The organism is Saccharothrix coeruleofusca (genome assembly GCF_014648515.1).
In the GTDB taxonomy this organism is placed as follows: Bacteria; Actinomycetota; Actinomycetes; order Mycobacteriales; family Pseudonocardiaceae; genus Actinosynnema; species Actinosynnema coeruleofuscum.
Window position 1 is genome coordinate 135,440 of record NZ_BMRG01000008.1, and the last position, 91,832, is coordinate 227,271.

Consider the following 91,832-nt stretch of genomic DNA (forward strand, 5'->3'; position numbering starts at 1 on the left):
CCCCATGCTGGACGACTTCCGCGAAGTCGTGCGCGGCCTGGAGTTCCGCGCGCCGACCCTGCCGGTGGTGTCCTCGGTCTCCCGCGACGGCGACTGGACCGACCCCGAGTACTGGGTGCGGCACGTGCGCGAAACCGTCCGCTGGGCCGACGCCGCGCGACGGCTGGTGGAGGCGGGCGTGACCACCTTCGTCGAGCTGGGCCCGGACGCGGTGCTGTCCGGACTGCTCGACGAGGTGCTGCCGGAGGGCTCGGCCGCGCTGCCCGCGCTGCGCCGGGACCGCTCCGAGCGGCTGACCGCGGTGGAGCTGTTCGCGCACCTGGGCGCCAGGGGCGTGGCGGTGGACTGGTCGGCCTTCCCCGGCCGCAAGGCGGTGCTGCCGACCTACCCGTTCCAGCGGGAGCGGTACTGGCTCACCGCGCGCAGGCGCGGCGGGTCCGGCCACCCCGTGCTGGGCGAGCCGGTGCCCGTGGCGGGCAGCGACGAGGTGCTGTTCACCGGCCTGACCGACGGGCCGCTCACCGCCACCGGCCTGGCGGAGCTGGTGTGGCACGCGGGCCGCGCGGTCGGTTTCCCGGTGCTGGACCTGGAGATCTCCGCGCTGCCCGAGCAGCGGGAGGCGCGGGTGCAGGTCAAGCTCGGCGCGCCCGAGGACGGGCGGCGCGCGGTCACCGCGCACGCCTGGCGCGACGGCTGGGTCGAGCTCGCCCGAGGCGCGCTGGCCGAGGGGCCGGTGGTGGACGCGCGGGTGGACCTGGCGCTGGTCGCCCGCGACGACCAGGACCCGGTGGTGTGGCGCGGGCTGCGGCCCACCGCGCCGGGCGTAGCGGTGCGGCTGGACGGCGGCGTGTTCCGCGACGAGGCGGGCGCCGAGGTGGCCCGCGTGGACGAGGTGTCCTTCCGGGCGCTGGGCGCGCCCCTGTACGAGGTGCGGTGGCAGCCGGTGGAGCTGCCCGCGACCGACGAGCCCGAGCCGGAGGTGCTGCGGGTCGAGGCGGGCCCCGACCCGCTGACCACCGCGCGCACCGAGACCCGGCGGGTGCTGGCCGAGCTGCGGCGCCGCGCCGAGGGCGGCGAGCGGCTGGTGGTGCTCACCCCCGACCCCGCCGACCCCGGCATCGCCGCGGTGTGGGGCCTGGTGCGCGCCGCGCAGGTCGAGGCGCCGGAGCGGATCGTGCTGGTCGGCGGCTCCCCGGAGCGGCTGGCCCCGGTGGTGGCCGCCGGCGAGCCGCAGGTGCTGGTGCGCGGCGGCGAGGCGTTCGTCCCCCGGCTGGCCAAGGCCGAACCCGCCGCGGCGCTGGACGACGTGGTGGTCAACGACGCGGTGGTGCACCGGGTCGAGCCGCCAGCCCCCGTCGTGCTCGGCGCGCTGACCGACGAGGTGCTGGAGGAGACCCTGCGCGAGGTGGTGGACCGGGCGTGGGAGCTGCACGAGGTCACGCCGGACCGGCCACTGGTGTTCGTGTCCACTGTGGATGGCGCTCTGGGTGCGACCGGCCACGCCCACCACGCGGCGGCGGTGGCGTTCCTGGAGGCGCTGGCCCGCCTGCGCCGGGAGGCGGGTTCGCCCGCCACCGCGATCGCCCTGCCCCAGGGCGACGACTCCGCACTGGACGACTCCGGGCTGGACGCGGCGATCCGGGCGGACCTGCCCGCGCTCGTCGCCGCCCCGCTGTCGGCGCTGCCCGCCGGACCGCTGCTGCGCGACCTGGTGCGCCCGGCGGCGACCGCCACGCTGGCCGAGCGGCTGGCGGGCGCGGCCGACGGCGACCGGCGGCGCATCGCCGAGGACGTGGTGCGCGCCCAGGTGGCGGCGGTGCTCGGGCACGGCGACCCGCGCCGGGTGGACCTGGACCGGCCGTTCAGCGACCTCGGGTTCGACTCGCTGACCGCGGTGGACCTGCGCAACCGGCTGGCCGCGGCCACCGGCGTGCGGCTGGAGACCACGCTGGTGTTCGACCACCCCACGCCCGCCGCGCTGACCGGCGTGCTGCTGGCGCGGGTCGCCCCCGCGCAGGCGCAGCCGACCCCGCCCGCGCTGGCCGAGCTGGACCGGCTGGAGGCCGTGCTGGCAGGCATCGGCCACGACGACGACCACCGCGACCAGATCACCACCCGGTTGCGCACGATCCTGTCCCGCTGGAACGAGGCCGCGGCCGGGTCGGACACCGACCGGGTCCGCCCGGACTTCGCCGCCGCCTCCACCAGCGAGCTGTTCGACTTCATCGACAACCAGCTCGGCCGCGTCGCGCGGTGACCGGTCGACCGCCCGAGCAGGAAAGGAAACCCGGTGTCCAACGAGGAACGGTTGGCCGAGTACCTGAAGTGGGTGACGGCCGAGCTCCAGCAGGCCAAGGAGCGCATCGCCGAGCTGGAGGCGGCCGAGCCCGAGCCGGTGGCGATCGTGGCGATGGCGTGCCGCTACCCCGGCGGCGTCGCCTCGCCCGAGGACCTGTGGCGGCTGGTCGAGAGCGGCGGTGACGCCATCACGCCGTGGCCGCGGGACCGGGGCTGGGACGTGGAGCGCCTCTACGACCCCGAACCCGGCACGCCCGGCCGCAGCTACACCCGCGAAGGCGGGTTCCTGGCGCACGCCACCGAGTTCGACGCGGCCTTCTTCGGCATCTCCCCGCGCGAGGCGCTGGGCATGGACCCGCAGCAGCGGGTGCTGCTGGAGACGGCGTGGGAGCTGTTCGAGCGCGCGGGCATCGACCCGACCGCGCTGCGCGGCACCCGCACCGGCGTGTTCGCGGGCGTGGGGGAGCAGAGCTACCTGGGCCTGGCCGGGCCGGAGGAGCTGGAGGGCTTCCTGATGACCGGCAAGCTCAGCAGCGTCGCCTCCGGTCGCGTGGCCTACACCTTCGGCTTGGAGGGGCCGGCGGTCACCGTCGACACCGCGTGCTCCTCCTCGCTGGTGGCGCTGCACCTGGCGGTGCGGTCGCTGCGCGAGGGCGAGTCGAACCTGGCGCTGGCGGGCGGCAGCACGGTCTACGGCTCGCCCACCGGGTACGTGGACTTCTCCCGCCAGCGCGGGCTGGCGCCGGACGGCCGGTGCAAGTCCTTCTCCAGCACCGCCGACGGCACCGGCTGGTCGGAGGGCGTGGGCCTGCTGCTGCTGGAGCGGCTGTCCGACGCCCGCCGCAACGGCCACCCGGTGCTGGCGGTGGTGCGCGGCACCGCCGTGAACCAGGACGGCGCGTCCAACGGCCTGACCGCGCCCAACGGACCCGCGCAGGAGCGGGTGATCCGGGACGCGCTGGCCGACGCCAGGCTGGCCCCGGCCGACGTGGACGTGGTCGAGGCGCACGGCACCGGCACCCGGCTGGGCGACCCCATCGAGGCGCAGGCCCTGCTGGCCACCTACGGCCAGGGCCGCACCGAGCCGCTGCTGCTGGGCTCGCTGAAGTCCAACATCGGGCACAGCGTCGCCGCCGCGGGCGTGGGCGGGGTCATCAAGATGGTGGAGGCGATGCGGCACGGCGTCGCGCCGCGCACCCTGCACGTGCAGGAGCCGACCCCGGTGGTGGACTGGTCGGCGGGCAAGGTGGAGCTGCTGTCCCAGGCGCGCCCGTGGCCCTCGGCGAACCGGGCGCGCCGCTCGGCGGTGTCCTCGTTCGGCGTCAGCGGCACCAACGCCCACGTGGTGCTGGAGCACGTGCCCGCGCCCGAGCCGCAGGACGCGCCGAAGGCGCCGGGGGAGTGGCCGTTCCTGCTGTCCGCGCGCAGCCCGGAGGCGCTGCGCGCGCAGGCCGCCCGGCTGCGCGAGCACGTGGCCGCGCACCCCGAGGCCGACCCGGCCGACGTGGCGTTCTCGCTGGCCACCACGCGCGCGGCGCTGGAGCACCGGGGCGCGGTGGTCGCGGCCGACCGGGAGTCGCTGCTGGCCGCGCTGGACGGGTTCGCGGGCGGCGCGCCGGTGCCGCCGCCGGGCCGGACCGCGTTCCTGTTCACCGGCCAGGGCGCGCAGCGCGCGGGCATGGGCCGCGAGCTGCACGAGCGCTACCCGGTGTTCGCCGAGGCGTTCGACGCGGCGTGCGCGCTGCTGGACCCGCACCTGCCCAAGCCGCTGAAGGAGGTCGTGTTCGGCGGCTCCGAAGAGCTGCACCGCACCCGCTACACCCAGCCCGCGCTGTTCGCCTTCGAGGTGGCGCTGTTCCGGCTGCTGGAGTCGTGGGGCGTGCGGCCGGACTGCGTGGCGGGCCACTCGCTGGGCGAGCTGACCGCCGCGCACGTGGCCGGGGTGTTCTCCCTGGAGGACGCCTGCGCGCTGGTCGCCGCCCGCGCCCGGCTCATCGACGAGCTGCCCGACGGCGGCGCGATGGGCGCGGTGGCCGCGCCGCCCGAGGAGGTCGAGCCGCTGCTGACCCCCGGCGTCGGGATCGCCGCGATCAACGGCCCGGCCGCGGTGGTGGTCTCCGGCGACGAGGACCAGGTGCTGGCGCTGGAGGCGCGGCTGCGGGAGCGCGGCAGGCGGACCAAGCGGCTCACCGTCAGCCACGCCTTCCACTCCGCGCGCATGGAGCCCGCGCTGGAGCCGTTCCGCCAGGTGGCCGCGCGGGTGACCTACCACGCGCCGACCATCCCGGTGGTGTCGAACGTGACCGGCGCCCCGGCGGGCAGCGACCTGCTGCGCTCCCCGGACTACTGGGTGCGGCACGTGCGGGAGGCGGTGCGGTTCGCCGACTGCGTGCGGGCGCTGGCCAAGGAGGGCGTGACCACCTTCGTGGAGGTCGGCCCGGAGGCGGTGCTGACCCCGATGGTGCGCGACACCGTCGACGGCGTGGCCGCGGTGGCGCTGCAGCGCTCCGGCGGCGGCCTGGCGGCGGGCGTGGCCGCGCTGCACGCCAACGGCGTCGCCGTGGACTGGCGGGCCTTCTTCGACGGCAGCGGCGCGCGTGCGGTCCCGCTGCCCACCTACCCGTTCCAGCGGCAGCGGTACTGGGTCTCGCACGTCGAGGCCCGGGACGCGGGCGAGTTCGGGCTGGTCGACGCCGGGCACCCGCTGCTCGGTGCGGCCGTCCCGGTGGCGGGCGCGGACGAGGTCGTGCTCACCGGCGTGGTCTCCCCGCGCACCCAGCCGTGGCTGGAGCGCCACCGCGCGCGGGGCGCGGCGGTGCTGCCCTCCTCGGCGCTGGTGGAGCTGGCGATCCGGGCGGGCGACGAGGTGGGGCTGCCCAGGCTGGCGCTGCTGGAGGTGACCGCGCCCGTGGTGGTGCCCGAGCGCGGCGTGCGGCTGCAGGTCCGGGTCTGCGGCGACGAGGTGACCGTCCACTCGCGACTGGACGGCGGGTGGACGCGGCACGCGGTCGGGCGGCTGGCCCCGGCCGGTCCGAAGCCCGCGTTCGGCGACGGGCCGTGGACCGAGGTCGAGGGCGTCGAGCCGGGCGGGTTCGGGCTGCACCCCACCCTGCTGGACCGCGCGGTGCGCCTGGTCGGCGACGGGGAGGCCGTGCGGTGGCGCGACGTCGAGCTGCACGCCGTGGGCGCGGCCTCGCTGCGGGCCAGGGTGACCGAGGGCGGCGGGCTGCTGCTGGCCGACCCCAGCGGTGCCCCGGTGGCCACCGTCGGGGCCGTCGAGGTGGCCCCCGTGGCGGCGCGGGAGGTGGCCGAGGGGCTGCTGCGCCCCGCCGACGCGCTGCTGGAGGTGGTGTGGGAGCCGGTGGCGCTGCCCGCGCCCGCCGAGGACCTGCCGCGCGTGGTGCGCTGGACGCCGGGCGCGGACCTGCGCACCCGGCTCGCGGGCGCGCTGGCCGACCTGCGCGGCGGCGAGCGGCTGGTGGCGGTGACCTCCGGCGCGGTCGGCCCGGAGGTGTCTGATGTGGACGGTGCCGCGCTGTGGGGCCTGGCCCGCTCGGCGCAGTCCGAGCAGCCGGGCCGGATCACCCTGGTGGACGCGGACTCCGCCACCGACGAGCTGCTCGCGGCCGTGGTGGCCTCCGGCGCGCCGCAGGTCGTGGTGCGCGGCGGGGTGGCGCACCTGCCGAAGCTGCGGCCCGCGCGACTGCCCAGGCAGCCGTGGAACCCCGAGGGCACCGTCCTGGTCACCGGCGGCACCGGTGCGCTGGGCGCGCTGGTGGCGCGGCACCTGGTGGCCGCGCACGGCGTGCGCGAGCTGGTGCTGACCAGCCGCCGGGGCCCGGACTCGCCGGGCGCGGCCGAACTGGTCGACGAGCTGTCGGCGCTGGGCGCGCGGGTGCGCGTGGAAGCCTGCGACGTCGCCGACCGCGACCAGGTGGCCGCGCTGCTGGAGCGGCACCGGCTGACCGGCGTGGTGCACACCGCGGGCGTGATCGACGACGGCCTGGTGGACGACCTGACCCCGCAGCGCCTGGACACCGTGCTGCGGCCCAAGGCCGACGCGGCCAGGCACCTGCACGAGCTGACCCGCTCCCACGACCTGAGCGCGTTCGTGCTGTTCTCCTCGATCGCGGGCGTCATCGGCGGCGCGGGCCAGGGCAACTACGCCGCGGCCAACGCCTACCTGGACGCGCTGGCCGAGCACCGCCGCGCGCTGGGGCTGCCGGCCACCTCGATCGCCTGGGGCCTGTGGGAGCGGACCAGCGGCATCACCGCGGAGCTGACCGACGCCGACCGCGCCCGCATCGCCAAGGCCGGGTTCCGGCCGGTGGCCACCGAGCAGGGCCTGGCCATGCTGGACGCGGCGCTGGGCGCGACCGCCGTGGTCGCCGTGCCGCTGGACCTGACCGCCCTGCGGGCCCGCCCGGACCAGGCCCCGCCGCTGCTGCGCACCCTGCTGCCGACGGTCCGGCCGGGCGCCCGCAACGGCGCGCCGACGCCGGACCTGGCCGAGCTGCCGGAGGACGAGCGGCGGCGGGTGGTCACCGAGCTGGTGCACGCCGAGGTCGCCTCGGTGCTGGGGCTGAGCGCGCCGGTGCCGGACAAGCCGTTCCCCGACCTGGGCTTCGACTCCCTGCTGTCGGTGGAGCTGCGCAACCGGGTGGCCGCCGCGACCGGCCTGGCGCTGCCCGCCACGGTGGTGTTCGACCACCCCACGCCGAGCGCGCTGGCCGCGTTCCTGGCGGGCGCGGCGGGTCCGGCGGAGGTCGACTACGAGGCCGAGGTGGTGCTGCCCGACGACATCAGGCCCGCCGCCGAGGTCGTGCGCACCGTCTCCGCGCCCTCGCACGTGCTGCTGACCGGGGCCACCGGCTTCCTCGGCGCGTTCCTGCTGCGGGAGCTGCTGCGCGCCTCCGAGGCCACCGTGCACTGCCTGGTGCGCGCCGAGGACGAGGCGGCGGGGCTGGCCAAGCTGGAGGCCAACCTGCGCTGGTACCGGCTGCGGGACGAGGTCGACACCTCCCGCGTGCGGGTGGTGCCCGGCGACCTGGCCAAGCCCCGGCTGGGGCTGGCCGAGGAGGTCTTCGACCACCTGGCCCGCACCGTGGACGCGGTCTACCACGCGGGTGCGACGGTGAACTGGCTGCGCCCGTACCAGGACCTCAAGGCCGCCAACGTGCACGGCACCCAGGAGGTGCTGCGCCTGGCCGCGCGGCACCGCACCGTGCCGGTCCACCACCTGTCCACCACCGGCGTCTTCGCGGGCGCCCGCGAGCCGGGCGTGCCGCTGCGGGTGGACGACCCGACCGGCCCGGCGCGCGAGCTGCCCAGCGGCTACCTGCGCAGCAAGTGGGTGGCCGAGCAGGTGGTCGGGCTGGCCCGCGAGCGGGGGCTGCCGGTGTCGGTCTACCGGGTCGACCTGGTCTCCGGCGACCAGCGCAGCGGCGCCTGCCAGACCAGGGACTTCGTCTGGCTGAGCACCAAGGGCCTGATCCAGGCCGGGGCGGTGCCGCGCGGGCTCAGCGGCGCGGTGCCGATGGTGCCGGTGGACTACGCCACCGCCGCGGTGGTGGCGCTGTCCGCCACCTCCGGGGCCACCCACCACATCTACAACCCCGGCCAGGTGCGCTGGCAGACCATCGTGGAGCGGCTGCGCGCCCACGGCTACCCGCTGGCGGAGCGGGACTGGGAGCAGTGGCGGGCCGCGGTGCTGGCCGACCGGGACAACGCGCTGATCCCGCTGCTGGACGCGTTCGACCTGATGACCTCCGACAGCGCCGCGTTCTACCCGCTGGTGGACGTGTCGAAGACCGAGCAGGCGCTGGAGGGCACCGGCATCCAGTGCCCGCCGATCACCGCCGAGCTGGTGGACACCTACATCCGCTTCTTCGCCGAGACCGGCTACTACCCGGCGGCGGGTGGGGGTCGGTGACCGGGTGGGCCCGCCGGGCTGCGGCTCGGCGGGCCCACCGCTCGCCCGCGATCCGGGGCGGGACGCGAAGGGGCTGCCGGGAAGGTGCCGCTGAGAAGTGCCACTGAGAAGTGCCGCAGGAGATGCCGCTGAGAAGTGGTGCTGGGGAATCCGCGAGGAGGTGATGGGCGTTGTCCGCCCGCTGGTCTGCGCTGCGCGTCGCCGTTGGCGCGCAGCGTCGTCAGCGTGGGGAACCAGGTGGATCAGTTGTCGGTGACGGCAGGGGGGTGGAGCCCGAGAGCGCGACCGGCGGGGCCGCCGAGACGGCCGTACGCCGAAGAGGCGGTCAGCACACCGCAGGTGCCGCCCAGCAGCACCTCGACGTCACCGCGGTGGTCGCCTCGGTGGTCGAGGCGCTGGGTGGTGCGGTGGTCGCCGTCGTCCATGGCGCTCAGCTCGACCTTCTGCGGGCAGCGCGACCGCAGCAGCTGCCGGTGCACCACCCGAGGCGGGTCGGACAGCCTCGGTTGGAACAGCAGCCTGCCCGTCCGCTCGTCCGCGGCCAGCAGCATCGCCCGCCGCAGCCCACCGGGGCTGCGTCCCGGCTGCGGGGTCAGCGTGATCGACGCGGCGTGCCGCTTGCCGCCACCCCAGTCCGGTCTGCGGTCCAGCAGCGACAGCCGCGCCGACACCACGACCATCAGCGGCGCGGTCTGCTCGGTGGTGTCCACCAGGCACTCCACCGCGTCCAGCAGGTCGTCGCCCGCCAGGTGCAGGTCGCGCAGCTCCAGCACCAGCGGCCTGCGCAGCGCGGCCAGCTTGAGCAGTCCCCGCCACGCGGCCAGCACGGCGCGCGGGGCCGGGCCCGCGGGCAGCTCGGTGCGCTGCGGGGAGCGCAGCAGGCGCAGCAGCCGGGTCGCCTGCCAGTCGGCGTGCCGGTCGACGCCGATGACCTGCCTGCACGCCCGGACCAGCTTCGCCCGCGCCGAGTCCAGCGGCTCGTCCGGCTCGATGCCGCAGTAGGAGGTGAGCACCTGGGCCGCGGCGGCCAGGTCGTCCTCCGCGGACACCACCCCGGTGAGCAGCAGCGGTTGCGCGGGTTCCTGCTCGACGCAGCGCTCCACGCCCGCGATGAAGGAGCGCATCGCCTCGTCCGGCTCACCGAGCACGGTGACCAGGTGGGGGGTGTCGCGCTGCACCGTGCGGCTGAGCAGGTTGCGGACCAGCGCCAAGTCGCTGTCGTGCTCGCCGTCGCCCGCCTTGGCGGGCGCCGCGCCCTCCACCCGCCACGCGCCGCTGTCGGCGGGCGCGCACACCACGGCCTCGCCCGCCAGCGCCTTGGTGCGGTCGCAGATCCACACCTCGCCCTCGGGCACGTGGTTGATCAGCTGCCGCACCCGGTCGACCAGCGTCCCGCTCACCGCGGGCGTGCCGGGGCGGCTCTCCTGGCACCACTCGACCAGGGCGTTGCCGGTGGTCAGCGCGATGTGCACGACCAGCTGGGAGGAGGCCAGGCAGTCCCGCAGCGCCAGCGCGGCCCGCACCGCCCACGCCTCCTGGTCCGCTCGGGCGTGGGGGTGGCCGAACAGCGCCAGCGAGGCCGAGCCGATGGACGTGGCCACGGTGCCGCCCAGCTCCTCGATGCCCGCGCGCACCATGGCCGACGCCGCGGCCAGCGCGTGGTCGACCTCCTCCGGGGCGGTCGTGGCGTCCGCGGCGTCCGGGCGCAGCCACGCCTGGACCAGCGCCACGGTCATGTGCTGGTGGCGCGGGTTCTCCCCGGTGGGCTGGAAGGGGATCAGCGCCGGGTCCGGCAGCGCCGCCGCGTCGCGCGCCGTGGTGGCCGACTCGGGCGCGGCGGGGACCGCCACCACCTGCTCCCGCTCGGGCAGCGCCAGCGACGGGTCGTGCCCGAGGATGGCCTGCTGGAGCTTCTGCAGCGCGGGCCCCGGCTCCAACCCCAGGTCGGTCACCAGGTGCCTGCGCAGCCTGCTGTAGACGGTGAGCGCGTCGGCGTGCCTGCCGCACCGGTACAGCGCCAGCATGAGCTGACCGCAGCAGCGCTCCCGCAGCGGTTCGGCTTCGACCATCGCCTCCAGCTCGCCCAGCACCGCCTGGTGCCCGCCGCAGGCCAGCTCGGCCTCGAAGTAGTCCTCCAGCACGTCGCGGCGGGCGTTGGCCACCCCGGTCAGCTCCGGCCAGGTGATCCCGGCCTCGACCAGGTCCGCCAAGGGGTCACCGCGCCAGGTCGCCAGCGCCTCCCGCAGGGTCCGGGCGGCGCGCTCCGGCGTGCCCGCGGCCAGCTCCGCACGCCCCTGCTCGGCCATGCGGTGGAACTCGAACAGGTCGACCTGCTCGGGGTCCACCCGCAGCACGTAGCCGGGCGCGCGGGTCAGCAGCTCCGGCGCGGTCGGCGACTCGTCGGCGGCCAGCAGCGCCCGCAGGCTCCACACCGCGTTCTGCAGGATCTTCTTGGCCGAGGCGGGCAGGTCCTCGTTCGGCCACAGGGCGTCGAGCAGGTGGCTGGTCGGCGTGACGTGGTTGGCCTTCAGTAACAGGAAACCCAGGGTGGCACGCTGCTTGACCCCACCCAGCGGTACCGGCCGCCCGTCGTGGACGACCTCAAGCGGGCCGAGCAGTCGGAATTTCATCTGACTTCCCCCACGGTTCGATGGGAGTGCGTGGAATAGCCCTTGTGGGGCCTGGACCCGCGGGAGCGGGCGGTCGCCCGATCCCTCGGGTGGGCCACATCGGTCCGTCACCAGCATTACCGCCACCGGGGCTGGCGATTACCACAGACCTGCGGCGGTCGCGCCCACGATGGTGGGCGGGCGCGGGAGGGTTCCCGCGCCCGCCCACCGTGGCCCCGCGTCAGCTCTGCGGCTTGCGCAGCACCTCGTAGATCGCCGCGAAGCCGTCGCCCGCGTGGCCCTGCTTGATGGCCCGCTCGGCGCGGTCGAGCAGGAACTCCGGCAGCGCCACGTCGACGTTCTGCGCCCTCGTGGCGTCCACCAGGTGCTCCACGGCCACCGCCTGCATGCCCAGCGCCGACCCGCCGTCGGGGTAGGTGCCCCGGTCGACCTGCTCGGCGATCTTCGGGATCTCCGGGGCGACCACGTGCTCGAACCACAGCTGGGCGAAGGGCAGGAAGGACTCCGCCTTGACCTTCTCCGAGCCGACCAGCGCCAGCGAGTGCATGAAGCCGGACCAGGTGGTCCACATCATGCCCAGCAGCGCCACGTCGTAGAGCGAGGGCAGGCCCGCGTCCTCGCCCAGGTAGGTGCCCGCACCGGCGATGGAGGCCAGCGCCGAGGCGTGCTCGTCGTAGACCGCCTTCGGGCCGCCGTAGAAGATCAGGGCGTGCTCGGAGCCGATCATCGGCGGGGTCGCCATGATCGCCCCGTCGAGGTAGCCCACCCCGCGCTCGGCGGCCCACGCCGCGGTCTGCCTGGCCTCCTCCGGGGTGCCGGAGGTGAGGTTGACGATCACCCGGCCCGCGGGCGCGTCGCCCAGCGAGTCCACGATCTCCCGCATGGCGCGGTAGTCCAGCACGCACACCACCACCAGCTTGCTGGCGGCGATGGCCTCGGCCACCGTGGCGGCCGAGACGGCACCCTTGGCGACCAGCGCCTCGGCCTTCTCCGGGGAGCGGTTCCACACCGTCGTCGGGTGACCCTTCTCCAGGAAGGCGTTGGCCAGCGCGGACCCCATCGACCCGAGGCCGACGACGGTCACTGGCGCTCGGTTCTCCGAACCCATGGCAATCCTCTTCGCTTCGTGTTTCCACCTGATGGTTTGCGCGCGGGGGTTCCGCGCGAACCCCAGAGTGGCCCGCCGCTCTCCAGGTGCTCTCTCAACGTTCTCTAGATCCTTCTCCGAACGTGGTCCTCATCTCGGGGGCGGATCGGGAGCGGTCGATAGTGTGGAAGCCATGCGCTTCGGCATCCTGGGAGCACTGGCGGTCTGGACCACGGACGACCGCCCGGTCCAGCTGCCGGGGCGCAAGGTCCGGGCGCTGCTGGCCGCGCTGCTGGTGCACGAGGGCCGCCCGGTCTCCGCCGACCGGCTCGCCGACCTGCTGTGGCCGCAGTCACCGCCGGGCAACCCGGTGGGGGCGCTGCACACCCGCGTCTGGCAGCTGCGCCGCGCGCTGGAGGCGGCCGAGCCGGGCGGCGGCGAGCTGGTGGTCTCGCACCCGCCCGGTTACCTGGTCGACCTGTCCGCCGCGCAGCTGGACGCCGCCGTCTTCACCGAGCTGACCGCCGCCGCGCGGGACGCCGCCGACCCGCGCGCCCGCGCGGCTCTGCTGGACCAGGCGCTGGCGCTGTGGCGCGGCGAGGTGCTGGCCGACTTCGCCGACGAGGAGTTCGCCCGCCCCACCGCCGCCCGGCTGCACGAGCAGCGGCTGACCGCCGTGGAGGAGCGCGCGGAGGCGATGCTGGAGCTGGGCGAGCACAGCGTGCTGGTCGGCGAGCTGACCGACCTGCTGGCCCGGCACCCGCTGCGCGAGCGGCTGCGCGCGGCGCAGATGAGGGCGCTGCACGCGGCGGGCAGGCGCGGCGAGGCGCTGACCGCCTTCGACGAGCTGCGCGCCCGGCTGGCCGACGAGCTGGGGCTCTCGCCGAGCCCGGAGCTGGTGGCGCTGCGCCAGGCCATCCTGGAGGACGAGGAGCGCGCCGCGCCCGCGCTGGGGCCGATCACCACCGCCACCCGCGTGCGCACCAACCTGCCCGCCAGGGTCAACGAGCTGATCGGCCGGGACCGGGCGGTGGTCCAGGTGCGCGCGCTGCTGGAGGCGGGCAGGCTGCTCACGCTCACCGGCATGGGCGGGGTCGGCAAGACCCGGCTGGCGCTGGAGGTGGCCGAGCGGGTGGCCGGGGAGCACCCCGACGGCGTCTGGCTGGTGGAGCTGGCCGCCGTGGACCCGGCCGCCCCGGCCGACCGCGACGGCGGGTACAGCCCGGTGGCCAACCAGGTCGCCGAGGCGCTGGGCATCCGCGACGAGACGGTCAACGAGGGCGGGGTGGTGCCGCTGCCGGTCCGGCTGGCCGACGCCCTGCGCGCCAAGCAGATGCTGCTGGTGCTGGACAACTGCGAGCACGTGGTGGACGAGGTCGCCGTGCTGGCGGTGGACCTGCTCAGGGCCGCGCCGGGCCTGCGGCTGCTGGCCACCAGCCAGGTGCCGCTGGGCATCGCGGGGGAGCGGTTGTGGACGGTGCCGCCGCTGGCCCTGCCCGACCCGGCCGCGGCGGGCGACCCGGCGCAGGTCGCCCGCGCGGGCGCGGTGCGGCTGTTCCTGGCCAGGGTCGCCGCGGGCGTGCCGGGCTTCCGGCTGGACCGGACCAACGCCGAGGCGGTGGAGTCGATCTGCCGCCGGTTGGACGGGCTGCCCTTCGCGCTGGAGCTGGCCGCCACGCGGGTCCGCTCGCTGGGCGTGCACGAGGTCGCCCACCGGCTGGAGGACCGCTTCGCCCTGCTGCGCGCGGGCGGCCGGGACGCCCCCGCCCGGCAGCAGACGCTGCGCGCGGCGATCGACTGGAGCTGGGAGCTGCTGGCCGAGGACGAGCGGGCGGTGCTGCGCCGCCTGTCGGTGTTCAGCGGCGGGGCCACGCTGGAGGCGGCCGAGCGGGTCTGCGCGGGCGGCGGGGTCGCTCCCGACGAGGTCGTCGACCTGGTCGCCAGGCTGGTGGACCGGTCGCTGGTCAACGCCGCGGACGGGCCGGGCGGCAGGCGCTTCTGGCTGCTGGAGTCGGTGGCCGCCTACGCGGCGGACCGGTTGCGCGCCGCGGGCGAGCGGGACGAGGTGGACCGGCGGCACGTGCGGTACGCCACCGAGCTGGCCCAGCGGCTGCTGCCGCACCTGAGGGGGCCCCGGCAGCGGGAGTGGCTGGAGCGGGTCGACGCCGAGGCGGCCGACTTGCGCGCCGCGCTGGACGGCGCGGTGCGCCTCGGCATGGCCGAGCACGCGGTGCGCCAGGTCAACGGGCTGGCCTGGTACTGGTTCCTGCGGGGCAGGCTCGGCGAGGCCAGGCGGGCCTTCGCCACCGCCCTGGGCGTGGCGGGTCCGGTGCCCGCGGCCGAGCGGGCGACCGCGCTGGCCTGGCAGGCGGCCTTCGCGCTGCGCGCGGGCGACTCGACGCACTCGCTGGAGCACTACGACCGGCTCGTGGAGGAGATCGAGGACCCGCGCGACCGCGCGACGGTCCGCTGGTTCCTCGGCTTCGCCCGGATCGGCTTCGGCGAGCACGACGAGGCCGAGAAGCGGATCGACCAGGCGCTGGGCGAGTTCCACGCGCTGGAGGACCGGTGGGGCTGCGCGGCGGCGCTGGCGGCGCTGGCCAAGCAGGCGGTGCTGCGCGGCGAGCTGGAGGCCAGCAGGCGGTGCGGGGAGGAGAGCGCGCGGCTGTTCGGCGAGCTGGGCGACCGGTGGGGGCAGCTGCTGGCCAACGACGCGCTGGCGCTGCTGGCCGAGGTGCGCGGCCAGTACGACCGGGCCGCCCGCCTGCACCGCGACGGGCTGCGCATCGCCGAGGGGCTGCAGCTGTGGACCGAGGTCTCGACCAAGCTGGCGGGCCTTGGCCGCATCGCCCTGCTCAACGAGGAGCACGACGCGGCCAAGGAGCTGCACGAGCGCGCGATGCGCCTGGCCGCGGAGCAGAGCAACACCTTCGGCGAGCACTTCGCCGAGGTCGGTCTGGCGCTGGGCGCGCGCAGGCTGGGCAGGCTGGACGAGGCCGAGGCGCACCTGCGCCGCTGGCTGGCCTGGTGCAGGCAGGTGGACGGCGCGCTGGGCCTGGCGCTGGTGCTGGCGGAGCTGGGGTTCGTCGCCGAGCAGCGGGGCGATGCCGCGCGGGCGCTGGAGCTGCACCGGGAGGGCTGCGCGCGGGCGTGGGCGGTGGGCGACCCCAGGGCCGTGGCGCTGGCCGTGGAGGGGGTGGCGGGCGCGGTGTCGCTGGCGGGCGACCACGAGCGCGCCGCGCTGCTGCTGGGCGCGGCCACGGCCGCCAGGGCCGCCGCGGGGGCGCCCCTGCCCGCCGCCGAGCGGGGTGACATCGACCGCGTCTCCGCGCGCTGCCGCGCGGCGCTGGGCCAGGCCGCGTTCGAGGCCGCGCTGGAGCGCGGCCGGGAGCTGAGCCTGGCGGAGGCCCGGTCGCTGATCCCGCGCGACTGAACGGCCGGAAAACCGCCACCGAACCCGGTGAAATGATTTCACGAGGAACCGTCTAATTCTTCCTGCCCGTTTCTTCTCTGCTCGCGCGTGCCGATAGCGGGTATTCCACACGATCCGGGAACGCGCTGGTCATCGAGCGGTAATCGGCTGGTCATCGCGCCGGCGATGAGTCCGAAGTTACCCCCGATCGGGTGAATTGGGATATACCTACGGCGTCGGTCCCGGAACCTGCCGCGCGGATTCGGCAGCACCGCCCGAGTGGTTCCACGAACCGGCTCACCGCAAACCCGACCCGTTCGCCGACGGTCGCGCCGCTGCGGCCGCGACACCCGCGAAGAACTACGGAGGAGATCCGATGGGTGAGCACGACGAGAGCGCCCGAGCCGTCCTGGAGGCCGTCCGCGACAGCGTCCCCCAGCTGCGCGAGAACGGCCTGGAGGCCGACGAGCGGCGCTGGATCCCCGAGCAGAACATCGACCTGCTGGAGAAGGCGGGCGTGTTCAGCCTGGCCGTGCCGCGCCGCTTCGGCGGCCTGGACCTCCCGCTGCCCGACCAGGTCGCGGTGCTGACCGAGATCGCCAGGGGCTGCGGCTCGACCAGCTGGTCGGCCGTGGCGTGGGTGTCCACCGCCTGGATGGTCACCCTCTACCCCGACAAGACCCAGGAGGAGGTCTTCGCGGGCGGCTCGGTGCGCGTCTCGGGCGCGTTCACTCCCACCGGCAAGGCGGTCCCGGTCGAGAGCGGCTACCGGCTGACCGGCAAGTGGCGCTTCAACACCGGCTGCCGGGGCGCGCACTGGGACCTGCTGGCCGCGCTGGTCGAGCACCCCGACGGCAGCGAGGAGGAGGTCTTCGCGCTGGTGCCGATGTCGGACCTGACCATCGCCGACGACTGGCACGTCACCGGCGCCTCCGGCACCGGCAGCTCCACCACCTCCGCCGAGGACCTGTTCGTCCCCGCCCACCGGGTGATCAGCGGCGAGGTGGCGCTGACCGACGGCGCCCCCGGCCGCACGCCGACCGCCAAGGGCCGCGAGTACAGCCTGATCACCTACGTGGTGGCCGAGTCCGTGGCCACCTACATCGGCATGGCCAAGGCGGCGCTGGAGGTGTTCCTGGAGCGCCTGCCCGGTCGCGGCCTGGCCTACACCTCCTGGACCGACCAGCGGCAGCACCCGCTGACCCAGCACCGGGTCGCGCTGGCCGCCAACAAGATCACCGCCGCCGAGACGCTGTCGGCCTCCTTCGTCGAGCTGCTGCAGCGGCGCGCGGACGCGGGCGAGCAGCCCACGATCGAGGAGCGGGCCACCGTGCGCGGCCAGGCGGGCACCGCCATCCAGCTGGTCAAGGAGGCGGTGCAGGACCTGCAGACCATCGCGGGCGCTTCGGCGCTGAGCAAGTACCTGCCGTTCCAGCGCTACTACCGGGACCTGCTGGCGCTGTCCACGCACGGCCTGATGTCGCCGGACATGAGCCTGGAGGTGCACGGGCGCGTGCTGGTCGGCCTGGACCCGGAAACGCCCTTCCTGTGACCCCGCGGTCGACCGACCGCGCCGAACCACCTGAACCACCTGAAACACCGCACTGAACCACGCACTGAACCACGCACCGAACCACCGCACGAGAAACGGAAACCGCAGCCGATGTTCGACAGATCAGGGACGGGCGCCGGGGTCTCCCGGCGCCGGCTCCTCAAGGGGATGGCGGCGGGCGCCCTGGCGACCGCGGCGGGCGCGGCCCTCCCGCCCGCGCTGGCCGCCGCCGCGCAGGGCGGGCCCACCGCGCAGGCCGACTACGACGTGATCGTGGTCGGCGGCGGGTTCGCGGGCGTCACCGCCGCGCGCCAGCTGCGCCGCAAGGGGCTGGCCGTGCTGCTGCTGGAGGCCCGCGACCGGGTCGGCGGCCGCGCCTGGACCTCGACCTTCGAGGGCGAGCAGGTCGAGATGGGCGCCACCTGGATCGACCCGCTGCAGACCAACGTGTGGGCCGAGACCCAGAACCAGGGCATCTCCATCGTCGCCGACTCCGCGCCGGGGCGGGCGCTGTTCCCGACCGACACGGGCATGGGGTACTTCTCGGTGGAGGAGGCCTTCGGCGGTCAGGGCGAGCTGCTGGCCCGGTTCAGCGAGCAGGCGCGGGCGCTGTTCCCGCAGCCCTACAGCCCGCTGTCCAACCCGACCGCGCTGGCCCAGGCCGACCAGCTCACCGTGCGCGACCGGATCAACGCGCTGTCGCTGACCACGCGGGAGAAGCGCTGGCTGGACGCGGGCGTCGGCCCGATCAGCGGGCTGTCCACCCGCGGCGCGATGACCGACTTCCTGCACTGGTGGGCGCTGTGCAACTACGACGCCGCGACCTACCACGGCATCAACACCTACCGGCCCAGCACCGGCATGGCGGGCCTGCTCAACAAGATGCTCTCGCGCGACGCGCCGGACGTGAAGCTGAACAGCCCGGTCACCGCGGTGAACGACTCCGGCTCGCAGGTGTCGGTGCGCACGAAGTCCGGGACGACCTACACCGCGCGGGCGTGCGTGATGGCGGTGCCGGTCAACGTGTGGCGCACCATCTCCTTCACGCCCGCCCTGTCCTCGCTGCGGCTGCGGGCCTCGCAGGAGACCATCGGCGTCGGCACGGCCCGCAAGTTCTGGGTGCACCTGCGCTCCAGCCTGGGCAACACCTACGTCAACGCGCCGGAGTCCTACTCGGTCAACGTCATGGTGCCCTACAAGCAGACCTCCCAGGGCTACCTGATGATCGGCTTCAGCGTCGACCCGAACCTGGACGTCAGCAACACCACGGCGGTGCAGAACGCGATCCGGGCGCTCGTGCCCGACGCCCAGGTGCTGGCCCTCAAGGGCGCGAACTGGGGCTCGGACCCCTACGCGCTGGGCGGCTGGTCCTTCCGCAGGCCCCGGCAGCTCACCGAGCTGCTGTCGGCCATCCAGAAGCCGCAGGGCCGCATCGCCTTCGCGGGCAGCGACATCGCCAGCGGCTGGAGCGGCTACGTGGACGGGGCGATGGAGTCCGGCGTGCAGGCCGCGCTCCAGACGCAGTCCATCCTCGGCGTCTGAGGGAAGTGGAGCGATGACCGCCCCGACGACCACTCCGACGACCGCCGCGGAGCGCACCGGCCCCGCCGAGCTCACCGATGAGCACGAGCGCACTGGGGACATCGTCACTGGGGACACGGTCCTGAGCAGGCTCTGCCGGTACGGCGCCGTGCTGGCGGGCGAGGAGTGGATCGCGGCGGTGGACGCCCTGCTCGCGGAGGAGCGCGGGTGAGGCCCGCGCGGTGACCGGTGGCGCTGCCCGGTGACGACCGGGCAGCGCCACTCGCGTCGTGGGGCCGGGGCGCGCGGGGCGGGTAGCATGGCCGCACTCGCGACTGGCGTGCCGAAGGTGGGAGCGACCACCGGGGAGCGGAGGCCGGATCGCACCGCGCGCCTGGGTGCGACGGCGGCGCTGCCGCGCGCCCGGAGGTTGTCGTGCACGATCCCGCCATCCCGTCGCTGACCGCCACCGACCCCGAGGTCGCCGCGCTGGTCCAGGCCGAAGCGGGCCGCCAGTTCGGCAAGCTGAGGCTGATCGCCTCGGAGAACTACGCCTCCACCGCCGTGCTGGAGGCCACCGGCTCGGTGCTGACCAACAAGTACTCCGAGGGCTACCCCGGCCGCCGGTACTACGAGGGCCAGCAGCTGGTGGACCCGATCGAGACGCTGGCGGTGCAGCGGGCCAAGGCGCTGTTCGGCGTCGCGCACGCCAACGTCCAGCCCTACTCCGGCTCCCCCGCCAACCTCGCGGTCTACCTCGCCTTCCTCGACCCCGGCGACACCGTGCTGGGGATGGCGCTGCCGATGGGCGGCCACCTGACCCACGGCTGGGGCGTCTCGGCCACCGGCAAGTGGTTCCGCGGCGTGGGGTACGGCGTGCGCCGGGACACCGGCCGGGTCGACCTGGACCAGGTGCGCGACCTGGCCCGGCGCGAGCGGCCCAAGGTGGTCTTCTGCGGCGGCACCGCCGTGCCGCGCACCATCGACTTCCCCGCCTTCGCCGAGATCGCCCGCGAGGTCGGCGCGGTGCTGGTGGCCGACATCGCGCACATCGCCGGTCTGGTGGCGGGCGGCGCGCACCCCTCGCCGGTCGGCCACGCCCAGGTCGTCACCACCACCACGCACAAGACCCTGCGCGGTCCGCGCGGCGCGATGATCCTCACCGACGCCGAGCACGCCAAGGCCGTGGACAGGGCGGTGTTCCCCGGACTGCAGGGCGGGCCGCACAACCACACCACCGCGGCCATCGCGGTCGCGCTGGGCGAGGCCGCCACCCCCGCGTTCCGCGACTACGCCCACGCCGTGGTGGCCAACGCCCGCGCGCTGGCCGAGGCGCTGGTCGAGCGCGGCTTCGACCTGGTCTCCGGCGGCACGGACAACCACCTGATCCTGGTGGACCTGACCGGCCGCGGCATCGCGGGCAAGCCCGCGGCGAAGGCGCTGGACCGGGCGGGCATCGAGCTGAACTACAACACCGTGCCGTTCGACGGGCGCAAGCCGTTCGACCCGTCCGGCGTGCGCCTGGGCACCGCCGCGATCACCACCCGCGGGCTGGGCGTGGCGCAGATGCCGCTGGTCGCGGAGTGGATCGACCGGGCGGTGCGGGCGGCGGGCGAGGACGACGAGGCGGCGCTGGACCGGATCGCGGCCGAGGTCGGCGAGCTGGTGGCGGCCTACCCGATGCCGGGCTGGGCGTAGCGGACCGCGCCCGCCGCGCGGCGGCACCGCTCGACCTCGTACCACTGGCCCTGGTGCAGGCGGTAGGCGCGGCCGTCGACCTCGGTCTCGAACACGATCCAGCGGTCCAGGGGGATCGGCCCGGTCAGCAGCCGCTGGCCGTGCTCGTCGGCGCAGGGCATCAGGCGGCTGTCGCGCAGTTCGCTGACCCGCATGGCGGGGACGATCCGCGCGAAGCGCCCGGTGATGCAGGCGATGTCCGGGCCGGGGGCGGGGCGCAGCGGGCCGAGGCCGCCCACGTTGTTGGTGTAGAAGGACTTCGTCACCGCGGCGTGGGCGGCCGCCGGGCTCGGCCAGCACGTGGCCAGCGGCCCGAACCGGTCGTCGCCGCCCAGGGCGACGGCCAGTCTGTGCTCCAGCTCGGGCAGCAGCGGGTGCTCGGCGTCGAGCGGGCGCCCCTCGGGCGGGCGGTGCTGCGGCGGGACGGCGGGGAGGGGGCGGCCGGACACCCGCCGCCCTCGCGGGGCGGAGTCACCCGACCGCGCGTCGGCGCGCACCGGCCGCGGGGGTGTGGGCAGCTCTGCACTCAACGGAGGTTCCTCCGATAATTATTCACGTTGCTGTGCCTGCTGGTGGGGGGAGATCACGTTTTCTTTTCGGCACGGGTCGAGTTCTCCCGGAGCATGCCCGACGGCGCGGCGGCCGTCTCGTCCACCGCGTCTCATTTCGGTGAGCGGTAGTTCGAGCGCGGTGAGCGGTGTAATCCTTCCGTCCCCACTGATAGGTGGTCCTGAACTCCTTCGTAGTCGTATCTGCCTGCGGATCCACCAGGTCGTTCACCGTAATGGCCTGGTCAGATCACCCCATAGGGGGGTGTTTTGGCGGTGCTGAGTAGTCGAAAGTCGTATTCGTGTGGAATGGTCGACGAAACACCTCTCGCGTACTACGCGATCTGCGGTCACGGGCGGCCGGACCGGCGACCGCCCGTCACGGCAGCGGTGCCGGTCCGCGCGGAGGAACCGGAATGAGCAAATATCGGGATTCACCGTTCCCGGTGGTGCGCCGACCGGGGCGGGGAATGCCCCGCCGTCCCGTCGGGCCGGTCCCGCTCGACGTCGGCGGCCTCGCGGGAGCGCCGCAGCAGGCGGTGGTCGTCGGCGGCGCGCTCGGCTTCCGCCCTGCGCTGCCGGATGATGGTCCAAGCGTCCCAGTGGTGCATCAGGCCCCCTTCGGCGTCGGCTGCGCGGCGGCCCGACCCCCCTGGTTCCGGGCCGCCGCGTCACCGAGGGTGGGAGCGGGGTGTTGAGCGGGGGCCCTGCAAACGTTGAACCCGCTGCTCAGCGCCGGGAGGAACGAGTGGGGGAGAGCGTCGTGGGGGTCGGGTTCCGCGTTCTGGACGGGGTCGAGGCGCGCGTGGGCGACAGGCGGCTGGAGCTGGGGCACGCGCGGCAGCGCTGCGTGCTGGCGGCGCTGCTGGTGGACGCGAACCGGGCGGTGTCCGCCGACCGGCTGCTGGAGCGGGTGTGGGGCGAGCGGCCGCCGCTGCGGGCGCGGTCGGTGCTGCGCACCTACGTGTCCCGGCTGCGCGGGGTGCTGGCGGGCACCGGGGCGACGATCACCCGGCGGGACGGCGGCTACGTGCTCGACGTCCCACCCGGCTCGGTCGACCTGCACCGCTTCCGCTCCCTGGTGGCGCAGGCCAGGCAGCAGCGCGACGACGGCCGCGCGCTGGCGCTGGTGGAGGACGCGCTGGCGCTGTGGGGCGGTGAGGCGCTGGGCGGGCTGGACGCGCTCTGGGCGCAAGCGGCGCGGCAGGCGCTGGAGCTGGAGCGGGCCGCCGCCGACAACCAGCGCGTCGACCTGGCGCTGCGGCTGGGCAGGCACGCCGCCCTGCTGGCCGAGCTGCCCGCCCGCGCCGCCGCGCACCCGCTGGACGAGCAGGTGGCCGGGCAGCTGATGCTGGCGCTGCACCGGGCGGGCCGCCCCGCCGACGCGCTGGCGCACTACCAGCGCATCCGGCGGGCGCTGGTCGAGCAGCTCGGCGCGGAGCCCGGCCCTCGACTGCGTGAGCTGCACCAGCGCATCCTCACCGCGAACGACCCCGGCGACGCCCCGCACCCCGAGCGGGACGCGGGCGGCGGGCGGGTACCGCGCCAGCTGCCCGCGCCACCGGGCTCGTTCACCGGCCGGGAGCACGAGCTGGCCGCGCTGGACGGGCTGCTCGGCGCGGGCGGGCGCACCGGGATCGCCGTGCTGACCGGTGGCGGGGGCATGGGCAAGACGTGGCTGGCGCTGCGCTGGGCGCACCGGCGCCGCGACCGGTTCCCCGACGGACAGCTGCACGTGGACCTGCGCGGCTTCGACCCGGTGGCCGAGCCGCTGGCCCCGGACGCGGTGGTGCGCGGCTTCCTCGACGCGCTGGGCGTGCCCGCGCCGGACGTGCCCGCCGAGCCGTCCGCGCAGGTGGGCCTGTACCGGGGGCTGACCGCCGACCGGCGGCTGCTGGTGGTGCTGGACAACGCCCGCGACACCGCGCAGGTGGTGCCGCTGCTGCCCGGCGGCACCACCAGCGCGGTGCTGGTCACCAGCCGCCGCCTGCTCACCGCGCTGGTCGCGGGCCACGACGCCACCCCGGTGGAGGTGGGTCTGCTGTCCGACGAGCAGGCCGCGGAGGTGCTGGCCGGGCACCTCGGGGCCGCCAGGGTGGCCGCCGAGCCCTCGGCCGCCGCCGAGCTGCTGCGGCACTGCGCCGGGATGCCGCTGGCGCTGGGCGTCCTCGCGGCCCGCGTCAGGACGCGGCCGGACCTCCCGCTGGCCGCGCTGGCCGAGGAGCTGGCCGACGCGTCGGCCAGGCTCGACGCGCTGGACACCGGCGAGCTGCCGACCACGTTGCGCGCGGTGTTCTCCGCCTCGGTGCGGGTGCTCGGGCAGGGCGCGGCGCGGCTGTTCGGGCTGCTGGGCCTGGTCCCCGGCCCCGACGTGGGCACCGCCGGGGCCGCCGCGCTGGCGGACGTGCCGCTGCCCGCCGCCCGGCAGGCGCTGCGCGAGCTGGAGGAGGCGCACCTGGTGCACCAGCACGCCCCCGGCCGCTACCGGATGCACGACCTGGTCCGGTTGCACGCGGGTGAGCTGGCGGGCGAGGACGGCCCGGCCGCGCTGGAGCGGCTGGCCGACCACTTCTGCCACGTCGCCTCGTTGGCGGCGGACCGGTTCGCGCCGGGGGAGCCGCACCGCCGCCCGCCCGTGCCCGTGCGGGCTGGCCCCGAGGTGGTCTTCCCCACCTACCGGGAGAGCAAGGAGTGGCTGATCGCCGAGCGCGCGAACCTGCTGGCGCTGGTCGGCCGCTCGGCGCCGCGCCACGCGGTGCACCTGTCCAGGGCGCTGGCCCGCTACCTGGACTCCATCGCCCACTACCACGACGCGCTCGCCCTGCACCTCGCGGCGTTCGCCGCGACCGGCGGCCAGGACGGGTACGTCCTGTGCCACCTGGGGACGGCGCTGAGCAGGATCGGCAGGTTCGCCGAGGTCCTGGGCCACTACGAGCGCGCTCTGGAGATCGCCGCGGCCACCGGCGACCTCGCGCTGGAGAACATGGCCGCGACGGCGCTGGGCATCCACTGGCACCAGCGGGAGGGCGCCGACGCGGCACTGCCCCACTACGAGCGGGCGCTGGCCGCCGCCAGGCGCGGCGGCTACCGGCACAGCGAGGGCATCGCGCTGGCCAACCTGGGAGGAGCGCAAGCCGAGCGCGGGCGGCACGAGGAAGCGCTGGCCCTGCTGGGCCAGGCGGGGGGCATCGCGGAGGAGCTGGGCGATCCGGGTCTCGGCGCGGTGGTGCTGAGCGGTCTGGGCGACCTGCACCGGCGTCAGGGACGCGCGGAACTCGCCATGCGGATGCACCACCGGGCGGCCGAGATGGCCAGCGGGGGCTCGATCCGCACCATCCAGGTGCAGGTGCTCAACGGCCTGGCGTCGGCCGTGCACCGCCTGGACGGCCCCGAAGCGGCGCTGGAGCACTACGGCAAGGCCCTCGACCACGCCCAGCGCACCGGCTACCGGCTGGAGGAGGTGCTGGCGCACGAAGGCATGGCGGCGGCGCTGCGCGAACTGGGGCGCGCCGGGGAAGGCGCTCGGCACGCCGAGCGCGCGCTGGCCCTGCGGGCGGAACTGGGACTGCGCTTGACCTCCAGTGAGGTCGATGTTCCACAGTAGGCGCATGGGGATCGCCGTTGAGCAGAAGACCGAGTGGGACATCGACGTCATCGACGTGGACCGCTACCTCGACCGCATCGGCCACGCGCGGCCGGAGCAGCCGTCCACCGCGGCGTTGAAGTCGCTGCACGCCGCGCATGTGCGCGCCATCCCGTTCGAGAACGTGGACGTCGTGCTGGGCCGCCACCGGGGCATCGCGCTGCCGGTGGTGTTCGACAAGCTGGTCGGCCGCAAGCGCGGCGGCTACTGCTACGAGCACGCGACGCTGTTCGCCGCGGTGCTGGAGCGGTTGGGCTACCGGGTGCGGCGCAGCTACGCGCGGGTGCAGCCGGACCACCCCGGCCCGAACACGCACATGCTGCTGGTCGTCGAGGCCGAAGGCGCGCAGCACCTGGTGGACGTCGGTTTCGGCGCGGAGATCATGCACCCGATGCCGCTGGTGCACGGCGCGGAGGTGGACCAGGCGGGGTGGCTGCACCGCGTCGTCCGCGAGGACGACCTGTGGACGCTGCAGAAGCGCGTGGACGGCGGCTGGGAGCGGCTGCACAGCACGGACACGCGCGCGGCGAGGCCGATCGACTACGAGGTGTTCCACCACTACACCTCGACCCACCCGCGCTCGCCGTTCACCGGACGGCTGGTGGTCATGCGGCTGGCGGAGGGCGTGAGCCGCAAGCTCATCGGGCGGCAGCTGCTGGTCGAGCACGCCGACGGGCGCGTGGAGCAGCGCCCGGTCGGCGTGGACGAGCTGGACGAGGTGCTGCGGGGGCTGGACGTCGAGCTGGACGAGGAGGAATCGGCCCTGCTGCGCCAGTTCCACGCCGCCGGGTGAATCACGCCTGCGGCATGCGCAGGTCCCGCGCGGCCCAGGTGGCGAAGTCGGTGGTGGGCAGCCCGAGCGCGTGCGCGTGCTCCGGCCGCACCGGGGTGTCCACCACGTTCATCCACTCGTGCAAGGTCACGATCGCGGGGTCGAGGCCGTCCGGGGGCAGCACCGGGATCTCGCGGCCCAGCGCCCGCGACAGGGTCGCCGCGATCCCGCCGACGGTCAGCAGGTCCCCGGCCAGGTCCAGCTCGACGCCGTGGAACCGCTCGGGTTCGGCGAAGGCCCCCGCGGCGGCGGTGCCGATGTCGTTCACCGCCACCAGCGGGATCAGCGTGTCCTCCCGCATCGCGGTGACGAAGCCGCCTTCCCACCACTGGCCGAACAGGGGAGTCCACCCCGTCAGGCTCTCCATGAACGCGGCGGGCTTGAGCAGCGTCCAGTGCCGGAACCCGGCTTGCCGCACCAGGTCCTGGGTGTGGGCCTTGCTCTCCCAGTAGTGCTCGTCCCACTTGCCCTCACCCCAGCCGGGGGTGGCGCGGTGCGCCCCCGCGCCGTAGACCGAGGTGTGGACGAACTGCGGCACGCCCGCCGCCTTCGCCGCTTCCACGAGGTTGCGACCGTGCCTGACCTCGCGGTCCGGGTCGTCGACGCCGTGGGTCTGCACCGAGAACACCGCCCGCGCGCCGGTCGCGGCGGCCACCAGGGACGCGGAGTCGTCCAGGTCACCCGCCACCAGGTCGGCGCCCAGCGCTTCCAGCGCCTTGGCCCGCGCGGCGGCCGGATCGCGCACCAGCGCGCGCACCGCCGAGCCCTGGGCGAGCAGGGCGCGCGCGACGGCTCCGCCCTGCGTGCCGGTGGCGCCGGTGACGAGGACCGGATCGGTCTGGGACATGGGATCTCCTCGCGCGGAACTTAAACGGGGTGGCCCCCCGTTTCTTGTCGCCACCGTAGCGGAGGGGCACCTCGTTTAACAACCTACCTCGGTCGAACGCCGTTGAGCGCCAAGTGGAGCAGCCGCTCGGCCGAGGCCGCGCTGTTCTCCGTCCCCTGACCGATGGCGGTGACCAGGGCGATCAACTCGGTCATGGACACCTCGCGGTCCACGGCCCCGGCGGCCTTCGCGCGCGCCAGCAGCGGCTCGCCCGCCTCGTGGATCATCCGCGTGCAGAGGGAGGACTGCGGGAACTCCTCCGTGCCGCCGCGGGTCAGCGCGGCGGCCAGCCCCTTGGTGGAGGCGATGAAAGTGCCCACCGCGCGCAGCCACCCGGTCAGCGCGTCGGCCGGGTCGGCCAGGTCGGCGAACTCGTCGACCCGCGCGCACAGCCGCTCCACCTCGTCGTGGAACAGCGCCTCCAGCAGGTCCCAGCGGGAGGCGAAGTGCCGGTGCAGCGTGGCGGAGCCGACTTCGGCGCGCCGCGCGATCTCCTCCAGCGACGCATCGGCCCCGTGCTCGGCGACCGTGGTCCTGGCCGCCGCCAGGATGCGGTCGTAGTTGCGCTGGGCGTCCGCGCGCTTCGGGCGGCCGGGAGCCACGGGCACCTCCGGGAAGTGGGGCGTCACCCTGAATCCTAGTCGCTCCGGCTTCAGGCGGTGTCGCACCCGCGACGCCGGGCGGCTCGCGCTCGTGACCGGCGACGAGCATCCCTGGCCCGCCAGGACGGCAGTGGAGCCCCGGTGTCGCGGGAGTCCCACCCGAGGTGTTCTCGGTCACCGGGACTCCCCGTCCCCGCTCGGATTTTCTGTCCGAAGTGGACCCTCAGCTCGGCGACGTCCTCACTCGCCTTCGCCGAGTCGCACCCGCCCGAGTCGTGCTGGAACGCCATTCGTTCGACACCGATCGATCAAAGGTCGTCACGGCCGGAACCGGTCCGTCGCGGCCACCCTGGCCTCGGTCATGCCGGGACCACCGCCGTGCGCGATCTCGCGGATCAGCACCAGCTCGCCCTCCGGCCACACCCGCTCCAGCAGCCACGGCGTGCCGACCAGGTTGCCCAGGTCCAACTCGCCCTGCACCACCACGCCCGGAATATCCGCGAGCTTGTGCGCCTGGGCCAGCACCACGCCGTCGGCCAGCCACGAGCCGTGCGCCCAGTAGTGGGTCACCAACCGGGCGAAAGCCAGGCGGTACTCGGGCGAGTAGTCGCTCATCAGGCCGTTGGGGGTCTGGGGCAGCATGGCGTCCTCCCAGGTGCACCAGTCGTCGGCCGCCTCGCGGTGCACCGCCGGATCGGGGTCGAGCAGCAGCTCCAGGTAGGCCGCGGCCAGGTCGCCGTCGCGCCGGTGCGCGGGCACGCCGTCGCGGAACCGCGCCCACGCCTGCGGGAACACGTGCCCCAGACCTCGGGTGAGCAGGTCGACCTCCACCTGCCTGCCGGTGGCCACCCCCGCCAGCACGATCTCCGACACCCGGTGCGGGAACCGCTCGGCGTAGACCAGACCGAGGACCGCGCCCCACGACGCCCCGAACAGCAGCCACCGGTCGACGCCCAGCCGCTCGCGCAGCAGTTCCAGATCGCCGATCAGGTGATCGGTGGTGTTGGCCGACAGGTCGACCACCGGCGCGCCCGCGTGCGGGGTGCTGCGCCCGCAGCCGCGCTGGTCCAGCAGCACCACCCGGTAGGCGGCGGGGTCGAAGTAGCGGCGGGAGTTGGGCGTGCACCCCGCGCCGGGCCCGCCGTGCAGCACCACGGCGGGCTTGCCGTCGGGGTTGCCGCACACCTCCCAGTACACGTGGTGCCCGTCGCCCACGTCGAGCATTCCGTAGTCGTACGGCTCGATCTCCGGGTACAGCACGGCGTCCCCCTCAAACTGGATGCAACAGTGCTGTTACATTAGCCGGGGGCGCAACGGCTTATCCCGACGCGGCCTCTAGCGGGGTGAACGCCGCCCGGACGTCTACCCCCTTGACCCACATGCCAATCGCGAACGCCGCTGTCGCCTCCAGCAGCGCCGCGCGCTCCAGCGGCCCGCCGTCGACCGGCACGCCACCGGCGTCGCGCACCAGCCGCCCGACCAGCGCCACCGCCTCGGGGTCGTCCCCGCACAGCGGCACCGCCAGCGGCCTGTCCCCGAACACCACCGGCGACGGCCTGCGCCACACGTCGACGTGGCAGAGGTTGAACGCCTTCACCACCCGCGCGCCGGTGCCCGCGAGGCGCAGCGCCTGCGCGGGCTCGTCGAGCACGAAACGGCCCTGCACCACCGAGTTCGTGCAGTCCACCACGATCTTCCCCGCCGCGTCGCCGAGGCAGTCCGCCGCCACGCCTGCGGGCACCGCCAGCAGCACCGCCTCGCCGAACGACAACGCGTCGCCCAGCGATCCGGCCCGCGCGCCGATCCGGTCCGCGCACACCGCGGCCCGCTCCGCGACACGCGCGCCCACCAGCACCTCGTGCCCGGCGGCGACCCACTTGCCGCCCAGCGCCCCCGCCATCGAGCCCGCGCCCAGCACACCGATCCGCACCCGTTCCTCCTCGTGGTTGGCTGGGCACGACGCTAGGGAGCCCGATGGGCACCGTTCGGTGCCCGCGCGGAGGTGGACAGTGGAGTACCTGGCCGACTGCCGGGCGCGGCTGGCCTTCGACCTGCTGGCCAACACGTGGAACCCGGTCGTGCTGTGGGCGTTGCGCGACGGCCCCCGCCGCCACGCCGACCTGCGCAGGCACATCGGCGGCATCCGGCAGAAGGTGCTCACCGAGACGTTGCGCCGCTTGGAGGAGCACGGCCTGGTGGCGCGGCGCTCCCGGCCGGGCCGGGTCGACTACGCGCTGACCGGCCTGGGCGCGAGTCTGCTGGGGCCGATCGGCGCGCTGGGGGAGTGGGGCCACGATCACGGTGACGCCGTGATGGCGGCGCTGGACCGGGAGTCGTCCACGGCGGGGTCAACCGACGGATGAGGCGACCGCGCGCAGTTCGCGGACCAGGTGGGCGGCGAGGACCCAGGGCAGCAGCGGGTCTCCGAAGGTGGTGATGACGGGGCCGGTCGCGGTCCAGGGGTGTCTCCTCGCGGTAGCCGATGCCCCGGTTGCCGGGCAGTGCGATCACGCCGGGGCTGTCGCCCTCCTCGGCCGACCACGCCGTCACGTAGGGCACGAGCGGGGCGGTGTGCTGCCTGCGGTGGCGGGGCGAGGCGGTCATGGTGTTCTCCGGGCGGTGCGGAACGTGCTCTGGTTCTGTCGTCGCGCGGCCACCACCCAAATCCGTGCGTCCCACGTGGGAAATCCGCTCCACGAAAGTTCCACGTCGAGGCAAGTCACCCGTTTGGGGAGGCCGGCTACCCTGAGCCGAGGCGCGGACACCCGGCTGGACCACCAAGGGGCCCTCATGGCACGTCGCACGGACGCGATCGTCGAACACCGCGAACTGGGAAAACTCCTCACGGCGTACCGCGATCTGGAAGCCCGACGAGCTGAACACGAACTGCGGGTGCGCTGGGAAGCCCTGACCCGCACACGCCGGGATCTGCCGTTCGGCACCGTGGTGTGAACGGCAGATCCCGCCGATGCTGGACATGGGCGTGGGCGACGGTCGTGGTCCGAGCCCCCGCGAGCCCGTCGATGACGACTACATCGCTTCCCTTCGACAGCAGATGAGGCGACTGCTGGACATCGACGTCCAGTTCGGCGGGAACGAGGCGTCCGTTCAGGCGGTGCGCTTGTTCCGAGCCGCACACCGGCGGGTCGGCACCAGTCCGTGTCCGCCACGCCTGAGGCGCGACCTCCACTCGGCGGTGGGGGAACTGGCCGAGATCGCGGGATGGCTGCTCTACGACGCCGATCGGCAGGACGCGGCCCGGCGGATCAACCTGGAAGCGCTGCACTACCTGCGCTGGGCGGGGGACCGCGGCGTGGAGCTGCTGACGCTGCAGAACATGTCGATGCAGGCCGAGTACGTGAACCGGCCCGACGAGGCGCTGCACATCGTGGACTCGGTGCTCGGCTCGGGTGGGCTGTCCCCGCGCCTGGAAGCCCTCTTCCTGGCGCGCGGCGCCCACGCGCTGGCGCAGCAGGGGCGGCGGCGGGAGGCGGCCCGCGCGTTCGGCAGGGCGAGGTCCCGGTATCTCGACGGCACCCGCGACGGTGATCCGACGTGGGCGTACTGGGTGGACGACAGGCAGTTCGCGTGGTTCGAAGCGAGGATCAACGCGGAAGCGGGCAACCACGGCAAGGCGGCGGAGATCTTCCACGACGCGCTGGCGGCGACCCCGAAGCACCGGGTCCGCGCCTTCTACAGCCGGACCGGCTACCTCTTCGAGAGCCTGGTCGACTGCGCGGACTGGCGCCAGGCGGAGGAAGTCGTGCCCCGCCTGGCGCCCTACGTCCTGGAAGTCGGCTCGGGGCGCACCGAGTCGATCCTGCGCGCCACCCTCGCACGGGCGCACCGCCCCGGCACACCGGCCAACCTCCGCGACGGCGCGGCCCACCTCCGGGACCTGCTCGACCGGCGGTGACCGGGGTGATGCCGCTGTCGGGGCGGAACCCGGCTCAGGCCGCGTTCATCAGGTCCAGCGCACTGTGCTGCCGCGCCGCGTCCGCCCGGTCGAACGGACCGGCCCAGCGCAGCCCGTAGGTGTCCAGCGCGGTGCGGTTCGCCGCATGCGCGGTGTTGGCCTGCCGGGTCAGGTAGGCGGTGTAGGGCCGGTCGGACAGCTCCCGGTTGAGCAGGCCGAGCGAGCGCGCGTAGATCCCCTTGAACGACGGGCCGTCCGGCTCGCAGTTGGCGGGCTCGCAGGGCTCCCGCAGCACGCCGTTGGCGTGCAGCGCCTGCGCCGTGGTCGACGCGGCGGCGAGCTGGCGGGCCCTGGTCAGCAGCGCCGCGTCACCGGTGGCCCGGTTCAGCTCCACCAGCGCGGCCAGGACGACGCCCTGGTTGTAGCTCCACACCTGGGAACCGTTGTTGCGGCAGGTGTCCAGGGAGATGCCGTCGTTGACCAGGTTGGCGCTGTTGATCATCCCCGTGCCGCTGTACCAGGACCAGCCCGCCCGCGCCCGCTGGAGGTAAGCGGTGTCGCCGCTGATCCTGTTGTGCAGCGCGGCGTTGAGCTGGATGTAGAGGGCGTTGGTGATGGCGTTCTTGTAGTCGTGGGCGGTGCGCCACCAGACCCCGCCGCCGCACACGCCGTCCCAGTGGGCGTGCATGTGGTCGGCGGCGTGGCGGGCGGTGGACAGGTACCTGCTGTCGCGGGTCAGGTCGTAGGCGGCCACCCAGGCCAGCCCCCACCACCCGGTGTCGTCGAGGTAGTCGTTGCGGAAGTGGCCCATCGCGGCGTTGACGTTGCGGTCGTAGGTGTTGGCGATGGCGTACCGGTAACTGGCCATGCCCGAGACGCGGATGTTGTCGATGATCGCGGTGAGCGCGTTCGCCGAGTTCCACCAGCCGCTGGTGGTGAACAGGCCGGTGCCGTTGTCGTAGAACTGCATCAGCGCGGTCGCCGCGGCGGTGCGCCGGTCGTAGGCGTTCCAGGTGGTGCGCGCCCACGCGGTGCAGGCGATGTCCGGGCGGTTCCCGGCTCTGCCGCAGGCGCGCAGCGCTCCCACGCCCCGGTTGGCCCAGTCGTCGACGTTGTACATCATGGTGCGCCATCCCGCGGCGCCCGAGGGGATGGCGGTGTTGCCCAGCCGGGCACCGGAGGCCCAGCTCCGGCCGCCGTCGAAGGAGCGGTCGAGCCAGACCTCGTCACCGGGGAGGCCGCTGCCGATGGTGGCCCAGCCCATGGCGTCGGTGTCGTTGAAGCGCAACGAGATGCGGCGGCCGAACAGGGTGGCCGAGCCGCCGTCCCGGTCGGCCGGGGCCAGCGCCGGGTCGCGCGCGTCGCAGTAGCGGTTGCACACCGTCGCGGCGGCGGACGGCGTGGTGCTGGCGGACGGCGTGGTGCCCGTGGGGGATTGTGCTGTCGCAGGGGGCGCGGTGGCGAGCAGGGTGGCGACCGCGCTGACGAGGACCAGGGACGACTTCATCGTCGAGACCTCCCGGATGGATGCGCCCATCGGAGATGTGAGAGCGCTCTCACACAGTTGCCGACGCTAGTGCCGCGCGTGAGGACCGGTCAACGCGCCGGATGCGGTGTTCCCCTTGGGGCAGCGGAAACCGGGACGTGGGCCGTTCCGGGGATGGACGCGGACCGGGCAGGCGATCACGATGGGCGACAGCTCACCGACAGTCTCGACCACTGATGACCGGCAGGAGTGAACCCGGCGGGAACCGGGTATGCCACGCCGCAGTTCGAGCAGAGGAGAGGACATGACCGTCACCAGCATCATCGGCGCCCTCGTCGTGGGACTGATCATCGGCGCGCTCGGTCGCCTGTTCCGGCCGGGCAGACAGGCCATCCCGATCTGGCTGACCATCGTGGTCGGCATCGTCGCCGCCTTCATCGGCACGTTGATCGCCTCGGCGCTGGGGGTGCGCGACACCGGCGGCATCGACTGGATCGAGCTGATCCTCCAGGTCGTCGTGGCGGTCGTGGGCGTCGGCATCGCCGCGAACGTCTACGGGCGGCGCAGCCTGCGCTGACTCGCGGACGGGCGCGGGTGGGCCGCCCCCACCCGCGCCCGCCGCCGCACCGCCAGAACGGTCGCAACGTCAGAACTGCAGCGACCAGCCGTTGATCCGGCCCACGTCCTGCCGCGCCACGTCCTGCACCCGCAACCGCCACGTGCCGTTGGCGACCTCGGTCGAGGCGTTCACGGTGTAGGTGGTGACCAGGTCGTCCCCGCCGTCGGCGCTGGAACCCTTGACCCGGTATGAGCTGCCGTCCGGGGCGAGCAGGTCGATCACCAGGTCGCCGCGGAAGGTGTGGGTGATGTCCACCCCCAGGCCCAGCGCCGCCGGGGCGTTGCCCGGCACCCCGGAGACCGTGATCGCGCTCTCCGCGGTGGACAGGTCGGGGATCGGCACGTCGGTGGTGTTCTCGAAGCGCGGGCCCGGCGTCGCGCCCGCCCCGGCCAGGGTCCACAGGGCCTGGGCGATCGCGTCGCTGTTGCGGTCCAGCGCCGTGGCGTCGATGTTGGCGGTCGTGTCGCAGGACCGGTGGTAGCAGCGGTCGAACGCGACCCCCGCCGTGCCGCCCCACTTCTGCGCCTGCGCGCTGGTCTTGGTGACCTCGGCGCCGGTGAACAGCCCGCCGACCGGGATGCCCGCGCGGGCGAACGCGGCGTGGTCGGACCGGCCGCCCACCGAGGTCAGCTCGGTGGGCACGGCGAGCGCGGCCTGCAGGGTCTCCTGCAGCGCCAGCGACCCGGCGGGCTGCCCGCTGGCGCTGTAGACGAAGTAGCCGGGGTTGGGCGAGCCGATCATGTCGAAGTTCAGGTACGCCTTGATCCTGGACCGCTCGGCGGCGGGCAGGTTCTCGACGTAGTAGGTCGACCCGACCAGGTTCAATTCCTCAGCGCCCCACCAGCCGAACCGCAGGTGCCGCTGCGGCTGGAAGCCCTCCCGCGCCACGGCCAGCGCGACCTCCAGGATGCCCGCGGACCCGCTGCCGTTGTCGTTGACGCCGGGGCCCGCGCTGACGCTGTCCAGGTGCCCGCCCAGCATCAGCACGTCGTCGGGGTTGCCGCCGGGCCAGTCGGCGATGAGGTTGTAGCCGGTGGCGCCGCTGGCGGTGAACTGCTGCACGGTGGTCCGGTAGCCCGCCGCGTCCAGCCTGGCCTTGACGAAGTCCAGCGAGGCCCGGTAGCCGGGCCTGCCGTGGGCCCGGTTGCCGCCGTTGGCGGTGGCGATGGCCTGGAACTGCTCCAGGTGCGCCTGGACGTTGGCCAGCGGGATGTCCGGGGCGGCCTGCGCGACCGGCTCGGCGCGGGCCGCGGTGGGGGTGAGCACGGCGGTGGCGAGCAGGATCACCACCGCCAAGGGGGTCCTCTTCGGGGACATGGCTACCTCCGCAGGGTTGGGATGGCCACCGTTCGAGAGTGGTCCGCCCCTGCTCGGCGCGCTAGCGGCGTTCGTCGTGAGGTGTTCGGCCGATTCGGTTACTCCATTGACTCGATAGTTTCAGTGTTGACAAAAATTGGCCTGGCCCGGGATCAGAGGCCCACGTTGACGATCTTCGCCACGCTGGGGACGCCGTTCTTCAACGCGAACAGCATGTGGTTGCCCGGCAGCACGTCGCCCGCGGGCGGGATCTCCACGGTGTAGCGCGTCCTGGTCGCCGGGGACGTCGACACCGTGCGCAGGGGGATGCGCCGCTGGTCGTTGTTCACCGTGTGCGTCACCGGCCCGTAGCGCACCAGGACGAACGACACGCCGTCGTCGGCCTCCACGGTCAGCTGCCCGCCGGCGGTGGCGGTGGCGGGCGCGGTGTGGATGGTGGGACGCGGCGCCTCGCGGCCGTCGCGGTCGAACAGGTAGGGCGGGCTGAACACCTGCCCGTCGGGGTGGTTGGTCTCGCACGGCAGCTGCCCGCACAGCCCGCCGCCACCGCTGAAGACGCGGCCGTCGGGCAGCAGGGTGGCGACGCTGTGGTAGTTGCGCGGCACGGCCATGGTGGCCTGCGGGGTGAAGCTGTTGTCGGCCGGGTTCCACAGCTCCGGGGTCAGCACCGCGTCGGTGTCGGTGAACTCCAGCGGCACCCGCTGCCCGCCGATGACCAGCACCTTGCCGTCGGGCAGCACGACGCTGGTGGCGTAGGCGCGGCGGAAGCGCATGGCGCCGCCGTCGGTCACCCGCGGCCCTCCCGCGCCGGTCAGGTCGATCAGACGGGCCCGGTTGCTCGCCAGGTAGCGGGGGTCGGCGATCTCGTTCTCGAGCGGGCGGTAGTGCGGGGCGCCGCCCGCGGTGAAGATCTTCCCGACGTCGTAGGAGGCGGCGTTGCCGTGCATGGCGTCCTGCGTGCCGCGGGTGCCGGCGCTGGTGGCGGTGCCGCTGCCCGCCGTGTCGATCCAGTGCATGGTGTTGCCGGGGCCCGCGTGGAACACGCGCCCGCCGCGCACGGCGTGGAACCAGCCGTGGTTGTCCGCGCGGTAGGGCCCGCCCTCGTCGGCGGTGTGGATGGTCGAGCCGAGGACGCCGGGCAGGGTGCGCCAGCGGCCCGTGGCGGGGGAGAAGACCTCGCCGGGGTGGTCGCCGTCCCGGCCCGCGCCGTGGGAGTTCCAGGAGCCGCCCAGCACGAACGCCTCGCCGGTGGACAGCAGGGTCATGCCGGGGTATCCGCGCGGCGCGGCCATCCCGGCTTCCCGGCTCCAGCGGCCGGTGGCGGGGTCGTAGCTGCTGGTGCTGGTGATCGAGTCGCCCCCGGTGACCAGCAGCCTGCCGTCGGCCAGCGCGGTGGTGCCCGGGCAGAACATCTCGTGGCTGACCTCGGCCTGCTTCTCCGGTTCGACCACCCCGCTGTCCGGGCGCAGCCGCGCGGTGTGCGTCGGCGAGTCCGTGCTGATGGCCGTGCGCTTGCCGGAGGACCAGGTCAGCAGCGTGCCGTCGGGCAGCACCGCGGCGGCGGCGGGCACCAGCGGCAAGCCGATGGTGCGGGCGCTCCACGCGCCGTGGGTGGCGGGGGCGGCGGGACCGTCGAGGGTGATCTCGGCGGCCTCCACCTCCTCGGGGCCCTGCTGGGCGGTCAGCCGCACGTGGCGGGCCTGCGCCACCCGGTCGAACACGGCGGTCTTGGGGTAGTCGTCGTCGCTCCACGTGCCGCGGGCCACCTCGGTGAACTGCGCGCCGTCGGAGCTGGTGGAGACCGCGTAGCCCAGCACGCGCTTGGACCGGTCGCGCGGCGGCGCGTAGACCAGTCCGTCGACCCGCTGGGGGCGGCCGAGGTCGAGGGTGATCGAGGGCGCGCCGGACGCGGTGCGCCTGCCCGACCAGAAGGTCCTCGGGTCGTCGTCGAGCACCGCGGCGGCGGACTGGGCCCCGTTGCGCCCGGTGGCGGTCCACCCGGTCCGGGGCAGCGGCACCGAGCCGGGGCGGTGACCGGGGTCGCCGAGCAGGTCCAGGCGGGCCGCGGAGACCTGCCTGGGCGCGGCGGTGTCGGTGGCGACCAGCCGGACCGCCGAGGCCGTGGTGGCGGGGAAGGCGATGGTCTTGGCCTCCTCGGTGTGCCCGAGCCTGCCCGAGCTGACCGGGAACCAGTCCCGCTCGGGTGTCCGCACGTCGATCCGGTAGTCCAGGAACAGCTGCGCCTGCGCGCCCCGCAGCGGGTGGTAGACCAGCGCCGACACGGTCCGGGGCGTCGGCAGGGCGATGGCGATCCAGCGCTCGCCGCGCTGGTCGGCCCCGCTGGTCCAGTGTCGCCCGCCCGCGGGGTCCAGCACGCCGTCCGCCCGGCCCGCGCCGTCCTCGCTGCTGGCCGTGGCCCGCCAGCCGGTCCGGTCCAGCGCGGGGGCGGGCAGGCGGTCCTGGTCGGGGAACGGGGTGGTGACGAACGGCTCGGCGGCCGACTGCGGCCCGGTGGTCAGCGCCGCGGCCGTGGCGGCGGCCACGGCGATGAGCGTCCACCTTGGACGGCGGGAGCGCGCGGGCACGCGAGTGGTGGGTTCGTCCATGAATTGCTTACCTTCCCCATCGGGATACGGCGGGACGATCGGTCGACGGCCTGCCCGCGTTCGTCTCCGGATGGTAGGTCCGGTCATGAGCGACCGGAAGTCGCTCGATGGGGTTGACGACCTCATTGAGGGACAGGTATTCCGCGAGTTCCAGCGGTCCGTCGCAATAGGACCAGAAGGGTCTTTTGGCCCGGTTTTTCCGGATTCCTCATTGGTGCCGCACGCGCAAGGGCAGTGCCGGGGGCCGGCCACCGGCCTTCGGCGGGCAGGCCCGCGGACAGCGCAACGTGGTGGAACGCTGCTTCAACCGGCTCGAGCAGTTCCGCGCCGTCGCCACCCGCTTCGGCAAACGCTGGAAGACCCGCTGGAAGTCCGCGCTCAACGCCTCCGAGATCGCCTTCGACGGCCGCTTGGCCGCCGGACGCGGCCGGCCCTCTTCACCCCGAGTCGCACCGCTCGTTCGGCAGAGCCGCTCGTCTGGGCGGCAGGCCGTGCTGATGCCGGCTCTACGCCGAGTAGGTCTGCGGCAGTCCTCCCGTCACCTGAATAGGTCACTCCTGATCACCCCCGCTGTGTTTGAATGCTTGCGAGGCCGTTCTGGTGGGGGTTATGCGGCCTGTTGTTCGAGGGGTGTTCGTAGGGGCGGAACGCAGCTCGCTCACGTTGACGGCGTCTTCCGGGGCGGCCGGTGCTGGGGCGTGCCTGTGCGTGAGCGCGGGGGGAACAGGTGAACAAGGGGAAAGCACGTCTGCTCTGGTCTGCCGCTTCGGCGTTGGCGTTGGCGGCGGCCGGGCTCTTACCGGTGCCGACACCGGCCGCGAGAGCGGCGGAGGTCGCACCCAGGGCGGTCGCGCCACCGTCTCAGAGGTGCACCCAGGTGGCCGTGGCGGCGGAGGCAGCCCGTTCGTCCGCCCAGGCGCCGGAGAGCAGGCTGATCCGGGCGGATCAGGCGTCCGCGGCGTACGCGGCCCCGGACACGCCGCGACGGATGATCCCGGGTGACGAGCACCCGGTGCGGGTGACCGTCCGCAACACCACGCAGCAAGCGCTGGTGGCGGGCAGGCACGTGCTGTCCTACCACTGGACCCTGCCCAACGGCACTGACGCCACGGCCGGGAACCGGCTGGACACCGCGTTGCCCGCGAACGTGGCGCCGGGCGCGGAGGCCACTCTGGACGCACGGGTGAAAGCCCCGCAACTGGCCGACATCGGCAACGACCGCGAGCAGTTCACGCTGCGGTGGGACGTCTACGACAACAGCACCCGCAAGTGGCTGTCCGAGACGACGGGCGTGCCCACCCTCGACCTCGACGTGCGCGTGGAGGAGCCCACTTCCGACCAGCTCGGGCTGGAGCACTTCTACTCCTACGCCAGTGTCCCCACCGGCGCGGGCGGGGACCTGTCCGTCAACGAGTTCTCCGGCAACGCCGTGTGGAACTACGACGTGTTGACCAACCCCAGCCGCGGCCTGGCGAGCTTCAGCCGGGTGACCTACAACTCCTCGGACACCTCGGACTCCTACGCGGGCCCCGGGTGGTCGGTCACGGCGTCGACGCTGAACCGACTCGGCACACCGCTGGCGTTCGGCGGCCTGCTGCCGGGACTGCTCGGGTGGCCCACCACGGTGACCCTGGTCGACGGCGACGGCACCGGGCACGTGTTCGAGCTGAACAAGCACGACAGCGCCGACAGCCGGAAGTGGACCTACGACGCGCCTGCCGGTGTGCACCTGTACCTGCAGTACCTGCCCGACAACGGGGAGGACCGCCGGTGGAGCTTCACCACGCCGGAGCGCACGCGGTTCTTCTTCGACGCGCAGGGCTACCACACGGCGACGGTGGACAAGAGCGGCAACACCATGTCGTTCACCTACGAGCGGGCGCTGCTGGGCAACCGCAACACCGGTGTGCTCAAGCACGTCACCGACGCCAACGGGCGCCGCACGCTGACGCTGGACTACTACCAGCGCGGTGACGCGTTCTCGTACATCCTGGGTGGCCGGAAGCTGACCGGGACGAACCTGGACAACCTGTTCATCATCAACAAGGTCAAGTCGATCACCGACGTGTCCGGCCGGGTGGTGGCGTTCACCTACACCGACAAGGGCCACCTCGGCGAGGTCGTCGACGGCCAGGGCAACCCGGACGCCAAGCCGTTCACGTTCTTCTACGACGAAGCCAACGCCAAGCTGCTGTCGGTGGTGGACCCGAACGGCGGCACCACCAGGGTGGACTACTTCACCGGCGCCGGTGAGGCGTTGCGCAAGTGGAACGTCCGGACCGTCACCGACCGGGGCCGGGCCGCGACGAACTTCGACTACGTCGACCCGGACGGCGACAAGGGGTCGAAGGTCGACTCCACGCTGGTGGACGGCAACGGCCGCACTACGCGCACCCTGCTCGACGGCTACGGGCGGGCGGAGCGCATCACCAACGCCAAGGACGAGACCACCCGGCTGCACTGGGACGCCGACAACAACGTCGTCCGCCTCGTCGAGCACAACGGCGCCACGCAGACCTGGTCCTACGACCAGAAGACCGGCTTCCCGCTGGAGATCCGCGACGCCGAGGCCAACCGGACCGACGGACCGGCCACCCGCCTGGGCTACCGCACCGAACTCGACGGGCACGTCGCCGACCTGACCGGGAAGACCACCCCCGAGGGCCGCCAGTGGGCCTTCGCCTACGACGACAAGGGCAACCTCCTCGCCGTCACCGATCCGAAGGGCAGCGCCACCCCAGAGCAGGGCGACTACACGTCACGCTACTCCTACGACGGCTTCGGGCACCTGATCGAGCAGACCGACGCCAACGGCCACACCACCAAGTACAGCGACTACGACGCCAACGGCTACCCGCGGCTGATCACCGACCCGCTCAACTGCGCCACGGCCTACCGCTACGACGACGTCGGCAACGTCACCTCCGTCACCGACGCGCGGGGCAAGACCAGCACCTACACCTACGACATCTTCAAGCGCCCGCTGGACGCGCGCGAGCCGAAGGACCAGGCGGCCGGCGTCCACATCGTCACGCCGGGCCCGCGCTACGACCGCAACGACAACGTGGTGACCAGCACCGCTGCGAACGGCGCCGTCACCCGCGCCGTCTACGACCCGATGGACCGCCAGGTCGGCATCTACGCGCCCAAGGACGACGCGAACGGCCCGGAGAAGCTGACCACGTTCGACTACGACGCGGTCGGCAACCTGATCAGGCAGACCGAACCCAAAGGGACGCTGACCCCGCAGGACCCGGACGACTTCACCTACACGTTCACCTACGACGAGCTCGATCGGGCCGTCCGGGTCGTCGACGCCAACGGAAACGTGCTCAGCGCGGAGTACGACGACGTCGGCAACCTCGTCGAAGAGGCCGACGCGCGCAAGAACAAGACCCCGAACCCCGATGACTTCACCACCCGGTACGTCTTCGACGCCAACCACCAGGTGATCGAAACCGTTGACGCAGAAGGCCACTCGGCGAAGACGCGCTACGACCGCGACGGCAACGTCGTCGCCAGCACCGACGAGCAGGGCAACGAGACGCTCATCGAGCTGGACGAGCGCGGCATGCAGCGGGAGGTCCGCTCGCCGCACAGCTCCGACAACGGCACCATCCGGTACTTCACCACCCGCTACGAGTACGACCAGGTCGGAAACCTCACCCGCACCACCAACCCGCGCGGGGTCGACACACCGGACAAGGGCGACGACTTCGTCAGCGAGACGGTCTACGACGAGCTCAACCGGGTGCGCGAGGAGATCCTGCCCTACGACCCGGCCGACCCGGAGCACAAGACGCCGGTCGCCACGATCAAGACCTACAACGAGGTCGGCGACCTGGTGGAGGTCAGCGCACCGCCGTCGCACGGTGAGTCGGTCCGCAACATCACCAGGCAGACGTACTACGACAACGGCTGGCTGCGCACGTCGACCGACCCGTGGGACATCAGGACCGCCTACGACTACACCGCCACGGGCCAGCAGTCCAACCGCACGGTGACCAGCGCTGGCGGGGGTGCGCAGCGCGTGGAGACGTGGGAGTACTTCCCCGACGGCAAGCTCAAGAAGCGCTCCGACGAAGGCGTCCCGGTGGGCCGCAACGTCGTGGTCGTCGACAACTCCAACGCGGCGCGGACCCAGGTGAAGGGGAACTGGCGCACCGAGGAGTCCGGCAGGGGCTTCCAAGGCGCCGCGTACCGCGCCACCGATGCCGACGACGCCACGTTCGCCTGGAAGGCCGCCGTTCCGGCCGACGGCACGTACGAGGTGCTGGTCCGCCACCCCGGTGGGACGGCCACGGACGCCGCGTACACCGTGGAGCACAACGGCGGCACGAGCACCGCGACCGTCGACCAGACCCGGCGGGCCGGTGAGTGGACCAGCATCGGCGAGTACGCCATGTCGGCGGGACAGCTGCGCACCATCACCCTGTCCGGCAAGGCCAACGGCACCGTGGCCGCCGACGCCGTGCAACTCGTGCGCGACAACAGCGCCGATGCCGACGACGAGAAGAAGGTCTTCGAGCACCGGTACGACCCGAACGACAACCTCGTGGAGATGACCGACTCCACGCCGAACACCCCGGTCGACGCCTACCGCGTCGGGTACAACGCGGTGAACCTGGCGGAGAAGGTCGAGGAGCTCAAGGCCGGCGCGGTCAAGCACACCACCGACTACCGCTACGACGAGAACGACAACCTGACGTTCGCCAAGTTCGACGGCAAGTCGTCGCTCTACGAGTACAACGCGCGCGACCTGGTCACGAAGGTCACCAACAAGAAGGACGACAGCGACCAGGGCAAGGTCAACTCCTTCACCTACACGCCTCGCGGTCACGTCGAGCGGCACGTCAAGAGCAACGGCAACACCGTCGACTACACCTACTACCTCGACGGGCTGCTGCGCCGGCAGCTGGAGAAGAACAGCGACCAGGTCGTCGCCGAGCACAACCTGGAGTACGACTCCAACTCCAACAAGACCCGCGACGACGGGCGCAAGCAGAACGCGGACGACCACGGCGCGACCATCAACGCCGACGCCACCTACACCTACGACCCGCGCGACCGGGTGCGGAAGGTGACGAAGAAGGGCGGAGACGGCGAACGCACCGAGGAGTACAAGCACGACGACAACGGCAACGTCTGGGACCAGCGGGTCGGCGGCGCGCACACCACGTTCGAGTACGACCGCAACCGACTGCTGTCGTCCACCACGGACGGGCAGCGGGCGAACTACGACTACGACGCGTTCGGCCGCCTGCACCAGGTGACGCAGTCCGGCAAGCAGGTGGAGAAGTACACCTACGACGGGTTCGACCGCAAGGTGGAGCACGTCAAGGACCAGGGCTCCGGACCGAGGACCACCAAGTACACCTACGACCCGCTGGACCGGCAGCAGACCCTGGTCGAGGGCGACAAGACCACGGCGTTCCACTACCTGGGCCTGTCCGACCAGGTTCTGACCGAGGACGAGAACGGCAAGCTCCGCAAGGCGTACCAGTACTCCAACGACGGCGAGCTGCTCGCACAGGTCAAGTACTCCGACGACGGCGGCGAGGAGGACTCGGTCTACGGGTTCAACCCGCACTCGGATGTCGAGCAGGTCACCGATGCGAACGGCGACACGAAGTCCACCTACGGCTACACCGCCTACGGCAAGGACGACGAAGAGGAGTTCTCCGGCGAGGACAAGCCCGACCAGGCGAACCCGGACAAGCCGGAGGAGAACTCCTACCGGTTCAACACCGCCCGGCACGACAAGAGCACCGACACCTACGACATGGGGTTCCGGGACTACTCGCCCGGTCTGAACCGGTTCTTGACCCTGGACCTGTACAACGGGGCGCTCGCCGACCTCGGCATGACCACCGATCCCTGGACCAACAACCGCTACTCCTTCGGCGCGGGCAACCCGCTGTCCCAAGTGGAGATCGACGGCCACGGGTGGCTCGACGACGCCGTCGACTGGGTGAAGGACAACGCCAAGGAGGTCGGTCACGCGGCACTCGACGTCGTCGGCGTGATCCCCGTGGTCGGCGAGGCCGCGGACCTGGCCAACTCCGCTTGGTACGCCGCCGAGGGCGACTACGCCAACGCCGCGTTGTCCGCGGCCGCCGCAGTGCCGTTCGCCGGGTGGGGCGCCACCGCGGTCAAGGCGGGCAAGTACGCGGTGAAGGGCGCCGAGGTGGCGCAGGGCGGCGCGAAGGCGGCGAGCGCCGGGCAGAGCACGGCGAAGACGGCAGGCCAGGCGGCCGACGCCGGGGCCAACGGTGCCAAGGCGGCTCCGGCGCCGAAACCGGCGCCGAAAGCAGGCGGATCGAGTGGCGGCAAGCCCTCCGGGGGCGGGGGCGGCAAGGCCGGTGGCACGACGTCGACGGGCAAGAAGGCCTCCGGCGGCGGCTCGGGCGGCGGCAAGGCAGCCAACGGCGGCGGCACCAGCGCTACGAAGAGCGCCGCCGGCGGCGGTGGGAAGTCGAAGTCGTCGACGTGCAACAGCTTCGCGCCGGGAGCGGCGGTCGCGATGGCGGACGGCACCCGCAAGCCGATCGAGGACGTGCGCATCGGCGACGAGGTGCTGGCCACCGACCCGGAAACCGGCGACGTGACCGGCAAACCGGTAATCGCTTCGATCACCGGCCGGGGAACGAAGGACCTGGTCGAAATCACCGTCGACGCGGACGGGGACGCAGGCACGGCCACCGGAGCGGTGATCGCGACCGACAAGCACCCCTTCTGGGTGGACGACCAGGGCCGCTGGATCGACGCGCAGGACCTGCGCCCCGGCGACCAGGTGCGCACCGACCGCGGCCTCAGGCTGTCGGTGGTGTCGACCAGGGTGTGGACCGAGGAGAAGCAGGTCCACAACCTCACGGTCGCCGATGTCCACACCTACTACATCCACGCGGGTGAGATCCCGGTCCTGGTCCACAACTGCGACCTGGACAGCGCCACGCCGGACCAGCTGCACAAGCTGGCGACCGAAGGCGGTTCGGCCAAGAAGTTGTCCCCCGCCGGGCGCAGCATCCAGAAGCACAGCGCGCCCAACCGACCGCAGGCGCAGCGCGACAAGTACGACTTCGGCGCGAAGAGCAACTCCGACCGCAACTTCGTGGGCGACACGTACGTCGAGGAGATCCTGACCGATCCCCGGGCGACCAGGAAGCTCAACCACAACGCGACACCGCACTACGGCGGGTCTACTTTGGACATCAGGATGGGCAACGGTGTCGGCGCGAGGTGGAGCATGCGCGGCGGCCGGATGACTTTCGAGGGGTTCCTGTGACAGATCGCGTTGAGGTCAGCGGCGGCTTCCGCCAGGAGGACTTCGAGGCCGACGGATCGTTGCGCGACGTGTGCGTGCTGGAGGCCGGCCTGCCGGTCTGGGAGCGCCTGGTACGCGCGGTCGTGGAATCGTCCTGGGAGCACCAGTTCGAGGTCGACGGCGAACCGCGTCCGCTGGAGGAGTTCTCGGTGTCGGAGTTCTTCGCCTCGGCGGAGGACCAGGACGTGTCCGCCCGGCTGGCCGTCCGCGTGGGCGAGGTGTGGTTCGACTGCTTCTTCTCCGACGTGGAGGAGGTCGAGTTCAGCTTCGACCCGGCCGAGATCGCGGACGGTGAGCGCTTCGGCTCGCTGGAGCGGTTCATGGTCTGGCTGGCGGGCGCGTGCGATCGGAGAGTCGTCATGACGGTGGAGACCACCCGGCACGACGACATACCAGTGTTGCTCGAAACGCGGAAAGTGGACGGTTGAGACGGCACGGGGGATTCCCTGGGCCGACTACGGAGGGGGAGCCATGGGGCGGGGTGCGTTGGTGTGCCTGGGGGTCGCCGCGCTGACGGCGATGTCGGCGGTCTCGGCGCCGGTGGCGTCGGCGGCGACAGCGCTGCCGTTGTCGGGGTTCGGCGACGTCGTGGTGGACAGCGTCCACCAGAGGGTGTTCGTCTCCGGTGGTGCGTCGTCCAACGGCGTGGCGGTGGCGGACTTCTCCGGCCGGGTCCGCGCGGTGATCGAGAACCAGCCGGGTGCGGACGGCCTGGAGCTGAGCGGGGACGGCACGCGGCTGTTCGTGGCGCTGTCGGCGGGCGACGGCATCTCGGTGGTCGACACGTCGACCCTGGCCGAGACCGCGCGGTACCCGACCGGGGCGGGCTCGTGCCCCACTCACCTGGCCCGCACGGGTGGTGTGGTGTGGTTCGGTTACGGCTGCGTGGACGGCAACTGGTCGGGCAAGATCGGCAGGCTGGACCCGGCGGCGGCCGAGCCGGTGCAGGGCGACCAGCAGGGCGCCACCCGGTTCCAGCGGGCTCCGCTGCTGGCGTCCTCCGGCACCGAGCAGGGACCGCTGGTGGCCGGGCAGTTGTCGTTGAGCCAGTCGACGGTGCAGGTCTACACCGTCTCGGGGACGGCGCTGACGGCCGGGGCGTCCGGCGACGTGGTGGGCGCCGGGCTCGCGGACCTCGACGTGACCGGTGACGGGGCGACGCTGTTCAGCGCGGCCGGGGGCCGGGACCGGGTCGAGGCGTTCGCGACGGCGGACTTGGCGCGTCGCGGTGCGTACGCCGCCCGGCCTCGACCCGCTGCCGTGTCGCTGGCGCCGGACAGCGCCTACGTGGCCGCGGGAGCGCTGACCAACGACTCCAGCGACGTGCTGATCTACCGCGTCGGCGGCGCGACGCCGGTGAACACCGTCGCGCTGGACAGCGGCGAGACGGTGCAGCCGCGTGGCTTGGCCTGGTCTGCCGACCAGCGGACGCTGTTTGTGGTCACCAGGCACAACAACGACCCGCAGCCGCGCCTGGAGGTCGAGCGCTACCCCGTTGGCTGATGAGCGGATCAACCCGGTGAGGTGGCCGAACGCCGCACCCGCAGCGGTGCGGGGTTCGGCCACCTCGCCTCGTCGGCACGTGCGGTGGCGGACCCTCGTGCTCGCCTGAAAATGCCGTCCGCGCAGTGGTCGGGCACCGGTGATGCCATGGTGGGTCGGTGGGTGTCGCGGAACTGCTGGTACTCGCGCAGCAGTCCGGGGAGCCGGTGCTGTACTCGCCGAGGATGTCGTCCGAGCGGCTCAGGCAGCGTGGTGGTACCGGTGCGGAGCTTGCGCTCGTCTTCCCGGTCCGACTCCGGGGACCGCAGGACCGCACGGTCGCTCAGCTCGTCGGGGCAGGTCTGCGGTGATGTTCGCACCTCGGCTCCCCATGTCCCGATCAGACTCGGGTCCACCGCTGGTTGGCGCCGTCATGGCAGGTCCACACGATCACCGGCGTGTTGTTCGCCGTGCCGTTGTTGTCGACGTCGAGGCACAGCCCGTTCCGCGCGTTGCTGATCGTGCCATTGCCGTTCAGGGTCCACTGCTGGTGCGTGCCGCCGTTGCAGGCCCACAACTGGACCCTCGTGCCCGCGGTGGCGTTGGTCGGCGTCTCCAGGCACTTGCCGAGCAGTTGCAAGGTGTTGCCGGTATGCATGAACCGCTGGTTGGCGGCGCCGTGGCAGTCCCAGATCACCGGTTGGGTGCCGTCGGCGGTGGAGCTCTCGGGCGCGTCCACGCACCTGCCTGCCGATGCGCTGCGCAGCGCGAAGGCCGTGGGCAGCGGGATGTCGCCGCCGCCGCTCACCCGGAACACGGCCGTGCCGTGGGCGGGGACGCTCGCCGAGATCGCGCCCGTGGTCGTGGAGGTCGCCCCCGTCCAGAGGTCGCGCAGGGTGAAGGAGCTCCCGGTCTTGCCGATGGTGTTCGCGGTCGTCGAGATGGTCGTGGTGGTGTTGCCCTGGTTGAGCATGGCCACCGCCACGTCCCCGTCGGCCAACCGCTTGGCGAGCACGCGCCGGGTGCCGTCGAAGGAGACCTGGACGCCCTGCAGGCCGAGGGGGTCCTGGTTGACCGTGATCAAGTCGCTGTTGTTGAGGATGCTCAGGGTGGCCGAGGACGCGTTGCGCACGTCGTTGCCCGCGATCAGGGGCGCGGCCATGATCGCCCACATGGCGAAGTGGCTGCGCTGCTCGGTGTCGGTCATCCCGCCGTTGCCGACCTCCATCATGTCGGGGTCGTTGAAGCCACCGGGCTGGGCGTACGAGGCCAGCGGGACGGTCCAGTCGATGATGTTCTTGACGCCCATGAACGAGTTGCCGTCACTGCCGGTGTCCCACCGGTTGGTGATGTCCTCGGTGGTGCGCCACATGTTCGCGACGTCGCCCCAGTCGCGCAGCCTGCCGGTCTTGGCGTGGATGCTGTTGGGGTTGATGCTGTAGACGATCGGCCTGCCGGTGGCGGCCAGGGCGTCCCGCATCTTCGCGAAGTCCCTGACCTGGTCGTCGATCGTGCCCTGCGGCGAGCACCAGTCGTACTTGAGGAAGTCCACGCCCCACGCGGCGAACTGGCGCGCGTCCTGCACCTCGTGTCCCTTGCTCCCGGTGGCGCCGGGGAAGGCGTTGAAGTACTGCGCGCACGTCTCGGCCGCAGGCACCTGGTAGAGCCCGAACTTCAGGCCCTTGCCGTGCAGGTAGTCCCCGAGCGCCTTCATTCCGCTGGGGAAGCGGGTGGGGTGCGCGCGGAGGTTGCCCTGGGCGTCCCGGTCGGGGTCGAACCAGCAGTCGTCCACCACCACGTACCGGTAGCCCCGTGCGGCCATGCCGTTGGCGACCAAGGCGTCGGCGGTCTGCCGGATCAGCTGCTCGTTGATGTCGCAGCCGAACGTGTTCCACGTGTTCCAGCCCATCGGCGGCGTGCGGGCCACGCCGTTCTCCAGGGCCTGGGCCGGAGCCGCGGCGGTGGTCGTCACGGCGGCCGCACCCGCGACCACCAGGGCGGCGGCCGCCAACAGCGCGGCGAACCGCCCGCGGCGGGCGGAGGGGAGTAATCGAATCATGGCGTTCCTTCGTCGACGGGTCGTTCCGCGCTTCGCGTTCGTGGTCGTGAGCCGGAGCCCCCGCACTCGGTGCGGGGGCTCCGGGGTCGGTCAGCGTTGCAGCGTCAGCAGGCCGGGGCGGTAGGGGAGCTTGCCGTAGTCACCGCCGGAGCTCGGGTTGCGGCCCTGGTAGAGCAGTTGCAGGTTGCAGGGGTCGATGGTCTTGGTCTGGTCGGGGTTGGTGCGGATGAGGTCGCCGTGGCTGATGTCGTTGGTCCAGGTGGCGCCGCTGTTGGCCTTGCCCGCGAAGGGGTTGCTCTCGGTGGCGGCCTGCGGGGTCCAGGAGCCGCTGAGGCTGCTGGCGGTGAAGGACCGGAAGTAGCGGCCGTTCGCGCCGATGGCCTCGACGATCATCAGGTACTGGTTCTGGCCCTGGACCTTGTAGACCTCGGGCGCCTCGAACAGGTTGTTCGTCGTGTCGCTCATGATGGTCGTGTAGGAGGAGCCGAAGCTGCCGGGGAAGTTCCCGATGGGCATGACCTGGCGGTAGATCTTGCCGTTGTCACCGGCGAAGAACAGGTACATGTTCTGGCTGTCGCCGATGAGCGTCTGGTCGATGGGGCCCGTGCTGGAGCCGGTGATGCTCGCCGTGGACAGCACCTGCGGCGCCGACCACCCGTTCGGGTTGGTGGGATCGGTCGAGGTCCGGTAGCTGAACGCGGTTCCACCCCACTGGTAGGCGAGCACCCAGATGTTCTTCGGGGCGAAGTAGAGCAGCGTGGGCGCGACGGTGCCGGAGCTCATCGCGTTCTGGCTCGCCGTGGCCATGTCGGACCAGTTGGTGAAGGGGGTGAAGTTCATCGAGCCCCAGCTGGTCCCGGTGTCGTGCGTGGTGGCGTAGACCAGGTGCTTGCCGTTGTGCACGACGTGGGTGAAGTCCTTGAGCGAGACCCACCCGGACCTCGGCTGCGCCAGCGGGCCCGCCGAGGACCAGCGGTAGCTCGACGGCAGCGAGCACGCACCGGGTTGGGAGGAAGTGGTCGTGGTCGTCGGCTGCGTGCCCATGCGGACGAGTTGCCACTGCTGGTTGGTGCCGCCCCAGTCGCTGTACTGGACGATGTTGCCGCCGTCGTCGGTGGTCCCGCCCTGGACCTCGACGGCCTTGCCGCTGTTGCGGTTGATCAGCCGGACGTGGCCGCCGTCGGAGTCGGCCAGGCGGAACTGCTGGTTGGTGGTGTTGTTGTCGGTCCACTGGACGATGGCGCCGCCGTCGGCGGTGGAGAAGTTGTGGACGTCCAGCACCTTGCCCGAGTGGCGGGACTTGAGCCGGTAGTAGCCGCCCCCGGAGTCGACGAACTGCCACTGCTGCTGGTTGCCGTCGTTGCGGGTCCACTGGGTGATCCGCGCGCCGTCGCTGGTGGCCAGGTTGTAGACGTCCAGCGCCTTGCCGCTGTTGCGGTTGACCAGCGTGTACCACGCGCTCGTGTCGACCGTCGCCGCCGAACTCGGTGTGCTGCCGAGTGCGACCATCACGGCGCTGACGAACGTGACGACGGCGGCTGCGGCGGCGCCGGTGGCCCGGCGCCGTCGAGGGGAGGATCGCTCTTTCATGGATGTGCTCCTTCTCTGTGGGTCAGCCGACGACGAGTAGCCACTGCTGGTTGGCGCCGCCCCAGTCGCCGTGCTGGACGATGTTGCCGCCGTCGCCGGTGGTCCCGCCCTACGGCGATGCCGGCGCACCGCGACACGGCCAGGCACGCGCGCGGGTGACGGCGGCACCGGAGTCGCGGCCCCCCACCGCCCTTGCCGTGGTGGGTGCGGCGCCGGACGCGAGGTGGAGGCCGCGCTACGTGTTGCGCACCAGCCGCCAGCGGTTGTCCGCCGAACCGTTGTCGGAGTCCTGGACAGCCTGTGCGCCCTGGGCGGTGGAGCCGCCGAGGATGCCGAGCAGCTTGCCGCTGTGGACGTTGCGGATCTTGTGGGTGCCGTCGCCGTTGTCCACCAGGGTCCACTTGTGGTCGGCGGTGCCGGTGTCGGACCACTGGAGCACGCGGGCGTTGTCGGCGGTGGACATGTTCTCCACGCCGAGGACCTTGCCGCTGTGGACGTTGCGGAAACGCACGTTGGCCCCGTCGGGCAGCATCTGCCAGTCGTGGTCGGCGGTGCCGGTGTCGCCCCACTGCAGCGCCAGGCCGCCGTCGGCGGTCGACATGTCCCGGATGCCCAGGACCAGCCCGCTCGCGACGTTGACCAAGCGGTAGCTCCCGCCGTCCCCGTTGCCGCCCACGCGCCAGTAGACGGTGTAGTTGTAACCGTGGGCGTCGTGGAACGGGCCGAGGTTCACGGTCGCGCCGTTGGCCCTCGCGGTGAACGCCAGGCTCGAAGTGCTGGTGCGGGTGATGGAGGCGACGTCGAGGGAGGGCAGCGCGCTCAGGGTGGTGTTGCCGTAGTTGCCTGCCAGCACCGCGGGTCCGTAGGTGATCGCGACGACGTCGGGGTTGTCGTTGGCGGGTTGCGCCGCGACCCGCATGGGCAGGCGGACGGTGACCGTGTCGCCGGAGGTCCACGACCGGGTGAGGCTCGCGTAGGTGCCCGGTGCCGTGGCGATGTCCTGTGCCGTGCCGTTGACGCTGACGGTCGCGCCGGTGGTCCAGGCGGGGATGCGCAGTCGCATCGTCCACGACCCGCCGACGTCGCCGGTCACGGTCAGCGTGGTCGTGTCGGAAACCGGGTAGGTCGTGGTCTGCGTGACGGTGATGCCCCGCTGAGCCCAGGTCAGCACCGAGGGGGTGTAGAGGTTCACCGTCAGCGTGGTGCCGCTGTGGAAGTAGATCGAGTTCGCCAGCGAGGTGTTGACCTCCAGGGCGGTGCCCTGGCAGCACCAGAACGTGGTGTAGTCGGTGCTCCAGTTGCCGCCGCCCCAGGCGGGACCGGTGTTGCCGCGCCGGTGGCCGGGGTTGAGGCCGGTGAAGTAGCAGATGTGGCCGTGCGGGTCGGCCGTGTTCTGCTGGCCGAGCAGGTGGTTGAGCAGAGCGCGCTCGTAGAAGTCGAAGTAGGCGGCGCGGTTCGGGTCGAGCAGCCACAGCTCGCGGGTCAGCTTGAGCATGTTGTAGGTGTTGCACGCCTCGGCCGTGTCGGTGTTGAGGTAGGCGGCGATGGCGTTGGGCGCGCGGAAGTGCTCCGCCTGGCTGTTCCCGCCGATGACGTAGGTGTGCGCGGCCACGGTGATGTTCCAGGCGTTGGTCGCGATGTCGCGGTAGCGGGTGGTGCCGGTGGCCTTGTACTCGCGCGCCGCGCCGATCCACTTGGGCACCTGCGTGTTGGCGTGCAACCCGTTGAGCCGGTCCTGGTTGGCCGCCAGCGGGTCGAACACGGCGGCGTGGTCGAACCGCTGCGCCGTCGTCAGCCACCGGGCGTCGCCGGTCTGCTGGTACAGGTCGGTGAGCACCGCGTTCATGCCGCCGAACTCGGTGCCCAGCACCCGCTGCATCGTGCTGTAGGACAACCTCCCGGTGCGCCAGTCGACCCAGCCCGCGAACCGCAGCAGCACGTCACGTGCCTGCGTGTTGCCGATGTAGCGCCACACGTCCAGCAGGCCCGCCAGGGTCTTGTGCAGCGCGTAGTACGACACCGACTTGGGCGAACCCGCCTCCATCGCGTCGAAGTCGGACTCCGGGAACCCGGACAGGTACCCGGCGTTGAAGCCCGCCGCGGCGTTGTTGGCCTGGCACTCGGCCAGCTCGGCCACCATGTGGTCGGCCCGGTCCCGGCACGTCGCGTCGCCCAGCACGGCCCACGCCTGCGCCCACGCGCTGAGGAAGTGCCCCTGGCTGTGGGTGCGGAAGGGGAAGTTCGGCGCCTCCCACCCGCCCAGCGCGGCCGCGCCCCGCGTCGGCAGGCGGTGGTTGGCGCGGAAGTTGTAGAGCAACCGGTCCACGTCGACGAAGCGCAGGTAGGACAGCGTCCGGTTCTGGTTCTCCAGCCAGCGGCCCGCGCTCAGGCGCACCTCCCCGAGGTCGAACGGGTAGGCGGACACGCCGAGGTCACCGCGGGCAGGCGGCACGGAGGCCGCCCTGGCGGTGCCCGGCGACAACCCCGCAACGGTGGTGGCCGCGGCGGCGACGCCGGTGGCTCGGAGGAGTGCGCGTCGGCTCATCGGTGAGGACGACATGTGACTACTCCCGGTGCTCGGAAGCCGGCCGCCATCGAGGTCGGCGGTCGGCGGGGTCGTCGGTTGGTGGCGTCGTCGGTTGGTGGTGTCGTGGGACAGCGGAAGGCCCAACTGGTCGCGAGCCGAGTCCACCTCGCGTGGAGCCTCCCGACGGGAGCGGGAGCCATCCTCGCCAGCGCACGTCAACGTCCACTGTGGACGAGATGTGGCAGCCCTGGGAAGCCTTGAGCGGTGACTCTCCGTCCCTGACGCTGGACTTTCGGTCAATGTAGCCACGGGAAAGACCGGTAGTCAACGGTTGCCCGGCGCGATCATGTGAACGCTCACTTAGCTCAACCTCGGTGTTGGCGAGCTCGAAGGTGGGAGGGACAACCGTTGCCACCCGGGAAATCCGCCGAAACTTACTCCATATGGCTCATTGGTTTCGAGTCGATTCGACGGTCATTATGTGAGCGTGAACATGAGCTAGCGTCCCCGCCTGGCCGATGTGGCGCGACAGGCCGACAGGTGTCACGAGCGCTTCTGGGACCGTCCCGCCGCCTGCTTCGGACCGGTCGCACCGGGCCGTCGCCCCGACCGCGCTCCCCGCGTCGATCAAGGCGAAGCGTGTTGGCGTGCGCTTGTGCTCACTCGGGACTGGGAGTGCTTCCAGCGCATCGGCATCCTCAACGAGGAGGGGCAACGTGGCCGTACCCGGCAATCCGCTGAGACCGAGGGGATCGTGCTGTTCGCGGCCTCCTGGACCGAGCACCCCACCCCGCCTCCCGGTGCGCGGAGGGGCGGTGCGATGCGACGGATCACCGCAGGGCGGCTCGCCGCGGTGGAGCACCCGTTGTTCACGCTCACAAGACAGGGTCCCCAGACAGGTGCGACCGATGGTTCGAGCGAATCTCCACTCGAGGCGGAAGTCGTGATTGAACCGACGATGCGTCTCCTACCTGCTGAAATGTGATTCAGCGTTCGAGTGTTCGACGATCCTTCGACGACAGTTTCGACGACAGCGAGGCGGGAGTGGATGAGCGCTAACAATTCGCCGGGATGGCATGTTGGCTGTCCGTCGTCGGCGTGGCTGCAGCTGCTCGCAAGTCGGGGCCCCGCGACCCGGTACGGCACTCGCGGTGACCTCCTGTCGAAGGGGACGACCGTGCGACGTCGAAGGCGCCTGCTCGCCTGGGCCGTGGGCGTCGTATCGGTCCTGGCGCTGTTCCCGGACGCGGCCAGGGCCGACAACCCCGTCGTCCAGCACATCTACACCGCCGACCCGGCACCGATGGTCCACAACGGACGAATGTACGTCTACACCGGACGCGACGAGGACGGCTCGACCACGTTCACCATGCGCGAGTGGCGGGTTTTCTCCTCCACCGACATGGTGAACTGGACCGACCACGGGGTGCCGATGAACCTCGGCACCTTCGCGTGGGCCGACGCCAACGCCTGGGCGGGGCACACGATCGAGCGCAACGGCAAGTTCTACTGGTACGTCCCGGTCCGCCGCCGCGGTGGCGGGATGGCCATCGGCGTGGGCGTCTCGGACAGTCCCACCGGCCCGTTCCGCGACGCCATCGGCCGCCCGCTGGTGGAGAACGGCGAGATCGACCCGCACGCCTTCATCGACGACAGCGGCCAGGCCTACCTCTACTGGGGCAACCCGAACCTGTGGTACGTGCGGCTGAACGCCGACATGATCTCGTTCTCCGGCAGCCCGACCCGCATCCCGCTCACCACCGCCGGGTTCGGCACCCGCACTGGTCACCCGACCAGGACCACGCTGTACGAGGAAGCGCCCTGGGTCTACAAGCGCGACGGCCTGTACTACATGATCTTCGCGGCGCAGTGCTGCTCGGAGTTCATCGCCTACTCCACCGCCCCGAGCCCCACCGGGCCGTGGACCTATCGCGGCACGGTCATGCCGACCCAGGGTTCCAGCTTCACCAACCACCCCGGCATCGTGGACTTCAAGGGCGGTTCCTACTTCTTCTACCACAACGGCGCCCTGCCCGGCGGGGGCGGCTACACCCGGTCGGTGGCGATCGAGAAGTTCACCTACAACGGTGACGGCACCATTCCGGGGTTGACCATGACCAGCACGGGCCCCCCGCCTGCGGACTCGCTCAACCCCTACGTCCGCCAGGAGGCGGAGACCATCGCCTGGGGCTCGGGCATCGAAACCGAACCCGCCTCCGAGGGCGGCGTGAACATCGGCTCCCTCCAGAACGGCGACTACACCAAGGTCCGCAACGTCGCCTTCGGCGCGGGTGCCTCGTCATTCACCGCCCGCGTCGCCTCGGCCACCGCAGGCGGCACGATCGAGGTGCGCCTGGGCGGCGTCACCGGCACGGTCGTGGGCCGGTGCGCGGTCCCCAACACCGGCGGCTGGCAGACGTGGCGATCGGTGACCTGCCCCGTCAGCGGTGCCTCCGGCAACCAGGACGTGTTCCTGCGCTACACCGGTGGGAGCGGCTACCTGTTCAACGTGAACTGGTGGCAGTTCTCGGCCGCGCCGGGCGTCGTCCCCGACGACCGGACACCGGATTTCCTGCCACGGGGGTGAGACCTCGCCCTGGCAGGCGACAAGACCGCCACCGCCGGCCGAGGCAGATCGACCTGGCCACCCCGCTCATCCGGCTTTGCCGACAGGCCCCGGCTCGGATTCAGGTCCGGCGTTCGCGGGCTCGGCGCTTGCCCTCGTGCATGGCCTGCACGCGGGCGACGGGGATGGTGTGGCCCTCGGCGACCAGGTCGTCGGGCAGGGACTGGGGCGCGGGCATCCGCGCGGCCCACGGGTCCTGGCCGTCGAGCAGGTCCACGGCGGTGCGCACGGTGAAGTCGCGCGGCGAGACCGAGTCCAGGTCATCCCACGCCACCGGGAACGACACCGTCGTGCCCGGTCGCACCCGCGGGCTGTAGGCGGCGGCGACCGTGGCGCCGTGGGCGCGGGTGGAGTCCAGGAACACCTTGCCGTGCCGCTCCTCCAGGACGAACGCGGTGGTCGCCAGCTCCGGGTCCAGCCGCTCGGCCCGCGCCGCCAGCGCGCGGGTCGCCGCGGCCACGTCGTCGGCGTGCGCGTCGACCGGCACGAAGACGTGCAGCCCCTTGGCCCCGCTGGTCTTGACCACCCCGGTCAGCCCGTCGTCGGCCAGCGCCTGCCGCACCAGGCGGGCCGCGCCGACCACCGAGGAGAACCCGGCGCCCTCCGGGGGGTCGAGGTCGAGCACCAGGTGGGTGGGGCGGTCCAGCCGCCCGTCCAGCCCCAGCGTCACGTGGTACTCCACGGCCCGCTGGTTGGCCAGCCACAGCAGCGTGCGCCGGTCGTCGCACAGCGCGTAGGTGATCTCGCGCCGGGACCGCTCGGCCCACACCCGCGTCGTGCGCACCCAGTCCGGCGTGTACTTGGGCAGGTTCTTCTGCATGAACGGGTCCTGCCCGCGCAGCACCCGCACCACCGACAGCGGCCTGCCGCGCAGCTCGGGCACGATCCGGTCGCGCACCGCGTCGAGGTAGTCCACCAGGTCGCGCTTGGTCGCCCCGGCGCCGTCGAACAGCGGCTGGTCGAGGTTGGTCAGCGCCACGCCGTCCCGCTGTTCACCGCTCATGGCCCCACCCTCTCCACCGCGCCGCCGCGCGGCAAGTGGAGAATGCGGACGTGGACCAGGTGCGGGTGGGGTTGGTCGGTCTCGGGGTCATCGCGCGGACGCACCTGGAGGTGCTGGCCGAGCGCCCCGACGTGGCGCTGGAGTTCACCGCGGCCCCGGAGGGGGAGCCGCTGGCCGGGGTCGCCCACCACCGCGACCTGGCCGCCGCGCTGGCCTCCCACGAGCCGGACCTGATCGTCATCGCCACCCCCACCGACACCCACGCCGAGCTGGCCGAGCTGGCGCTGACGCGGTCCGGCGCCCGGCTGCTGGTGGAGAAGCCGCTGGTGCACGACCTGGCACTGCTGGAGCGGCTGCGCGCGCTGGCCCCCGAGCGGGTGTTCACCGCGCACCACTTCGCCTTCTCCCCGGAGGTGCGCTGGGCCGCCGAGCAGCTGCGGCGGCATCCCGAGTGGGGGCCGGTCACGCGGATCACCTCGGCCTTCCACGACCCGTACGCGGTGCTCGGCGAGCGGGCCTTCGCCTCCTACGCCTCCAGCTGGACCGACTCCGGTGTCAACCAGCTGAGCATGATCGCCCGCTTCGTCGAGCTGGAGGCGCTGACCTCGCTGCGCGAGGACGACGGCGGCGCGACCTCGTGGGGCACCGCCCGGTACCGCTCGCGCGGGCGCACCGGCACGGCCCGGCTGCGCACCAGCTGGCTGGCCGGGTCCAGCAGCAAGGAGACGGTGCTGGTGCTCGCCGAGTCGGGGGTGGAGCTGTGGCTGGACCACACCGCGCTGACCGGGTTCGCCGCGCGGGAGGGGGAGCTGCTGGCCACCTGCGACACCGACGGCCGCACCCCGCGCAAGATCGCCCACTACCGGCCGCTGTACGACAGCCTGCTCTCCGCCGCGCCGGACCCGGTGCTGGGCTTCGAGCTGACCGAGCGGATCACCGCCGTCCACCGCGCCCGGCCGTGACCACCCCGCACCGCGTCGGCAAGTACCACCCGGCCCGTCCCCCGACGCGGAGCGCTCACCGGGCGCGCGGCCCGAACCGCAGCCGCGCGTCCGTGACGGCCACGCTGACCAGCGGACGCGCGCCGGTCACCCACGCCAGCGGCCCGGACAACCGCCACGCCGCCCGCACCGGGCGCACCCTCCCGCTGACGCGCAACGGGGTGCGGACCAGCTCGCCGCCCAGCTCCTGCCACGTCGAGGCCCACGCGGGCGCGGGCACCCCGGAGGGCAGGCCCGCGCACCGCACCGAGGCCACGACCTCGCCATCCACCCGCGCGGACGCGGTGAAGTCCCCGGCCACCTCGAACTCCGCCATCTCCTTGGGGATGCCCCACAGCTGCCGCCCGCCCGCGCGGGAGGCGGCGCTGTCGACCCAGATGTGGGTGATCGACACCCCTGGGCGCGTGCCGCCGCGCACCGCGACCGCCGCCAGCAGCTCCCGGTAGGTCAGCACGCCGCCGGGCAGGTAGTCGACGAACGCGGTGGCCACCACGGCCCGCCCGCGCAGCGCCAGCGGCCGCACGCCCACCGGCAGCGCGGGCAGCCGGTCCCGGTCGACCGACCACAGCGACACGCAGGCCCGCGCCCGCAGGTTCCACGGTTCGGGCGGATAACCGTCCACTCGGGACTCCTCGCTCGCTGGTAGGCGCGGCCGGGGCCGTCCGCGTGCCGAACAGTCTGCGCCGCCCGACCGCCCTCGGCGAGTCCCCGGCGAAGGCGGACGCGCTCCACCGCCGGGTCACCGGGCGGGCCAGGACCCCGGCGGGGTCGACGGGGAGGCGGCGACGGCCGGGGTCCGCTATTCTGGGAACGCTCCCAGAAGGCTCCGTCCGCCGCCGGGGGCCGCTGGAGCTCCGATGTCGTCGATCAACGGAGATTTGGCGGTGTTCATGCTTTCCACCAGCGCAACCACCACCCGACGAGTGCTGACGGTGCTGGGCGCGACCCTCGCCCTGCTCACCACCCTGGTCACCGGCAGCGCCTCGGCCCACGGCGCGGTCAGCGACCCGCCCGCCCGCCACTACGACTGCTACCAGCGGTGGGCGGCCAACTGGCAGTCGCCGGAGATGGCCACCCAGGACCCGATGTGCTACCAGGCGTGGAAGGCCGACCCCAACGCCATGTGGAACTGGAACGGCCTGTTCCGCGAGGGCGTCAAGGGCAACCACCAGGGCGCCATCCCCGACGGGCAGCTGTGCAGCGCGGGCCGCGCCCACAGCGGCCGCTACGCCGCCCTGGACACGCCCGGCAACTGGAAGACCGTGGACAAGCCGCGCAGCTTCCGGCTCAACCTGCACGACCAGTCCGCGCACGGCGCGGACTACATCCGCGTCTACGCCACCCGGCAGGGCTTCGACCCGACCACCCAGCGCCTGCGCTGGAGCGACCTGGAGCTGGTCGGCCAGACCGGCAAGATCTCCACCGGCCCCACCACCCCGGTCGAGGTCAACGCGGCGGGCCGCACCGGCCACCACGTCCTCTACACGGTGTGGCAGGCCAGCCACCTCGACCAGTCCTACTACTTCTGCAGCGACGTCAACTTCACCGGCTGACCACCGCGTCCCCGCCGCCGGGCAGCAGGCCCGGCGGCGGGCGGGGTGCTCACGCGGGGGAGGGGGACAGCAGCCCGACGATCCGCTCCGCGACCTCCGCGGGCCGCTCCAGCGGCAGCATGTGCCCCGCGTCGGGGACCACCGCGCACTCCCCGCCGACCGCGCGGGCCAGCGCCCTGGCGTTGGACTCGGGCACCAGCCGGTCCTCGTCGCCCACTATCGCGGCCACCGGCCGCTCCCCGGCCACGGTCAGCGCGGCCTCCCGGTCGTAGCGGTCGATCGCGGGCCGGAACAGCGCGACGGTCTCCGGCCAGTGCCGCCACACCATCTCCGCGGTCAGCTCCACGTCCTGCGGTCGCGGCTGGTCGCCGAACAGCCACCAGCGCAGCCCCGCGGTCTTGGCGGGCTCGATCCGCTCCCGCACCGCCCGCACCAGCGGCCCGAACGCCCGCTCCAGCTCGCGCACCAGCTTGCCCAGCGCCCTGGGCCAGGCCAGCGACGTCTCGGCCAGGTCGGTCGCCGCGGTGGACACGAACAGCACCCCGGCCACCCGCTGCCGGTACAGCCGGGGGCGGCGCTCGGCCATCGCCATGACCGCCATGCCGCCCATCGCGTGCCCCACCAGCACGACCCGCCCCGAGGGCACCAGCCGCTCCACCAGCTCGCCAAGGTCGTCGCCGAGCCGCTCGATCGTGGCGGTCTCCCCGGTGGCGGGGGAGGAGTCGCCGTGCCCGCGGTGGTCGTAGGCGACGACCCCGACGTCGGCGGGCAGCTCGGCCACGACGCGGTGCCAGCTGCGGTGGTCCAGCGCGTAGCCGTGCGCGAGCACCACGGTCACCTCGGCGTCCGGGGGACCGCCGCGCACCACGTTCAGCTCGGCGCCGTCCTCCAGCCGCACCCGTTCGGTCGCCATGCCGCTGCCCCTTCCGGCCGTCGTCGACTCCGCGATGACCAACGACGGCCGGGGCGATACGTCACGAGTTGCGCAGGAACCGCTCCAGCACCCGCACGCCGAACCGCAGCGCGTCGACCGGCACCCGCTCGTCCACCCCGTGGAACAGGCCGGAGAAGTCCAGGTCGGCGGGCAGCTTCAGCGGCGCGAACCCGAAGTTGCGGATGCCCAGCCGCTGGAAGGACTTGGCGTCGGTGCCACCGGAGAGCATGTAGGGCAGCACCTTCGCGCCGGGGTCCTCCGCGGAGATCGACGCCACCATCGCGTCCACCAGCGCCCCGTCGAAGGTCGTCTCCACCGGCGGCAGCCCGATCCACTCGCGCTCCACCTCCGGCCCCAGCAGCTCCGCCAGCTCCCGGTCGAACGCCTCCTCCCGGCCGGGCAGGATGCGGCAGTCCACGGTCGCCTCGGCCACCGACGGGATCACGTTGGCCTTGTAGCCAGCGGACAGCATCGTCGGGTTGGCCGTGTCGCGCAGCGTCGCGCCGATCATCCGCGACAGCGCGCCCAGCTTGCCCACCGCGCCCTCGATGTCGTCCTCGGGGAACTCCAGCCCGGTGATCTCCGAGACCCCGTCCAGGAACTCCCGCACCGACGGGGTGAGCACGATCGGGAAGCGGTGCTGGCCCAGCTTGGTCACCGCCGCGGCCAGCTTGGCCACCGCGTTGTCCCGGTGGATCATCGACCCGTGGCCCGCGGTGCCGCGCACCCGCAGCTTGAGCCACCGGATGCCCTTCTCCGCGGTCTCCACCAGGTAGGCGCGCACGTCGTCCTTGAGCGTGATGGAGAAACCGCCGACCTCGCTGATCGCCTCGGTGACGCCCTCGAAAAGCTCCGGCCGGTTCTCCACCAGCCACTTGGCCCCGAACAGCCCGCCCGCTTCCTCGTCGGCCAGGAACGCGAACACGATGTCGCGCGGCGGCACGATCCCGTCCCGCTTGAACCGGCGGGCCACGGCCAGCGACATGGCGACCATGTCCTTCATGTCGACCGCGCCGCGCCCCCACACGTAGCCGTCCTGCACGGCGCCGGAGAACGGGTGCACCGACCACTCGGAGGCGTCCGCGGGCACCACGTCCAGGTGGCCGTGCACCAGCAGCGCGCCGCGCGACGGGTCGCCGCCCGCCAGCCGGGCGATGACGTTGCCCCGTCCCTTGGCCCCGGACTCGACGTAGGTGGTCTCGTAGCCCACCTCGGCCAGCTTCTCCGCGACCCACTCGGCCGCCGCGCGCTCGCCCACCACGGTCGCCGGGTCCCCGGTGTTGGTGGTGTCGATCCTGATCAGCTCGCTGGCCAGCGAGACGACCTCGTCCTGCGCCAGGTCCAACCCGTCACCCAAGTTCTCCACCAGCACTTCCTACCACTGGGTGCGGCCCGCGCGCGGACGAGTCCCACCGCCCGCCCGACACACCGCGACCGGGGACGAGCAGCTACTTGACCAACGCGGCGAGTAACCAGGACAGTGGCTCAGACCACTCCAGGAGGTGTCGTTGACAGCCCAACTGGTCTCGATCCTGGTCCTCGCGGTGATCTTCCTGCTCGCCACCACCCTGTCGGTCAACATGGGCGCGCTGGCCTTCGCGGGGGCGTTCCTGGTCGGCACCCTCGCGGGCGGGATGGACGGCGACGCCATCTTCGCGGGCTTCCCCGGCGACATCTTCGTGGTGCTGGTCGGCGTGACCTACCTGTTCGCGCTGGCCAGGGCCAACGGCACCACCGACTGGCTGGTCACGGCCGCGGTCCGCCTGGTCGGCGGGCGCACCGCGCTCATCCCGTGGGTGATGTTCGCCATCACCGCCGTGCTCACCGCCATCGGCGCGGTCAGCCCGGCGGCGGTGGCCATCGTCGCCCCGGTCGCCCTGGGCTTCGCCGCCCGGCACGGCATCAACCCCCTGCTCATGGGGGCCATGGTGGTGCACGGCGCCCAGGCGGGGGGCTTCTCGCCCATCAGCGTCTACGGCTCGATCGTCAACGGCATCGTCGAGCGCGACGGCATCCCCGGCAACCCGCTCGTGCTCTTCCTGGCCAGCCTGGTGGCCAACACCGCCATCGCCGCCGTCCTGCACGCCGTCCTGCACGCCGTCCTGCGCCGTCGCGGCACCGCGCCGCAGGAGCCGCCCCCCGAGCAGACCGCCACCACCAAGCCGCGCCTGCCGGTCGTGGCCACCCTGACCGGTCTGCTCGCCCTGGTCGTCAGCACCCTGGTGCTCGACCTGGACGTGGGCCTGACCGCCATCACCCTCGCCGTGCTGCTCAGCATCGCCTGGCCCGCCACCAGCCGCCAGGCCGTCGCCGAGATCACCTGGCCCACCGTGCTGCTGATCTGCGGCGTCCTGACCTACGTCGGCGTGCTGCGGGAACTGGGCACCATCGACTACGCGGGCAACGCGGTCAGCGACGTCGGCATCCCCGTCCTCGCCGCGCTGCTGCTGTGCTACATCGGCGCCGTCGTCTCCGCCTTCGCCTCCTCCGTGGGCATCATGGGCGCCCTGATCCCGCTGGCCGTGCCGTTCCTGGCGCTGGGCACCGTGGGGCCGGTCGGCATGGTCGCGGCACTGGCCGTCTCCGCGACCGTGGTCGACGTCAGCCCGTTCAGCACCAACGGCGCGCTGGTGCTGGCCAACGCCAAGGACGTCGACCGCGACCGGTTCTTCAAGCAGCTGCTCGCCTACGGCGGCGTGGTCGTCGCGGTCGCGCCCCTGGTGATCTGGCTGGTCCTCGTCGTGCCCGACTTCGGCTGAGCCGTCCCGTCCTCAGAACGGCCACGTGGCGTCCCGCCCGGCCTCCAGCAGCGGGATCATCCGGAACGCCTGGTCGCCCAGGCCGCCGAAGGTGTGCCGGTTGCCGCCGCCCGACGCCGAGTGGCCTCGCCGGTACCCGGCGAGGTTCCACGTGTAGAGCGGCACGCTCGCGGGCAACGCACGGCCGACGTCGCCGTAGCCCGCCTGCTCGTCGGTGAGGATCACGACCCGGTCGTGGCCGTCGAAGTGGCGTCGCACGGCGGCCTCGGTGCGCGTGCCGCTGCCGATGAAGTAACCCCCTCCTTCCAGCGCCGCACCGCGCGCAGCAGCGACTCGCCCTTCGCCACGTCGAACGGCCTGGTGCTGTCCGAGAAGGACACCACCTCGCCGTGCTCGCAGCGCAGGCCCAGCGCGATGCCGAACACCGCGGCCGCGTCCCACCGCATCAGGCTGCCGTCCCTGGAGAAACGCGAGTCCATGGAGCCCGAGGTGTCGACCAGGATCAGCGTCCGCCCGCCGAGCGCGGGCACGTTGGGCAGCGAGTGGTCGATCGCCCGCTCCAGCGCCCACGCCCACCGCAACGACGGCACCGCCCGGTGCGCGGACAGGAACCGCATCGGCAGCTGTCGCGACCGCTGGACCCGCGCCGGATCGGCCAGCCGCGCCGCGACCTCGGCCGCCACCGCGTCCGAGACCCCGGCCTGGTCGAAGTTGCGCAGGTTGCGCAGCAGCGCCATGTTGTGCCGCTCGAAAAGTCATCGTCGCTGGTGGAGCGGGGTGTCACCGTGTTGAGATCATGTCTGGGTGATCGTGTCCCTGCTGTACAAGGTGACCCGGAGGTTGCTGTCCGTTCCGGCGGTCCTGCTGCGCGGCGAGGCGGCGAAGGAAGCCGAGCTGCTTGTGCTGCGGCACGAGAACGCGGTACTCCATCGGCAAGTCGCGGGCCCGGTCCGCTACGAGCCCGCGGATCGGTTCTGGTTCGCTGCCCTCTTCGGGCTGGTGGATCGTCGACGTTGGTCAGAGGTCTTTCCAGTCACGCCGGGCACCCTGCTCGCCTGGCACCGCAGATTTGTGGCTCGTTGGTGGGACTACTCCGCGCGTCGACGTACCGGACGTCCACCGACACGAGTCGCGACCAAGTCGCTCGCGCTGCGGCTCGCCAAGGAGACCCCCCGATGGGGTCACCGGCGAATCCAGGGCGAACTGGCCCGCCTCGGCCATCACATCGCACCCTCGACCGTCTGGCGGATCCTGCATGACGCGGGCATCGACCCGGCACCACGCCGCTGCGGCCCGACCTGGCGGGAGTTCCTCACCGCCCAGGCCGACAGCATCATCGCGGCGGACTTCCTCCACCTCGACACCGTGCTCGGTCGAAGGCTCTACGCGCTGGTGTTCCTCGAACACGGCACCAGACGCCTGCACATCACCGGCGTCACCGCCCACCCGACACAGGCATGGACCGCGCAGCAAGCCAGGAACCTCGCCGCAGACCTCGACACGCGCATGGAATCTCTGCGCTTCCTACTACGCGACCGCGACGGCAAGTACGGCCAGACCTTCGAGACCGTCTTCCACGCTGACGATCTCCACGTGATCAAGAGCGCACCGCAGGCGCCCCGGATGAACGCCTACTGCGAACGGGTCATCGGCACCATCAGACGCGAACTCCTCGACCACATCCTGATCACCGGCGAGAGCCACGCACGGCATGCCCTCAAGACCTACGAAGACCACTACAACCGATACCGACCCCACCAGGCCCGCGACCAACTACCACCCGAGACCCAGGAGCAACCTCCGCCAGTCCACGACCTCGACACCTACAGACTGCTTCGCACCCGCATCCTCGGCGGACTCATTAACGAATACAGACAAGCCGCCTGACCAGCAGCGATGACTTCTCGAGCGGCGCACGGTCGAGTTGCCCCGTCCGATCCTGCGGGCCGCATAAACACAAAACAACGGGTCCGATCTGATAAAGGGTCTGTCAAACTAGCGGTGTAACTCGAGTTGAAGAGGGTTACTTGCGTCCGGCGGCCAGGCGGCCGTCGAAGGCGATCTCGAAGGCGTTCAACGCCGGCTTCCACCACATCATCCAGCGTTTGCGGCCGGTGCCGGTCGGGTCCAGGCTCATCACCGCCAGGTAGACGCACTTGAGCGCGGCCTGCTCGTTGGGGAAGTGGCCCCGTGCCTTGACCGCGCGGCGGATGCGGGCGTTGACGCTCTCGATCGCGTTGGTCGAGCAGATCACCCGCCGGATCTCCACGTCGAAGGCCAGGAACGGCACGAACTCGGCCCAGGCGTTGTCCCACAGCCGCACGATCGCCGGGTAGCGGGCGCCCCAGGCATCGGCGAACTCGGCGAACCGCTCCTTCGCCGCCGCTTCGGTCGGGGCGGTGTAGACGGGCTTGAGCGCCTTGGCGATGGCGTCCCAGTGCTGCCTGCCCGCGTAGCGGAAACTGTTGCGCAGCAAGTGGACGATGCAGGTCTGCACGACGGTGCGCGGCCAGACCGTGGTGACGGCGTCGGGCAGCCCGGTCAGCCCGTCGCAGACCACCATCAGCACGTCGCCACGCCGCGATTGCGCAGCTCGGTGAGCACGTGCAGCCAGTACTTCGCGCCTTCGCCGCCGTCCCCGGCCCAGATTCCGAGGATGTCTCGATGGCCCTCGCAGGTCACGGCCATCGCCATGTATATCGGCCGGTTGGCCACCTGGCCGTCGCGGATCTTGACGTGGATGGCGTCGATGAACACCACCGGATAGACCGGGTCCAGGGGCCGGTTCTGCCACTCGACCATGCCCTCCACGACCTTGTCGGGGAAGAGTGGAGATCGTCTGGCGCGACACCTCGGCGCCGTAGACCTCGGCCAGGTGCGCGGAGATCTCCCCGGTGGTCAATCCCTTGGCGAACAGCGAGATGACCATCTCGTCGACACCGGTGAGGCGCTTCTGCCGCTTGGCCACGATCCGCGGTTCGAACTCGGCGTTGCGGTCGCGCGGCACGTCGATCTCCACCGGCCCGATGTCGGTGAGGACCGTCTTGGAGCGGGTGCCGTTGCGCGAGTTGCCGGTACCCCGCCCGGCAGGGTCGTGCTTGTCGTAGCCCAGGTGGTCGGTGATCTCGCCTTCCAGGGCCGACTCCAGCAGCCGCTTGGTCAGCTGCTGCAGCACCCCGCCCTCACCGGTGAGCTTCAGGCCACCGGCGCGGACCCGGCTGACCAACTGGTCAACCAACTGCTCGTCCAGGCCCTCCAGGGCGGTTTCGGGCTTGGCGTCCTCGGCGTTCTCCACGCCGGACATCATCTCGGTCATCAGGTGCGCATCCTTGATCAGGAGTTACACCGCGCGTTTTACAATCCCCATGAGATACCGAAGCGGGCACGAGTGGCCTCATAGGTGATGTCGATGGCGTCCCGCTCCGCAATCACAGCTCCCTCAACCGCGTACCCACCTTAAGCAGGTAGACCGTAGTGATCACGGGTGCGAGGACTCCGTCGAGGGTCAGCGGAGCGACCGCGCGCAGGGAAGTGCCTCCGGCCAGGTCGACGACAGTCCGAAGTCGACTGGCCTCGACGCCGATTCGCCGTTTCGGCATGGACTGAGCGGCATCCTTTGCGTAGCAAGACCTCTGCTGCAGGAGTGCTTGGATGAGATCGAGGGCTTGACGAACGCGGCGGGGCGGTCGCGCGCTCGGGCTGTTCTCCTCCACTCGTGTGGCCAAGGCCGCCACGAACGCGTCGAGGGACAAGCTCAACCATCCGATCACGTGCAGCTCATGCTCGACTTGACGGTTTGCTGGTCAAGAAGTTCTCCGAGGACAAGCGCACGTGCCTGTTCAGCATGCTGTCGCTGTAGCGAGGGCGTGGACGCGTCCGGCCCTGTCCCTCCAGCTCGTGATCATGGACAGGATCACGCTCCGCAGGCCGGACGACCCGCTGGCATTCGCGCGCCGGGAAGCCGCCGACTCCGGGGGAGGCAATGGCTTCCCCCGGCCCGTTGCGGCGGCTTCCTGCGCGCCTACTCCCTCCGCTCTGAACGACCTTCAGGGCCGCGCTCAAGCGTCTGGATGCGGCTCGCACCCTTTGATTCGTTCGATGAGCTCGTCGCGGTACTCCCGCGCCGCCTGGAACTCCGGTTCGTCGCCGGTCGCCCGCTTCAGCGCGCCTTCCAGGATCTTCAGCCCCTGGCGTTCGTCGCCGCGCGCATCCGCCTGCCGGGCGGCGTTCTCCATGGCTTTGGCGAGCCTGGTCCGCGCCTCGGGTTCCTCGGTGGCCTTGTTGATCCGGATCCAGTTGCCGCCGGGATCGACGACGGTGAACCCGGTGTACCGGTCGTTGCGCAGCCGCGGCCGGGTCATGCGCGGGATGCCGGAGAGGAGCAGTTTGCCGTGCACGGCCCGCATCCCCGCCGCGAAGCTCTCGAACAGCTCGCTGGTGTCGGCCACGATGACCAGGCACGTGCTGTACGACTGCGCCGGGTCGTAGCCGTCCATCCCGAAGAAGTGCAGGTTGATGTCTTCCCGCCGCACGGCGACGTGCGGGTTCGGCCGCGTCTGCCGGTAGGTGATCTCGAAGCCGAGCATTTGGTAGAACGACGCGATCTCGTCGATGGAGGGACAGGGCAGGAGCGGAATGGTCAGTTCGTTCGCCACCGCCCGAAGCTAAGCCCGGACCTGCCGGAACGACACCGAGCTATTTGCTCGTGCGAACACTACGGGGGCTCCGCTGCCAAGGCTGCGCGACAGGCGCGCGCGATGCAGATGCATTGCGACTGGCGCGCCCGTGGCGAGACGCCCACTCGTCCCGCCACGTCACCGCTGATCACGCCGAAGATCGAATACCCACCTCGAGATCGCGGCCGAGTGGCGCCGACTCCTGGCGAATCGGTCGGAGGCGTTCCGGATGTGCTGGGGGGGTGATTCCACAGGTCTGCCCATCCGGTCACGTCCGCTGGCAGTCGACTGGGCGACCGCACCTGCGTCTTGCGCTGGAAAATCGAACATGACCGCTCACTGGCCCCGCCGCTAGCCGTATACCGATACATCACCCCCAGTGACCTGCGGTGATCTACATGGCACCCGCCTGCTCGGCGGCCCCGCGACGAGCACAGACAAGCCGCCCTGACCAGCAGCGATGACTTTTCGAGCGGCACAGGCATCGCCGCCTGGGTGCGCAAGCAGCGGTCCTAGGTGGACGGTGGTGTGGAGCGGGCCCAGGCGAACGTCAGCTCGACGGCCCGCTTCCAATTCGCGTACTCGTCCTCGCGGTGCCGGGTCTCCATCGCCGGGTTCCACCGCGCGGCCAGGTGCCAGTTGCGCCGCAACCCTTCGAGGTCCGGCCAGTAACCGGCAGCGAGTCCAGCAGCGTAAGCGGCACCCAGTGACACGGTTTCCGCCACGAGCGGGCGCATCACCGGGATGTTCAGCACGTCCGCGATGAACTGCATCAGGAGGTGGTCGGCGGTCATGCCGCCGTCCACCTTCAACACGGGCGTGGGCGCACCGAGATCGGCGTTCATGGCGTCGACGACCTCACGCGTCTGCCACCCGGTCGCCTCCAGCACCGCCCGCGCGAGGTGCCCCTTGTTGATGTACGAGGTCAGCCCGACGACGATGCCGCGCGCCTGCGCGAGCCAGTGCGGCGCGAACAGCCCGGAGAACGCGGGCACGATGTAGCAGCCGCCGTTGTCCTTCACCGTGCGCGCCAGCGTCTCGATCTCCGGTGCGCTGTGGATCAGCCCGAGGTTGTCGCGGAACCACTGCACCAGCGACCCCGCGACCGCGATCGACCCTTCCAACGCGTATGTGGGCTCGGAGCCGATCTGGTAGCCGATCGTGGTCAGCAGTCCGTGGTTCGAGCGCACCAGTTCGGTTCCCGTGTTCATCAACAGGAACCCGCCGGTGCCGTACGTGCCCTTGATCGACCCCTTCTCGAAACAGGTCTGCCCGAACAGCGCCGCGTGCTGGTCACCCAGCGCCGCGGTGATCGAGATGCCCGGCACCACCCGCGTGGTCCGCCCGGAGATCTCCGACGACGGCCGGATCTCCGGCAGCATCGACGCGGGCACGCCGAAGAAATCCAGCAGCATCGGATCCCATCGCCGGGTAGCGAGGTTCATCAGCATGGTCCGTGACGCGTTGGTCACGTCGGTGACGTGCAGGCCGCCGTTGACTCCGCCGGTGAGGTTCCAGATCAGCCAGGTGTCCATGGTGCCGAACAGGACGTCGCCGCGTTCGGCCTTCGCGCGCAGCCCGGCCACGTTGTCCAGCAGCCACCGCAACGAGGGCGCGGAGAAGTACGTCGCCAGCGGCAGGCCGCAGCGTTCGCGCACCTCCTCGATACCCGGCTGCTTCTGCAGCCGTGCAACGAGTTCCTCGGTGCGGATGTCCTCCCAGACGATCGCGCGTCCCACGGGCACGCCGGTGTGGCGGTCCCACAGCACGAACGTCTCGCGCTGGTTCGTGATGCCCAGCGCGACCACTTGGTCCGCGGTGATCCCCGCCTGCCGCAACGCCTGCGGCATGATCCGGTCGACGTTGCGCCAGATCTCCACCGCGTCCTGCTCCACCCAGCCGGGCTTGGGGTGGTACTGGCGGTGCTCGCGCTGAGCGACCGCGACGAGGCGGGCGTTCCGGTCGAACACGATGCAGCGCGTCGACGTGGTGCCCTGGTCGATCGCCATCACGAACCGTTGCACGACAAGCCCTTCAGTTCTCGTCGACGAGTGAGGTGGTGACCGATTCGGCTGCCTGGCAGACCTGGCGCACCAGCGTCGCACGCGGCCTGCCCGCGGAGTCGCACAGCCGGTCGACGGTACCGGAGATGCCGATCGCGCCGACCACGAGACCGCCGGGAATCCTGATGGGCGCGGCAATCGAGGCCTCGCCCGGCATGTACTCCTCGGCCTCGCCCGCCCAGCCCTGCGAGCGAACCTCCGTCAGCACCCGTTCGAGCGCCTGCGTCCGGGTGATCGTGCGGCGGGTCAGCGACGTCAGCTCCCGCCGGCGTGTGGCCGCCGACAGGTCCGGGTCGTAGGCGAGCAGCACCTTGCCCAACGCGGTCGCGTGCAACGGCAGCATCGCGCCGATGCCTAGTGTTTGCACTGAGTCATCGGGCCGGAACACGTGGTGCACGACGAGCACGGCGCCGTCGTGGTGCATGCCGATCCTGACCTCCTGGCCCGAGCGCGCGGCGAGCGTGTCGGCCCAGTTGGTCGAGCGCGAGCGCAGTTCGTTCGCGTCGAGGTAGGAGGTGCCCAGGTGCAGGAGTGCGGCGCCGAGGCGGTAGCGGCTGGTCGCCTGGTCCTGTTCGACGAACTCGACCCGCTGCAGCGTACGGAGAATCCCGTGCGCGGTGCCGCGCGCGAGACCGAGCGAGTCGGCGATCTCTGTGAGACTGTGGTGGCCGGAGCCACGCGCGAGCAGCCGCAGCACGGCTGCGGCTCGTTCGATCGACTGGATGGGGCCCGGCACGCTAAGAACGTAATTGAGAAGACCCGTGTCGGCAATGTCGAACAGCTCCGTCGCGCATCGCCGCAGGACAACGGTGGAAAACCGCCGGAAAAGCCTGGTCTGAGCGCAGCGTGACCGGTTGGTCACTCGTTGGGGTTCACCTGGTGTCGACATTGTCGAAACGTGCCCGTTGAGCAGTCGTGACGTGGGTCATTACGTTCCGCTCACTCACCACAGGGTGATCAGCCGTTCAAGGACGAATGGAGGCCAGCGTGGGTCTCGGGGCAGTGTTCCTCAGCGAGGTGCTCGGCACGGGTGTCTTGCTGTTGCTGGGTGCGGGCGTGGTGGCCAACGTGCTGCTGACCGGGTCGAAGGGCAAGGACGGCGGGTGGCTGCTGATCAGCTTCGGTTGGGGCCTCGCGGTCTTCGCCGGCGTGTACGTCGCCTACAAGTCGGGCGCGCACCTCAACCCCGCCGTCACGATCGGCATCCTCACCAGTGGTGCGGCTGAGTACGCGCCCGGTGTGCCCGTCGGTTTCGGCTCGACGATCGTGTACTTCGCCGGTGAGGTGCTCGGCGCGTTCCTCGGCGCCGTGTTCGCGTGGCTCACGTACAAGCCGCACTTCGACGCGGAGCCCGACGAGGGCCTCAAGCTCGCGGTCTTCTCCACCGGCCCGGCGATCCGCAGCTACGCCTGGAACCTGGTCTGCGAGATCATCGGCACGTTCGTCCTTGTCTTCGTGATCCTCGCGTTCGCAAAGACGCCGACGCAGATCGGCCCGCTGGCCGTCGCCCTGCTCGTCGTCGGTATCGGTGCCTCGCTCGGTGGCCCCACCGGCTACGCGATCAACCCGGCCCGCGACCTCGGCCCGCGCATCGCGCACGCCCTGCTGCCGCTGTCGTACAAGGGCACCGATGGTGAGGCCATCGGCAAGAAGGACTCCGACTGGAGCTACTCCTGGGTCCCTGTCGTCGGCCCGATCATCGGTGGCGCCATCGCCGGTGTCGTCACCTCGCTCGTGTTCTGACACTCCTGAAAGGACAGCTCCGATGACGCAGTACGTTCTCGCCGTCGACCAGGGCACGACCAGCACCAGGGCGATCATCTTCGACCACTCCGGCTCGATCGTGTCGGTGGGGCAGAAGGAGCACGAGCAGATCTTCCCGAAGGCCGGCTGGGTCGAGCACAACCCGGTCGAGATCTCGGAGAACACCCGGTTCGTGATCGGCCAGGCGCTCGCCACCGCCGACCTCAACACCGGCGACCTGGCCGCGGTCGGCATCACCAACCAGCGCGAGACCGCGGTGGTGTGGGACAAGAACACCGGTGAGCCCGTTTACAACGCCATCGTGTGGCAGGACACCCGCACGCAGGCGATCGTCGAGGAGCTCGGCGCGCTCGGCGGCGGTGCCGAGCGGTACTGCGCCAAGGTCGGCCTCCCGCTCGCGACCTACTTCTCCGGCCCGAAGATCCGCTGGATCCTCGACAACGTCGAGGGCGCCCGCGAGCGCGCCGAAGCCGGTGACCTGCTCTTCGGCAACACCGACACGTGGACGCTGTGGAACCTCACCGGCGGCCCGAACGGCGGCGTGCACGCCACCGACGTGACCAACGCGTCGCGGACCATGCTGATGGACCTCGACACGTTGCAGTGGGACGCCGACATCGCTGCGGAAATGGGCATTCCGCTGTCGATGTTGCCGGAGATCCGTTCCTCCTCCGAGGTCTACGGCACCGGCGGTCCCGGCGGTGTGCTGAAGGGCGTGCCGATCGCGGGCATCCTCGGCGACCAGCAGGCGGCCACGTTCGGCCAGGCCTGCTACGAGCCCGGTACCGCGAAGAACACCTACGGCACCGGCAACTTCATGTTGCTCAACACCGGCACCGAGAAGGTCCAGTCGAAGAACGGCCTGCTCACCACGGTCTGCTACAAGATCGGTGACGAGGCTCCGGTGTACGCCCTCGAAGGCTCGATCGCGGTCACCGGTTCGCTGGTGCAGTGGCTGCGCGACAACCTCGGCATCATCGGTTCGGCGCCGGAGATCGAGACGCTGGCCCGCAGCGTCGAGGACAACGGTGGCGCGTACTTCGTGCCCGCGTTCTCCGGTCTCTTCGCACCGTACTGGCGGGCGGACGCGCGTGGCGCGGTCGTCGGCCTCACCCGGTTCGTGAACAAGGGCCACCTGGCCCGCGCGGTGCTGGAGGCCACGGCCTTCCAAACCCGTGAGGTGCTCGACGCCATGAACGCCGACTCCGGCGTGCCGCTGACCGAGCTGAAGGTCGACGGCGGCATGGTCGCGAACGAGCTGCTGATGCAGTTCCAGGCCGACGTGCTCGACGTGCCGGTCGTCCGTCCCGTCGTGGCTGAGACCACCGCTCTCGGTGCCGCCTACGCCGCCGGTCTGGCCGTCGGCTTCTGGTCGGGTCTCGACGAGCTGCGGGCGAACTGGGCCGAGGACAAGCGCTGGACGCCGGAGCTCGACGCCGACGACCGCGAGCGCCAGTACCGCAACTGGAAGAAGGCCGTCACCAAGTCCTTCGACTGGGTCGACTCCGACGTCCGCTGAGTTGGTTTCCTTCTAAGGAGTAACGGTGTTTGCCAGGCTGGATTCGGCTCGACGTGCCGATGCGCTCCGCTCGATCGACAGCGCGGAGTTCGACGTGCTGGTAGTGGGAGGTGGTGTGGTCGGCGCCGGTGCCGCGTTGGACGCGGCGTCGAGAGGCCTCTCGGTCGCGCTCGTCGAAGCACACGACTGGGCGGCGGGCACGTCGAGCCGATCCAGCAAGCTCGTCCACGGCGGGCTGCGGTACCTGGAGCAGCTGGAGTTCAAGCTGGTCCGGGAAGCACTGAAGGAACGCGGGTTGTTGCTGCGCCGGCTCGCACCGCACCTGGTGCGGCCGGTGCCGTTCCTCTTCCCGTTGGAGAAGCAGTGGGAACGCGCCTACGTCGGCGCGGGCGTGCTGCTGTACGACTCCATCGGTGGCGCTGGGGCGGTGCCGATGCACCGGCACCTTTCCCGTCGTCGGATGGCCGAAGTGGGGCCGTCGTTGAACGCCTCGGCGTTCGCAGGCGCGATCCGATACTACGACGCGCAGATGGACGACGCGCGTCTCGTCATGACTCTGGTGCGCACGGCCGCTCAGCACGGCGCCACGGTGTTGTCCCGTGCTCGGGTAACCTCGTTGTTGCGCTCTGAGGGTGCGGTTCGCGGCGCTCGTGTCGAGGTGGACGGGCAGACTGTTGATGTCCGAGCCCGTCGCGTGATCAGTGCGACCGGAGTGTGGACGGATTCGTTGAACTCCATGAGCTCCGCTCCTGCGCCGTTCAACGTGCGGATGTCCAAGGGTGTGCACGTTCTTGTTCCGAGGGAACGGATCCAGCTCGACGGCGGGCTGATCACGCGGACCGAGAAGAGCGTGCTGTTCGTGATCCCGTGGGGTGCCTACTGGATCGTCGGCACCACGGACACGCCGTACGACGGTGACCCAGCGGCTGTTTCCGCTTCTGACGAAGATGTCGCGTACATCCTCGACCACGTCAACGCGGTGCTCCGGTCACCGCTGACCGTGGACGATGTTGTTGGTACGTATGCGGGATTGCGTCCGTTGCTCGACGGAGCCTCCGGGGACACGGCGAAGCTGTCGCGTGAGCACGCGGTGGCGCAGCCGGAGCCGGGCTTCTTCGTGATCGCGGGCGGCAAGTACACGACGTACCGGGTGATGGCCGCCGATGTCGTCGATGCCGCTGTTTCCGGTCTTGGCCAGGCGGTCGCTCCGTCGTTGACCGCGCGCCTGCCGCTGTGCGGAGCGGTGGGCTACCACGAGCTGTGGGCGGACCGGGCTCGAGTCGCCGCCGAGTCCGGCCTGCCCACGTCCACTGTGGAGCGTCTGCTCGGCCGCTACGGCTCCGCTGTCTCCGACGTGCTGGCTCTGGCCGCACAGGATCCGGCGTTGAAGGCCGAGGTGGCCGGGTACCTGGCCGCGGAGATAGTGTACGCGGTCACGCACGAGGGCGCGCTGGACCTGGAGGACGTGCTGCACCGCCGCACCCGGATCGCGGTCGAGCACCTCGACCAGGGCGCTTCCGTCGCGGATCAGGTCGCCGATCTGATCGCGGGTCCGCTGAGGTGGTCGGTCGCTGACCGCGATGCGGCTGTCCAGGCGTACCGGGCGAGCACGAAGATGGTGGCGAGATGAGATGGACGGCCTGGAGCTGATCGAGCGCCTTCGCCGGCAGGGTGGCTTCCGGCTGTTACCCCTGCTGGGCAACACCGGGCAGGTGGCGGGCGTGCACCTGACCCGGTTCCTGCCCGGCGGCCATCTCGACGTGATCCAGGTGTAGGACGAGCGCTGGGCGGCGTGGGCGCGGCTGCCCTACTCCCTCGGCGCCGCTCCGTCCGCGCTGGGCGAGCGGAAGCGGGCTTATAAACCCAGGGGTCGGTGAGTCGGGTCGGCCGTGACCTCCGCCGCTAGGGCCTGTCCTCAAAGCAGATTGACCACACCTGCTTTGAGGACAGGCCCTAGTAGACCGTCGCGGCTAACTCTTGGGGTATAGGTGGTGGAGTTTGACACGTGCGTCGTCGGCGGTGAACTGCCAGCGGACCTGGCGTTGTTCGGCGTTGATGGCGTGTTGCCAGGCGGCGAGTTCGGTGTTGAGGGTGTCGAGGTCGCCGATGCGGCGGTCGAGGCATTGCCGGGACAGTGCGGACAGTTCGATCTCGGCGATGTTGAGCCAGGACCCGTGTTTGGGGGTGTGGTGGATCTCCAGGCGCTGGGCCAGGGCGAAGGCCTGGCCGGATTCGAAGGCCTCGTAGAGGGAGGCGATGGTGTGGGTGTTGAGGTTGTCCATGACCAGCACCACGGTCTTGGCGTCGGGATAGTCCACGGTCAGAAGGTGTTTGACCTTGTGCCGCTCGAAAAGTCATCGTCGCTGGTAGAGCAAGGCGTGTCGCCGTGTTGAGAGCATGTCCGGGTGATCGTGTCCCTGCTGTACAAGATGACCCGGAGGTTGCTGTCCGTCCCGTCGGCCTTGCTGCGCAGCGAGGCGGCGAAGGACGCCGAGCTGCTCGTGCTGCGGCACGAGAATGCGGTCCTTCGTCGGCACCTGACAGGCCCGGTCCGCTATGAACCCGCGGATCGGGCCTGGTTCGCGGCCCTCTCCGGGCTGGTGGATCGTCGGCGGTGGCGGGAGGTCTTTCCGGTCACGCCGGGCACCCTGCTCACCTGGCACCGCAAACTCGTGGTCCGCAAGTGGGACTACTCCGCGCGGCGACCTATCGGACGCCCACCGACCCGAGCGGCGGTCAAGTCGCTCGTGTTGCGCCTCGCCAGGGAGAATCCGAGGTGGGGTCATCGACGGATCCAGGGCGAACTGGCCCGGCTCGGCCACCGCATTGCCCACTCGACGGTCTGGCAAATCCTGCACGATGCGGGCATCGACCCGGCGCCACGTCGGAGCGGCCCGACCTGGCGCGAGTTCCTCACCGCCCAGGCCGAGAGCATCATCGCGGCGGACTTCCTCCACCTCGACACCGTGCTCGGCACACGGCTCTACGCGCTGGTGTTCCTCGAACACGGCACCAGGCGCCTGCACGTCACCGGCGTCACCGCCCACCCCACCCGGGAGTGGACGACACAGCAGGCCAGGAACCTCGCCACCGACCTCGGACGCCGGATGGAGTCGCTGTGCTTCCTGCTCCGCGACCGTGACGGCAAGTACGGCCAGGCGTTTGACGCCGTCTTCCAAGCCGACGATCTGCGTGTGATCAAGAGTGCGCCGCAGGCACCCCGGATGAACGCCCACTGCGAACGGGTCATCGGCACCATCCGACGCGAAGGCCTCGACCACATCCTGATCCTGGGCGAAGCCCATGCACGACAAGTCCTCAAGACCTACGAAGACCACTACAACCGACGCCGACCCCACCAGACCCGCAACCAACTACCGCCCGAGGCTCAGCACCACCCCACCGCGGTAGACGACCTCGACCACCGCAGACTGCTCCGCACCCGCATTCTCGGCGGCCTCATCAACGAGTACAGACACGCCGCTTGACCAGCAGCGATGACTTTTCGAGCGGCACAGGGGCCGCGAAAAAACGATTGGAGGCGGCTGAAGGACGGTTGAAGCGGTTTCGCGCAGCCATTGACGCCGGTGTCGATCCCTCAGCGCTGGTCGAGGCCATCAACGAAGCCCAGGCACAGCGAGCGGCTGCCCGTGCCGAACTGGAGGGGAGCAGCCCACCGGGTTCGATCGAAGATGCTGAGGTCTACGCCATGATCGACTCGCTCGGCGACGTGCGGACCATCATCAGTCGCGCTGACCCCGCCAAGCTGGAAGAACTGTTCGCCGGGTTGGGGTTGGAGATGGTCTACAACGCCGAAGGGCGGACGGTCGATGTGACCATCCGCCCTATCGGTAGGGTTAGTGCGCGTGTCCGAGGGGGGACTTGAACCCCCACCCCCTTGCGGGGACTAGCACCTCAAGCTAGCGCGTCTGCCATTCCGCCACCCGGACTCCTCGGCTCCCGCCGCGGTGGGGATAGATTACATGATCGTTCCTGCTAGCCAAAATCGGGGGTTCAAGCGGCGCCTTCGACCGCCGCCACCTGCGCCGCTCGGCTGGCCGCACCGGTGGTCGAACCGGTCGTCAGGCGCACCGACGCCCCGGCTTGCCGCCTCCCAGGGGCACGCGGGCCGGATCAGGCTTGCCGTGTGGTGGTAGGCAGCGCTTGGTCGAGGATGCCCAGGTCGCAGTCACGTCCGGCTTCGCGATCATCGCCGCCATGAGGCCCGAACCTGCTGAAACAATTTCCGATGTTGAATCGAAAGTGTTTCGATTGCCTACATGTCGGCGTAGCGGACGTGCGGGGCCCGGAAGTAGCCGCGGACGAGCTGTGGCTGTCGCTGGCGGCGGCGTAGGAACCGTCAGGTCTCGTGGGCGAGTCGGTCGACGTTGTGGGTACGGGAGGCGTTGACGTTGCGCTTGAGGTCGGCGTTGAGCGGCTCGTCGGGGTTGAGCTCGGAGCTGTAGCCGGGCATCAGGTGCAGCTCGATCCTCTCGGTGTTGGCTTCGAGCCAGGCGCGGACGGCCTTGCCGCCGTGCACGGGGTGTCGGTCGGCGATGACGTGGACCTTCCGGTCGGCCTAGCGGGCGACGCGGTCGAGGAATCCGGTGAACACAGGTGCGGTGAACCGCTGGGTGAATACGGTGAATCACAGCGCGCCTCGTGAGGCGACGGCGGACATGACGTTGACCCGCAGGCGTTTCCCGGTCACCCGCACGACCGGCGTGCGGCCCGGCGGTGCCCGGGACCGACCGGGCGGCGCGGCATCCGAGCGCAACCCGCACTGGTCCACCCAGGTGATCACCGCACCCTCGGCCTTCGCCCGTGCCTCGATCGCCGGATAGTCCTCGTCCAGCCAGGCGCGCACCCGCAGCGGACTGCTGTTCATGGGCGCGGCGGGCCGGGCGCTGAAGGGTGAAGCCGTGGCGACGCAGCCACAACCCGACGCCCTACTCGGTCATGTCGATCCCAACGACCAGTCGGATCGGCTCGACCACCGCTTGGCGGATCCACAATGGGCCACCGATCAGCAATTCCTCCGGGGGTAGTCGGCCATCGCCGCGAACAGCGTGCCCCGGTCCTCAGGACTGATCAGCCCGGCGGGACCGGGACGCCCCCGGCGGGTCGCCAGACCGTCGCGACCATCATGCCGGTAGGCGCACCACCAGATACCCACCGACCGCACCGAGACCCCGAACACCTCCGCCGCCTGCCGGTAGTCCTCGACCCGCCCGGACTCCAACGCGGTCACTACCCGCAGCCGCAGGACCTCTTGCTCGGCAGGCGACAACCGGTGCGCACCCTCAAGCTCGACCACCCGGTCAACATCCAGGCAACCGATTGCTTTCGATTCAATAGGGCCGAAATCGCGTCGAGCTAGCCTGAACGGACGCACTGCGCAGCGCAGCCTTGTGATCACTGCTCGCATGCGACACGATCGTTGTCGCGAGGGGGATCACCAGGCATTCGCCATCATGTGCCCCACCGAATTCAAAGGTGCGATGACTCGTGGCACGCCCTCCTCTCACTATTTCGCCATGGGGAGGAATTGTGCTCTTACTTCGCAAGTTCGCGGTCGTGCTCGCCGCCTGCGTGGCGGGGATCGGCATGATGGCCAGTCCCGCGCTCGCGCGATCGGCGGGCCAGTCGGTGGACGCCGAGGCGGCCGCGGGCAACGCCAGCTCGGAGACATCTTCAGTGAACGGGCTCAGCGCGGAGGAGTACTGGACGCCGGCGCGCATGGCCGGGGCCATCGCCGCCGGGCCGTCCAGGGTGACCGCGGCGGACACGGCGGACCAGCCCAAGCCGAGACCAGGGCCGAAGGGGAGGATCGACGGCGCGTTGCCGACGGCGATGAGCCCGCAGGCGGACATCCACACCATGTCCGGTCGGGTGTTCTTCGTGGACGACCACGGCGATAACCGCTCCTGTTCCGGCAGCACGGTCAACAGCGGCGGCAAGCGGTTGGTGTTCACCGCGGGCCACTGCGTGCACGGCGGCGGAGGCGGTCGCGACTGGTTCGACGTCAACCGCTGGGTGTTCGTGCCCCAATACCACGGCGGCTCGCCGTTCGGCACGTGGAGCGCCTACCAGTTGTGGGCCAAAACCGGGTGGACCAATGATGAGAATCGCGCTTTCGACGTGGCGGCGGTGGTCATGCAGCCCAAGAACGGCGTGCGGATCGTGGATGCCGTTGGCGGGCAGGGGATCAAGTGGGGATACGGCTACGGCCTCCCGATCTACATGTTCGGCTACCCGGCCAACCCGCCGTTCAACGGGAGCGGTCTCTACTACTGCTCGGGCACCACGTGGAACGAGAGCGGATTCCCGACTTTGGGCTGCAACATGACCGGTGGCGCGAGCGGCGGTCCGTGGCTGAACGAGTACGGCGCGACGTTCTGGGCCTATCTCAACGGCGTGAACAGCTGGATGTTCTGGGAAACGGATCCGACGCAGGTGTTCAAGTGGCAAAGTCCTTACTTCAGCTACGATACCGCTGGAAGCTTGTTCGACACGGTGAAGGACATGTAGCGGGCACGAACTGCCCGGACGATCGGTCCGCCGCGATGACGGGCGGACCGATCGGTGCCTTCGCGTAGCGGACCGGAGGTGTGATGTGGGGCCACGACGACGAGCGGTCACGCTCCTCGCGGCGGCGGCGACGGTCGTGGCCCTGATCGGGCTTACCGTTCTGCTGTCCGACTCTCCCGAGGACCCCGATCCCGGCTCGTGCGACACGCCCTCCGGTCAGGCCGCAGGTCCGGTCGCCGACACACCGGGACGCGGCGAGGAGTACTGGAACCCGGAACGGATGAGCAGTGCCCGAGGTGCTCCGATCCCCGGACAGGCGGGACCGGAGAGCTGCCGCTGAGCACGACTTCAGAGCGGTCCGGCACAGCCCGGTCGCACCGACTCGCGTGCCCGCTGGACGTCGGTCGAGCCCGTCGCCTGGACCGGCTCAGGACGGCGCCTGCCGTCGGCTGGGCATCGCCCCCCCGGCGAGATGCTGGCGCCGATCCTGAGTTTTCCTCGACAACCCGGGGTGGTTGTTACCTGGATCGGGTCGCGTCGGCGATCCGCAACCGCTCCGACGGGGTGCGCTGACCTCCCGGTTCATCCGATCAGGGAGCCCCTCGGACTACTTCGACTGCCGGGCGCGGACCGCCCTTTCCCGGACCGCTGTCTGGGGAAGAATGGCCGGTTCAAAGGGGACAACCTCACTCCGCGACAGGGCGGCCAAGACGCAGGCCCGATGCCGGTCGGGTCGAGGCACGCTGTCGCGCGGCGGACCCATCGTGAGAGTTCGCCCTGTTTGAGCGGAGATGCGCCGTTCAACGTCCCGCACTGATCAGCGTAATCGTCGCAGGTTGTGCGGCCATCCACGGGTTGGCTCACGCCTCCAGCGAGAGGACTTGGCCGGGGCACACGCGTGCCGCTTCCCTGGCCTTCTCGACCAGCTCGCCCTCCGGCGCCTCGTTCAGCACGATGATCGTTCCCTCGTCCTCGCTCTGGTCGAACAACGCGGGCTCGGTGAGCACGCACTGTCCGGCACCGACGCACCTGCCGGTGTCCGCGATGATCCTCATGGTCCTGTCCTCCTGAGGTGGGGATGGCAGTTCGTCCGCTACCAGGTCACCGGGAGCTCGTACAGGCCGTAGATGTTCGCGTCGTCCTTGAACGGCAACTCGTCGACATCCACCGCCAGCTCCAGCGTGGGGACTCGGCGGAACAGCGTGTCGAACACGATCTGCAGTTCCATCCGAGCCAGGTTCTGGCCCAGGCACTGGTGCGGCCCGAACCCGAACGCGACGTGGTGGCGTGCGCCGCGCTCGATGTCGAGCTCGTCCGGGTTCTCGAACGCCCGCGGATCCCGGTTGGCCGAATAACCCAGCGCCAGCACGCCTTCGCCCGCGCGGATCAGCTGCCCGCCGACCTCGATGTCCTCGACGCACAGCCGGGCCGTCGCCACGTCGATGATCGTGAAGTACCGCAGCATCTCCTCGACCGCGTTGAGCGTTCTGCCGGGGTCGGCCTTGATCAGCGCGAGCTGCTCCGGGTTGCGCAGGAACGCCACGGTCGACAGCGAGATCATGTTCGCCGTCGTCTCGTGGCCCGCGACGAGCAGCAGGAGGCCCATGTTGACCAGTGCCGTCCGCCGGTAGGTGCCTGCCGCGCGCAGCTTGACGATCTGCCGCCCGAGCAGGTCGTCCGGCGGGTTGTCCTCCTTCGCCGCGATGAGGTCGGCCATGTAGCCCTGGATGGCCCCCATGGCAGCCCACCGCTCCTCGGGCGGCGTCGACTGCTTGATCACCTTCACCGTGTGCTCCTGGAAGAACTCGTGGTCGGCGTAGGGGACACCCAGCATCTCGCAGATCACCAGCGACGGAACCGGCAGCGACAGCGCATCCACCAGGTCACCGGGCTTCGGCCCGGCCAGCAGCACGTCGATCTGTCCGTCGACGATCTCCTGGATCCGCGGCCGCAGCGCCTCCAACCGGCGCACCGTGAACTCGCCGAGCACGGCCTTGCGCGCCGGCCCGTGCTCGGGTGCGTCCATCGCGATCAGCATGCGCTCCTCGTCCGGCCTCCGGGACGCCGCCTCGCCCTTGACCAGCTGCGGGAAGTCCGGATGCTGCCGGTCGGCGCTGAATCTCCGGTCGTTCAACACCGTTCGCACGTCCTCGTGGCGGCTGATCACCCAGGCCCACCCGTCGGGCAGACGAACCCGCGAGACCGGCTCTTCTTCGCGGATCGCTTCGTACGCGGGCGGCGGCGCGAACGGGCACGTGCGGGACATGGGGAACTCGTGCTTCTCAGCGGTGGTCATGACTTTTCCTTCCACGACGTCAGGGACAGGCGGCAGAGGCCGGACAGCGAAGAGCCGTGTGTGAACGGCACTTGGCCGACCGGTGCGACTGGGTTCGCTCCGGGATGCGGCGGACCACGGAGCCGCGGTGGACCACCGGGACCGCCAACATCGGTGAAGTCAGATCCGACCCGTCCCCTCACGGGCGAAGTGCGGTTCGGCCGCTTCCAGTCGCGGTACCGGGATGCCCAACCGTCGTGCTTCGGCCAGGGTGTCCCGGCAGATCTCCCTCGGCTCCTGAGCCTCGGGATCGGAGTGGGTCTGGAAAGTCATGCGCGCCAGCGCGACATGAGCGGTCAGCCAGGCGAGCGCGCGGGCCGTCAGCCGGGTCGGCGTCTGGAACAGCAGCACACCGCCCCGGTGACGTCGCAGGTCGACGCCGCGCGCCTGGAGGAGCGGCAGCAGCTCGCGGCCGGTCAGCAGTGCCTCGCGGAAGTCGCTCGTCGACCCGGTCAGCTCGGACAGGGAACCCAGCCTCAAGCCCTGTGAGAACAGGGCGGCGTCCGACACGAAGTGGACCCACAGCCAGCCGCGGAAGTCAGGCTGCTCCTTCGGGCGGAGCCCGGCCTCGCGGAACGCCTGGCGCACGGCCCGCTCCCGGTCGGTCGGGGGACGGCCGAGGGTGCCGAAGACGACCGACGGCAGCAGCGCCCCGCGCAGCACGCCGTCCGCGCCGAAACCGCCACCGGCCTGAGGAGAGCCCCAGGCGACCTGGTCGACGGGGAGCGCGCCGATCGCGGCCAGCGGCTCGGCCCAGATGTTGCCGAAGACCAGCACCGTGGCCTGGCCGATCCGCGTGGCCAGGAAGGCCGTCGCCTCCGCGAGGCGGTGGTGCGGCACGCTGAGCACGATCAGGTCGAAGTCGTGGTCCGGCTCCAGCGCCTCGCGGTAGCGCACCGGCCACTTCTCCACGACGCGCCGCCCCCACACCCGGCGCCGCATGTCGAGCAGGTCGAGGTCGACCGCTTCCCCGTACGTCGCCGCGCGGCCGGGGCGGACGTAGAACTCGACGTCATGTCCCGCCTGTTGCAGGGCTCGGCCGTAGATGGTGGCGATCACGCCTCGGCCGAACATCAGGATCTTCACGCTGCACCTCGCGGGGTATGATTGAAGTGGAGGTTATCTCCGCTTACTACCATATGGAGGTCATCTCCATTTGTCGATAGGGGAGCGCATGACCGCCGACAAGCCGCTGCGGGCCGACGCCCGGCGCAAGCGCGAGGCCCTGCTCGCCGCGGCCAGGCAGGCCTTCGACGCCGGAGGCTTCTTCGACCTGCGCTTCGACGACTTCGCTCGTCTGGCGGGGGTGGGCACGGGCACGCTGTACCGCCATTTCCCCACCCGAGAGGCGCTGGCCGAGGCGGTCTACCACGGGGAAGTCGCCACGCTGTGCGACCGCGCCCGCCAGCTGCGGGCCACGCTGCCGGCGGCGGAGGCGTTGGCGGCCTTTCTGCGCGACATGGTCGACCACATAGCAGCCCATCAGGGCCTCGCCCGGACGTTGGCCACGCTCATGGCCGATCGCTCGAGTGCCCTCGCCGAGGGCAGTCGAGCGCTTGAGCAGGCCGTCACCGACCTGGTGACCGCCGCCGTGCAGGCGGGCGCCGTCCGCGACGACGTGGACGCCGGTGCCGTCATGATGGCGCTGCACGGCATCGGCGCGGCCCATGACCGCCCCAACTGGCGGGCCGAGGCCGACGATGTCATCACCCTCGTGCTGGACGGGTTGCGCCGCCCGCTGTGACGGTGTGCGACACGAGGTCGCACACCGCGAGCGAAGGACCGGTCAGTGGTACGGCGACGACGCGGTCCAGGTCGGTCACCCGGCTGATGTCGCCTGCACCTGTGAAGTCTTGGTGAGGTCGTCCCCTTGAACCGGACACCCCGACCCGGACAGCGGTCCGGGAAAGGATGGTCCCTGTGTCCGGCAAGTCGAAGTGCCCGGAGCGGTCCCGCGAGCATGCGTGGAGCCGGCGCGCTCATTGACGCGGGTCGGAGACAGAACTCTACTTCTGGCACTCCCACAGTGGAGCTGCTGGACGAGCCGGCCGTGCGCAACCATGAGAGTGGCCTCGTGCCGTGCTGGCGGGCGCAATCCGGCGGCGAGCGTCGTGGAGGCACCGAAGCGGGCGGACACGCCACGGATGCCGGGCCGGAGCAGCGGCGGACGAGCACCGGCGGGAAGCGGTTCCGGCGCAGGGGCACTCACCGCAACCAGCCGGGCGGTGACCGCCTGCCGGAATCGCGCGTGCTCGGCTGGGTCGGACGCACCCCGTATGGCAGCCTGGAGCAGCGGGGCCAGTCGACGGCCGCCGTTCAGCGGCTCGCGGTGGGCGCGTCCTGGTGTGGGGCCACCGGTGTCGTCGGATGTGGTTGCGGGCTCGGCTGGGCGGTGGACTCGGTCCTCGCCCCGAACCCGTCGGTGTGGACTGGTACGGGTTCCAGCGCGCTTTTGAAGTGCCTCAGCAAGGGGGCTTGCTCGGTGATGCGGTAGCCGGGCAGGCGGTCGGTGTTCCGGGCGATCCTGGCCAGGGTCCGGCCGACGTGCTCGATGTGGCTTTGGCTGTAGACCCGGCGTGGGATGGCCAGGCGGAGCAGTTCCCACGGCGCGCTGACCAGTGGGTTGCCGTGCTCGTCCTCCTTGCCCAGGTAGAGGGAGCCGCATTCGACGCCGCGGATGCCGCCTTCCAGGTACAGCGCGCAGGCCAGCGCGTGCCCCGGGAAGCGGTGCGGGGGGATGTGTGGCAGGAGCCGGCCTGCGTTGAGGTAGACCGCGTGCACACCCGGCGGCTCCACCACCGAAACGCCTGCCTCCCGCGCCAGTTGGGCGAGGTAGGCGGTCATGCCCGCTCTGGACCGTAGGTAGTCGGGGTCGGTGACTTCGAGCAGCCCCTGGGCGAGCATGTCCAGGTCGCGACCTGCCAGGCCGCCGTAGGTGGGGAAGCCTTCGGTGGCCACGAGCAGCAGTTCGCACCGCTGGGCCAGGTCGGGGTCCCGCAGGCCCAGGAAGCCGCCGGTGTTGACCAAGCCGTCCTTCTTCATGCTGGCCGTGCAGCCGTCGGCGAGCCGGAACGCCTGCTCGGCCACCTCGCGCGGGCTGTGGTCGCGGTAGCCGGGTTCGTTCCGGGTGACCAGCCACGCGTTCTCCGCGAAGCGCGCCGCGTCCAGGAACAGCGGCACCCCGTGCGCGCGGCACAGCCGGGCGGTTCCGGCGAGGTTGGCCATCGACACGGGCTGGCCGCCCATGCCGTTGCTGGTGAGCGTCATGACGACCGCGGCCACCCGCGGACCGTCCGGGCCGGTGAGGGTCCGGTGCAGCGCGTCCACATCGATGTCGCCCTTGAACGGGTGCGGGCTGTCCAGGTCCGCCGCCTCCCGGCACGGCAGGTCGCGAGCCTGTCCACCGGCCAGTTCGACGTTGGCGCGAGTGGTGTCGAAGTGCGTGTTCCCCAGGGTGATCTGCCCCGGTCCCAGCAGGGTGGAGAACAGGATGCGCTCGGCCGCCCGTCCCTGGTGCACCGGCAGGACGTGCGGGTAGGAGGTCAGGTCCCCGACGACTTGCCGGAACCGGTGGAACGAGCGGGCCCCGGCGTAGCTCTCGTCGCCCAGCATCGCCGCGGCCAGCTGCGCGGCGGACAGCGCCCCGGTGCCGGAGTCGGTCAGCAGGTCGATGGTCACCTCCTCGGCCCGCAGGTTGAACAGGTTGTGGTGCGCCCGTTCCAACGACCGCTCGCGTTGGGCGCGCGTGGTGAACGGGATCGGTTCCACGACCTTGGCGCGGAACGGCTCCATGATCGGCGCTTCGCCCATGCCTCTCACCTGCCCGACACCGCGTGGGGAACGCGCGTGCGGGGTGGCCGGACCTGGTTGGCCTCGGCGGACAGGTACGCGGTCAGCCGCTGGGCGCGCGGCGTGAACACCTGCGACAGGTAGGAGATCAGCCCCACTCCGGCATCCAGCCGTCGTCGGGTCACCGCGGCCAGTGCCCGGTCCAGCACCGCAGGGTCGTGTCCTTGACGGTGCATCACCGCGACCGCGCGTGCGCGGGCTTCCCCATCGTGCTCGACGTAGTCCCGAATCGGGACGTGCACGGTGTACCCGTCAGGCGGTTCCGGCTCGGCGTCGACCAGCGAGTAGCACGAAACGAGAGGCCGCATCGCGAAAGGGCCCGGCCCGGCGACGGTGCGGCAGAACTCCTCGACCGCTGCTCCGCTGCTTCCCCGCACCGCGCTCGCCGCCCGCGCCGCGTCCTCGGGGCCACCGCCGTCGTGGGCGAAGTAGACCTTCACCCGCGGCCGGGACCACTGCCCCAGATCCAGCGCGAAGTACATCAGCCGACCTCCGTCGGCCACCGCGTCGCCGACCAGCGGGCGGGCGCGGTGGAAGCCCAACCGGGCCAACCCCTCCTCCACCAGCTCCGGGGCGCGCCCGGTGCCCTGTGCGCCGGGGTCGAGGTAGACCTTGAACGACGGCTCGCCGTGCGGGGTGAGCACGACCGCGCACCACAACCCGAACGCGCCCTGCGGTCGGTCGGGCAGGAACAGGTCCTCGATCAGCGCGAACCGCCGCAGGTCGAAGCCGTAGCGCTCAGCCAGCCCGCGCAGGACCCGTCGACCGACCGCGACGTTCTCGCGCACTCCCGGCGGTATCCCGTTCGGCTCGGCCAGCAGCCGCAGCTGCGGGGGCAGGCCCGGCTCGAACGAGAGCGAGTACTCGACGGGGGAGTGGTCGTCGGACACCTCCGAGTACCACCATCCCGGCGCGCGGACCGGTAGCGCGGCGGAAGGCCCGAGCATCGCGTCCCCGAGGTGCTCCAACTCCTCCCTCGGACCCGTCAGCCCCGCCGCCTCGGCCAAGGCGGCGAACTGCCCGCGGACGAGGGTTCCCAGGGAGCCGGAGTCGGAGTCCGGAGTGGAGCGATGACGGAAATCGATCGCGTCGAACACAGCGGAATCACCTGCCCCCGAATCATATCGCGACTCCAGGTAACCCACGCATCCCGTGATCACGAAAGCGATTAGGCCCGTACGGGTGACGCATACCCCCCGATAGGGTTGTCGAACGCGGCTGTGATTCCTCGACCTCGCACTTGTCAACGTCGTCCTCGCCGGTCCGGCGACGTGGCGGTGCTCACCCAGGGGTCACCCGGTCGTTGCTGCCGTCGATGCGGTGGTCGGGCGGCCGCTGCTCGACCAGCAGCGGGGTTGCCGCGGCAGAGGTGATGTGCTCGACGTCGGCCACGACGGCTGACAGCGCCACCCCGCTCGATCCCGGCGACGCCGCCCCGACGCGACGGACCGATCGCCGTCGCGGGCATCCCGATGGGTGGTGGCGGGCTGTTCGCGCTGTGCCTGGCGGCGCGCAGGCACCGCACCCCGGAGCGGGAATTGGAGGTGCGGCGCGGCGAATTGCCCGGCCGACAGGTCGAGTCGGAGCAGCGGGACCGACCGCGGCACCATGTCGAAGATGTCGCCGAGGTGAACCGGAGGCACGCGGAGCAGGTCGTGGCCGACGGTCGACCAGCCGACCTCACTGGTCCCCACACGGTCGGAGCGCTCGATCCGAGGATCTGTCGAACACACACGGCGCTGGCCCGCAGTCGGTGGTGACGTCGAGTAGCGGACCGTGATCTTGAGGACCGCCCCGTCACCACCTCCCGCCACGCGGGTCACCTCCTGCTCGCCGAACACGACAACCCGCGCCCGGAGGATGCGACCCTGCTGGAGAAGATCACCGCGGCCTGCCCGGAGATGACCGCACTCGCCGACCTGAAGAATCGTGGGGCAAATGCACGGGTGCGCCGGATTCGACCTTCTCCGCCACCGCGTCCTCCGGACCTGACAGGTGCTCAGCGTCACCACCGACTACGGGCCAGAGCCGCTTGTGCTCGGACAGACCCGATCGGCGACGTCGAGCCCGGCTCGGTGCACGACCCGACCGCCGCCCGCGAACAGGCCGCTTGGCGGACCGACTCGGCCGAGGACCTGGTCGCGGGCTCAGCGGATTCGCGCGAGGCGATGTCGGCGGATTCGGCTGAGCTGGAGGATGTGGCACTCCGAGGGACCTGGATCGTCGCGCCGAACCAGGGGCTCGAATTCAGGGTGTTCCCGGTGACGACGAGCACCGGGGCGCCTGATCAGAGCGGTCGACCTCGCCAGGGGCATGACGTCCGGTGTTCGGCCCGTTCACCGGGTCCAGTCGATGCCCCACGACTCGATCGTCGGCTTCCACACGGGGACGTCGCCGTGCAACGCGTTCGCGGTCCCCTCCAGCAACGCCGCGGTCGAAGGCCACGTGCCAGATCCCTCGAAACGGGGATTGGACTCGGGATCGAGCACGCCCACGGCACCGTGGCGGGAGCCCTCCCGCAGTTCCACCACGAGGTGACACCCGCTGCCGTCCACCGCGATCGGCAGCCAGGCCGGGCTCCAGCCCCAGAAGGCGTCCTCCTCGCCCTCCTCGACCTCCGACCAGTCCTCGTCACTCATGTCGTCGACCTCGGCGGCCTGTCGGGCGGCCAGCTCCTCGGTGTTGCGCCGCCAGGTGTCGACCGCCGTGTCCAGCGGCAGCAGCGTCCAGCGCGACGGCACCAAGGAGCGGGGTGCACCGTCGTGGCGCAGCAGGGACTCCACCAGGTCACGGGGGAACGCGTACCCGACGGCAACCTCCGCCGCTGCCAGTGCGGGCACCGCCGCCGGTGCGGGGAGCGGGATGTCCGAGGCGTTGCTCCCCAACCACTTCTCGATGCGGTCCCACGAAGCGGCCACAGGTGCGCTCATGCCGGCCATCGTCGCACGAAGGTGGTGGGCGGTGACGCCGCCCACCACCGTGTTCAGGCGTTCCGCCCTCAGAGGTCCATCTTCACCACGAACGGATCACCGTCGAGCACGCGGTGCACCTTGTAGAAGTCGGAGTTCATCCAGGTGCCCGACAGCTTGTTGTCATCCCCGTCGATCGGACCTGCCGAACCGCGCCACGCCCGCGTACCGCTGCTCGTCGACGTGTACGCGCCCTCCCTGGTCGAGGCGAACGGGTACTCGTCGCAGTTGTACTTCGCCGGCTCGTAGTCCACACCCCGGATGTCCTTGCACACCTTGCCCGCGTAGGCGCGGTTGGACCCGCCAGGCGGTGGTCTGGCTGGTCGTCGGAGTCGACACGACCGAACAGGGGCGGGGTTGTGCCGCGTCGGCACGGCTTCGCCCAGCAGCGTCCAGCCCCTCGGGCCTATGAGCGGCAACCTGCCGCGGTGCGCCCCCGCGGGTAGCAGTCCGGCGGCCGGAACGTGGTCGGGATCGGCGGTGCGCGCGTCTCGTCGTTCAGACCATGCCCGAGGCGGCGAGCGGGTCGTAGCCGGGGGTGCGGAACAGCGACTCCAGCTGCCTGCGGCGCACGCCGACGTTGCTTCCCTCGATGATCGGGTAGGACAGGGCATCGGCCAGGTGGCGGATGATGGGGTGGTTCTCGTCGTAGGCGGTGACGCCGATGATCTTGATGAGGTCGTTGACGACCTGGACACCGGTTTCGGAACCGAAGATCTTGCTGTGCAGGGCGAGTTCGGGCCCGCTGGGGTGCATGGACATGACGGCGTCGAGCGCGCGCCAGGCGAGCAGTCGGACGGCTTCGATCTTGCCCTTGGCGTCGGCGAGGACGTCGGACACGGCTTGGTGGTCGATGATCGGCACCGGTCCGCCGCGGGTCTCGGTGAGCGCGAAGCGGTAGGCGATGTCGAACGCCTGCCGCATGGCGGCGGTGGCGAAGATGCCGATCGACGCGCCGCTGGGGAAGAACGCGCCACGGGTCAGGGACACGCCCTGGCCTTCCGCTCCGAGCAGGTTGTCGCGCGGGACGCGCACGTCGACGAGTCGGACGCGGGTGGTGAGGCAGCCCTTGAGGCCGGGGAGGTCGTAGTACTCCTCGACTTCGATGTGGCCTGCCAGGTGTTCGCGTTCGGCGACGACGAGGGAGACGCCGCCGGGGGTTCGGCAGACGATGGTCATGACGTCCGGGCCGTCGCCGTCCCAGCCGCAGAGGTGGGACGCCCATGCCTTGCGGCCGTTGACGACCCACTCGTCACCGTCGGGGATCGCGGTGGTGCGCGTCCCCCGACCGGGGCCCTCGGCGTCGAAGTTCGCGCTGCCTTCGGGCTCGCTGAAGGCCATGGCCGCCAGCGGTGCGCCGGAGCCTGCCAGGAAGGGGCGCACGAAGCGCTCGACCTGCTCCGGGGTGCCCACCTGGTAGACGGGCGCCAGCGCGATGAGCGGTCCGGCCATGGAGATGACGAAGTCCGGCATCTCGACCGCCCACTCCTCGATGAAGATGGCGGCGTCGACGCCACTGGCGGCGCTGCCGCCGAACGGCGCCGGGATGAGCCCCTTGAGGAACCCCGCGGCGACGGCGTCCTCGAACACCGGCCGCACCAGCAGCGCCCGCCTCCTGGGGTCGGGTTCCGCGCGCGTCGCCGAGGCCAGGCCCCGCAGCCGTTCCCGCGCGAAGGCGCGAGCCGCCGCTTTGAGCTGTTCCTGCTCAGGGGTGAGCAGGAAGGAAACGGTCATCGGCGCGATCCCTTACCGGTCGTGTGCGGCCATCGTCAGTCGGACCGTCGCACCGGTGCGAGGTGGTGCGAACCGCCCCGAGAACCCGCAGTGCCCGAAGTCCGGAGGCGGAACCGGCTCGACGGGAAATGGGCTCCGACTACCCGACCGCACGCGGGGCTACCCACGTGGTCCGCCGACGGTCGCGTTGTAACTCGCCCGCTCGTTGAGCATTTCGGGGTCGAAGCCCGCCGTGCGCTTGTAGCGCGCCGCGATTTCCGCGCGCTCGGCCAGCGGCAGCACCTGCTCGATGTCGGCGAACCCGTGGGGCGCCCGCTCGTGGGCGAGCTTGATGACCAGCTCCGGCCCCATTTCCCGGTTCGCCAGCTGGGTCGCCGCGGTCGGTGGCCTGCGTTCGGCCTCGTACGCCTCGCACGCCCGCACCGGGTCGCCAAGCCGGGCGAGGGCGTCGCTGAGCACGCGGGCGTCCAGCACGGCCTGCGAGGCGCCGTTGGAGCCGATCGGGTACATGGGGTGCGCCGCGTCGCCCAACAGGGTCACCCGCCCGTGGGTCCACTTGGGCAGGGGATCGCGATCGACCATCGGGTACTCGTACGCCACGTCCGCGTCGCGGATCGTGGCGGGGACGTCGAGCCAGTCGAATTGCCACTCCGCGAAGTGCGGCAGGAACTCGTCGACGTCGACGAGCCGGTTCCAGTCGCCGCGGGCCGCGGCGGAGCCGTCGACCGGGCGCTCGGCCACCCAGTTGATCTTCACGTCGCCGTTGTGGTCCGGCTCGGAGATCGGGTAGGCGACGAACTTCTGCTCGTGGTCGCCTGCCATGATCATCGACCGGCCGCCGCGGAACGGCTTGCCCCTGGTGACGCCGCGCCACAGCACCAGGCCGTTCCACAGCGGCGCGGATTCGGCCGGGTACAGCCGCGCCCGGACCGCGGAGCGGATGCCGTCGGCGGCGATCAGCAGGTCGGCGGTCAGCCGCTCGGCGCCCAGCTCGACGACCACCTCGTCCGGGGTGGCGGCGAACCCGGTGAGGCGGCTGCCGGTGCGCACCGCGTCCGGTCCGAGGCGTTCGCGGACCGCGTCGAGCAGCGCCAGCTGGAGCCTGCCCCGGTGCACCGAGTACTGCGGCCACCGGTAGCCCGCGCCGAGTCCGCGGGGCTCGGACCAGATGAGCTGGCCGTGCCGGTTGAAGTAGGCGAGTTCGCCGGTCGGGACGCCGAGGCGGGTGACGCGGTCGGCGAGCCCCAGTTCGGTGAGCTCGCGGACGGCGTGCGGCAGCAGGTTGATGCCGACGCCGAGTGGTTGGATCGTTCTCGCGGCTTCGACGACCAGGACGTCGTCGAAGCCCGCGGCGTGCAGGCTGAGCGCGGTGGTCAGTCCACCGATGCCGCCACCGGCGATGATGATTCGCATCTGCGCTCCTCAGCGTCCTAGCGAGTCGGTCCGTGCTGTTGGGCGAGTGCCTCCCGTGTGGTGCGCGCATGTCGTCGTGGCGGCGGAGCCGGGGGCGGAGACGACGAGCTCGCGCGCCGGGATGGGCGTGTCGTGCTGCTCCGCGAGCGGGATTCGCGGCACCCCGCGCAGGGCCACGGTGTTGACCGTGCCGAAGCCGCCATGCTGGATCACCGCCGAGCAGGTGAGGGCGAGCGTGTGCAGCGGGACGAACAAGACCATCTTAGCGTTGTCGGGCACGGTGTCGGGGTGCGCGGTTCGGTTCGGTTGCGGTGGTGACAGCCTCGCCCTCGACGTCCTCGGAGAACCCGAGGGGAGCCCGACGTCGAACCGCTGATGAAAAGGCTCACTGATCACTGGACCGGAGACAGGGACGGGCGCTTGGTGGACACCCGATCGCCGCCGGCTCCTCGTGAACCGCAATCAGGCGGGTAACGCCGATTCGCGTAGTCGCGACGCGATCCTCGGTCGAGGATCGACAGGTCGGGAACTTCGAAGTCGTGTGCCCTGGCGTGCGGTTCACGTGCCGCCGGAGCAGTCCCGACGTGGAGTTGTGCGTAATGCGCCAAGGGGAAATCGCGGGTTGCTCGCGGAGGGGACGACCGTGGGGCTGTTGAGCGGATTCGGGGGACGGCGCCCCGATTGGTACCGAGGGACCGAGCAGACACGTGGGTTGCACTTCCAGGGCGCGGTCGAGCTGGTGCGGTTGCTCGACCGGCTGACCCGGCGCCCCCGCTGGCCCAGGCGCGACCTGCCGCTGCCGATCGTCCACCTGAAGCACCCGGCCGGTGTGGCGAGCCCGGTGGACGCACTCGCCAACCGGCCCGCCACCACGCGCGGCAGCCGCGTCGCGTTCGCACGGGTCGACGGTGGGGGGAACGACCCGCGCGGTCTGCGCCCGGTGCTCGACGACGCCGTGGCCCAGCTCGCGGGCAAGGTCCGGGGCGTGTCCCCGCTCCGATTCCCGCACTACGCGCTGGTGGTCTGGCTGCTGGAGCTGAGGGTTCCGCCCGAGGTCGGGGCCGACGACGAGGAGCGGGCCATCGCCCACGAGTTCCGCAACCACCTGCGACACCGCATTCGGCTCGGTTCCGGTCCGACCGGCCAGGAGGTCCGGGCAACCGGCTGGGACATCGCTCAGGACTTCCCGTGGTGGATCCGGCTGGTGATCGCCCTGACGCCCAGGATCGGCCTCGCGTTGACCGCGATGCTGTGGCGACCGGCGACGTGGGTCGGGCAACAGCCGGTCGCCGGTCGTTCCGGGCTCGGGCTCTACCGGCTGGCGCGCGCCTTCGTGAAGGAGAAACCGGCCGACGCGCACCCGGACGACGTCCGCCACCTCCTCGTCCAGGCGTTCCTGGAGGACCTGCGCCGCTCCCACCGCCGGTGGACGCCGTGGGGAACCGGCAGGCGGCGGACCGGGCACCCGTGGCTGCTCGTCGAGGGTGTCGGCGACGC

At 71.6% G+C, this 91,832-nt stretch carries 66 protein-coding genes, 1 tRNA gene, 3 pseudogenes and 1 riboswitch; of the genes and pseudogenes, 30 read left to right on the forward strand and 40 right to left on the reverse strand.

Translation table 11 applies throughout. From position 1 onward, the window contains the following. A partial coding sequence (locus tag IEZ00_RS36895) for a beta-ketoacyl reductase (RefSeq protein WP_229795957.1) occupies nt 1-2,257 on the forward strand: 2,257 nt, incomplete at its 5' end. A 39-nt stretch (nt 2,258-2,296) separates the two neighbouring features. After that, nucleotides 2,297-8,230: pseudogene (locus IEZ00_RS20955) on the forward strand (thioester reductase domain-containing protein); the annotation flags it as partial. A gap of 242 nt (nt 8,231-8,472) precedes the next feature. On the opposite strand, the gene IEZ00_RS20960 reads toward IEZ00_RS20955, so the two are convergent. After that, entirely contained in the window at nt 8,473-10,860 is a 2,388-nt protein-coding gene (locus IEZ00_RS20960) for a BTAD domain-containing putative transcriptional regulator (RefSeq protein WP_209620776.1), read from the reverse strand. A gap of 220 nt (nt 10,861-11,080) precedes the next feature. Beyond that, the gene (locus IEZ00_RS20965; protein WP_276515915.1) at nt 11,081-12,034 is read right to left on the reverse strand and encodes an NAD(P)-dependent oxidoreductase; all 954 of its coding nucleotides are present in this window, start codon (nt 12,032-12,034) and stop codon (nt 11,081-11,083) included. 106 nt (nt 12,035-12,140) lie between these two features. Here IEZ00_RS20965 and IEZ00_RS20970 point away from each other — a divergent pair, with 106 nt between their 5' ends. The 5 genes from IEZ00_RS20970 (at nt 12,141) to glyA (ending at nt 20,130) form a co-directional block, all read left to right on the forward strand. Beyond that, nucleotides 12,141-15,380, forward strand: coding sequence for an AfsR/SARP family transcriptional regulator (locus tag IEZ00_RS20970; RefSeq protein ID WP_189224998.1), 3,240 nt, complete (start codon nt 12,141-12,143; stop codon nt 15,378-15,380). A 355-nt stretch (nt 15,381-15,735) separates the two neighbouring features. Next, nucleotides 15,736-16,911, forward strand: a complete 1,176-nt coding sequence (locus tag IEZ00_RS20975; protein WP_189224999.1) for an acyl-CoA dehydrogenase family protein — start codon at nt 15,736-15,738, stop codon at nt 16,909-16,911. A gap of 111 nt (nt 16,912-17,022) precedes the next feature. Then, nucleotides 17,023-18,453 (forward strand): flavin monoamine oxidase family protein, encoded by a 1,431-nt coding sequence (locus IEZ00_RS20980; protein ID WP_189225000.1) that lies wholly within the window; start codon nt 17,023-17,025, stop codon nt 18,451-18,453. Between the two features lie 13 nt (nt 18,454-18,466). Beyond that, nucleotides 18,467-18,664 (forward strand): hypothetical protein, encoded by a 198-nt coding sequence (locus IEZ00_RS20985; protein ID WP_189225001.1) that lies wholly within the window; start codon nt 18,467-18,469, stop codon nt 18,662-18,664. 89 nt (nt 18,665-18,753) lie between these two features. Beyond that, a riboswitch (ZMP/ZTP riboswitch) is annotated at nt 18,754-18,839 on the forward strand. Nucleotides 18,840-18,867: 28 nt separating this feature from the next. Then, a complete protein-coding gene (gene glyA / locus IEZ00_RS20990) occupies nt 18,868-20,130 on the forward strand; it encodes a serine hydroxymethyltransferase (protein WP_189225002.1) in 1,263 nt (420 codons plus the stop codon). On the opposite strand, the gene IEZ00_RS20995 is transcribed toward glyA, so the two are convergent. Then, nucleotides 20,106-20,699: a TIGR04141 family sporadically distributed protein gene (locus IEZ00_RS20995; protein WP_189225003.1), complete on the reverse strand. Its 594-nt coding sequence runs from the start codon at nt 20,697-20,699 to the stop codon at nt 20,106-20,108. The two genes, glyA and IEZ00_RS20995, sit on opposite strands and share 25 nt — an antisense overlap. Nucleotides 20,700-21,151: 452 nt before the next feature. Continuing rightward, nucleotides 21,152-21,328 carry a hypothetical protein gene (locus IEZ00_RS21000; RefSeq protein WP_189225004.1) on the reverse strand — a complete coding sequence of 59 codons (177 nt, stop codon included), beginning with the start codon at nt 21,326-21,328 and terminating at the stop codon, nt 21,152-21,154. 137 nt (nt 21,329-21,465) lie between these two features. Here IEZ00_RS21000 and IEZ00_RS21005 point away from each other — a divergent pair, with 137 nt between their 5' ends. Together IEZ00_RS21005 and IEZ00_RS21010 are read left to right on the forward strand one after the other, a co-directional pair. Continuing rightward, nucleotides 21,466-24,321, forward strand: coding sequence for an AfsR/SARP family transcriptional regulator (locus IEZ00_RS21005; RefSeq protein ID WP_189225005.1), 2,856 nt, complete (start codon nt 21,466-21,468; stop codon nt 24,319-24,321). 4 nt (nt 24,322-24,325) lie between these two features. Then, nucleotides 24,326-25,153: an arylamine N-acetyltransferase family protein gene (locus IEZ00_RS21010; protein WP_189225006.1), complete on the forward strand. Its 828-nt coding sequence runs from the start codon at nt 24,326-24,328 to the stop codon at nt 25,151-25,153. 1 nt (nt 25,154) lies between these two features. Here the strand turns inward: IEZ00_RS21010 and IEZ00_RS21015 are convergent, their stop codons facing one another. The 4 genes from IEZ00_RS21015 to IEZ00_RS21030 form a co-directional block, all read right to left on the reverse strand. Next, the gene (locus tag IEZ00_RS21015) at nt 25,155-26,039 is read right to left on the reverse strand and encodes an NmrA/HSCARG family protein (RefSeq protein ID WP_189225007.1); all 885 of its coding nucleotides are present in this window, start codon (nt 26,037-26,039) and stop codon (nt 25,155-25,157) included. Between the two features lie 83 nt (nt 26,040-26,122). Further along, nucleotides 26,123-26,707 carry a TetR/AcrR family transcriptional regulator gene (locus IEZ00_RS21020; RefSeq protein ID WP_229795958.1) on the reverse strand — a complete coding sequence of 195 codons (585 nt, stop codon included), beginning with the start codon at nt 26,705-26,707 and terminating at the stop codon, nt 26,123-26,125. 291 nt (nt 26,708-26,998) lie between these two features. Continuing rightward, entirely contained in the window at nt 26,999-27,940 is a 942-nt protein-coding gene (pip, locus tag IEZ00_RS21025; protein ID WP_189225008.1) for a prolyl aminopeptidase, read from the reverse strand. 58 nt (nt 27,941-27,998) lie between these two features. Then, on the reverse strand, nt 27,999-28,610 hold the full coding sequence (locus tag IEZ00_RS21030; RefSeq protein ID WP_189225009.1) for an NADPH-dependent F420 reductase: 612 nt from the start codon (nt 28,608-28,610) through the stop codon (nt 27,999-28,001). A 79-nt stretch (nt 28,611-28,689) separates the two neighbouring features. On the opposite strand from IEZ00_RS21030, the gene IEZ00_RS21035 reads away from it, so the two are divergent. The 3 genes from IEZ00_RS21035 to IEZ00_RS21045 all read left to right on the forward strand — a co-directional run bounded on the left by IEZ00_RS21035 (nt 28,690) and on the right by IEZ00_RS21045 (nt 30,596). Then, the gene (locus IEZ00_RS21035) at nt 28,690-29,043 is read left to right on the forward strand and encodes a winged helix-turn-helix transcriptional regulator (protein WP_189225010.1); all 354 of its coding nucleotides are present in this window, start codon (nt 28,690-28,692) and stop codon (nt 29,041-29,043) included. 427 nt (nt 29,044-29,470) lie between these two features. Beyond that, the gene (locus tag IEZ00_RS21040; RefSeq protein WP_189225011.1) at nt 29,471-29,632 is read left to right on the forward strand and encodes a hypothetical protein; all 162 of its coding nucleotides are present in this window, start codon (nt 29,471-29,473) and stop codon (nt 29,630-29,632) included. Nucleotides 29,633-29,657: 25 nt separating this feature from the next. Further along, nucleotides 29,658-30,596, forward strand: a complete 939-nt coding sequence (locus IEZ00_RS21045; RefSeq protein ID WP_506347069.1) for an NsdA family TPR-like regulatory protein — start codon at nt 29,658-29,660, stop codon at nt 30,594-30,596. 34 nt (nt 30,597-30,630) lie between these two features. Here the strand turns inward: IEZ00_RS21045 and IEZ00_RS21050 are convergent, their stop codons facing one another. Then, on the reverse strand, nt 30,631-32,103 hold the full coding sequence (locus IEZ00_RS21050) for a glycoside hydrolase family 76 protein (protein ID WP_189225013.1): 1,473 nt from the start codon (nt 32,101-32,103) through the stop codon (nt 30,631-30,633). Nucleotides 32,104-32,386: 283 nt separating this feature from the next. Here IEZ00_RS21050 and IEZ00_RS21055 point away from each other — a divergent pair, with 283 nt between their 5' ends. Further along, complete coding sequence (locus tag IEZ00_RS21055) at nt 32,387-32,659, forward strand: GlsB/YeaQ/YmgE family stress response membrane protein (protein WP_189225014.1); 273 nt, start codon at nt 32,387-32,389, stop codon at nt 32,657-32,659. A 69-nt stretch (nt 32,660-32,728) separates the two neighbouring features. Here the strand turns inward: IEZ00_RS21055 and IEZ00_RS21060 are convergent, their stop codons facing one another. Both IEZ00_RS21060 and IEZ00_RS21065 read right to left on the reverse strand, forming a co-directional pair. Next, entirely contained in the window at nt 32,729-34,018 is a 1,290-nt protein-coding gene (locus IEZ00_RS21060; protein WP_189225015.1) for a M20/M25/M40 family metallo-hydrolase, read from the reverse strand. 152 nt (nt 34,019-34,170) lie between these two features. Next, nucleotides 34,171-36,624 carry a galactose oxidase family protein gene (locus IEZ00_RS21065; protein ID WP_189225016.1) on the reverse strand — a complete coding sequence of 818 codons (2,454 nt, stop codon included), beginning with the start codon at nt 36,622-36,624 and terminating at the stop codon, nt 34,171-34,173. Between the two features lie 988 nt (nt 36,625-37,612). Here IEZ00_RS21065 and IEZ00_RS21070 point away from each other — a divergent pair. Genes IEZ00_RS21070 through IEZ00_RS21080 form a run of 3 tightly spaced genes read left to right on the forward strand, consistent with a single transcriptional unit; the run spans nt 37,613 to nt 45,451 of the window. Beyond that, nucleotides 37,613-43,909: a golvesin C-terminal-like domain-containing protein gene (locus IEZ00_RS21070; protein WP_189225017.1), complete on the forward strand. Its 6,297-nt coding sequence runs from the start codon at nt 37,613-37,615 to the stop codon at nt 43,907-43,909. Beyond that, nucleotides 43,906-44,376, forward strand: coding sequence for a hypothetical protein (locus IEZ00_RS21075; RefSeq protein ID WP_189225018.1), 471 nt, complete (start codon nt 43,906-43,908; stop codon nt 44,374-44,376). Before IEZ00_RS21070 ends, IEZ00_RS21075 begins: the two co-directional genes overlap by 4 nt. Nucleotides 44,377-44,419: 43 nt before the next feature. Then, a complete protein-coding gene (locus IEZ00_RS21080) occupies nt 44,420-45,451 on the forward strand; it encodes a YncE family protein (RefSeq protein ID WP_189225019.1) in 1,032 nt (343 codons plus the stop codon). Nucleotides 45,452-45,830: 379 nt separating this feature from the next. Here the strand turns inward: IEZ00_RS21080 and IEZ00_RS21085 are convergent, their stop codons facing one another. From IEZ00_RS21085 to IEZ00_RS21095, 3 genes are all read right to left on the reverse strand, one after another. Beyond that, entirely contained in the window at nt 45,831-47,489 is a 1,659-nt protein-coding gene (locus IEZ00_RS21085; RefSeq protein WP_189225020.1) for a glycoside hydrolase family 27 protein, read from the reverse strand. 90 nt (nt 47,490-47,579) lie between these two features. Next, complete coding sequence (locus IEZ00_RS21090) at nt 47,580-49,079, reverse strand: non-reducing end alpha-L-arabinofuranosidase family hydrolase (RefSeq protein WP_189225021.1); 1,500 nt, start codon at nt 49,077-49,079, stop codon at nt 47,580-47,582. Between the two features lie 235 nt (nt 49,080-49,314). Beyond that, nucleotides 49,315-51,624, reverse strand: coding sequence for a beta-L-arabinofuranosidase domain-containing protein (locus tag IEZ00_RS21095; protein WP_229795959.1), 2,310 nt, complete (start codon nt 51,622-51,624; stop codon nt 49,315-49,317). Between the two features lie 1,159 nt (nt 51,625-52,783). Between IEZ00_RS21095 and IEZ00_RS21100 the strand changes: the two genes are divergently transcribed. Beyond that, nucleotides 52,784-54,193, forward strand: a complete 1,410-nt coding sequence (locus tag IEZ00_RS21100; RefSeq protein WP_209620726.1) for a glycoside hydrolase family 43 protein — start codon at nt 52,784-52,786, stop codon at nt 54,191-54,193. A 100-nt stretch (nt 54,194-54,293) separates the two neighbouring features. Here IEZ00_RS21100 and IEZ00_RS21105 read toward each other — a convergent pair whose 3' ends face one another. Next, complete coding sequence (locus IEZ00_RS21105) at nt 54,294-55,235, reverse strand: DNA polymerase domain-containing protein (protein ID WP_189225024.1); 942 nt, start codon at nt 55,233-55,235, stop codon at nt 54,294-54,296. A 50-nt stretch (nt 55,236-55,285) separates the two neighbouring features. On the opposite strand from IEZ00_RS21105, the gene IEZ00_RS21110 reads away from it, so the two are divergent. Beyond that, nucleotides 55,286-56,197, forward strand: coding sequence for a Gfo/Idh/MocA family protein (locus IEZ00_RS21110; protein WP_189225025.1), 912 nt, complete (start codon nt 55,286-55,288; stop codon nt 56,195-56,197). 55 nt (nt 56,198-56,252) lie between these two features. On the opposite strand, the gene IEZ00_RS21115 is transcribed toward IEZ00_RS21110, so the two are convergent. Then, on the reverse strand, nt 56,253-56,858 hold the full coding sequence (locus IEZ00_RS21115; RefSeq protein WP_189225026.1) for an acetoacetate decarboxylase family protein: 606 nt from the start codon (nt 56,856-56,858) through the stop codon (nt 56,253-56,255). A gap of 235 nt (nt 56,859-57,093) precedes the next feature. On the opposite strand from IEZ00_RS21115, the gene IEZ00_RS21120 reads away from it, so the two are divergent. Continuing rightward, entirely contained in the window at nt 57,094-57,789 is a 696-nt protein-coding gene (locus IEZ00_RS21120; protein ID WP_229795960.1) for a lytic polysaccharide monooxygenase auxiliary activity family 9 protein, read from the forward strand. A gap of 49 nt (nt 57,790-57,838) precedes the next feature. Here IEZ00_RS21120 and IEZ00_RS21125 read toward each other — a convergent pair whose 3' ends face one another. After that, on the reverse strand, nt 57,839-58,702 hold the full coding sequence (locus IEZ00_RS21125) for an alpha/beta fold hydrolase (protein ID WP_189225027.1): 864 nt from the start codon (nt 58,700-58,702) through the stop codon (nt 57,839-57,841). A gap of 61 nt (nt 58,703-58,763) precedes the next feature. Further along, a complete protein-coding gene (locus IEZ00_RS21130; RefSeq protein ID WP_189225028.1) occupies nt 58,764-60,089 on the reverse strand; it encodes a M20/M25/M40 family metallo-hydrolase in 1,326 nt (441 codons plus the stop codon). Between the two features lie 142 nt (nt 60,090-60,231). Between IEZ00_RS21130 and IEZ00_RS21135 the strand changes: the two genes are divergently transcribed. After that, a complete protein-coding gene (locus IEZ00_RS21135) occupies nt 60,232-61,482 on the forward strand; it encodes an SLC13 family permease (RefSeq protein WP_189225029.1) in 1,251 nt (416 codons plus the stop codon). Nucleotides 61,483-61,494: 12 nt separating this feature from the next. Here the strand turns inward: IEZ00_RS21135 and IEZ00_RS38000 are convergent, their stop codons facing one another. After that, nucleotides 61,495-61,740, reverse strand: coding sequence for a hypothetical protein (locus IEZ00_RS38000; protein ID WP_306344688.1), 246 nt, complete (start codon nt 61,738-61,740; stop codon nt 61,495-61,497). Next, a complete protein-coding gene (locus IEZ00_RS21140) occupies nt 61,704-62,219 on the reverse strand; it encodes a TROVE domain-containing protein (protein WP_306344689.1) in 516 nt (171 codons plus the stop codon). The genes IEZ00_RS38000 and IEZ00_RS21140 overlap by 37 nt, the downstream gene beginning before the upstream one ends. 67 nt (nt 62,220-62,286) lie before the next feature. On the opposite strand from IEZ00_RS21140, the gene IEZ00_RS21145 reads away from it, so the two are divergent. Then, nucleotides 62,287-63,369, forward strand: coding sequence for an integrase core domain-containing protein (locus IEZ00_RS21145; protein ID WP_189225030.1), 1,083 nt, complete (start codon nt 62,287-62,289; stop codon nt 63,367-63,369). A 136-nt stretch (nt 63,370-63,505) separates the two neighbouring features. On the opposite strand, the pseudogene IEZ00_RS21150 reads toward IEZ00_RS21145, so the two are convergent. The 4 genes and pseudogenes from IEZ00_RS21150 to IEZ00_RS21165 form a co-directional block, all read right to left on the reverse strand. Continuing rightward, nucleotides 63,506-64,786, reverse strand: a pseudogene (locus IEZ00_RS21150) (IS256 family transposase). Between the two features lie 754 nt (nt 64,787-65,540). Beyond that, the gene (locus IEZ00_RS21155) at nt 65,541-66,137 is read right to left on the reverse strand and encodes a DUF8817 family protein (RefSeq protein ID WP_189225031.1); all 597 of its coding nucleotides are present in this window, start codon (nt 66,135-66,137) and stop codon (nt 65,541-65,543) included. Between the two features lie 533 nt (nt 66,138-66,670). Then, entirely contained in the window at nt 66,671-68,167 is a 1,497-nt protein-coding gene (glpK, locus tag IEZ00_RS21160; RefSeq protein ID WP_189225095.1) for a glycerol kinase GlpK, read from the reverse strand. Nucleotides 68,168-68,192: 25 nt separating this feature from the next. Beyond that, the gene (locus IEZ00_RS21165; protein WP_189225096.1) at nt 68,193-68,957 is read right to left on the reverse strand and encodes an IclR family transcriptional regulator; all 765 of its coding nucleotides are present in this window, start codon (nt 68,955-68,957) and stop codon (nt 68,193-68,195) included. Between the two features lie 239 nt (nt 68,958-69,196). Here IEZ00_RS21165 and IEZ00_RS21170 point away from each other — a divergent pair, with 239 nt between their 5' ends. Genes IEZ00_RS21170 through IEZ00_RS21185 form a run of 4 tightly spaced genes read left to right on the forward strand, consistent with a single transcriptional unit; the run spans nt 69,197 to nt 73,279 of the window. Then, nucleotides 69,197-69,964, forward strand: coding sequence for an MIP/aquaporin family protein (locus IEZ00_RS21170; protein WP_209620684.1), 768 nt, complete (start codon nt 69,197-69,199; stop codon nt 69,962-69,964). 22 nt (nt 69,965-69,986) lie between these two features. Then, nucleotides 69,987-71,504: a glycerol kinase GlpK gene (gene glpK, locus IEZ00_RS21175; protein WP_189225032.1), complete on the forward strand. Its 1,518-nt coding sequence runs from the start codon at nt 69,987-69,989 to the stop codon at nt 71,502-71,504. A gap of 25 nt (nt 71,505-71,529) precedes the next feature. Continuing rightward, on the forward strand, nt 71,530-73,134 hold the full coding sequence (gene glpD / locus IEZ00_RS21180) for a glycerol-3-phosphate dehydrogenase (protein WP_189225033.1): 1,605 nt from the start codon (nt 71,530-71,532) through the stop codon (nt 73,132-73,134). A gap of 1 nt (nt 73,135) precedes the next feature. Then, complete coding sequence (locus IEZ00_RS21185) at nt 73,136-73,279, forward strand: hypothetical protein (protein ID WP_189225034.1); 144 nt, start codon at nt 73,136-73,138, stop codon at nt 73,277-73,279. Between the two features lie 326 nt (nt 73,280-73,605). Here IEZ00_RS21185 and IEZ00_RS38130 read toward each other — a convergent pair. Further along, a pseudogene (locus IEZ00_RS38130) lies at nt 73,606-73,831 on the reverse strand (transposase); the annotation flags it as partial. A gap of 78 nt (nt 73,832-73,909) precedes the next feature. Here IEZ00_RS38130 and IEZ00_RS21195 point away from each other — a divergent pair. Both IEZ00_RS21195 and IEZ00_RS21200 read left to right on the forward strand, forming a co-directional pair. Further along, nucleotides 73,910-74,992, forward strand: coding sequence for an integrase core domain-containing protein (locus IEZ00_RS21195; protein WP_189225035.1), 1,083 nt, complete (start codon nt 73,910-73,912; stop codon nt 74,990-74,992). Further along, nucleotides 74,989-75,390 (forward strand): hypothetical protein, encoded by a 402-nt coding sequence (locus tag IEZ00_RS21200; RefSeq protein WP_189225036.1) that lies wholly within the window; start codon nt 74,989-74,991, stop codon nt 75,388-75,390. Before IEZ00_RS21195 ends, IEZ00_RS21200 begins: the two co-directional genes overlap by 4 nt. Here the strand turns inward: IEZ00_RS21200 and IEZ00_RS21205 are convergent. The 4 genes from IEZ00_RS21205 to IEZ00_RS21225 all read right to left on the reverse strand — a co-directional run bounded on the left by IEZ00_RS21205 (nt 75,372) and on the right by IEZ00_RS21225 (nt 76,821). Further along, nucleotides 75,372-75,454: transfer RNA gene (locus IEZ00_RS21205), tRNA-Leu, on the reverse strand. The two genes, IEZ00_RS21200 and IEZ00_RS21205, sit on opposite strands and share 19 nt — an antisense overlap. Before the next feature lie 410 nt (nt 75,455-75,864). Continuing rightward, nucleotides 75,865-76,062 (reverse strand): transposase, encoded by a 198-nt coding sequence (locus IEZ00_RS21210; protein WP_268248804.1) that lies wholly within the window; start codon nt 76,060-76,062, stop codon nt 75,865-75,867. A gap of 90 nt (nt 76,063-76,152) precedes the next feature. Beyond that, nucleotides 76,153-76,392 carry a hypothetical protein gene (locus IEZ00_RS21215; RefSeq protein ID WP_189225038.1) on the reverse strand — a complete coding sequence of 80 codons (240 nt, stop codon included), beginning with the start codon at nt 76,390-76,392 and terminating at the stop codon, nt 76,153-76,155. 138 nt (nt 76,393-76,530) lie between these two features. Continuing rightward, complete coding sequence (locus IEZ00_RS21225) at nt 76,531-76,821, reverse strand: helix-turn-helix domain-containing protein (protein WP_189225039.1); 291 nt, start codon at nt 76,819-76,821, stop codon at nt 76,531-76,533. 233 nt (nt 76,822-77,054) lie between these two features. Here IEZ00_RS21225 and IEZ00_RS21230 point away from each other — a divergent pair, with 233 nt between their 5' ends. Continuing rightward, the gene (locus IEZ00_RS21230) at nt 77,055-78,035 is read left to right on the forward strand and encodes a trypsin-like serine peptidase (protein WP_189225040.1); all 981 of its coding nucleotides are present in this window, start codon (nt 77,055-77,057) and stop codon (nt 78,033-78,035) included. A gap of 860 nt (nt 78,036-78,895) precedes the next feature. Here IEZ00_RS21230 and IEZ00_RS21235 read toward each other — a convergent pair. The 3 genes from IEZ00_RS21235 to IEZ00_RS21245 form a co-directional block, all read right to left on the reverse strand. Beyond that, nucleotides 78,896-79,090, reverse strand: coding sequence for a ferredoxin (locus tag IEZ00_RS21235; protein ID WP_189225041.1), 195 nt, complete (start codon nt 79,088-79,090; stop codon nt 78,896-78,898). 38 nt (nt 79,091-79,128) lie between these two features. Continuing rightward, a complete protein-coding gene (locus IEZ00_RS21240; RefSeq protein ID WP_189225042.1) occupies nt 79,129-80,331 on the reverse strand; it encodes a cytochrome P450 in 1,203 nt (400 codons plus the stop codon). A gap of 159 nt (nt 80,332-80,490) precedes the next feature. Further along, a complete protein-coding gene (locus IEZ00_RS21245) occupies nt 80,491-81,456 on the reverse strand; it encodes a ketopantoate reductase family protein (RefSeq protein WP_189225043.1) in 966 nt (321 codons plus the stop codon). 88 nt (nt 81,457-81,544) lie between these two features. On the opposite strand from IEZ00_RS21245, the gene IEZ00_RS21250 reads away from it, so the two are divergent. After that, nucleotides 81,545-82,114 (forward strand): TetR/AcrR family transcriptional regulator, encoded by a 570-nt coding sequence (locus IEZ00_RS21250; protein ID WP_189225044.1) that lies wholly within the window; start codon nt 81,545-81,547, stop codon nt 82,112-82,114. 572 nt (nt 82,115-82,686) lie between these two features. Here IEZ00_RS21250 and IEZ00_RS21255 read toward each other — a convergent pair. The 8 genes from IEZ00_RS21255 to IEZ00_RS21285 form a co-directional block, all read right to left on the reverse strand. Next, nucleotides 82,687-84,180 (reverse strand): tryptophanase, encoded by a 1,494-nt coding sequence (locus tag IEZ00_RS21255; protein ID WP_372448487.1) that lies wholly within the window; start codon nt 84,178-84,180, stop codon nt 82,687-82,689. Between the two features lie 5 nt (nt 84,181-84,185). Next, complete coding sequence (locus tag IEZ00_RS21260) at nt 84,186-85,316, reverse strand: tryptophan dimethylallyltransferase family protein (RefSeq protein ID WP_189225045.1); 1,131 nt, start codon at nt 85,314-85,316, stop codon at nt 84,186-84,188. Nucleotides 85,317-85,500: 184 nt separating this feature from the next. Beyond that, nucleotides 85,501-85,629 carry a hypothetical protein gene (locus tag IEZ00_RS37815; protein ID WP_268248799.1) on the reverse strand — a complete coding sequence of 43 codons (129 nt, stop codon included), beginning with the start codon at nt 85,627-85,629 and terminating at the stop codon, nt 85,501-85,503. Between the two features lie 926 nt (nt 85,630-86,555). Further along, nucleotides 86,556-87,149, reverse strand: coding sequence for an SMI1/KNR4 family protein (locus tag IEZ00_RS21265; RefSeq protein ID WP_189225046.1), 594 nt, complete (start codon nt 87,147-87,149; stop codon nt 86,556-86,558). 68 nt (nt 87,150-87,217) lie between these two features. Beyond that, on the reverse strand, nt 87,218-87,463 hold the full coding sequence (locus IEZ00_RS21270; RefSeq protein WP_189225047.1) for a NucA/NucB deoxyribonuclease domain-containing protein: 246 nt from the start codon (nt 87,461-87,463) through the stop codon (nt 87,218-87,220). Between the two features lie 223 nt (nt 87,464-87,686). Beyond that, a complete protein-coding gene (locus IEZ00_RS21275; protein ID WP_189225048.1) occupies nt 87,687-88,922 on the reverse strand; it encodes an acyl-CoA dehydrogenase family protein in 1,236 nt (411 codons plus the stop codon). A gap of 159 nt (nt 88,923-89,081) precedes the next feature. Further along, entirely contained in the window at nt 89,082-90,335 is a 1,254-nt protein-coding gene (locus tag IEZ00_RS21280; RefSeq protein ID WP_189225049.1) for a flavin-dependent oxidoreductase, read from the reverse strand. A 9-nt stretch (nt 90,336-90,344) separates the two neighbouring features. Beyond that, nucleotides 90,345-90,614, reverse strand: coding sequence for a nucleotide disphospho-sugar-binding domain-containing protein (locus tag IEZ00_RS21285; protein ID WP_209620639.1), 270 nt, complete (start codon nt 90,612-90,614; stop codon nt 90,345-90,347). 433 nt (nt 90,615-91,047) lie between these two features. Here IEZ00_RS21285 and IEZ00_RS21290 point away from each other — a divergent pair. Beyond that, the coding region (locus IEZ00_RS21290; protein ID WP_189225051.1) for a hypothetical protein at nt 91,048-91,832 on the forward strand (785 nt) is incomplete at its 3' end.

Excerpts from the sequence above, each read along its gene's own strand:
- IEZ00_RS20980 (WP_189225000.1), top strand. The coding sequence starts at position 17,023 with ATGTTCGACAGATCAGGGACGGGCGCCGGGGTCTCCCGGCGCCGGCTC.
- IEZ00_RS21250 (WP_189225044.1), top strand. The coding sequence starts at position 81,545 with ATGACCGCCGACAAGCCGCTGCGGGCCGACGCCCGGCGCAAGCGCGAG.
- IEZ00_RS20960 (WP_209620776.1), bottom strand. The coding sequence starts at position 10,860 with ATGAAATTCCGACTGCTCGGCCCGCTTGAGGTCGTCCACGACGGGCGG.
- IEZ00_RS21255 (WP_372448487.1), bottom strand. The coding sequence starts at position 84,180 with ATGGGCGAAGCGCCGATCATGGAGCCGTTCCGCGCCAAGGTCGTGGAA.
- IEZ00_RS21095 (WP_229795959.1), bottom strand. The coding sequence starts at position 51,624 with ATGAGCCGACGCGCACTCCTCCGAGCCACCGGCGTCGCCGCCGCGGCC.
- IEZ00_RS20985 (WP_189225001.1), top strand. The coding sequence starts at position 18,467 with ATGACCGCCCCGACGACCACTCCGACGACCGCCGCGGAGCGCACCGGC.
- IEZ00_RS21015 (WP_189225007.1), bottom strand. The coding sequence starts at position 26,039 with ATGTCCCAGACCGATCCGGTCCTCGTCACCGGCGCCACCGGCACGCAG.
- IEZ00_RS21280 (WP_189225049.1), bottom strand. The coding sequence starts at position 90,335 with ATGCGAATCATCATCGCCGGTGGCGGCATCGGTGGACTGACCACCGCG.
- IEZ00_RS21000 (WP_189225004.1), bottom strand. The coding sequence starts at position 21,328 with ATGCACCACTGGGACGCTTGGACCATCATCCGGCAGCGCAGGGCGGAA.
- IEZ00_RS21240 (WP_189225042.1), bottom strand. The coding sequence starts at position 80,331 with ATGACCACCGCTGAGAAGCACGAGTTCCCCATGTCCCGCACGTGCCCG.
- IEZ00_RS21140 (WP_306344689.1), bottom strand. The coding sequence starts at position 62,219 with ATGGCGCTGCTGCGCAACCTGCGCAACTTCGACCAGGCCGGGGTCTCG.
- IEZ00_RS21040 (WP_189225011.1), top strand. The coding sequence starts at position 29,471 with ATGGCACGTCGCACGGACGCGATCGTCGAACACCGCGAACTGGGAAAA.
- IEZ00_RS21060 (WP_189225015.1), bottom strand. The coding sequence starts at position 34,018 with ATGTCCCCGAAGAGGACCCCCTTGGCGGTGGTGATCCTGCTCGCCACC.
- IEZ00_RS21170 (WP_209620684.1), top strand. The coding sequence starts at position 69,197 with ATGGAGGCCAGCGTGGGTCTCGGGGCAGTGTTCCTCAGCGAGGTGCTC.
- IEZ00_RS21275 (WP_189225048.1), bottom strand. The coding sequence starts at position 88,922 with ATGACCGTTTCCTTCCTGCTCACCCCTGAGCAGGAACAGCTCAAAGCG.
- IEZ00_RS21265 (WP_189225046.1), bottom strand. The coding sequence starts at position 87,149 with ATGAGCGCACCTGTGGCCGCTTCGTGGGACCGCATCGAGAAGTGGTTG.
- IEZ00_RS21085 (WP_189225020.1), bottom strand. The coding sequence starts at position 47,489 with ATGATTCGATTACTCCCCTCCGCCCGCCGCGGGCGGTTCGCCGCGCTG.
- IEZ00_RS21070 (WP_189225017.1), top strand. The coding sequence starts at position 37,613 with ATGATCCCGGGTGACGAGCACCCGGTGCGGGTGACCGTCCGCAACACC.
- glpK (WP_189225032.1), top strand. The coding sequence starts at position 69,987 with ATGACGCAGTACGTTCTCGCCGTCGACCAGGGCACGACCAGCACCAGG.
- IEZ00_RS21050 (WP_189225013.1), bottom strand. The coding sequence starts at position 32,103 with ATGAAGTCGTCCCTGGTCCTCGTCAGCGCGGTCGCCACCCTGCTCGCC.
- IEZ00_RS21215 (WP_189225038.1), bottom strand. The coding sequence starts at position 76,392 with ATGAACAGCAGTCCGCTGCGGGTGCGCGCCTGGCTGGACGAGGACTAT.
- IEZ00_RS21120 (WP_229795960.1), top strand. The coding sequence starts at position 57,094 with ATGTCGTCGATCAACGGAGATTTGGCGGTGTTCATGCTTTCCACCAGC.
- IEZ00_RS21185 (WP_189225034.1), top strand. The coding sequence starts at position 73,136 with ATGGACGGCCTGGAGCTGATCGAGCGCCTTCGCCGGCAGGGTGGCTTC.
- IEZ00_RS21235 (WP_189225041.1), bottom strand. The coding sequence starts at position 79,090 with ATGAGGATCATCGCGGACACCGGCAGGTGCGTCGGTGCCGGACAGTGC.
- IEZ00_RS20975 (WP_189224999.1), top strand. The coding sequence starts at position 15,736 with ATGGGTGAGCACGACGAGAGCGCCCGAGCCGTCCTGGAGGCCGTCCGC.
- IEZ00_RS21010 (WP_189225006.1), top strand. The coding sequence starts at position 24,326 with ATGGGGATCGCCGTTGAGCAGAAGACCGAGTGGGACATCGACGTCATC.
- IEZ00_RS21105 (WP_189225024.1), bottom strand. The coding sequence starts at position 55,235 with ATGAGCGGTGAACAGCGGGACGGCGTGGCGCTGACCAACCTCGACCAG.
- IEZ00_RS21055 (WP_189225014.1), top strand. The coding sequence starts at position 32,387 with ATGACCGTCACCAGCATCATCGGCGCCCTCGTCGTGGGACTGATCATC.
- IEZ00_RS21045 (WP_506347069.1), top strand. The coding sequence starts at position 29,658 with ATGGGCGTGGGCGACGGTCGTGGTCCGAGCCCCCGCGAGCCCGTCGAT.
- glpK (WP_189225095.1), bottom strand. The coding sequence starts at position 68,167 with ATGGCGATCGACCAGGGCACCACGTCGACGCGCTGCATCGTGTTCGAC.
- IEZ00_RS21090 (WP_189225021.1), bottom strand. The coding sequence starts at position 49,079 with ATGAAAGAGCGATCCTCCCCTCGACGGCGCCGGGCCACCGGCGCCGCC.
- IEZ00_RS20970 (WP_189224998.1), top strand. The coding sequence starts at position 12,141 with ATGCGCTTCGGCATCCTGGGAGCACTGGCGGTCTGGACCACGGACGAC.
- IEZ00_RS21125 (WP_189225027.1), bottom strand. The coding sequence starts at position 58,702 with ATGGCGACCGAACGGGTGCGGCTGGAGGACGGCGCCGAGCTGAACGTG.
- IEZ00_RS21080 (WP_189225019.1), top strand. The coding sequence starts at position 44,420 with ATGGGGCGGGGTGCGTTGGTGTGCCTGGGGGTCGCCGCGCTGACGGCG.
- IEZ00_RS21065 (WP_189225016.1), bottom strand. The coding sequence starts at position 36,624 with ATGGACGAACCCACCACTCGCGTGCCCGCGCGCTCCCGCCGTCCAAGG.